The sequence below is a fragment of the Denitrobaculum tricleocarpae genome (assembly GCF_007004665.1).
GTDB classification, from domain to species: domain Bacteria; phylum Pseudomonadota; class Alphaproteobacteria; order Kiloniellales; family Kiloniellaceae; genus Denitrobaculum; species Denitrobaculum tricleocarpae.
On sequence record NZ_ML660052.1, the window covers coordinates 971,774 to 1,059,607 of the forward strand.

The 87,834-nt window shown below is 60.2% G+C and carries 77 protein-coding genes and 1 pseudogene (1 of these 78 running past the window's edge); 33 read left to right on the forward strand and 45 right to left on the reverse strand.

What is annotated here, in order from left to right; all coding sequences use genetic code 11:
* Together FKG95_RS04470 and FKG95_RS04475 are read right to left on the reverse strand one after the other, a co-directional pair.
* Window positions 1-176, reverse strand: the 5' end (the start) of a protein-coding gene (locus FKG95_RS04470; protein ID WP_142895075.1) for a pyridoxamine 5'-phosphate oxidase family protein. The gene continues 436 nt to the left of window position 1, outside the view; the window shows 176 of its 612 coding nt (coding positions 1-176); the start codon lies at window positions 174-176; the stop codon falls past the left edge of the window.
* Window positions 177-272: 96 nt separating this feature from the next.
* The gene (locus tag FKG95_RS04475; protein ID WP_142895076.1) at window positions 273-1,223 is read right to left on the reverse strand and encodes a glycine/sarcosine/betaine reductase selenoprotein B family protein; all 951 of its coding nucleotides are present in this window, start codon (window positions 1,221-1,223) and stop codon (window positions 273-275) included.
* A 234-nt stretch (window positions 1,224-1,457) separates the two neighbouring features.
* Between FKG95_RS04475 and FKG95_RS04480 the strand changes: the two genes are divergently transcribed.
* The gene (locus FKG95_RS04480; RefSeq protein WP_142895077.1) at window positions 1,458-2,009 is read left to right on the forward strand and encodes a DUF3012 domain-containing protein; all 552 of its coding nucleotides are present in this window, start codon (window positions 1,458-1,460) and stop codon (window positions 2,007-2,009) included.
* A gap of 99 nt (window positions 2,010-2,108) precedes the next feature.
* On the opposite strand, the gene FKG95_RS04485 is transcribed toward FKG95_RS04480, so the two are convergent.
* From FKG95_RS04485 to FKG95_RS04495, 3 genes are all read right to left on the reverse strand, one after another.
* Complete coding sequence (locus FKG95_RS04485; RefSeq protein WP_142895078.1) at window positions 2,109-3,365, reverse strand: glycosyltransferase; 1,257 nt, start codon at window positions 3,363-3,365, stop codon at window positions 2,109-2,111.
* 73 nt (window positions 3,366-3,438) lie between these two features.
* Window positions 3,439-4,161, reverse strand: coding sequence for an aspartate/glutamate racemase family protein (locus FKG95_RS04490; RefSeq protein ID WP_142895079.1), 723 nt, complete (start codon window positions 4,159-4,161; stop codon window positions 3,439-3,441).
* Window positions 4,162-4,207: 46 nt separating this feature from the next.
* A complete protein-coding gene (locus FKG95_RS04495) occupies window positions 4,208-4,930 on the reverse strand; it encodes a GntR family transcriptional regulator (RefSeq protein ID WP_142895080.1) in 723 nt (240 codons plus the stop codon).
* Between the two features lie 233 nt (window positions 4,931-5,163).
* Here FKG95_RS04495 and FKG95_RS04500 point away from each other — a divergent pair, with 233 nt between their 5' ends.
* The 6 genes from FKG95_RS04500 to FKG95_RS04525 all read left to right on the forward strand — a co-directional run bounded on the left by FKG95_RS04500 (window position 5,164) and on the right by FKG95_RS04525 (window position 12,394).
* Window positions 5,164-6,861: a thiamine pyrophosphate-binding protein gene (locus tag FKG95_RS04500; protein WP_142895081.1), complete on the forward strand. Its 1,698-nt coding sequence runs from the start codon at window positions 5,164-5,166 to the stop codon at window positions 6,859-6,861.
* Window positions 6,862-6,881: 20 nt separating this feature from the next.
* Entirely contained in the window at window positions 6,882-8,024 is a 1,143-nt protein-coding gene (locus FKG95_RS04505) for an enolase C-terminal domain-like protein (RefSeq protein ID WP_246116675.1), read from the forward strand.
* Between the two features lie 106 nt (window positions 8,025-8,130).
* Complete coding sequence (locus tag FKG95_RS04510) at window positions 8,131-9,402, forward strand: NAD(P)/FAD-dependent oxidoreductase (RefSeq protein WP_142895082.1); 1,272 nt, start codon at window positions 8,131-8,133, stop codon at window positions 9,400-9,402.
* A 43-nt stretch (window positions 9,403-9,445) separates the two neighbouring features.
* Window positions 9,446-10,429: a TRAP transporter substrate-binding protein gene (locus tag FKG95_RS04515; protein ID WP_142895083.1), complete on the forward strand. Its 984-nt coding sequence runs from the start codon at window positions 9,446-9,448 to the stop codon at window positions 10,427-10,429.
* Between the two features lie 111 nt (window positions 10,430-10,540).
* Window positions 10,541-11,068, forward strand: coding sequence for a TRAP transporter small permease (locus tag FKG95_RS04520; protein WP_142895084.1), 528 nt, complete (start codon window positions 10,541-10,543; stop codon window positions 11,066-11,068).
* A 9-nt stretch (window positions 11,069-11,077) separates the two neighbouring features.
* Entirely contained in the window at window positions 11,078-12,394 is a 1,317-nt protein-coding gene (locus tag FKG95_RS04525) for a TRAP transporter large permease (RefSeq protein ID WP_142895085.1), read from the forward strand.
* Window positions 12,395-12,426: 32 nt separating this feature from the next.
* Here FKG95_RS04525 and FKG95_RS04530 read toward each other — a convergent pair whose 3' ends face one another.
* Window positions 12,427-13,035, reverse strand: a complete 609-nt coding sequence (locus FKG95_RS04530; protein WP_179953923.1) for a PAS domain-containing protein — start codon at window positions 13,033-13,035, stop codon at window positions 12,427-12,429.
* Between the two features lie 231 nt (window positions 13,036-13,266).
* Between FKG95_RS04530 and FKG95_RS04535 the strand changes: the two genes are divergently transcribed.
* Window positions 13,267-14,916 carry a GMC family oxidoreductase gene (locus tag FKG95_RS04535; RefSeq protein ID WP_246116676.1) on the forward strand — a complete coding sequence of 550 codons (1,650 nt, stop codon included), beginning with the start codon at window positions 13,267-13,269 and terminating at the stop codon, window positions 14,914-14,916.
* A 64-nt stretch (window positions 14,917-14,980) separates the two neighbouring features.
* Here the strand turns inward: FKG95_RS04535 and gstA are convergent, their stop codons facing one another.
* On the reverse strand, window positions 14,981-15,589 hold the full coding sequence (gene gstA, locus FKG95_RS04540; RefSeq protein ID WP_142895087.1) for a glutathione transferase GstA: 609 nt from the start codon (window positions 15,587-15,589) through the stop codon (window positions 14,981-14,983).
* Window positions 15,590-15,615: 26 nt separating this feature from the next.
* Window positions 15,616-16,677, reverse strand: a complete 1,062-nt coding sequence (locus tag FKG95_RS04545) for an NAD(P)H-dependent flavin oxidoreductase (RefSeq protein ID WP_142895088.1) — start codon at window positions 16,675-16,677, stop codon at window positions 15,616-15,618.
* Between the two features lie 255 nt (window positions 16,678-16,932).
* Between FKG95_RS04545 and FKG95_RS04550 the strand changes: the two genes are divergently transcribed.
* A complete protein-coding gene (locus tag FKG95_RS04550) occupies window positions 16,933-17,286 on the forward strand; it encodes a winged helix-turn-helix transcriptional regulator (protein ID WP_142895089.1) in 354 nt (117 codons plus the stop codon).
* 6 nt (window positions 17,287-17,292) lie between these two features.
* On the opposite strand, the gene FKG95_RS04555 is transcribed toward FKG95_RS04550, so the two are convergent.
* The 7 genes from FKG95_RS04555 to FKG95_RS04585 all read right to left on the reverse strand — a co-directional run bounded on the left by FKG95_RS04555 (window position 17,293) and on the right by FKG95_RS04585 (window position 24,935).
* Entirely contained in the window at window positions 17,293-18,114 is an 822-nt protein-coding gene (locus tag FKG95_RS04555; protein ID WP_142895090.1) for an amidohydrolase family protein, read from the reverse strand.
* 9 nt (window positions 18,115-18,123) lie between these two features.
* Window positions 18,124-19,143 (reverse strand): aldo/keto reductase, encoded by a 1,020-nt coding sequence (locus FKG95_RS04560; protein WP_142895091.1) that lies wholly within the window; start codon window positions 19,141-19,143, stop codon window positions 18,124-18,126.
* Window positions 19,144-19,160: 17 nt separating this feature from the next.
* Complete coding sequence (locus FKG95_RS04565) at window positions 19,161-20,222, reverse strand: ABC transporter ATP-binding protein (protein ID WP_142895092.1); 1,062 nt, start codon at window positions 20,220-20,222, stop codon at window positions 19,161-19,163.
* 6 nt (window positions 20,223-20,228) lie between these two features.
* Complete coding sequence (locus FKG95_RS04570) at window positions 20,229-21,332, reverse strand: carbohydrate ABC transporter permease (RefSeq protein WP_142895093.1); 1,104 nt, start codon at window positions 21,330-21,332, stop codon at window positions 20,229-20,231.
* Window positions 21,329-22,441 carry a carbohydrate ABC transporter permease gene (locus tag FKG95_RS04575; protein WP_142895094.1) on the reverse strand — a complete coding sequence of 371 codons (1,113 nt, stop codon included), beginning with the start codon at window positions 22,439-22,441 and terminating at the stop codon, window positions 21,329-21,331. Before FKG95_RS04575 ends, FKG95_RS04570 begins: the two co-directional genes overlap by 4 nt.
* A gap of 203 nt (window positions 22,442-22,644) precedes the next feature.
* The gene (locus FKG95_RS04580; RefSeq protein WP_142895095.1) at window positions 22,645-24,141 is read right to left on the reverse strand and encodes an ABC transporter substrate-binding protein; all 1,497 of its coding nucleotides are present in this window, start codon (window positions 24,139-24,141) and stop codon (window positions 22,645-22,647) included.
* A gap of 101 nt (window positions 24,142-24,242) precedes the next feature.
* The gene (locus FKG95_RS04585; protein WP_179953924.1) at window positions 24,243-24,935 is read right to left on the reverse strand and encodes a GntR family transcriptional regulator; all 693 of its coding nucleotides are present in this window, start codon (window positions 24,933-24,935) and stop codon (window positions 24,243-24,245) included.
* Window positions 24,936-25,197: 262 nt separating this feature from the next.
* On the opposite strand from FKG95_RS04585, the gene FKG95_RS04590 reads away from it, so the two are divergent.
* The 4 genes from FKG95_RS04590 to FKG95_RS04605 all read left to right on the forward strand — a co-directional run bounded on the left by FKG95_RS04590 (window position 25,198) and on the right by FKG95_RS04605 (window position 29,875).
* The gene (locus FKG95_RS04590) at window positions 25,198-26,733 is read left to right on the forward strand and encodes a UxaA family hydrolase (protein WP_142895097.1); all 1,536 of its coding nucleotides are present in this window, start codon (window positions 25,198-25,200) and stop codon (window positions 26,731-26,733) included.
* A gap of 99 nt (window positions 26,734-26,832) precedes the next feature.
* Window positions 26,833-27,597 carry an SDR family oxidoreductase gene (locus tag FKG95_RS04595; RefSeq protein WP_425456734.1) on the forward strand — a complete coding sequence of 255 codons (765 nt, stop codon included), beginning with the start codon at window positions 26,833-26,835 and terminating at the stop codon, window positions 27,595-27,597.
* Window positions 27,598-27,655: 58 nt separating this feature from the next.
* Window positions 27,656-28,501 carry a fumarylacetoacetate hydrolase family protein gene (locus FKG95_RS04600; RefSeq protein WP_142895098.1) on the forward strand — a complete coding sequence of 282 codons (846 nt, stop codon included), beginning with the start codon at window positions 27,656-27,658 and terminating at the stop codon, window positions 28,499-28,501.
* A gap of 333 nt (window positions 28,502-28,834) precedes the next feature.
* Window positions 28,835-29,875 (forward strand): GNAT family N-acetyltransferase, encoded by a 1,041-nt coding sequence (locus FKG95_RS04605; protein WP_142895099.1) that lies wholly within the window; start codon window positions 28,835-28,837, stop codon window positions 29,873-29,875.
* Between the two features lie 54 nt (window positions 29,876-29,929).
* Here the strand turns inward: FKG95_RS04605 and FKG95_RS04610 are convergent, their stop codons facing one another.
* The 3 genes from FKG95_RS04610 to FKG95_RS04620 all read right to left on the reverse strand — a co-directional run bounded on the left by FKG95_RS04610 (window position 29,930) and on the right by FKG95_RS04620 (window position 31,531).
* A complete protein-coding gene (locus FKG95_RS04610; protein ID WP_142895100.1) occupies window positions 29,930-30,424 on the reverse strand; it encodes a thermonuclease family protein in 495 nt (164 codons plus the stop codon).
* Window positions 30,425-30,462: 38 nt separating this feature from the next.
* Window positions 30,463-30,819 (reverse strand): PilZ domain-containing protein, encoded by a 357-nt coding sequence (locus tag FKG95_RS04615; RefSeq protein ID WP_179953925.1) that lies wholly within the window; start codon window positions 30,817-30,819, stop codon window positions 30,463-30,465.
* Window positions 30,820-31,054: 235 nt separating this feature from the next.
* Window positions 31,055-31,531, reverse strand: coding sequence for an Lrp/AsnC family transcriptional regulator (locus tag FKG95_RS04620; RefSeq protein ID WP_142895102.1), 477 nt, complete (start codon window positions 31,529-31,531; stop codon window positions 31,055-31,057).
* A gap of 111 nt (window positions 31,532-31,642) precedes the next feature.
* Between FKG95_RS04620 and FKG95_RS04625 the strand changes: the two genes are divergently transcribed.
* The gene (locus tag FKG95_RS04625; protein WP_246116677.1) at window positions 31,643-32,242 is read left to right on the forward strand and encodes a LysE family transporter; all 600 of its coding nucleotides are present in this window, start codon (window positions 31,643-31,645) and stop codon (window positions 32,240-32,242) included.
* Window positions 32,243-32,330: 88 nt separating this feature from the next.
* Here the strand turns inward: FKG95_RS04625 and glpK are convergent, their stop codons facing one another.
* Window positions 32,331-33,818, reverse strand: coding sequence for a glycerol kinase GlpK (glpK, locus tag FKG95_RS04630; RefSeq protein ID WP_142895104.1), 1,488 nt, complete (start codon window positions 33,816-33,818; stop codon window positions 32,331-32,333).
* 294 nt (window positions 33,819-34,112) lie between these two features.
* Here glpK and FKG95_RS04635 point away from each other — a divergent pair, with 294 nt between their 5' ends.
* Both FKG95_RS04635 and FKG95_RS04640 read left to right on the forward strand, forming a co-directional pair.
* Window positions 34,113-35,336 (forward strand): hydantoinase/carbamoylase family amidase, encoded by a 1,224-nt coding sequence (locus FKG95_RS04635; RefSeq protein WP_142895105.1) that lies wholly within the window; start codon window positions 34,113-34,115, stop codon window positions 35,334-35,336.
* Window positions 35,337-35,360: 24 nt separating this feature from the next.
* Entirely contained in the window at window positions 35,361-35,807 is a 447-nt protein-coding gene (locus tag FKG95_RS04640) for an NUDIX hydrolase (RefSeq protein ID WP_142895106.1), read from the forward strand.
* Between the two features lie 138 nt (window positions 35,808-35,945).
* On the opposite strand, the gene FKG95_RS04645 is transcribed toward FKG95_RS04640, so the two are convergent.
* Window positions 35,946-37,412, reverse strand: coding sequence for an N-acyl-D-amino-acid deacylase family protein (locus FKG95_RS04645; protein ID WP_246116678.1), 1,467 nt, complete (start codon window positions 37,410-37,412; stop codon window positions 35,946-35,948).
* Between the two features lie 119 nt (window positions 37,413-37,531).
* Between FKG95_RS04645 and FKG95_RS04650 the strand changes: the two genes are divergently transcribed.
* Window positions 37,532-38,632, forward strand: coding sequence for an aminotransferase class V-fold PLP-dependent enzyme (locus FKG95_RS04650; protein ID WP_179953926.1), 1,101 nt, complete (start codon window positions 37,532-37,534; stop codon window positions 38,630-38,632).
* Between the two features lie 36 nt (window positions 38,633-38,668).
* Here FKG95_RS04650 and FKG95_RS04655 read toward each other — a convergent pair whose 3' ends face one another.
* Complete coding sequence (locus FKG95_RS04655; RefSeq protein ID WP_142895108.1) at window positions 38,669-40,456, reverse strand: acyl-CoA dehydrogenase C-terminal domain-containing protein; 1,788 nt, start codon at window positions 40,454-40,456, stop codon at window positions 38,669-38,671.
* 564 nt (window positions 40,457-41,020) lie between these two features.
* Between FKG95_RS04655 and FKG95_RS04660 the strand changes: the two genes are divergently transcribed.
* Window positions 41,021-42,334: a sensor histidine kinase gene (locus tag FKG95_RS04660; RefSeq protein WP_142895109.1), complete on the forward strand. Its 1,314-nt coding sequence runs from the start codon at window positions 41,021-41,023 to the stop codon at window positions 42,332-42,334.
* Window positions 42,335-42,367: 33 nt separating this feature from the next.
* On the opposite strand, the gene FKG95_RS04665 is transcribed toward FKG95_RS04660, so the two are convergent.
* The 8 genes from FKG95_RS04665 to FKG95_RS04700 all read right to left on the reverse strand — a co-directional run bounded on the left by FKG95_RS04665 (window position 42,368) and on the right by FKG95_RS04700 (window position 50,397).
* Window positions 42,368-43,507, reverse strand: coding sequence for a zinc-dependent alcohol dehydrogenase family protein (locus FKG95_RS04665; protein WP_142895110.1), 1,140 nt, complete (start codon window positions 43,505-43,507; stop codon window positions 42,368-42,370).
* A 145-nt stretch (window positions 43,508-43,652) separates the two neighbouring features.
* Window positions 43,653-44,651, reverse strand: a complete 999-nt coding sequence (locus tag FKG95_RS04670; RefSeq protein ID WP_142895111.1) for an alcohol dehydrogenase catalytic domain-containing protein — start codon at window positions 44,649-44,651, stop codon at window positions 43,653-43,655.
* A gap of 25 nt (window positions 44,652-44,676) precedes the next feature.
* Complete coding sequence (locus tag FKG95_RS04675) at window positions 44,677-45,453, reverse strand: SDR family NAD(P)-dependent oxidoreductase (protein ID WP_142895112.1); 777 nt, start codon at window positions 45,451-45,453, stop codon at window positions 44,677-44,679.
* 25 nt (window positions 45,454-45,478) lie between these two features.
* Window positions 45,479-46,810 (reverse strand): histidinol dehydrogenase, encoded by a 1,332-nt coding sequence (gene hisD / locus FKG95_RS04680; RefSeq protein WP_281281418.1) that lies wholly within the window; start codon window positions 46,808-46,810, stop codon window positions 45,479-45,481.
* Between the two features lie 78 nt (window positions 46,811-46,888).
* Entirely contained in the window at window positions 46,889-48,199 is a 1,311-nt protein-coding gene (locus tag FKG95_RS04685; protein ID WP_142895113.1) for a TRAP transporter large permease, read from the reverse strand.
* A gap of 10 nt (window positions 48,200-48,209) precedes the next feature.
* Window positions 48,210-48,725, reverse strand: a complete 516-nt coding sequence (locus tag FKG95_RS04690; RefSeq protein WP_142895114.1) for a TRAP transporter small permease — start codon at window positions 48,723-48,725, stop codon at window positions 48,210-48,212.
* Window positions 48,726-48,851: 126 nt separating this feature from the next.
* Window positions 48,852-50,024 carry a TRAP transporter substrate-binding protein gene (locus FKG95_RS04695; protein ID WP_142895115.1) on the reverse strand — a complete coding sequence of 391 codons (1,173 nt, stop codon included), beginning with the start codon at window positions 50,022-50,024 and terminating at the stop codon, window positions 48,852-48,854.
* 58 nt (window positions 50,025-50,082) lie between these two features.
* The gene (locus FKG95_RS04700) at window positions 50,083-50,397 is read right to left on the reverse strand and encodes a hypothetical protein (protein ID WP_142895116.1); all 315 of its coding nucleotides are present in this window, start codon (window positions 50,395-50,397) and stop codon (window positions 50,083-50,085) included.
* A 254-nt stretch (window positions 50,398-50,651) separates the two neighbouring features.
* Between FKG95_RS04700 and FKG95_RS04705 the strand changes: the two genes are divergently transcribed.
* The 3 genes from FKG95_RS04705 (at window position 50,652) to FKG95_RS04715 (ending at window position 54,138) form a co-directional block, all read left to right on the forward strand.
* Window positions 50,652-51,671: a LacI family DNA-binding transcriptional regulator gene (locus tag FKG95_RS04705; protein WP_142895117.1), complete on the forward strand. Its 1,020-nt coding sequence runs from the start codon at window positions 50,652-50,654 to the stop codon at window positions 51,669-51,671.
* Between the two features lie 228 nt (window positions 51,672-51,899).
* The gene (locus FKG95_RS04710) at window positions 51,900-52,829 is read left to right on the forward strand and encodes an MBL fold metallo-hydrolase (protein ID WP_142895118.1); all 930 of its coding nucleotides are present in this window, start codon (window positions 51,900-51,902) and stop codon (window positions 52,827-52,829) included.
* A gap of 13 nt (window positions 52,830-52,842) precedes the next feature.
* Window positions 52,843-54,138 (forward strand): HupE/UreJ family protein, encoded by a 1,296-nt coding sequence (locus FKG95_RS04715; protein WP_142895119.1) that lies wholly within the window; start codon window positions 52,843-52,845, stop codon window positions 54,136-54,138.
* A 23-nt stretch (window positions 54,139-54,161) separates the two neighbouring features.
* Here FKG95_RS04715 and FKG95_RS04720 read toward each other — a convergent pair whose 3' ends face one another.
* Both FKG95_RS04720 and FKG95_RS04725 read right to left on the reverse strand, forming a co-directional pair.
* Window positions 54,162-55,610: an FAD-binding oxidoreductase gene (locus tag FKG95_RS04720; protein WP_142895120.1), complete on the reverse strand. Its 1,449-nt coding sequence runs from the start codon at window positions 55,608-55,610 to the stop codon at window positions 54,162-54,164.
* Window positions 55,611-55,666: 56 nt separating this feature from the next.
* On the reverse strand, window positions 55,667-56,647 hold the full coding sequence (locus FKG95_RS04725) for an L-threonylcarbamoyladenylate synthase (RefSeq protein WP_142895121.1): 981 nt from the start codon (window positions 56,645-56,647) through the stop codon (window positions 55,667-55,669).
* Window positions 56,648-56,823: 176 nt separating this feature from the next.
* On the opposite strand from FKG95_RS04725, the gene parA reads away from it, so the two are divergent.
* Window positions 56,824-57,462 (forward strand): ParA family partition ATPase, encoded by a 639-nt coding sequence (gene parA, locus FKG95_RS04730; RefSeq protein ID WP_142895122.1) that lies wholly within the window; start codon window positions 56,824-56,826, stop codon window positions 57,460-57,462.
* 15 nt (window positions 57,463-57,477) lie between these two features.
* On the opposite strand, the gene FKG95_RS04735 is transcribed toward parA, so the two are convergent.
* The 4 genes from FKG95_RS04735 to FKG95_RS04750 all read right to left on the reverse strand — a co-directional run bounded on the left by FKG95_RS04735 (window position 57,478) and on the right by FKG95_RS04750 (window position 62,617).
* Window positions 57,478-58,236, reverse strand: coding sequence for an SDR family oxidoreductase (locus FKG95_RS04735; RefSeq protein WP_142895123.1), 759 nt, complete (start codon window positions 58,234-58,236; stop codon window positions 57,478-57,480).
* A gap of 376 nt (window positions 58,237-58,612) precedes the next feature.
* Complete coding sequence (locus FKG95_RS04740; RefSeq protein ID WP_142895124.1) at window positions 58,613-59,005, reverse strand: hypothetical protein; 393 nt, start codon at window positions 59,003-59,005, stop codon at window positions 58,613-58,615.
* Between the two features lie 297 nt (window positions 59,006-59,302).
* Window positions 59,303-60,175, reverse strand: a complete 873-nt coding sequence (gene cysQ, locus FKG95_RS04745; RefSeq protein ID WP_425456735.1) for a 3'(2'),5'-bisphosphate nucleotidase CysQ — start codon at window positions 60,173-60,175, stop codon at window positions 59,303-59,305.
* A gap of 78 nt (window positions 60,176-60,253) precedes the next feature.
* Complete coding sequence (locus FKG95_RS04750; RefSeq protein ID WP_142895125.1) at window positions 60,254-62,617, reverse strand: xanthine dehydrogenase family protein molybdopterin-binding subunit; 2,364 nt, start codon at window positions 62,615-62,617, stop codon at window positions 60,254-60,256.
* A 326-nt stretch (window positions 62,618-62,943) separates the two neighbouring features.
* Here FKG95_RS04750 and FKG95_RS30305 point away from each other — a divergent pair, with 326 nt between their 5' ends.
* Window positions 62,944-63,075 (forward strand): hypothetical protein, encoded by a 132-nt coding sequence (locus tag FKG95_RS30305; protein WP_281281419.1) that lies wholly within the window; start codon window positions 62,944-62,946, stop codon window positions 63,073-63,075.
* A gap of 143 nt (window positions 63,076-63,218) precedes the next feature.
* Window positions 63,219-64,406: a vWA domain-containing protein gene (locus tag FKG95_RS04755; RefSeq protein ID WP_179953927.1), complete on the forward strand. Its 1,188-nt coding sequence runs from the start codon at window positions 63,219-63,221 to the stop codon at window positions 64,404-64,406.
* A 26-nt stretch (window positions 64,407-64,432) separates the two neighbouring features.
* Here the strand turns inward: FKG95_RS04755 and FKG95_RS04760 are convergent, their stop codons facing one another.
* The 4 genes from FKG95_RS04760 to FKG95_RS04775 form a co-directional block, all read right to left on the reverse strand.
* A complete protein-coding gene (locus tag FKG95_RS04760; protein WP_142895127.1) occupies window positions 64,433-65,341 on the reverse strand; it encodes a DMT family transporter in 909 nt (302 codons plus the stop codon).
* Between the two features lie 315 nt (window positions 65,342-65,656).
* Window positions 65,657-67,453, reverse strand: coding sequence for a patatin-like phospholipase domain-containing protein (locus FKG95_RS04765; RefSeq protein WP_179953928.1), 1,797 nt, complete (start codon window positions 67,451-67,453; stop codon window positions 65,657-65,659).
* A 274-nt stretch (window positions 67,454-67,727) separates the two neighbouring features.
* A complete protein-coding gene (locus FKG95_RS04770) occupies window positions 67,728-68,687 on the reverse strand; it encodes a ribonucleotide-diphosphate reductase subunit beta (protein ID WP_142895129.1) in 960 nt (319 codons plus the stop codon).
* 259 nt (window positions 68,688-68,946) lie between these two features.
* A complete protein-coding gene (locus tag FKG95_RS04775) occupies window positions 68,947-70,752 on the reverse strand; it encodes a ribonucleoside-diphosphate reductase subunit alpha (RefSeq protein ID WP_246116689.1) in 1,806 nt (601 codons plus the stop codon).
* A 677-nt stretch (window positions 70,753-71,429) separates the two neighbouring features.
* Between FKG95_RS04775 and FKG95_RS04780 the strand changes: the two genes are divergently transcribed.
* From FKG95_RS04780 to FKG95_RS04795, 4 genes are all read left to right on the forward strand, one after another.
* Window positions 71,430-72,197, forward strand: a complete 768-nt coding sequence (locus FKG95_RS04780) for a hypothetical protein (RefSeq protein ID WP_142895130.1) — start codon at window positions 71,430-71,432, stop codon at window positions 72,195-72,197.
* An 18-nt stretch (window positions 72,198-72,215) separates the two neighbouring features.
* Complete coding sequence (locus tag FKG95_RS04785) at window positions 72,216-72,800, forward strand: FlgO family outer membrane protein (RefSeq protein ID WP_142895131.1); 585 nt, start codon at window positions 72,216-72,218, stop codon at window positions 72,798-72,800.
* Window positions 72,801-72,950: 150 nt separating this feature from the next.
* Window positions 72,951-73,730: a peroxide stress protein YaaA gene (yaaA, locus tag FKG95_RS04790; protein ID WP_142895132.1), complete on the forward strand. Its 780-nt coding sequence runs from the start codon at window positions 72,951-72,953 to the stop codon at window positions 73,728-73,730.
* Between the two features lie 83 nt (window positions 73,731-73,813).
* Complete coding sequence (locus FKG95_RS04795; RefSeq protein ID WP_179953929.1) at window positions 73,814-74,008, forward strand: DUF2842 domain-containing protein; 195 nt, start codon at window positions 73,814-73,816, stop codon at window positions 74,006-74,008.
* A gap of 132 nt (window positions 74,009-74,140) precedes the next feature.
* Here FKG95_RS04795 and FKG95_RS04800 read toward each other — a convergent pair whose 3' ends face one another.
* On the reverse strand, window positions 74,141-74,599 hold the full coding sequence (locus FKG95_RS04800) for a tetratricopeptide repeat protein (protein WP_179953930.1): 459 nt from the start codon (window positions 74,597-74,599) through the stop codon (window positions 74,141-74,143).
* Window positions 74,600-74,853: 254 nt separating this feature from the next.
* On the opposite strand from FKG95_RS04800, the gene FKG95_RS04805 reads away from it, so the two are divergent.
* The 3 genes from FKG95_RS04805 to FKG95_RS04815 all read left to right on the forward strand — a co-directional run bounded on the left by FKG95_RS04805 (window position 74,854) and on the right by FKG95_RS04815 (window position 77,547).
* Window positions 74,854-75,384, forward strand: a complete 531-nt coding sequence (locus FKG95_RS04805; protein WP_142895135.1) for an RNA polymerase sigma factor — start codon at window positions 74,854-74,856, stop codon at window positions 75,382-75,384.
* 4 nt (window positions 75,385-75,388) lie between these two features.
* Window positions 75,389-76,258, forward strand: coding sequence for an anti-sigma factor family protein (locus FKG95_RS04810; RefSeq protein ID WP_142895136.1), 870 nt, complete (start codon window positions 75,389-75,391; stop codon window positions 76,256-76,258).
* Window positions 76,259-77,109: 851 nt separating this feature from the next.
* A complete protein-coding gene (locus FKG95_RS04815) occupies window positions 77,110-77,547 on the forward strand; it encodes a CBS domain-containing protein (RefSeq protein WP_142895137.1) in 438 nt (145 codons plus the stop codon).
* 138 nt (window positions 77,548-77,685) lie between these two features.
* Here the strand turns inward: FKG95_RS04815 and FKG95_RS04820 are convergent, their stop codons facing one another.
* Window positions 77,686-78,870, reverse strand: coding sequence for a catalase family protein (locus FKG95_RS04820; protein WP_142895138.1), 1,185 nt, complete (start codon window positions 78,868-78,870; stop codon window positions 77,686-77,688).
* 244 nt (window positions 78,871-79,114) lie between these two features.
* Window positions 79,115-81,550, reverse strand: coding sequence for a GcvT family protein (locus tag FKG95_RS04825; protein WP_142895139.1), 2,436 nt, complete (start codon window positions 81,548-81,550; stop codon window positions 79,115-79,117).
* Between the two features lie 365 nt (window positions 81,551-81,915).
* Here FKG95_RS04825 and FKG95_RS04830 point away from each other — a divergent pair, with 365 nt between their 5' ends.
* On the forward strand, window positions 81,916-83,487 hold the full coding sequence (locus tag FKG95_RS04830) for a trimethylamine methyltransferase family protein (RefSeq protein WP_142895140.1): 1,572 nt from the start codon (window positions 81,916-81,918) through the stop codon (window positions 83,485-83,487).
* Between the two features lie 12 nt (window positions 83,488-83,499).
* Here FKG95_RS04830 and FKG95_RS29530 read toward each other — a convergent pair whose 3' ends face one another.
* Together FKG95_RS29530 and FKG95_RS04840 are read right to left on the reverse strand one after the other, a co-directional pair.
* Complete coding sequence (locus tag FKG95_RS29530; RefSeq protein ID WP_179953931.1) at window positions 83,500-84,936, reverse strand: adenylate/guanylate cyclase domain-containing protein; 1,437 nt, start codon at window positions 84,934-84,936, stop codon at window positions 83,500-83,502.
* 104 nt (window positions 84,937-85,040) lie between these two features.
* Window positions 85,041-85,808: an enoyl-CoA hydratase gene (locus FKG95_RS04840; protein ID WP_142895141.1), complete on the reverse strand. Its 768-nt coding sequence runs from the start codon at window positions 85,806-85,808 to the stop codon at window positions 85,041-85,043.
* 524 nt (window positions 85,809-86,332) lie between these two features.
* Between FKG95_RS04840 and FKG95_RS30310 the strand changes: the two genes are divergently transcribed.
* On the forward strand, window positions 86,333-87,574 hold the full coding sequence (locus FKG95_RS30310; protein ID WP_281281421.1) for a methyl-accepting chemotaxis protein: 1,242 nt from the start codon (window positions 86,333-86,335) through the stop codon (window positions 87,572-87,574).
* A 147-nt stretch (window positions 87,575-87,721) separates the two neighbouring features.
* Here the strand turns inward: FKG95_RS30310 and FKG95_RS04850 are convergent.
* Window positions 87,722-87,834: pseudogene (locus FKG95_RS04850) on the reverse strand (IS5/IS1182 family transposase); the annotation flags it as partial.

Sequence of the window (87,834 nt, forward strand, 5' to 3'; positions counted from 1 at the left end):
CCGCGTGGCGAGCAGTCCAGCCCCTCGGGGCCGCTGGTGGCGAGCGCCGCAAAGGGCGCGGCCTCGATAAAGCGCCGGTATTCCGGTGTGATCTTCTGTGCAACCTTGACCAGGGAGGCTTCGCCCGGCTGGCCATAGATGGCTTCCAGTTCCTCGACAGATGAGATGATCGACATGCAGGGGCTCTGGTTCGTTGAAAAGATGAGGAACAGTCTGACACAGCCGCAGCGGGCTCACCACTTCCCTTGAAGCAGCACTGCCATGCAGTCCGCTTACGCGCGGCTCTTTTCCCGCTCGCGTTTTGCAATGTCCTTCTGGCGGTCGAAGTCGGCACGCAGGTCGCGGATCTGCTGATCCGAGAGGCGTTCAATGTTGTAAAAGTCCTGCTTCCAGTCTGGATCGTCACTCCACCGGAGGGGCGACTGGACCGTTGTGCGCGGGCCGGGCGCTGCCGCCAGGGTCTGCAGCGCAAGCCCCAGCGTAAAAGCCTGTGAGGCCTCGTCGTTCGGCTTACCTGCGGCGTTACCCAGGGGAAAGTCGCTGAAGAGCAGGCGGGGCACGCCGACATGCTCCACGATGTCTTTGGCGCAGGCCATCACGACGGTTGGAATGCCGTTGGCCTCGAGGTGCCGCGCGGTCAGCGAGACGGTCTGATGGCAGACCGGGCAGTTCGGCACCAGAACGACCGCATCGGCGCCTTCCTCCGTGATCCGCTCCAGAATTTCCGGGGCGTCCTGGGTCAGGGTCGTCTTCTGGCTGCGGTTGGTCGGCACGCCGAGCAGGCTCCGCGTCAGGCCGCTGATTTCACCTTTTGCCGCACATTGCTTCATCTGCGCGAGCGGACACCAGCTTCGCATATCCTCCGCCGTCGTATGCTGCCGGTCATAGCTGATGTGAGAGATCCGCAAGTCGGGTTCGCTGTCGCTTGACAAAGTATATACGCGATGGAATTTGGCCGCGCCGTTGTAAGCTGCGCCCGGGCCCTGATCGCCTTTGTCAGGCTGGTAGGGCGCCGCGGTCGTCACCAGCGCCAGACGGCAGTCCGCGAGGGGTTTCGTCAAAGGTGTAAAGGGCACGCTGCTGTAGTGTGCCCAGACGTAGGGTTTGCCGTAGCCCAGGGCCTGATAATAACTGCGGATGCGCGCGAGGTAGGGGATCGGGATATCCTGCTGCGCGGCGAAGCTCAGGTGCTCGTCAGTGGATGTTTCGGGGCTGTCAGGCATTACAAGATCGGTTCCCGCGGTAATCGTCTGCATAGACAGGAGGAGCACCAACCCTCGACCCGCCAGGCTGTCAGGACAACAAAAATTTCAAGGAAGGTCAAAAAAAGCCCCCCGCGCGGTTTCCCGCGAACGATTACCCGCCGTTGTCGTTTTTTCAACGAATGTCGGTCAGACTCGCAGGGATCGTGTCCTGTTCGACCCCTTAAGATACCTGTCCGGAAAGGGACTGAGAACGTGAGAAGTCTAAAGCTCGTGTTGTTTGCCGCAGCCATGGCCCTGTCACCTGCAGGCACCCAGGCCCTGGAAGCCTCTGCGCATCGGGAGGTAGTTTCCAAGGCCTTCGACAACTTCGAAGCAATTATGTTCGCGCCCTTGAAAGTCGATCAACGCACGCCAGTCGCCGGAGTGAGAGCCATCTGTCAGTCTGTGCAGGAGAGCCTTAACCAGTTGGTCGCCAACGCCGAGAGACGAGAGTCTCTGGAACTGCCCGATACACTTGAGGAGGCGCAGGCGTTGAACAACTTTCTCGCAACCCGCTTTCGGGCCCTGCAAACGCGGATGACGCAGTCGAGCGACCGGATCCAGGCTTCCGGCAAAATCATCGAGACTCACTGTCCTGAACTGAGTGTTCAGCAAAACCTGGCGCAAACCGCCATGCAGATCGCTCTCGCACAGTATACGCCTGAAGGCTGGTGCCGCGCCATGTCGCAGAAGCCTGAAGCAGATTGGAGCGCGCAGGACAACACATACTTCATGAGGTTCTGCAAGACCGGGAATTCGAACTGAGGCTTTGGGGCTATCCATCTCTTCGTCGCGAGAGCCTGGGGACAATCATAGCCCAAGCCGAAGGTCTGAGGTGACCATCAGGCTTTAGAGCCTCGCTGGTCACGCAAGACTCCGCTCTATCACCTCCGCGGCGCCTTTGGCGCCCTGTTCGGCGCGGATTGTCTCGCCCAACGCTTCAGCGCGGTCGATTACCGACGGATTGTGCGCCTCTTCCAGCGCTCTTGCCAGGTTCTCCGCGGTCAGGCGTTTTTGCGGAACGGGGGCCGGGCCTACGCCAAGCACTTGCACACGGTGACCCCAATAAGGCTGATCGACGCCCAGTGGGCAGAGAACGCTGGGACGGCCCCAGCGCAGGCCTTCGTGCGTGGTGCCCGCGCCGCCGTGATGCACCACCGCGGAACAGCGGGGGAAGAGCCAGGAGTGAGGCGCCCGTTCAAGCACGTGGATGTCACGGCTCTCGCCAAGGTCTCCCAGACCGCCCCAACCCGTGGCCAGGATGCCGCGTCGGCCGCAAAGCTCAAGGGCGCCGGTCACCGCCTGAGTGGTGCGTTCGACGTCGCTCGACGGCATGCTGCCGAAGCCGATGTAGACAGGTGGCGGTCCCAAATCCAGAAAGCGCGTAAGATCTTCCGGGGCTGCCCAGTCCTGTTCGGCTGAGCTGAACCAGTAACCGGTGATTTCCTCGCGGGCATCCCAGTCGGCGGGCCTGGGCTGAATGTTGCGGCTGTAGCCGTGCAGGCGCGGCAGTATCCGCCCGGCCGGGTCGTAACCGGCAAAGAAGTCGCGGGGGTAGGGTGTCGAGAGGCCGAGAGTCTGCTCGCGCCAGCGTTTTTGAAAGCCCGCCTGACTCCAATAGGTCAACCAGCCGAAGGCTCTGTGGCTCAGTTGGTTTGCGAAGTCTCCAAGCTTCATGCCCGGTAGGAGAAATTGCGGGAATTCGCGGGTTTCAACGAATCCCGGCTGCAGGGTCGTGGGGATCGCCGGGATCCGCAGGGCTTCGGCGATATGCTGCGCCGCCCCGCTTTTGGGGTGATAGATCAGTAAATCAGGTTTGGCCTCGCGCGCCACTTCCCAGGTCTCGTCGAGCAACCTGCGCATCAGTGGCCTGAATTGGCGCCAGGCACGGATCTTGGCCGTGAAGCCGGCGAGTGCCTCCTGAATTTCCGGCGATTCGAGCAAGGCCCGGATGTCGATCGAGAGCGGCGCGGGCGTGAGCCCGGCCGTTTCGATCATCTCATCGAAATCTCGCGAACAGGAAAGCGTGACCTCGTGTCCGCGGTCCAGGAGCGCCCGACCAAGGGCCAGGTATGGCTGAACGTCGCCGCGCGAGCCCATGGTAAAAATCAAAATCTTCATCCGGCCACTTTAAGTGCCGTCGTGGCGATGGCCAAAGCTAAGATTGTGATCCGTGAACTATCTGGTTTGCGAACTACAGGCCTTGCGGAAAAACGCGTGGCGCCAGGGCGGACTGGAACCAAAGAATGTAGCTGTAGATACTGTAGACCGGCAGACCGGTCGCGGCGCGCACATCCGCGGCGAAGGGCACCATGTTGGTGCATTCCAGAACAATCGCACCTACATCCGGATTCGCTTCCTTGAGGTCACGGGCGGCATCGATCAGATCCAGGCGGCTGGCTTCGATATCCAGTTCCTCCTCGTCATCGAGGATGACCCGGCTGAACTCGCGCAGGCCGTCGGTCCCGCCCACCGGCGTATCGAGCGGTACGCGCGCCGCCTGCAGGTGCTCTTCCGATAGGCTCTTGCGGGAGATGGTCAGAATGCCGCAGCGCTTGCCCGGTGGCAGCAGGCGGTTGACAGCCTCGACCTGCATGAGAGAAGAGGTCGCCACGGGCACACCGCAAGCCTCGGCAAGCTGGTCCTGAAAGAGCGAGAGGAAACCGCAGTTGGTGGTGATGCCGTCGGCCCCCTGCGCGACCAGAGCCTTTGCGTCGGTCAGGAAAGTATCGAGCAAACCTTCCGCCCGGTTCCGTACCACCCGGTCCGGCGAAGCGCCGCTGACCACCTTGTAATGGACTGGGAAGGGCCAGGTCAGGGCGTTACACATATCTCCCTGAATACGGGGAAACCGGGTTTCCAGCATCAGGATTCCCACGCTGGCGCCGTACAGACTTTTTCCGCCTTTGACTTTCATATCCGTCTTACGCTTCTCGCGTCTTTGGGCTTTGCCCTGCTCTGAACTAACCTTCTGTGCCTGCAGCAAGTGGACTTCCTGCCAGTGGACCCTGCACGTCGGGCAGGTAGAGGGCCGAATAGCCCGCGCGGGCATAGGCGATGATCTGGTCCAGGCGTTTTTCGATATGGCCGCGCAGAATGCGGCGGCAGGCCTCGGCATCGCGCGCGGCCAGCCGGGTCAACAGCTGCCGGTGTTCGCCGCGCGTGACCGAGATTCGCTGTTCCATATCGAACCAGCGGACAAAACGGATCCGGGCGTTGATGTTGCGCAAGCGTTTTACCAGCTCGTTGTTGCCTGACAGGCCGACCAGGGTTTCGTGAAAGTGCTCGTCGTAAGCGACCAGTTCCTTTGCGCTTTTGCCTTCATAATTCTGGCCGTTGGTCCTGAGGTCTTCATGCAGGGCTTCGATATCCTCGTCACTGGCACGTTCGCAGGCGAGGGTGATCGCAGCCTCTTCCAGGATCACGCGAAGCTCGTAGAGATTAAAGATCTGCTGCGGATCCAGGGCCCGGCAAAAGAATCCCTTCCCGGGCTGAAAGACCAGAAGCTCCTCAGCCACCAGACGGTTAAGGGCCTCTCGGACCGGTGTGCGGCTGGCACCGAGCGACTTCGCCAGGGTGCCTTCATTGATTCGTTCATCCGGTTTGATAGCGTAGCTCGCGGCCAGTTCCCTGACCGCATCGTAAATACGATCGACGCTTGCCGGGTTCATGGTTTCACCAGGCATTTGTGCTCCTCCCGTCCGCTTCCTCAGCACGGGTTTGCGGGCCTGCAGCTAACGTATTGCCTCAAACCTGAAGCCACTTTCCGACAGCTGCCGGAAAGTTATGGCACCTGCTTGACTCTCGTGCAATGCAAATCATACAGTTCTGTATACAGAAAAATATGCAGGGATGCGCGCAGGCGGAGTCTCTGTGTTCCGAGGACTTAAGGCGTCCTCCAACTCGACGGGTGAATGGAATGACCGCAGGTGGAAATGAGCTGACCGGTGCCGAGGCGATGGTGCGGATGCTGCAGGCTCATGGCGTCAAACACATCTTCGGGCTCTGCGGCGATACGACCCTGCCGCTCTACGACGCGCTCTTCCGTCTCGATCACGGGATTGAGCACATTCTCACGCGTGATGAACGCCATGCTGCTTATATGGCCGACGCCTACGCGCGGGTGTCGGGCAGGGTGGGAGTATGTGAGGGGCCCAGCGGCGGCGGCGCGACCTATATCCTGCCGGGACTGGTTGAGGCCAACGAATCCTCCGTGCCGATCCTGGGGATCACGACCGACGTCTCCGTCTCGGCGCGGGGGCGATACCCTTTGACCGAGTTGGACCAGAACAGCCTCTTTCGTCCACTCACCAAATGGAACACGGTGATCGATCAGGCCGAACGTCTGCCCGCCATGGTGCGGTCCGCCTTTCGGGCCATGACAACGGGCCGGCCGGGTGCTGCACATATCGGGCTGCCGTTCGACGTACAGAAAGCCGCGGTGTCGGAGAGCGAGATCTGGGCACAGCCGGAACTGGGCAGTTATCCGGCCTGGCGGGCCGGTCCTGCGCTTCAGGCTGTCGAGCGGATGGTCGAGGCGCTGCTGTCGGCTAAAAACCCCATGGTCATCTGCGGTGGCGGGATTGTGATCTCCGGGGCGGAGAGCGAACTGCAGAGCTTCGCCGAGGCCCTGAACATGATCGTGGCCACGACCATCAGCGGGCAGGGGAGTTTGGCCGACAGCCATCCGCTCTGCCTCGGTGTTGTGGGCAGCAATGGCGGCGTTCCTGAGACCCGGGAGGTGATAGAGGAAGCCGATCTGGTCCTCTTCATCGGCTGCCGCGCCGGTTCGGTCACCACCGAGCGCTGGCGTTGTCCCAAACCCGGCCAGCGGATTCTGCATATCGATGTCGATCCCATGGTGATTTCGGCCAACTACGAGACCGAGGTCGCCTTGAACGGGGATGCGCAACTTGCCCTCCGCATGGCCAATGAGGTTCTGGCGCAATCGGGCGAAAAGCGTGATTTCGGCGGCACCGCACGGATTGCCAAAGCCAAGAAGATCAAGTTTGCCGACTTCGAAGAACGGGCCGCCAGCAATGATTCGCCGATCCGGCCCGAGCGGGTGGTATCGACACTGGGCCGCTTGCTGGACGACGACGCGATCGTGGTGGCGGATCCCGGGACACCCTGTCCGTTCTTCTCGGCCTTTTACCGGAACGGCAAGGCCGGACGGCAATTCATCACCAACCGCGCCCATGGTGCTTTGGGCTACTCGGCCGCAGCCGTGCTCGGCGCATACTATGGGCGGCCCGGTGCCAAATGCGTCTCGGTGATGGGGGATGGCAGTTTCGGCTTTACGGTCGGCGAGTACGAAACCGTGATGCGCAAGAACCTGCCGGTCACCTATGTGGTCTTCTCCAATTCGGTCTTCGGCTGGATCAAGGCGGGGCAAAAGAGCGGCTTCGGCGAGCGCTATTACTCGGTCGATTTCTCCCGCAGCGATCACGCCGGCATCGCCGCGGCCTATGGATTGAAAACCTGGCGGGTCGAAGACCCCGCGGATCTGGAAGGTGCGATAAAGGCTGCACTTGAGGCGGACGGCCCAACCCTCGTCGACGTGATTGCACAGCCGCTGCAGGACGCGAATGCTCCTGTCAGTGAGTGGGTTGCATGAGCGAAACGGGGGGCAGGAGCATGACGCACCATAGCATGACGCATCAGAAGGACAGCATCGAACGCATGACTGTTTGGCATGCGGCGTTGCCGGTGCGCTCGGCGCGTGATCACGGCAGCGGCCTAGTGGCCGATAAAGTCGATGTCGTGGTGATCCGTCTGGAGACCGCAAGCGGGGTCTTTGGTTTCGGGGAAGCCTCGCCCTGGGCGGTTTTTACCGGCACCGCCGAAGCGACTGCGGCAGCCCTGGACCGCTACATCAGGCCCGTGGTCCTGGGGGCGGATCCGGCGGACATCCCTCTGATCATGGCTGATGCGAACCGGGCGATCGCCGGCCACACGGAAGCCAAGGCGGCTCTGGAAACGGCGCTGCTGGATTGCCGTGGCCGTGCCATGGGCCTGCCGGTTTGGGCGTTGCTCGGCGGCCGGTACCGCAAAGAGATTCCATTGTCGATCTCACTGGCCAACCCGGACTTCGATGCCGACATGGACCTGCTGGACGAAGCCTGGGCAGGAGGCATACGCATGATCAAGCTCAAGACCGGCGTTCAGAGCCATGCTTTCGACATCGAGCGGCTGGAGCGCTTGCGAAAGGCCTATCCCGAACTCAACATCCGGGTCGACTACAATCAGGGCCTGCAGCCCTTCGGCGCGCTGCGCAGGCTCAAGGATGTCGAGCAGTTTAAGGTCACCTTCATCGAGCAACCGGTGCCTGGCTGGAATCATGAGGCCATGGCCAGGTTCACTGCCGCACTGGAGACCCCGATTCTTGCCGACGAAACCGTTTTCTCCCCCGGGGACGCCCATAAAGCGGTGAAAGGACGGCTCTGCGATGCGATCTCGGTGAAGATCATGAAAACCGGCGGCCTGCGCCGGGGGATGGAGGTCGCGGCGATCGCCGAATCCGCCGGCATGCCTGCCTACGGCGGCGATATGTTCGAGAGCGGGCTCGCGCACCTCGCGGGAACCCATATGATTGCCGCCACGCCCAATATTTCGCTCGGCTGCGAGTTTTATCAGGCCCGCTGGTATCTGGAAGAAGACATCCTGCGCGAAGCCTTTCCCTGCGATAACGGCAAGGTTGCAGTCCCGGAGGGACCGGGTCTCGGATTTGATGTGGATCTGGAAAAACTTGCTCACTACGCCGCGGATACAAGACAGTAAGGCTTGCGCTCCACGAGTGCCGCGTTCAAGCTCAATGGTTGGTGCGATCCTACGAGAAAAATTCCGGGTTGGGGGAGATGCAAGACGTGAGGGGACGTGACGCAGGATGAGCGGAGCTTCGACACATAGCGCTGCCGCCGCCAGGAAGGTGGCCGTTATCGGAGCTGGAATCATCGGTGTGTCGACGGCTGTCTGGCTGCAGCGCAGTGGATGCGAGGTCACTCTGATCGACCGGCTTGGCCCGGGCGAAGGCACGTCCTACGGCAACGGGGGAATCCTGGCGTCCTGTTCCGTCGTGCCGGTCACGGTGCCCGGCTTGCTCCGCAAGGTGCCTTCTATGCTGATGGACCCGAACTCGCCGCTGTTTCTGCGCTGGTCTTACCTGCCGAAACTCCTTCCCTTTCTGCGGCACTATCTCTCTCACTGCTCGGCGGAGGAGACCACACGCATCGCATCGGCACTGAGCGCCGTCATCGGCGACAGTCTGGAACAGCATCAGGCTTTGGCGAAGGGAACGGGTGCAGAAAAGTGGCTCGTTCCATCCGACTATCTCTTCCTCTATGACGACCGCAGCAAATTCGAGGCCGATAGCTTCGGCTGGGGACTGCGCAAGGCGAACGGTTTTTCCTGGCAGGAACTGGATGCCGATGCCTTCAAGGCATATGATCCGGTCTTTTCCCAAGATCTGAAATTTGCGGCCTGCCTCTCCGGCCATGGCCGTATCGCCGATCCGGGACGCTATGTTAAAGACCTGGCTGACTGGGTCGTGAAGAATGGCGGCCGCAGCGTCAAGGCGGACGTGACGGACTTTCGGAAAGAAGACGGCGCCGTGAGCGGAGTCGTAACGGATCAGGGTGTGATCGAATGCGATTCAGCCGTGGTCACCGCCGGTGTCTGGTCGGGTCCCCTGACAAAGAAACTCGGAATGAACGTTCCGCTGGAGAGCGAGCGGGGCTATCACGTCGAGCTGATCGAACCCAGTGTCATGCCGCGCTCGCCGGTGATGGTCGCATCGGGAAAATATGTTGTCACGCCCATGGACGGCCGTCTGCGGGTTGCGGGTCTGGTGGAGTTCGGCGGCCTTGATGCGCCGGCCAGCCGCAGACCTATCGAATTGCTGCTTGAGAATATCTCGAAAGCGATACCAAACTTGACCTGGAAGGAAACCCGGGAATGGATGGGCCATCGGCCCGCCGTATCGGATTCCATTCCGGTTATAGGCGAGGCCCCGGGTCTCAAGTCGGTCTTTATGGGATTTGGTCATCACCATATCGGCCTGACCGGGGGGCCGAAAACCGGGCGCGTTCTCGCCGGATTGATTTCCGGCGATCGCCCGAATATTGATCTTTCGGCCTACGCGCCGGCGAGATTTGCGTGATTGCGGCTGACGTGAGAGCCGCCAATAACAGGGAGAAAAGACCATGAAGCTTATGAAATCACTTATGGCGTCGGCGGCGGGAATCGGCCTGGCCGCTTCCGTCACGGCCAATGCCGCTGCCGAGACCTGGGACATGCCGATGGCCTATTCGGCCACCAATTTCCACTCGGTGACCGGTGCGGAATTTGGCAAGTGCGTGACCAAAGGCACCGGTGGCGAGCTGGAAATCGTCACGCACCCTTCGGGCTCGCTGTTCAAGGGGAATGACATCAAGCGTGCGGTTCAGACCGGACAGGCGCCGATCGGCGAACGTATTCTCTCGGCCCACCAGAACGAAAATCCGGTCTTCGGTGTCGATTCGATTCCCTTCCTGGCAACCTCCTTCGAGGCTTCGGAGAAGCTTTGGGAAGCGGCCCGGCCGGAACTCGAGAAAATCCTGGAAGAGCAGAATCTGAAACTCCTTTACGCTGTTCCCTGGCCGCCGCAGGGCCTTTACTTCAAGAAGGAAGTGAATGCCGTTGCGGATATGAAGGGTGTTAAGTTCCGGTCTTACAATACCGCAACCGCGCGTCTGGCCGAACTGGCCGGAATGCTTCCGGTCCAGGTTGAGGCGGCCGAGATTTCACAGGCCTTCGCGACAGGTGTGGCCGAATCCATGATCTCGTCCGGCGCGACCGGCTATGACCGGAAAGTCTGGGAGCATCTGACGCACTTTTACGAGGTCGATGCCTGGCTGCCGCGCAACCACGTCTTCGTCAACAAAGACTCCTGGGATGGTCTGGACGATGCGACCAAGAACGTGATTCTGGCCTGTGCAGATATGGCGGCGTACGCCGGTCTCTGGCGCTCGATCCAGTATACGGATTTCACGTTGAAGGGCTTGCGGGACGGCGGAATGTCCGTGGCACCTGCGGGCGACGGTCTGAAGGGCGAATTGCAGGGCTTCGGTGAGACCATGACCAACGAGTGGCTCGAGAAAGCCGGTGCGCAGGGCAAGGCGATCGTCGACGCTTTCAAAGCCAACTAAACGCTTTGACATGGAGGGGCTTCAACGCCTCTCCATTTCTTAACCTGCGCTGCGCGGGCCGGACATGGACCCGCGCCGCAGGATATTTCCGGAAAAAACAGGGGGAAGTCGATGCAGGCTGCCGGATCGGTCGTCCGCCGAACGCTGGACAGACTCTATTTCGGATCAGGGGTGATTGCCGCCCTGTTCCTGATCGCCATTTTGTCGCTGGTCGTATTGCAGATGCTGGCGCGCTGGACCGGGAATGTTTTCCCCGGAGCTGCGGATTACGCCGGTTACTGTATGGCCGCCGCGTCGTTCTTTGCCTTTGCTCACGCGCTTAATCGCGGCGCACACATCCGGGTCAGTCTCATCCTTCAGTTCGCCGGACGCTATCGGCGCCTGATCGAGATCTGGTGTTTTGCCATCGGCACCGGACTTGGCTGGTACCTGGCCTACTACGCATGGAAAGGCGCCTATTGGTCTTGGAAGCTGCATGACATCAGTCAGGGGCAGGATGCCACGCCGATCTGGATTCCCCAGATCGCCATGGTGGTGGGGGCCATCCTCTTTGCTATCGCGCTGACCGACCACCTCGTCAATCTGATTCTCTTCGGCGAACACCGCATCGATGCGGAAGTCGTTGAAGACCACGAATAGGGGGCGGTCATGGAACAGCTCGAACTGATCGCCATTTTCCTCTTCATTCTCTTCCTGCTGCTGGGCACCGGTGTCTGGGTCGGACTCGCTCTGCTGGGCGTCGCCTTTGTCGGCATGGAGCTCTTCACCTCGCGCCCAGTCGGCGATGCCATGATCACGACCATCTGGTCGGCGTCGTCCTCCTGGACTCTGACGGCGCTGCCGCTCTTCATCTGGATGGGCGAGATCCTCTTCCGAACGCGCCTCTCGCAGGACATGTTCAAGGGATTGACCCCCTGGATGGCGGGTTTGCCCGGTGGTTTGATCCACACCAACATCGTTGGCTGCACAGTCTTCGCGGCGGTGTCCGGTTCCTCCGCGGCGACCCTGACGACGGTCGGCAAGATGTCCATTCCGGAGCTGCGCAAGCGCAATTATCCGGAGCATATGATCATCGGAACCCTGGCCGGGGCGGCGACGCTGGGACTGATGATCCCGCCGTCACTGACCCTGATCGTGTACGGTGTGACCATCAACGAATCGATTTCCAAGCTCTTCATTGCGGGTGTGCTGCCGGGTCTGGTGCTGGCCGGAATGTTCATGACTTATGTGGCGGTCTATTCGAAGGTCTCGTCGAAGTACAATCCGGATCCGGAGCCCAAGACGAACTTTTTCGAAAAGATCGGCAACTCGCGCTTTCTGATCCCCGTGATCTGCCTGATCGCGGTGGTGATCGGCTCCATGTATCTCGGCTTTGCGACCGCGACCGAGGCAGCGGCCTTCGGCGTGATCGGTGCCCTGGTGCTTGCGGCGGGTCAGAAATCTCTGAACTGGTCGACCTTCACGGAAAGCCTGATGGGCGCAACCCGGACATCGGCCATGATTGCGCTGATTCTGGCCGGCGCCGCCTTTCTGTCGCTGGCGATGGGCTTCACCGGTTTGCCGCGTGCCTTGGCAGAGTGGATCGCCGGCATGGAACTCACCCGCTTCGAACTGCTGATGGCGCTCCTGGTATTCTACATCATCCTGGGATGCTTCCTGGACGGAATCTCATCGGTGGTTCTGACCATGGCGGTGGTGGAACCCATGATCCGCCAGGCCGGGATCGATGTGATCTGGTTCGGGATCTTCATCGTTGTCGTCGTGGAAATGGCGCAGATCACACCGCCGATCGGCTTCAATCTTTTTGTGCTGCAGGGCATGACCCGGCATGAGATGAGTTACATCGCGAAAGCCGCAATCCCCATGTTCTTCATCATGGTTGTGATGGTCTTCGTGCTGATCTTCGTGCCCGAGCTGGCGACCTATTTGCCTGAGAACATGAACACGCGTCCGGGCAGCGGTTAGCGCTTGATCCTTCTCAATGCGCAGGTGTCGCTTTACGGTCTGGCCGAGACCATGCTGAGGGCCCTGCAGCTTCTCGGCGTGGTCTCGCGTCGTTGCTGTCCCGGATTGTTCTGGGTTTCATAAATGATCGAGACCAAAAGCATGTCGGGCATATTGCGATCCTGCGCCATGGGCAGGATCAGCCGTGCGAGGCAGTCTTCATCGCCATCTTCGTAGTCGGCGCATTCCCGGATAAAAACCGGTTGGCGAAAGCGGTACGGGAGTTCGTACACGCAGTTCAAATAAGCCGCGATGCCGGGTGTTTTCTGTTCGTCGACCAAGCGCCCTTCCAGGCGCCCGCCGGCGTAGGCCGGGAGTTTCGTTCCGATCAGGCGGTAACGGAACTGCGGTCCAGGCTCGATAATGTCGATCAGCCCGACGTAAGGCAAGGCATGAGGAACCGCCAGCGGATCAAAATCCGACCGTGCGGGCAGATGGCCTTCGCCGCGGATTACATCCCAGTATTCCAGAAGATCACGCTGCACATCAAAGGTCAGTCGTGCGGCCAGTTCGGTGAGAGAGATCTCGCTTCGCAGATCCAGATCATCTGCGGGCTTACGCAACATTGAAGCGGTCTCGGACAACAACCAGTCAATCGCCATGCGTTCCCCTCCCACGAGAGATGAGACGGAAAATACATCCAAAAGTCGCATTTGTAAAGCTGCGTTTCCTCTCGGCGATTTTGAGCCGATCCCTGGACTGTTACGCAGCCTTTGATTTTGCTGGTAGTTTTCTGCCCGGCCAGGGAAAGATACGCTGTCTTGCTAGCGGCTTGAGCGGCTTGGTATCATCGCGGCAACGAGCGAAAACGCGTGGTCTGAGAGGGGGGATTTGTGCAGCAAAAGGCGACAGGACGTGACATCAAGGATATCGGCGAATTCGATTACGTGATTGTCGGTGCAGGCAGCGCCGGCTGCGTGCTTGCCAACCGCCTTTCGGCCGACCCCGACGTCTCCGTGCTCTTGCTCGAAGCAGGCGGCAAGGATGATTATCTCTGGATTCATATCCCGGTCGGCTATCTTTACTGCATGGGCAATCCGCGCACCGACTGGTGTTTTCAGACCGAGGAAGAGCCGGGCCTGAACGGGCGTTCCCTGGCCTATCCGCGCGGTAAGGTGCTGGGTGGCTGCTCCTCAATTAACGGCATGATCTATATGCGCGGCCAGGCGCGAGATTACGACCAGTGGCGTCAGCTTGGCAATGTCGGCTGGAGCTGGGACGATGTTCTGCCGGTCTTCAAGCGCTCGGAAGATCAGGCAGGGGGCGCAGACGACCTGCACGGCAACGGCGGCGAATGGCGGGTCGAGCAGCAGCGTCTGTCCTGGGAGATTCTGGACGCCTTTCAGGAGGCGGCGGCCCAGGCGGGGATTCCCAAGACCGATGACTTCAATCGCGGCAACAACGAGGGTTGCGGTTACTTCCAGGTCAACCAGCGCAAGGGCGTGCGCTGGAATACCGCGAAAGCCTTTTTGCGTCCGGCGATGCAGCGGCCGAACCTCACCGTTCTGACCCACGCCCAGGCCAAGCGCGTGACTCTGACAGGCCGACGCGCGACGGGCGTGGAATTCTGGCACAAGGATGTCCTGAGCAAGGTATCCGCGCGGGGCGAGGTGATCCTGGCCACCGGTGCGGTCGGCTCACCGCAGATCCTGCAGCTTTCCGGCATCGGCCCCGGGGAGGTCCTGCAGAGGTTCGGCATCGAAGCGAAACATGAACTGGCAGGGGTTGGCGAGAACCTGCAGGATCATCTGCAGGTGCGTACGGTCTTCAAGGTCAAGAACGTCAAGACTCTGAACGAGCGGGCCAACTCTCTCGTCGGTAAGGTGGGGATGGGGCTGGAGTATATGCTCTTCAAGACCGGTCCGCTCACCATGGCGCCCAGTCAGCTGGGCGGTTTCGTCAAGTCGGACGACAGCCGCGAGACCCCGAACCTGGAGTACCATGTGCAGCCTTTGAGCCTGGAGAAATTCGGTGAGCCGCTGCATCCCTTTCCGGCCTTCACCGCCAGCGTCTGCAATCTGCGCCCGGAAAGCCGCGGCTCCATCCATATCAAATCACCGGACCCCCGGGTGCAGCCGGCCATTCGCCCGAACTATCTCTCGGCCCCTGCGGACCGGAAGGTCGCAGCCCAGGCGATCCTGTTGACCCGGGAGATTTGCCGGCAGCCTGCGCTCGCGCCTTATGAACCCGAAGAATTCAAACCTGGGCCGCATATTGCCGATGAAGAGGCCTTGGCGATCGCGGCTGGCGATATCGCGACGACCATCTTCCATCCCGTAGGCACCTGCAAGATGGGGCATGATCCCATGGCAGTCGTCGATGACCGGCTCCGGGTGCACGGCATCGAGGGGCTGCGGGTGGTCGATGCCTCGATCATGCCGACCATCACCAGCGGCAACACCAATTCGCCGGTGATTATGATCGCGGAAAAAGCATCGGAGATGATCCGGGAAGACCGGCGCATGGGAGCGGCGGTCGCTTAGCCTCTTTCTGAGGGGAGAACCTCTCTCTCAAGGATGTCCCCGAGAGAGAGGTGCAGAAATCGGCTTAGGCCAAACCTTCGGCTTTCAGGGCTTCCTGAACCTTGGTCCGCCCGGCGACGCGTTCGAAGAACGCGCTGAGCTTTGGATAGTCTGAAAGATCGATGTCCTTATGCTTGGCCCAGGAGGTCACGACGAAAAGATAGACATCGGCAACCGAGAAGCGTTTGCCCAAGAGGTAATCGCGGCCGTCGGCAAAGAGGCTCTCGAGGTACTCCAGCTTTCTGCCGATATTGCTTTTCGCGGCGGTCTGCTCGGCCTCGCTGGACGAGGGTGAGAAGAGCGGCCCGAAGGCTTTGTGGTACTCCGTGGCCACATAGTTCAGGTGTTCCTGCATACGGGCGCGTTCCAGAGTTCCGGCGGACGGTGCGAGTCCGCTCTCAGTCTTCTGGTCGGCGATGTACTGCACGATGGCGGCGCCTTCGGTCAGCACTTCGCCATTGTCCAGGGCCAAAGCGGGCACGTAGCCTTTGGGATTGATCCGGGTGAAGTCCGCGCCGCTCGCGGTTTTCTTCTGCGCCAGGTCGACTGCCTCGATCTCGAAGTCCAGGCCGGCTTCGCGCAGGACGATGTGTGGGGAGAGGGAGCAGGCGCCGCTTGTGTAGTAGAGTTTCATTTCGGGGATCTCCTTATCGTTGGGTTTTAGCTAAGGTCCTGAAGCAGGGCGTCCATCAGGTCCGGGACGTTTCGGTGTTTGAGGTTCGGCGCGATCTGTCCGCTGTAGAGCGTGATGAGGTCGCTGCGATTTGCCGCCACGGCGGCAGCCTTGATCCTGGAGACGAACCAGCCCTGTACCGGGAAAGGCGGAAGCTCTGCCGCGCGCGGAAGCAGCTCGTCGTAGAGGCGGTTGGGGATGACGCGCGCGAGGCGGCCAGTGAAGGAACGTGACAGCGCGGTTTCCAGGATTGCGTCGCCATGCAGCAGAGCCCGGTGCGCATCGGTCGTGCCTGATTCATCGCAAGCCAGAAAAGCCGTGCCGATCTGGGCAGCCTGGGCGCCGAGCGTCAGGGCGGCGTGCACACCGCGGCCGTCGACGATGCCGCCTGCCGCGATCACGGCGACTTTGACCCGGCGCTCGATGATCTGCGTGAGGGCAAGCGTTCCAAAGAGGGACTCTTCCGCCGGCGCCAGAAAGGAGGGGCGGTGCCCGCCGGCCTCGAAGCCGGTCGCGACAATGAGGTCGACACCCGCGGCTTCCAGAGCCTCGGCTTCGGCGATGGTCGTCGCGGCCCCCGCGGTGACGATGCCGCGCTGTTTACACTCTGCCAAGACCTTGGCAGAAGGCACACCGAAGACAAAAGAAAAGACCGGCGGGCGCGCTTCGAGCAGCGCTTCGGCCTGCTCTTCGAAACGGTAGTGGTAGAGTTCGGGGGGCTCGGGCTTCTCCAGCCCCAGCTCTTCGAAGTAGGGTTCGAAAATCGGGAAGTAACGGTCGAATTCTTCCTGGCTGAGATGCAGGCCGCCCGGGTCGTGATCCGAGACCCAGAGGTTCAGGGCGAAGGGCGCGGAGGTGGCCGCGCCGATCTCCTTTCGAAGCACGCCGATCTCTTCCGGCGCAACAATGTGGGCGCCGAAAGAGCCCAGGCCGCCCCGGTTTGACACGGCTGAAACCAGCCCGACGGTCGAGATGCCGCCGCCGAAAGGGCCTTGAATGATGGGATAGTCAATGCCGAGACGGCGCACGGCTTCTGTCTGAGAGGGCATCTTCGCATTCCCTGATTAAACACTGATGCTTATTAGGGAAATTGAGTATCTCTTGTAAACCAGGTAACTTTTGGTTATCTCATTATGTGGTTTCCGATCGGTAACCGGATTGAAGACGCCGGACTGGTGGAGCGCCCCTGATAAGCCGTCGGGGTTGGACGATGACTGCGCGTTTTGACGTCCTGCGGTAGCGGTGTTCGTCAACAGGGCGGGACTTCGGACATGAGACTGCAGCGTTAACTTTGAGGTTGAGAAATGGCTCTGCGTGTCAGAAAGAATAAAGCGCCGCCGGCGCCTGAAGGCTGTCCTCTGACAGAGTGCATGTCGGTGCTCGGCGGTGCCTGGACGCCGAATATCATCTGGAATCTCTGCGGCGGGCCAAGGCGTTTCAGCGAACTCAGGCTCGATATACCCGGCGTTTCGGCCAAGGTGCTGACGGCGCGCCTGCGGGCGCTCGAAGCCAGCGGCGTGATCAGCCGCGAAGTGAAACCGACTTCGCCGCCCTCCGTCGAATACGCCCTGACCGATCTCGGACAAGAACTGGTTCCGGCCATCGATGCCATCGTCCGGGTCGGCCACAAACTCAAGACCAAAGAGCGGGCCGGATAGAAACGATTATAAGCGGTAAAACCGCCGGGCGTTTTCGCCGAAGACCCCGGCACGTTCGCTCTCGCTCAATTCGGCCAGGTAACTCTGCGCCAGGTCGAACCAGCCCCGATAGTCTCCCGCGAGCCGGAGCACCGGCCAGTCACTGCCCCAGACCAGACGTTCCGGTCCGAAGCAAGCCAGAAGGTGCTCGACATAGGGCCGGACGCTGTCCGCGGTCCAGTCAGGGCCGGCCTCCGTGAGTAGGCCGGAGAGCTTGCAGTGGACCGGGCCGCTGTCGGCGATGGCTTTCATGTCTTCTGCCCAGCCGTCAATGACGCCCTGGGCGATCAGAGGCTTGGCCCCGTGATCCACAATCACGCGCAGATCGGGATAGCGCGCAAGCAGTGTTCGGAGTCGCTTAAGGTGTTGCGGCAGCACCAGAGCATCGAAACAGAGGTCCAGTTCGATGACGGCACGGAAAGCCGCATCCAGTTCCGGTTTCAGCATCCAGTCCGGGTCGGAAATGTCCTGGATCATGGGCCTGACCGATTTGAGCCAGGGGGATTTGCCGAGCCCGGCAAGGTCCTTGGCTGCGGTGGGTGATTCGAAGTCTATCCAGCCGACCACGCCAGCGATCTCAGGCGTAGACTCCGCGATCTCCAGAAGGAACCCGGTCTCCGCAATGGTTGGCGCCGCCTGGACCAAAACCGCTTGCTCAACACCTGTGGCCTGCAGACGCTGGCGCAGATCGGCGGCTTCGAAATCCCGGTAAATGACGTCCAGGTCCGATGTCAGCCAGCCGTAATCGCCGCGCGCCAAACGCCAAAGGTGTACATGGGCGTCGATCATGGTCTTTCCTCAAGGCGTTGGGGCACCGGGGTGCAACAGCTGTTCGGATTTGAGGTCGGCCCAGAATGCGCTCTGGATCTTGGCCTCCAGTGTCGCGATGTTGCGTGTGACTTCGTCCGGCGACATGGCGCCGGGGATGACCGAGACGACGGCCGGATGGGCGAGGGGAAACTGCAGGGCGGCACTGGCCATGGAGACGCCATGCGCGTCGCAGACCCGGCCGATCGCTGCGACGCGGGCCATGATGTCGGGTGGCGCGGGATGGTAGTTGTAGATCGCGCCTTCGACGGCGCCGGTCGCCAGGATGCCGCTGTTGTAAGGACCGCCCAAAACGATCCCGATGTTTCGCTTTTCGCAGATCGGCAGGAAGCTGTTCAGGGCCTCCTGTTCCAGCAAGGTGTAACGGCCCGCCAAAAGGAAGCAGTCGAAGTCGCCCAGTTCGGTCAGGCGCTGGCAAACTTCCCACTCGTTCACGCCCGCACCGATGGCGGCAATATCGCCGGAGGCCTTTAGGGCTTCCATCGCCTTATAACCACCCGCCATGACTTCCTCGATCCGCTGGTCCGAGGCTTCCTTGCTGCCATGGGTCCAGATATCGACGTCGTGGATGTAGAGGATATCGACGGAGTCGACTCCCATGCGTTTGAGACTGTCTTCATAAGACCGCATGACGCCGTCATAGGAGTAATCGTAGACCGGCCTGACATGGGGCACGTCAACAAATATGCCGGCGTCCTCTTCGCCCGGTGCGCAGGGTTCCAGGGTGCGGCCGATCTTGGTCGAAAGCTGATAGCTTTCCCGCGGCATTGGCCTGAGTGCCTCGCCGAAACGCGTTTCGCTCAGACCGTGACCGTAGAGCGGCGCGGTGTCGAAGTAGGTCACGCCTGCATCGATGGCCGCGCGCAGAGTGGCTTGAGCTTCCTCCTCGCTGAGCGCCCGGTGCATGTTGCCCAGGGGCGCACCGCCAAACCCCATCTCGGAGAGTTTGAGGGATGTCGTGCTGGAGGTCTTGAGGTCGTGGAACTGCATGACTTGGATCTCCCCACTCAAGTGTTGTTGGGACGAAGCCGGGTGCCGCTCCCGGCGTCGAAAAAGAAGATCTGCTCGTTCGCCAGGGCGATCCCAACCGCCGTGCCGATCTTCTCGTCGTAGTCCTTGTCCATCTTCACGATCACAAGGCTTTCGCCGACCTGACAGGTCACCAGTGTTTCGTTGCCGGTTAATTCGATGGCGTAGGTGGTGCCCTTGAATTCGCCTGCGCCGGCCTCGACGACGCGCAGATCTTCTGCGCGGACACCCGCCACCACCTTGCCGTGATCGCTGAAGCCCGGGCAACTCAATGCGGCGCCCTCCGCGCGAAAGCTTCCACCCGCGATCTTACCCTCGATAAAGTTCATGGGCGGAGAACCGATAAAGCCTGCCACGAAAAGGTTTGCCGGGTCATTATAGATTTCCCGCGGCGGGGCCAGTTGCTGCAGTTCGCCGGCCTTCATGATCGCGACCCGGTGGGCCAGGGTCATGGCTTCGATCTGGTCGTGGGTGACATAGATGGTCGTGACCCCGAGTTCGTTCTGCAGATGTTTAAGCTCCGTGCGCATATGTCCGCGCAGCTTGGCATCCAGGTTCGACAGCGGCTCGTCCATCAGGAAGAGGCTGGGGCGGCGGATCATGGCGCGGGCGAGCGCGACGCGCTGGCGCTGACCGCCGGAGAGCTGCCTCGGGTAGCGGTCGAGATAGTCGAGCAGATCGACCTTGCCCGCCACTTCACGGATGGCCCGGGCGCGTTCCTCCTTGTCGACCTTGCGCAGATAGAGCGGATAGCCGATGTTGTCTTCCACGGTCATGTGCGGATAGAGCGCGTAGCTCTGAAACACCATGGCAATGTCACGGTACTTCGGCAGTACGTCCGTGACGTCCTGATCGCCGAGGTAAATGCGGCCTGCCGAGGCGGTCTCCAGCCCCGCAATCATACGCAGCGCAGTTGTCTTGCCGCAGCCGGACGGGCCCAGCAGGACCAGAAACTCACCGTCGCCCACGTCAAGGTCGAGACCCTTGACCACTTCGATGGCGCCGAAGGATTTACGAATATCTCGAAGGGAAACCTGCATCGAAAACTATCCCTTTACCGCACCGATGAGCAGGCCGCGGGTGATGAAGCGTTGGAGGAGACCGGTCATCGCGATAACCGGCAGAATCATGATCACGATCAGAACCGACATGTACCACCACTGCGGACCGCGCGTGGCGTTCTGGGCCGCGACCAGCAAAGGCATGGTCTGCGCATCGGCAGTCGAGAGGAAGAGGGCGAGCAGATACTCGTTCCAGGAGAGGATCAGCACCAGAAGGAAGGTCGCCGCCAGCCCCGGTTTCGCCAGGGGCATGACGATGGTCAGGAAGATCCGGAAGCGCGAGGCGCCGTCCAGCTCGGCGCTTTCTTCCAGATCGACCGGAATGGTCGCGAAGAAGTCACGCATCAGCCAGACCACGATCGGCAGGTTGACCGCCATGTAGACGATGATCAGGGCAAAGTGGGTGTCGAGCAGACCGACCTGTTGAAACATGACGTAGATCGGCAGCACGGCGACCACCGGCGGCAGGATCCGCTGCGAGATGATCCAGAAGAGAATGTCGTTGTTGCCCAGGGACCGCTTGAAGCGTTTGGCCAGCGTGAGCAGGAACAACACGAAGAGCGCAGCGCCGACCGCCACGCCGATCTGCCAGGGGATGCCGGCTGCAATGGTAGAAATGACCACCGCCGCGAGGATCAGGATGAAGGCGAAGATCGACATGATCTTCGGGCGGTAGGTGATGCGCGTGAGCGCGTAAGCCGCCATGGAACCGAAGAGCACCGCAAGCACCGTGCTGGCGAAGGCGATAATCAGTGAATTCAGGTAAGGCCGGAAGGTGTCGTTGCCCAGATCGAAAAAGATGTAACTCCAGGCATGGCTGGAAGGCTCGAAATCAATGAAGGGCAGATAGACCGGACCGTCCGAAACGTGGATCGGCAGCTTGAAGGAAGTCACCAGCAGCCAGTAGAGCGGGAAAAGCACCACGAAAGACCAGAAGATCAGGATCGTGTAGGTCAGCACCAGCCGAGCCGGTGAAAGCGACTTGATATCCTTGGGTTCGAAAATCCGCTGGAACAGCGTGCGCTGGAGTTTCGAGGGCAGGGCTTTCGAGGGAAGGGCCGGGGAAGATGATGTGGAGTCTGCGGTCATGTGCCGGCCTCCCTGGTTTTCTGGGCGATGAAGTTAAAGAAGGACACGCAGGTCACGACCGTGACGAAGAGCAGCATGTAGCCGACCGCCGAGGAGCCGCCGAGGTCCTGGGTCCGCCAGGCGATGAAGGCATGCAGGGTCATGGATTCCGTTGCGATGCCCGGGCCGCCGTTGGTCAGGATGTTCGGCAGATCAACGATCTTGAAGGCCTCGATCAGGCGGATCAGCACGACCGTCGCCACGACCGGCGCGATGGCCGGCCAGGAAATGTCCCGGAAGATCTGCCAGCCGCCGGCGCCATCCATCTTGGCGGCCTCGACCTGCTCGCCCGGCTGGTTCTCCAGCGCGGCCAACAGCACAATGAACATGAAGGGTATCCACTGCCAGGAGTCCCCGATCAGGACCACCCAGCGCGCGGACCAGGCGTCGGCGGCCCAGGCAAAATCGCCATAACCCAGCCATTGCCAGAGAGGAGCGAAGGGGCCTTTGGAAACATCTGCCAGCATGCGGAAGGCATAGGCGATGCCGACCGGCGTCACCATCAATGGGATGAAAAAGATCAGGCGGAAAAAATTCCGGCCCTGAATGCGCTGCGCACAGAGAAGCGCCAGACCCAGACCAATCGCCAGCTGGATCGAGACGCCGGCGAAAACATAGAACAGCGTGACCACTAGGCTGCCGGGAAAGCCCTTCCCGTTGAGCACGGCCATACAGAGCAGAACCAACCCGGTCAGGACCGTGGCGGTGATTACGCGCCCGATGAAGCCAAAGACTCCCGCTTTCCCGCTGCGCAGGGTGCGCCAGAGCCAGAGGCCGAACCCGGCTACGATCAGCGCAAGGAAACACCATTCGAATAGTGTGATCCGGCCGAAGGTTCCGAGGAAATGATACTGCTGGGATCCGAACAGCAGTTTCTCGAAATTGCGCAGGCCGACGAATTTCAACTCGTAGCCGCCGCGTACCAGCTTGAAGCGGGACAGCGCGAGATAAAGCGACAGCAGCAGCGGATAAATCGAGAGGGCCAGAATAATCAGCACCGTCGGGAGAATCAGCAGCGTCGGCGCTTGCCGGTCGCTCCATTCCGAGACCTTGGCTGGGATGGAAAACATATCTTTCTACCCGCTTGAATCCGATCGCTGTCTGCGTGCAGAAAAAGAATCGCGCAGAGAGCTCTTATTCATTTGGCTGTGGATTGCTGTGCGCCGGTGATTTCGAGAATCAGCACGCCGCAGTTCAGCCCCTACGATTGAGGTAAGATAAAAAAGCACCGGGGAAGGGGATTGCGCCTCTTCCCCGGCAGGGAGAGTAATGGCTACTGGCCGAGCGTTGCCTTGTAGAGCCGAAGCTGCTCATCGGCACCGAGGTCTTCGTTCAACTCGTTCCAGCCCTCCTCGATGGCTTCCATGGTGGCGGCCTTGTCGATTTCACCGGCCAGGAGGCGCGCGATAGCGGTGTCCAGGACAACCTGCTGATAATTCTGGTTCTTGGGAATGCGCAGATCCAGCATCATGTTGGGGCTGTCGAGGCTTGCTCCGATCGCGCCGAGATAGTTCTTGGCCGCTTTCTCGCTCATGCCCGCTTCCACCCAAAGGCTTAGATCGCCGAACTGGGACAGGCGGTAGGGGTTGAACCCGGTCTTGCCGATGGTGACATCGCTGTTCGACTGCGCGGGCTGACTCATATAGGAGAAGAAGTCGTAGGCGGCGTCTTTGACTTTCTGGTCGGCGGAGGCATTGATGCCGCCGGACCATCCGCCGAAGGCGGCGAAGGGTGCCCGGTTGACGCCGTTCACTGCATGCGGGCAGCGATCGGCATCACAGGCGACAAGCTTACCGGTTTCACGGTCAAGCACGTCGCGGGAACCCGGCAGCATAACCGCGCCGACCTTGTCGACGACATTGGAGTTGTCCGGGTCGATCGCCAGGGTACCAATGTCACCCCAGTCGATGGTTAGGGCGCAGCGGCCCGCTGTGAAGAGGCCGCGCGTGTCGCCGACATCCAGGTTGATTTCATCGGGCGGGCCGTAATTCGTGGACTCGGTATAAACGTCAAGCGCAGCACCGAAGGCTTCATTGTTGACCAACGGACTCATGTCCTTGGCATCAAAAAACGCGCCCTGCTTGGTCCCCTGGGTCTGGAGGTAACCGCCGGCGATAGAGAGGATCGTCCAATAGGCCTGTGCGTTGCGTTTTTTAGAAATACAGGACCCGTAGTCGGCTTCGCCATCGCCGTTCATGTCCTTGCCGTGCAGCGTTTTGGCGATCGAGAGATAGTCTCCCCAGGTCTCCGGCGGCGAGAGGCCTTCAGCCTCCAGTATGTCGCTGCGGTAGTAGACCATGTGGAAATCGCCATCCAGCGTCAGAAGATAGGTTCTGCCGTTGTACTGCTGAGAAAACTCGCGGAAGAAACCCGCGATGTCGTCGGTCTTCAGGTCTTTATCCGCCGCAACCTTGTCGGTCAGGTCTTCCAGGTAACCTGGTTCGACATAGTCGACCATCCACTGCGGCGCCAGGACCGCCGCATCGATGGAATTCGTGCCCGTCGCGAAATCGGTCAGGAGCTTTGTGTAGAGATCGGAGAAGGGGACCGTGACGACATTGATCTCCGCCCCGGTCAGCGCCTTGAATTCCGGTGCGCGGCGCTGAAGCGGCTCTGCGATCTGGGGGCCTGTGAAGGTCATGATGTCGACCTTCACGCCATCGTATTTCTTCTCCGCGGAAGCTGCGGAGGCTGCAAGAGCGACCGCGCAAAGGCTGGTCGTGGTAACTGCTGCCAGCCGGCGCAGTGACTTGAATTTCGTTGAATGCATTCTTCCCTCCCGTGATGAACAGTGAAACCTTCTTGGTCTTTTCGTTTTTATCCCCGGTCAAAACTGCCGCGTGGGCAGCGGTGTTCAATTGCCTTTCCTTCTTATTCGAATAGTTCCGGCCGCTCCTTCATTCGTTTTTGCAGCGGCGCAATACCTGCGGCCAGATGGCGGGTCATGGCCTCGCCGGCGGCATCGGGCGAACCCTTGCGCAGGGCGTCAACGATGGCCAGGTGCTCGTGGTAAGTCTCTATCGGCCGATCGACCACCGTCAGCATCATCTTTCGCACCCGGTCAAGCTGCGCACGGGAGCTGTCGATGGCCCGGCGCACCTTGGTGAAACCCAGGAAATCGCAAATCATTTGATGAAACTCGATATCCAGCCGATGAAAGGCGTCAAGATCATCGGCCTCCAGGTTGGCTTTCTGATAGCGAACGTTCCGGTCCAGGTCGTTGAGAACCTCGCGGGTGATCCGAAGCGCCACCTCCCGCACGGTTTCAACCTCAAGCGCGCGGCGCAGGAATGCGCCCTCGAGCACGTCACCCGTCCGGATCTTGGAGACATAGGTTCCGTGCTGGGGGAAGATCTCGACCAGGCCTTCTTCTGCGAGCCGGTTGATCGCTTCACTTATAGGCGTGCGCGAGATCCCGAGCTGCGCTGCGATCTCTTCTTTCTTGATCACCATGGTCGGCGGAAGGGTAAGGTCAATGATGGCGCTGCGGAGGATCGCGTAGACCTGTGAAGACCGCGATTGCCTTGGGTCGATGACCGCATTCTCCGGAAGCGGATGTTGCATCCCAATGCCCTGCATGCTAATTGTGCTAACATGCTAGCTGGGGTCAGAAGTAAGTCAAGATGAAATCCGGTTTGCCCTCATCAAGCAGCATCGGCCCGGGCGTCTGACGATTCGATCCCGGGCTTTAGGCAGTTCGGTATTTAAGTGGCGATCGAATTCAAGGGACATGAATTTGAACAGCCTACGGCCCGGATAGATTGGGTTGTCGGCGCGCAGGCTGCGTCTGCCGACCGGCCAGAGGGTCCAGCGTGGAAGGAACAAGGTGCTCGAAGACTCTGAAACCCTGACGATACGGCTGTCGGCGGACGACAATGTTGTTGTCGCGCGGCGGAATATCGCTGGAGATACGCGGGTGGTCTCCGAGGGCGTGACGGCGGTGGATGGCGTGCCTCAGGGTCATAAGCTGGCGACCAAGGCGATCGCCGCAAATGAGCCTGTCCGCAAATACAATCAGATCATCGGTTTCGCGACACGTCCGATCGCAGCCGGTGAGCATGTGCACGAGCATAACTGTGCGGTCCAGGAATTTGCCCGCGACTATGACTTCTGCGCCGATGTCAGGCCGGTGCCCTTCGTGGGTGATGGCGCGCAACGCAATTTCGCAGGATACCGGCGCGCCAATGGACGGGTCGGGACACGGAACTATATCGGCGTTCTGACCTCTGTGAATTGCTCTGCGACAGTGGCGCGTTTCATTGCCGACGCCTTTAACCGCAGTGGCATGCTCGACGACTATCCGAATATCGACGGCGTGGTGTCGTTCGTTCACGGCACGGGTTGCGGCATGGCCAGCTCGGGCGAGGGGTTCGAGAACTTTCAAAGGACACTCTGGGGATACGCGTCCCACCCGAATTTTGCCGGCATCCTGATGATCGGGCTGGGCTGCGAAGTCTTTCAGATTCCCCGCCTGATGGAGACCTATGGCCTGAGCGATACCGATAGCTTCCAGACCATGACCATTCAGGCGAGTGGCGGCACCCGCAAGTCCATCGAGGCCGGTGTCGAGCGGATCAAGGCGATGCTTCCTGCGGCCAATGCCTGCAAGCGCGAAGACGCGCCGGCAAGCGAACTGACCCTGGCCCTGCAGTGCGGCGGATCCGACGGTTATTCCGGCATTACCGCGAACCCGGCGCTGGGAGCAGCGGCGGACCTCCTGGTCCGCAACGGCGGCACCGCAATTCTCTCGGAAACGCCTGAGATCTACGGCGCTGAGCACTTACTGACCCGGCGGGCTGTCAATCGGCAGGTTGGGGAGAAACTGATCGAGCGGATCCATTGGTGGGAAGACTACACCCGGCGCAACGGCGGCGAGATGAACAACAATCCTTCGCCGGGCAATAAGTTGGGCGGCCTGACTACGATCCTGGAAAAATCTCTCGGGGCGGCGGCGAAGGGCGGAACCATGCCGCTGAGCGGGGTCTATCTCTACGGCGAGCCCATTGATACTAAGGGCTTCGTCTTCATGGACAGCCCCGGCTACGATCCCTGTTCGATCACGGGGCAGGTCGCGTCAGGCGCCAATGTCGTCTGCTTTACCACCGGACGCGGCTCGGTATTCGGCTACAAGCCGTCTCCTTCGATCAAGCTGGCAACCAACTCACTGATGTATGAGAATATGTCCGAGGACATGGACATAAATTGCGGTCCGATCGCGGAAGGTGCCGTCTCGGTCGAAGAGAAGGGCGCGGAGATATTCGAAAAGATTCTCGCCGTGGCTTCGGGCACGCCCTCCAAGAGTGAGGAACTGGGCTTCGGCGATAATGAGTTCGTGCCCTGGCAGATCGGCGCGGTGATGTAAGTGGGCCGCTGCGGGTCGGAAATGAGTGACATTTAACGCTGTATGACAGCGCTTCCCGGTCGAGCGCGGCTTGCCGGTTGAGCCTGAAACGAGACAGCGGTGAAGAGAAGACGTCTGGAGGGACTGAGTTTTATGGGCGACAGACTGCGCGGCAAGACGGCGCTGGTGACGGCGGCTGCACAGGGAATTGGCCGGGCGACCGCCGAGCTGTTCGAGGCCGAAGGGGCGCGCGTTTGGGCGACCGATATCAATGAGGACGCCCTGGCCGACGTGAAGGTCAGCAACCGGCGCCGGCTGGATGTCACCGACGATACCATGATCGCCGAACTCGCGGCTGAAGTCGGGACTTTGGACGTGCTCTTCAACTGCGCCGGTTTTGTGCACGCGGGGTCAATCCTGGAGTGCAGTGAGGCGGACTGGGACTTCGCCATCAATCTCAACGTCAAATCCATGTACCGGACCATCCGTGCTTTTCTGCCGAAAATGCTCGAAGCCGGCAGTGGCTCGATCGTCAACATGGCTTCGGTCGCCGGCAGCGTCAAAGGGGTGCCGAACCGCTTCGCCTACGGCATGACAAAAGCGGCGGTGGTGGGGCTGACCAAGTCGGTCGCGGCGGATTTCGTACAAAAGGGCATCCGCTGCAATGCCATCTGCCCGGGAACAGTTCAGTCGCCGTCGCTTGAGCAGCGGCTTGCCGAGCAGGGCGATTACGATGCCGCGCGCGCCGCCTTTATCGCGCGCCAGCCGATCGGACGGCTGGGCGAGCCCGCGGAAATTGCCGAGCTGGCGCTCTATCTCGCGAGCGATGCGGCAGGCTATACGACCGGTCAGATCCATATTATCGACGGTGGCTGGTCGAACTGATATCCAAGACTCCTGATTTTAAAACAGACTTCGAAAATTCCTGTAAGAGGACAACGCCATGAAACTGCTTCGCTATGGCCCGCAAGGCGCCGAAAAGCCTGGAATGCTGGACTCCACCGGCACAATTCGCGACCTTTCCGCTGTCGTGGAGGATGTGAATGGCGCCTCTTTGTCGCCGGATGCGCTGGCAAAGCTCGCCGCCGTCGATCCGGCGTCTCTTCCTGCCGTTGACGGCGCGACACGCCTCGGCCCCTGCGTGGCCGATGCCGGTAAGTTCGTTGCTATTGGTTTGAACTACTCCGACCATGCGGCCGAATCCGGGTTGGAGGTGCCGCCGGAGCCGGTTGTCTTCATGAAAGCGACCTCCTCGATCTGCGGTCCGAACGACAACGTCGAGATCCCGCGCGGCTCGGAAAAGACCGACTGGGAAGTCGAGCTCGGTGTGGTCATCGGCAGCACGGCCAAGTACATCAGTGAAGCGGATGCGCTGAAGCATGTTGCGGGATACTGCGTGATCAACGATGTTTCCGAACGCGGTTTCCAGATCGAACGCAGCGGTCAATGGGTGAAAGGCAAGTCAGCCGATACCTTCGGACCGCTCGGTCCCTGGCTTGTCACCAAGGATGAGGTCGCTGACCCGCAGGCGCTTTCCATGTGGCTCGATGTGAACGGCGAGCGCCAGCAGACCGGCAACACCAACACCATGGTCTACGGCGTTGCCTTTATCGTGTCTTATCTTAGCCAGTTCATGACCCTGCATCCGGGGGACATCATCACCACAGGGACGCCGCCGGGCGTCGGTATGGGGCAGAAACCGCCCCGCTATCTGAAACCCGGCGACGTCGTGTCGCTTGGGATCGAGGGCCTTGGTGATCAGCGGCAGGACGTAGTCGCCGCAAAGTGAGTTATGGATTGCGGTGCTCCGGTGTTGCCTGAGCGGCCGTGTCATGATCTGGCGGTCTGAAGTTTAGACCAAATAAAACAAGTCTTCATTCTATGGTTGAAAAAGAGCGGTCTTCTGACCGCTCTTTTTTTATGTCTAGGAACCACAAATGTAAGGGTTCCCGCGTAAGGGGAATTACCAATACTTATTTCCCGCGTAATGATTATTATTGTTCGTACGGGTTCTATTTAAATCATCTGTAAACGAATATTAAATACAATTTAAATTTGTCATAAATTCTGTATATACTTTTATTGCCTAAAGTAAAACTGGGGATTTTACGGGGGATATGGCATGACGGCGTCCTTGTCACCGCGCAAGCAGGGTTTGTACATTATCGCCGGTTTTCGGGAGTCCGATGCCGGCGCGATTGTTCAGCTTTTCAGAGAAGCCTACGGCGACAACTACCTTAAAGCTTCGATCTACGATCCGGAGACCTTCATTGCCGGAAACCGAAGCCAGCAATTGATCTCTGTCGTTGCCCGAACCGCGAGCGGTGAGGTCGTCGGGCACGTCGGGTTGTCCCGCTGTGCGCCTTCACCGAAGGTTCTTGAAATCGGTCAGGCCGTGGTCGGCGGCAATCACCGCTCCGGCGGTCTGCTGGCTGCCATGATGTCCATTGCCATCGAGCACGCCCGTGGCGCGCTGGAATGCGAGCTGCTGTTCGGGGCGGCGGTTTGTAACCATGCCTATTCGCAAAAGGCCTGCCTCTCCTTGGGTCTGACGGAGATTGGCTATGAAATGGATTATCTGCCCGAGCGCATGTTTGTTGCGGCCCATGGTCCGATCGGCCGTGTGGCTACGCTGAATTATGCCCGAAGCTTTGCGCCGGACAACGATACCGACGTCTATCTGCCGCCGTGTTATGCCGGAAACGTGCGTGACGTCGTCGAGCATCTGGGGGACCGTCGCCGCTTTCATGAGGCGGATGCAAGTGCCCAGCCGGGCGGGGAGAGCGAACTGACGGTTGGCGATATGCCGGATTGCGACGTTGTCGCGATCAACCTTACGCATGCAGGAGCGGACTTCGAAACCCGATTGCTGTCGCTTGAGCAAGAGGCACGTTCGAACGGCCGCGCAATGATCAAGGTTGCGGTCAATCTCGGCCAACCGGAAGTGGCGCAGGTGGTCGAGGTGCTTCGGTCGCGGGAATACTTCTGCGGTTGCGTTCTGCCCCGCTGGTTCGGAAGCGATGCCTTGCTGATGATCAAGACGTTCGGCGCTCCCAACTTTGCTGGACTTAAGATCAAGTCCGAACGCTCGCATGACCTGCGCGACCGGGTGGAACAGGATTATCTTTCAGTCGTTGCAGCCCGAAAGGCTGTCGCGGCGTGACGAAGATTCCCCGGCACACGCCGGGGCGTGCAAGACCGGGCAGCGCAAGCAGCCTTACTCCCAGACCGGCTCGATGTCATTCCGCCAAAGGCCGCGCCGTTCGGCACGGGCTTTTGTCTCTTCTTCGAGATAGCGTTCCGCACCTGCCGCATTTGTGAGGGCCCAGCCCTGCTCGACCAGCCAGGCGTTGAGTTCCGGACCACCGACACCGCCCAGGTAGCAAAGCCCCAGAAAGGTTCCGCTTGCGGTCCGGCCCCGGTCAAGACAGGTGATCCAGTGATTGCCCACCCGGTTCAGGGTGGCCCAGCGCGCGTCGCGGCCACAGCTCCAGGCTGTTTGGCTCTCTGTGCAGCTTTGGTCGTTGCCCGGGGCCCGAAGCCCTTCCAGCTGAACAAGCGTGCCGCCGATTTCAATAATGGCCGGACTGAAAACCTGAGACTGCTTACCCTCGACTTTGGCATTGGCGTCGGCCGTGCCCAAAAGCGCAAAGAGCCCGGCGAGACAGGCAAGAGGAAAGAGAAGGAGCGGGAATCGTACTTTGTTTTTCATGAGTGCAAGTGTTGCACGAGTCCCGGTCTGAGATACAGCTAGACTTCTTTGAGGTTGCGAACGACGCTTGTCGCGTCCAGACACTCCTCGGGCAGCAGGCCGTCGAGGACGTTGGCGACGTCTCTGGGATCGTCGGTAAACCTCAAGCCCCAGACGCCATCTTCCTGCCACACGACTTCGACATCAAGGTCGGTCGAACGTGCGAGGCGCAACTTGACGACTTCCTTGCCCTCAGGTGCGCCGTCGAGGCAGACGCGTGCGCCCGTGATGGAGAGGTCGATGACGGCGCAATCGAGTGTCTCGATTTCATTGATGAGGCAGCCGGACAGAACGACCTGGGCCCGTTTGTACTGGCGCTGCTCAGCCACGTCTTGGGAATGAACTGTGGTTTTCATGACGTTCATCACTTCTTCGCCGTAGAAACTCATTGCGGCGCGCAAGGCTCAGACCTCAAACCTCAAACCCTTGCCACTCGGAGACCGCCCGCCATAGCCCCGCGGGCCTGGGATGTCTTTAGAGTTGCCGATAACCCGAAGTCTGCCGCAGCTTGATTAAGAAAGGATCAAAAAATCAACCAGATCGCTAAATTTCCTCAAAGTGAACGCCCGCCTCGATCTATGCACGCACAGGTTACGATTGATCTTGGGATGTCCGGCCACAGTCAACTGCGGGCGTGTCTTTTGCCGAGGAGAGGGCAATTGCAGTATGGCTCCGGATCACCCCTTCAATTGTCTTGATTTTATCAGTAATTGTGCGTTCCAGAGCCAAGGCATTACTTGCACGAATTTTTAGCAGATAGTCGAAGTCGCCGGTCACATGGTGGCATTCCTGAACTTCGGGAAGTTTGACGACCTTGTCGAGGAAGCCTGCGACTGTTTTCGGATGACTTAAAGTGATCTGGACGAAGGCGCAAATGTCGAGGCCGAGGGCAATGGGATCCAGGATGGCAACCTGGGCTTTGATAATGCCGCGTGCCTGCAGCCTTTTCAGGCGATCATGAACTGTTGACGGGGAGAGACCGCATTGCTTCGCCAGTTCAGCGTAGGACTGCCTGCAATCATCCTGGATCAGGGCCAGAAGCCTGCGGTCAGATTGATCAACTTCCATGAAGATAATAATCCGTGATTTATCCGAATAAAGGTGATAATTTCCGGAAAATATACGGAAATATGGCTAATTTCAATGATTATGTTGTTTTTTCAAGGCTTATTGTTAGGCTTGTCGGTTGCCGCTCCCGTCGGCCCGATCGGCGTGCTTTGCATCCGGCGCAGCCTGAGCCAGGGGATGGGGGTGGGGTTTGCGTCCGGTCTCGGGGCCGCCGTTGCCGATGCTTTTTACGGGGCCGTTGCCGCCTTTGGCCTTACGGCGATATCGAGCTTTCTGATCGAGATAGAGGGTGCGCTGCTTCTGGGGGGCGGACTGTTTCTTCTGTGGCTCGGTGTGAAGACTTTTCGAGCGGTTCCGGCCCCGCTGGGTTCGGGCGGGCAAAATGGCGGCGCTGCCAGTGCCTTCCTCTCCTGTGTCGTTTTAACGCTTGCCAACCCCGCGACGATCTTTTCCTTCGTGGCTCTTTTTTCGGGACTTGGCTTTGCCGGTTCAAGTACAGCACAGGCCCATGGCTACGGCGGGGCTGTCATTCTGGTGGCGGGTGTTTTTTTGGGTTCGGCACTCTGGTGGCTGGGCCTGAGCGGCAGTGTCGGTTTGTTCCGGAACCGGATGACGTCACACGCGCTGAAGCGGATTAATCAGCTGTCGGGCAGCATTCTGACAGTCTTTGGCCTTGCCGCCCTGATGCGGTTCGTCTGGCCCGACATCTGATCCTATCCGCTAGTGTGATGTTTCTGAAGTTCGCCGCGTAGCATGCGGCGAATTTTAGAGACTGAATCACACTAGATTCAACGGGACACTATGAGCGGACCCGACGGACGGCATCCAGCCAGCCGGCGTAGCGGCTCTCGCGCTCGTCGCCGGACATGCGGGGTTCGAAACGGCCGGTGCTTTGCCATGTTTCGGCGATGCCCTCCGGACCTTTGAAAACACCGCTCTTGAGGCCGGCCAGGCTCGCGGCGCCCAACGCGGTGGTCTCGGCCACCACGGGACGCTCGACGGCGACGCCCAGGATGTCGGCCAGCATCTGCAGCATCCAGTTGTTGGCGACCATGCCGCCGTCAACCCGCAGAGTTTCCAGTCCGCTGGCACCGTCCGCTTCCATGGCTTTCAGCAGATCGCGGGTCTGATAGCAGACGGCCTCGAGGGTGGCGCGGGCAATCTCCGCCGGCCCCGTGGCGCGGGTCAGGCCGAAGACGGCGCCGCGCGCGTCGGCGTCCCAATAGGGCGCGCCCAAACCAGTGAAGGCCGGAACCACGTATATCGCCTGCGTGGCATCCGCGGACTTCGCCAGTCCTTCGGTCTCGGCGGCTGAGGAGATGATCTTCAGCCCGTCGCGCAGCCACTGCACCGCGGCGCCCGCCACGAAGATACTGCCTTCCAGGGCGTAGGTGGTTTTACCGTCGATCCGATAGGCAACGGTGGTCAGCAGCCGATTGGCCGACGTCAGGGCATTTTCGCCCGTGTTCATGAGGGCGAAGCAGCCGGTGCCATAGGTCGACTTCATCATACCGGCGTCGAAGCAGGCCTGACCGACCGTGGCGGCCTGCTGGTCTCCTGCGATACCCAGGATCGGGATCGGCGCGCCAAAGAGATTTGCGTCCGTCGCGCCAAATTCGGCATTGCTGTCGTAGACCTCGGGAAGCAGGGAAGCCGGTACTCCGAAGAGCTCAAGCAGATCCTCGTCCCAGGCCTGCCGGTGGATGTCGAACAGCATGGTCCGGGCGGCGTTTGTGGCGTCGGTCGCATGAACCTTGCCGCCGGTCAGACGCCACAGCAGGAAACAATCGATGGTCCCGAAGGCGAGCTCGCCACGCTCGGCCCGGGCGCGCAGCCCTTCCACGTTCTCGAGCAACCAGGCGATCTTCGTGGCCGAGAAGTAAGAGTCGATCAGTAGGCCGGTGCGCGCCTGGACCATCGGTTCATGGCCATCCTTCTTGAGGCGGTCGCAGAGTGGGGCGGAGCGCCGGTCCTGCCAGACGATCGCCTTGTGCACCGCTTCTCCGGTCTTACGGTCCCAGATCACCGTTGTCTCGCGCTGGTTGGTAATGCCCAGGGCCGCGATATCGGTGGCGGCCACTCTGGCATTGGAGAGGGCGCCTTTGACCACGCCGACGGTGTCGCGCCAGATATCCTCGACATCGTGCTCAACCCACCCGGACTGGGGGAAATGTTGCGGCAGTTCCTGCTGGGCCTGCCCCATCGGCCGACCGGCATCATCGAATATCAATGCCCGGCTGCTGGTCGTGCCCTGATCGATGGCAAGCAGTGATCGCGCTGAAGACATGGCGTCTTTCTCCCTGGTCTGCCGCCGCCGGAAATTAGCTCTAACCGGTCTTTGCGGCCTTAATCTCGAAACGAGTCCGGAATATAGAGCAGGAACCTTCTCGACGGAAAGAGCCAAGAAAAGACCCTGTACAAGACCTGCCGCAGCGGCAAATGCGCCGCGCATCTGAGCCATTCCACATGGCGGAAAGCCTTCTGCTTGTGAATCCACGGCGCTTGGCAATAATTGCGCCGTAATCCCTCACGTTCCAGCCAACGGAAACGAGGGACCTCTGTCCAGCAAGGAGAAAACTCAGTGCCTCAAATCAATGCCGATCGCCTGCTTGCCGACCTGCGGCATCTTCGTTCCATCGGTGCGGTCGATAACGGGGTGGTTCGGCCCGCGCTCTCCGAGAAAGACATGGAAGCACGGCATTGGCTCAAAGCGCAGTATGAGGCGGCTGGCCTGGACGCTACGATTGATGGCGTCGGCAATGTCCTGGGCCGCTCCCCCAACGCCGGCAAGGCGCTTTTGATCGGGTCGCATTCCGATACTCAACCAACGGGTGGTTGGCTGGATGGGGCCATGGGGGTGATCTATGGTCTCGAAGTCGCTCGTGCGCTGCGCGAAGATCCCGATACCGCGCATCTGGCGGTCGATGCCGTCTCTCTTCAAGACGAGGAGTCGCGGTTTTTCGGCTGCATGGGCAGCCGCTCGCTCTGTGGTTTCTTCACGCCCGAGATGGAGGCCGGTGCGCGGGACAAGGACGGTGTTCTGCTTGCCGACGCGCTTAAGGACGCCGGATTAAAGGATGCGCCGCGCATCAGGTTGGATCGTGAGCGTTATCTGGGTTTCCTTGAAGCGCATATCGAGCAGGGACCGCATCTGGAAGAAGACGGCAACGCTATTGGCGTTGTGACCTCGATCGTCGGCCTGGGCGGCTTGCAGATCAAGTTCGAGGGCCAGCAAAATCACGCCGGCACCACCATGATGTCGATCCGCAAGGATGCCTCGGCGGCACTATATGCGCTGGCCAACGCGATCAACGAGGAGTTTCCGAAGGTCGCGGGTCCGCGCTCGGTCTGGACCATGGGCCGCGCTGTGATCAAGCCGGGCGCGGCTTCGATCGTGCCGGGTTACGCGGAGCTGGATTTGCAATACCGGGATGCCTCGACGACGGTGCTGGATGCTTTCGAAGCAACGGTGGCGCGGTTGATTGGCGAGATCAATGCACGCGGTGGCGCTAGAGTCTCGGCGGAGCCGGCCCGGGTCCGGGTCGCGCCCGCACATATGGATGAGGGCTTTCGAAAACACATTGCCGCCGCGGCGGGAAAACATGCACCCGGGAAGTGGACGGAAATGCCCAGCGGGGCTTTCCACGACGCGGGTGTGATCGCCGACTTCATGCCCTGTGCTATGCTCTTCATTCCCTCCATTGGGGGAATCAGCCACGACTTCGCGGAGGACAGTCACGACCAGGACATCGCGCGCGGCTGTCAGGTCCTCGCCGACGCCGCGGCTTCGATCCTATCTGCGTAACTCTTGAACAAGCAGTCCGGGAGCATGCGAAAACGCCCTTCAGCGCGGCTCTTGGTTTTAGATCCTCAGAACCGGATTCTGCTGTTCCACTTCCGGTTCGATGAGGGTCCATTGGCCGGGAAGCAGTATTGGGCGACACCCGGCGGCGCGCTTGAACCAGGCGAGAACTATCAGGAAGCCGCATGGCGCGAACTCTATGAAGAGACTGGTATCTCAGGCGATGTCGGTGAGGAAGTTGCTCAAAGAGATGTAATTTTCGAAACACCGTCAGGTGACAGTGTGATGGCCGATGAGCGTTATTTCCTGGTGCGCGTCTCCGACAACCGTATCGATAAGAGCGGCCAAGGCGCCGCAGAGTCGCAGTACATGCGGGCTCACAAATGGTGGTCCCCGGAAGACATCAGGGAAACCTCCGAAGTCGTGTTCCCGGAAGAGCTTGAGGCTCTTCTGATGCAGTTGAGCGTCAAATGACGGCAGGCTCTAGTATCCCGAATCTGAAATTCACTTCATTGAATTTCAGATTCAACGGGACACTAACTCATTGAATCTAGTGTGATTCAGTTTCTAAAATTCGCCGCACATTATGCGGTGAACTTCAGAAACATCACACTAGTGCCGGTGTCTGAGGGCGCGGCCTGGCCTGGCACCGGTGAAGGCGCCGTCGCTCCAGACCTTGCGGCCGTTGACGAAGACGCTGTCGATGCCCTTGGCCGGTGTCGTCGGGTGCTCGAAACTGGCCGAATCTTCGATTTCCTCCGCGTCGAAGATCACGAGGTCAGCAAAAGCACCCGGCCGAATCACGCCGCGATCCTTGAGCTTGAATTGTTCGGCGGTCATGGACGTCATTTTGCGGACGGCGGTTTCCAGGGTGAAGAGGCCTTCATCTCTGGCGTAGTGGCCTAACACGCGGGGGAAGGTGCCCCAGAGGCGCGGATGCGGATGCTCGTCGCCGGGTATGCCGTCCGATCCGATCAGGGTGTGCGGGTAGGCGAGGATGCGCCGGACGTCGTCTTCATCCATGGAAAAGAAGATTCCGCCGGCGGGCAGGAGCGACTCGATCGTCTCGTCGACTGAGAGCGCCATATCCTTAGCGACATCTTCCAGATCCCAGCCCGAGTACTTGGGATGAGGCACGGACCAGGTGACGAGAACCTTTGACGCCGTCATCAGGCGTCCGGCATCCAGCATGGTTGAGCCCGCGATGTAGGGGTAGGCGTCCAGCGCTATCGCTTGAGTCTTGCGAGCCTGATCGATGGCGGCGAGGGTCTCCGCCGAGCGGCCATGGTTGTTGCGGCCGACGCATTTGTGATGAGAGATCAGGACGGGAATGGCGGCGTCCCGCCCGATCCTCGCGGTCTCGGCGATGGAGTCCGCGATGTGATCGGCTTCGTCACGCATATGGGTGGTATGGATGGCGTCGAATTCGCTGAAGCCTTCCAAGATCTCGATCACCTCTTCGGTGGTGGCTTCACGGGCCGGAGGATAGAAAAGCCCGGTGGAGAAGCCGGCGGCGCCCGCTTCCATGCATTCGCCTAGGCTTTTGCGCATCGCCGCGACTTCGTCCTGTGTGGCCGTCCGGTCCAGGCGTTCCATGGCCGACAGCCTTAGCGTCGAATGGCCGACCTGACAAACGGCATTAACGGCGGCCGGGTCTTTGTCCAAAGCATCCAGATAAGCGCCAAAGCTGGGATGAAAGTCCTTTGGGTTGCCGGAGAGGAGATCGATCGGCGAGGGCGGCCTGCGATCGATGGTGAGCGGTGCGATACTGACCCCACAGTTTCCGGTCACGACTGTCGTGACGCCCTGACTGATCTTGCAGGACATGTCGGGTGTGGCCAGAAGCGCGTGGTCATCGTGGGTGTGAGAGTCGATAAAACCCGGCGCGAGCACCTTGCCACTTGCGTCGATCTCGCTTGCGCCCTTGGCCTGGGAGAGGTCGCCGACTGCGGTGATACGATCCCCGTCGACGGCGAGGTCGCCGCTTACCGACGCGGTGCCGCTGCCGTCGATGATGCGCGCGTTTCTGATGATGAGATCGTGGTGCGCGCTCTGCGCGATGTTCGTATTTTCTGTCACGGGACTGTCCGTTTTTATGGAAGTGTCTTCTTAGATAGCAGAATATCGCGCTATGGGTTAGAGGGGTCGGCGCGATAAGGGGCTCCTAGGCTGTTGAAGGCGCGTTGATGGAGATGCAGATGCTGGCGGATAAAAGCGATTTCATCGGATTGGAGGGCGTGACCCATTTGGCGACCGGTGGTGAACCGCCGCTGCTAAAAACACACAGGGATGCTTTCGAAGACTTTGCCCGTGACAAGGCAGATGGTCAGAACGGTTACCGCCGTCACTGGCAGGTTGCGGAAGAGGTGCGGGCGCAACTGGGTCAGCTTGTCGGTATGACACCGGAAGACATCGCCTTGACCGGGAGTGCGTCCGAGGGAATTTCCCGGGTCATTTCCTCGATCGACTGGCGGGCCGGTGACTCGGTGGTCACGCCGGCAGCAGAATTTGCCTCTGGGCGCTATGGATTGGCGCGCCTCGAAAAACTCGGAGTGCAGGTTAGAATGGTGCCTTCCAAAAACGGTCTCATTGAGATCGATGACCTGGTCGACGTCTGCGATTCAAGTACGCGTTTGCTGCTGGTCAGCCAGGTCAGCTATCTGACCGGACAGCAGATCGATGTTGCGCGGCTTTCGAAGGCAATGAGCGACCGGCAGACCGCACTCATGATCGATGCCAGTCACGCGCTCGGTGTTGTGCCGGTCGATGCCCGGCACAGCGATTTTGTCGTGAGTTGTGGTTACAAGTGGCTGCTCTCGACTCACACAGGCATCTTGATCTGGAACCGCGCACGTCGACCTGGTTTCGAGCCCTTGGGTGTTGGCTGGAATTCGGCGACAGAGGGCGAACTGCCGGGGAGTTACCATCTTCTCGAGACTGCGGAACGTGCGGAAGTCGGCAATCCGAACCATCTTGACGTCTATCTCATGCGCAGGTCCTTAGACTATCTATCGGGGATCGGCATCGACAGGATCGCTGCCAATGCCCGGGCACTGGGCGGCGATCTGCGTCGGGAGCTTGTTGCGCTGGGCACAGAGGTTCTTACACCGGAATCCGAGGCGGCGCGGGCCGGCAGCATCGCCTTTGCGCATGCCGATTGCGAGAGGATTATGCAGACTCTGGCCAGCGAGAAAATCCTTGTCTGGGGTGACGACGGCCGCATCCGGCTCTCGGTTCATGCCTTTGTCGACCAAAACGACATCGCGCGGTTTTTAGAGCGGGTGCGACCCATTCTGTAAAACCGGTAGTCGGCTCCCGCCGCGCCGCGCGAGGGCTTAAAACTGTGCCTCGTCCATTGCCATCACGCTTTCGGCGCCCTCGATCGCCGCCGCATAACCACTGGCCTGGGGCAGGATGTTGTCGAGATAAAAGCGGGCAGTCTTGATTTTGGCATCATAGAACAGGCTATTGCCCTCGCCGCTGGCGAGTTTCGCGCTGGCTGTCAGTGCAGACTTGCAGAGCAGCCAACCGCCAACAACGGTTCCGAAGAGATTGAGATAGGGCGTGGCGGCCGCGGCTGCGGTCACCATATCTTCAGCCCCTGTTTTCAGCAGAGATTCGGTCGATTTCGCTAACGAACGGATCTGTTCGATTGTCGGCGCCGCGAGGGTGGAGACGCGCGTATCCTCGCTTGCCGATACCTGCGCCAGTGTCTCCAGCATTTCCTCGATCAGGCCGCGGGCCGTTTCGCCGCCGTCACGCAACAGCTTGCGCGTGAGCAGGTCGAGCGCCTGAATGCCCGTGGTGCCCTCGTAGATCGGCAAAATCCGAGCATCCCGGTAGTGCTGCGCCGCGCCGGTTTCCTCAATGAAGCCCATGCCGCCGTGAATTTGCACGCCGAGCGAAGTGAGGTTGCAGCCCAGCTCCGTCGCCCAACCTTTGGTGATTGGGGTCAAGAGGTTGGCCCGGGCGTCGCTCTTTGCGCGGACGGTCGCGTCGGGGTGTCGATGGGCACGGTCAATTTCGGCGGCGTTGAGATAGGCGATACAACGCATGGCCTCGGTGCCGGCGCGCATGGTCATGAGCATGCGCCGGACGTCCGGATGCTGAATGATCGCGGTCGCTTTTGGGTCGCTGCTGCCGATGGCGCGGCTTTGCACACGGTCCCGCGCAAAGGCGGTTGCCTGCTGATAGGCGCGGTCCGCTATGGCGACCCCCTGCATGCCGACCGCGAGCCGTGCGTTGTTCATCATGGTGAACATGCAGGCCATGCCGTTGTTCTCTTCTCCCACCAGATATCCGACGGCGCCGCCATTGTCGCCGTAGGCCATGACGCAGGTCGGCGACGCATGAACACCAAGCTTGTGCTCAAGCGAGACGCAGCGCAGATCGTTTCGTGGTCCGGCCGTGCCGTCGGCATTGACCAGAAATTTGGGAACGATGAAAAGGCTGATGCCTTTGGTTCCGGCAGGCGCATCCGGCAAGCGGGCCAGAACAAGATGGACGATGTTGTCCGTATAGTCGTGTTCGCCCCAGGTGATATAGATTTTCTGGCCGGTGATCAGGTAGTGGTCACCGTTCCGCTCGGCCTTGGTCTTCAAAGCCCCGACGTCTGATCCGGCCTGCGGCTCGGTCAGGTTCATGGTGCCGGTCCACTCACCGGAAATCAGCTTTGTGAGATAGGTTTGCTTCTGTTCTTCCGTCGCATGGGTCTCGAGCAGATCGACGGCACCCTGATTGAGGAGCGGGCAGAGCGCAAAGCTCATATTGGCCGCGTTCCACATTTCTGTTACTGCGGTCGAGAGCGCCCAGGGCAATCCCTGTCCGCCATAATCCGGGTCAAAGGGCAGGGAGTTCCAGCCGCTCTCCACATATTGCTGATAAGCCTCGCGGAATCCCTTTGGAGTCCGGACCACCCCGTTTTCGAAGCCCAATCCTTCCCGGTCCCCGCTGTGGTTCAGGGGCGCGAGCACCTCGTTGGCCAACCGGCCCGCTTCGCCCAGCACGGCGTCAACGAGATCCGGTGTTGCATCTTCATACCCCGGCATTCCGGCGATCTCAGACAAACCGGCGATTTCGTCGAGTACGAATCGCATGTCATCGAGTGGGGCGGTATAGGTCATGTTCTCTCCCTAGGAACTTTGCTCTGAATTCGGTTGCACATTCAGAGGAAGGCGTCCGTTCTTATTCATTTTGGCCGGGCAATCCTGCGCGCAAGGCAGGCTGTTTTTTGCTCCCCGAGCCTATTGATTTAGCAACTCTCGGCGTGAAGTTCCACTGTCAGCAGGCTGGAAAGAGAGTGAGACGGTTTTGAGCGGTCAATTATTAACAACAGCACAGGGTTTAAACGTTATCCGGATCTGAATTTTGTCTAATAATGCTAGAGAATTTTTGATTTTTTATCAATTATGGGTGTGCTAATTCGAGCGGCGCATTAACGCTTCCTTTACGATTTGTTAATACAATCATTTGTGTGAAAACTAACACCGTTGTGTCTGTTTGACGCCGGGTCGAAATTTCGGCCCTGCCGGGCGAATTGAACCGTAGATGCAGGTGTAAGGTGCGGTTTGGTCGGCTTGCGCTGAAGCCAGAGTATGATCCTTCCGGGGTGAAAAAAGAACGAAGGGTCATCCTCCGGTTTTTGGGGAGGGAGCCTGATGTAGTACTTGAGTTTGAGGTCGAGGAAGATGGCGGACGCCCTGAATCAGACGGGGGCCAATAAGGCGACGGCGGAGCGTGCGTCCGGCGAGGAGACTGCGAGTCGCCAGGACTGGAACACCGTCCTCGAACTGCTGGCCACCGGCGCGCCGCTGCAGCTCTCCTTGGAAGCCATCATAGGCAAGGTCGAAGGGCTCTATGCGGGTATGCGATGTGCAATCATGGCGCTCGACTCCGAAGAACTGACACTGCGTCATCTGGCCGCGCCGAGCGTCGCGGACTGGTACGTCTCCGCCATTAACGGACTCAAGGTTGGACCGAGCGGACACTGCTGTGCGGTGTCCGCCTATACGAGACGGCGTGTCGTGATCGAAGACATCGCGGCTGATGCCCAATGGGCTGCCGCTGATTCTAAGGCTGTAGAGGCAGAACTGCGGGCCTGTTGGTGTCAGCCCATCTTTGCAATGACAGGTGATTTGCTCGGCACCTTTGCGGTTTATCATGAAGAGAAGCACGTCCCCTCTACATCTGAGCTGGAGGAGGTGATGACGGCGGCGCGCCTGACCGGTATTGCCATGGAGCGCACGCGCAACGAGTTCGAACTTCGTCTTGCCAAGGAAACCGCAGAGCGCGCGAGCCGCTCGAAGTCCGAGTTTCTGGCCAGCGTGAGCCACGAGTTGCGTACGCCCCTCAATGCCATCCTGGGTTTTTCGGAGATCATGAAAGACGGGTTGCTGGGGCCAAAGGGCGTGGAGAAATTTCCGGCCTATGCCAGCGACATACACAGCTCCGCGCGCCATCTGCTCGATCTGATCAACGACGTTCTCGATCTTTCGCGTTTTGAATCAGGCCACGGCGAACTGCATCCTGAAGCGGTCGAGGTCAGCGCACTGGTAGAGGCCTCCATCAGTCTTGTCAGAGAGCAGGCGACGCGGAGCGACGTGCGTTTGCGGGCTTCGCTCGATGAGGGCCTGCCCATACTCTACGCCGATCCTCTGAAAATGAAGCAGGTCATTGTCAATCTGATGACGAACGCAATCAAGTTTTCACCCTCGGGCGCGTCCGTCATCATTCGTGCGCATCTTCTCGAAAACGACGATCTCGAGATCTCGGTGACGGACAGCGGTGTCGGAATGAGTCAATCCGATATCAAGGTCGCTCTTGAGCCTTTCCGGCAGGTCGAGAGTGTCGCGACGCGGAGCCGTCAGGGTGTCGGCCTGGGTTTGCCCTTGAGTAAAACCCTCGTCGAGCTGCACAAGGGAACCTTGGAGATTGAGAGCCAATCGGGGCAGGGAACGACCGTGAGAGTGCGTCTTCCAGCCGACCGGATGACGGTTCTTTAAGCTCTTCGTGCCAGGCTGTCTTCGCTTGCCGGATCAAAACCTGATGACCTGCCGCACCGTCTTTCCCGCCGCAAGCCGGTCGAAGCCGCTGTTGATTTCCTCAAGCGCGATGACATCGCTCATCAAACGGTCGACGGGTAGCTGACCGCGGCGATAGAGCTCGATGTAACGCGGTATGTCGCGCATCGGCACGCAGGAACCTATATAGCTGCCTTTGATCGTGCGTTCTTCAGCGACCATGTTCACATGCTGCAGCTCCCAGCGATGGTCCGGGTGCGGCAGGCCGGCGCTGACCGTGGTGCCGCCGCGCCTGGTTATCCGGTAGGCCTGTTCCATGGCCTTGACCGAACCGGCCAGTTCAAATGCGAAGTCGACACCCCCGCCGGTCATATCCTTGACGGCCTCGATGGCGTTGGGATCTGCGGCGTTGACCGTACCTGTCGCCCCCAGTTCGCTGGCCAGGGCGAGTTTACTCTCCTGCAGATCCAGGGCGACGATGTGACGGGCGCCGGAGAGTCTGGCACCGAGGAGGGCGTTGAGACCGACGCCGCCAAGCCCGAGCACCGCGACGCTGCTGCCTGGCGGCACCTGCGCCGTGTTGACGACCGCGCCCACACCTGTCAGGACCGCGCAGCCGAAGAGCGCGGCTTCTTCATGACTGAGTTCCTCGTCATCGACCTTGATCAGTGAGCGGCGTGAAACCACCGCATACTCGGCAAAGGCGGAAACACCCATGTGGTGGTGCAAAAGCGGGTCTGCAGGAGCGCTTGTCCGTTCCAGGCGCCGCGCGCCCGAGAGCAGAGTCCCAGCCGTGTTGGTTTCTGCGCCGGGCTCGCAAAGCGCAGGCCGGCCTTCCGCGCAGGGCAGACAGCTCCCGCAGCTCGGCACGAAGACCATGACCACCTTGTCGCCCGCTTTCAGGTCGTCGACACCCGGACCGCATTCCGCCACCACGCCTGCGGCCTCATGGCCGATGACCATGGGCATTGGACGGGGACGGCTGCCGTTGATAACCGAGAGGTCGGAATGGCAAAGACCGGCCGCCTTGACCTCAATCAGAACTTCGCCGGGCCCGGGCGGCGCGAGTTCAACCTCTTCGATGGTCAGGGGCTTGGTCTCGGCATAGGGTTGGGCCGTGCCCAGGGCATGCAAAACCGCGGCTTTGATTTTCATTGTGTCTCCCTCGCAGGCAGCGCGGTGCGCAACCTTCTCTCTTATTTTTGTGCGCTCGTCTCAGTCGGTACGGAGTCGAGTGCGGGCAGTTTAATCACATGCAGGCGAGGGAGATAGCCTGTTGTGACGCACAGATATCAGCGCTTCACGAGGGGCGAAGAACGATCTTGGCGGCAGCTGTCGCACCCTTGCTGAGATCCTCGAAGGCCATGGCGCCTTCCGACAACGGGCGCTGTTCGATCCAGTCGAGTTTGCCCAGGGCGCCGCTCTGCATGGCTGCCACCGTCGCCCGGAAATCGACCATGCTATAGGTATAGCTGCCGATAAACGCGATTTCCTGCAGGGTGATTTTCCGGATGTCGATCCCCTCCTTGCTGTCTTGCAGGCCGATATGCACGACGGTTCCGCCGGGCCGCACGGCGGCGAGAGCTGCGGCGCGGGTTGCGCCGCTGCCCACGGCGTCGATCACCACATCGATGGAGTTTTCGTCCGGGAACGGGCCGGAAATCGGATCATAGACCTCGCCGATATCCTGTGCTTCGGCGGTTTGCCGGCGCAGCGGATTGGTGTCGCCAAGCTGAATTTGCCGGCAGCCATGACTGCAGAGGACCAGGGCCGCCGAGAGGCCGACGGCGCCGCCGCCCAGAACCAGCGCTTTGACCTCGCACAGTGGCCGGTCGCTTGCCTTGGCGGCCAGGAGCACGCCATGCAGGGCGGTCGCGATCGGTTCCGCCAGGGCGGCCTTCGCACTGTCCATGCCTTCCGGAATATCGATCAGGTTGCGTTCCGGGATAGTGATCATCTCGGCAAAGGCGCCCTGCCGCGGCTGCATGGAGATGATCTGGCGGTTGGGACAAAGATTGATGCGTCCGGAGAGGCAGAGCGAACACTGGCCGCAGCTGACCAGGGGGTTGATGACGACGCGCCGCCCTTTTGTGCCACCCTCGATCACCACGCCGCTGGCTTCGTGGCCCAGGATCAAAGGCGCCGGTCTGCGCTGGTCGTGGCCCTTGAAGGCGTGCATGTCGGAGCCGCAGATCCCGACGGCATCGATCTTGACCAGGCACTCGCCATCACCCGCCAGTGGATCTGTTTCGTCCCGGTAAATCAGGGTTTCGGGAGCCGTGTAGACCAATGCTTTCATCTTCTTGTCCTATTGGGGTCTTTTCCTACTTGGCCGTAAAGCCGCCGTCCACGTTGATGACCTGTCCGGTGATATAGCGGGCGGCTTGTGAGGCCAGAAAAACCGTGATGCCGTCCAGATCCTCGAGCTTTCCGTTCCGGCCCATCGCCGTCTGCCCGGCATTGTGCGCGGCCCGTTCCGGGTCGGCAAAGACGGCTTCGGTGAGTTCGGTCGGAAAAAATCCGGGGGCGATGGCATTGGCGGTGATCCCGTCGGCGGACCAGGCTTCCGCCATGGCCCGGGTCAGCTGTGCGATGCCGCCCTTCGAGGCGCCATAGGCGCTGCAGTTCGGAAACGCACGGAAAGACTGAAGCGAGGCGATGTTGATGATGCTGCCATGCTGTGCCGCGCGCATGGCCGGAACACAGGCGCGGGCGAGAAAGAAGGGCACCGTGAGGTTGAGCTTCAGGGTCAGGTCCCAGCTTTCCGGTGTGATGTCGTCCGGGGCTTCGCGCAGATTGATCCCTGCCGCATTTACCAGAGCGGTGGGCGCTCCAAAGGCCGCACCAGCTTCTTTCACCAGATCAGTGAAGTCCGCGTGTTGTGCAAGGTCGGCGGCCAGAATAACCGCTCGGCCTGCATTCGCGGCTTCGATTTCGGCTTTGGCGGACTCCAGCTGTTCCTGGCGGCGGCCCAGCAGGATGACGTCGGCGCCGGCCTGGGCCAGGGCCCATGCCATGCGCCGTCCGATCCCCGAGGTCGCACCCGTACAGAGTGCGACCTCTCCGGTCAGATCGAAGGCGGAGAGATTCGCCGCCGTCATACTGCGCTTCCCATCATCGACGTCTTCACGCACTCAGCTCGAAGTCTTCATCCGGGAAGTACTTGGCCAGACGGACGTCGCCGCTGCGGGCATGACCTTCCATGCCTTCCAGACGCGAAATCCGTGCCGTCACGGCGGCCACATCCCGGTTGGCGTCACGGGTCGAGCGCTGATATGTGACCGTCTTGATGAACTTGCTGACCGAGAGGCCGCCGGTGTAACGGGCCGCGCCCTTGGTGGGCAGGATGTGATTGGTGCCGGACGTCTTGTCGCCGAAGGAAACCGTGGTCTCTTCGCCCAGGAACAACGAGCCGTAGTTGCGCAGGTTATCCAGCCACCACTGCGGATCATCGGCCTGAACCTGCAGATGTTCGGCGGCGTAGTCGTCGCTGATCTTGACCGCTTCCTCGCGGCTCGGGGTCACGATGACTTCGCCGTAGTCGCGCCAGGCATTCCGTGCCGAGGTCCGGTTGGGTTCGGGCAGTGACTCAATGGCGTCGGGCATCAGGCGCATGACTTCCTCGGCGTGCTCGCGGGAAGTGGAAATCAGCCAGGCCGGGCTGTTGGGGCCGTGCTCGGCCTGTCCGGCCAGATCGGTCGCGACGATCCAGGGATCGGCATTCTCGTCCGAAATCACCAGGATCTCCGTGGGGCCGGCGAACATGTCGATACCGACGCGCCCGAACAGCAGGCGCTTGGCTTCCGCGACATACTGATTGCCCGGCCCGGCAAGAATGTCGGCCTTGTGGCCGGTGAAGAGGCCGAAGGCCATGGCCGCGATGCCCTGCACGCCGCCCAGGGCCAGAACCTGGTCCACGCCGGCGAGCTTTAAGGTATAGAGGATCGCCGGATGCACGCCGCCGTCCCGGTTGGGGGGCGAGCAGGCGATGACGTTGTCGACGCCCGCGACCTTCGCGGTGGTCACGCTCATAATGGCCGAGGCGACGTGGGAATAGCGGCCGCCCGGGATATAGCAGCCCGCGGTCTGAACCGGGATCAGTTTCTGACCCGCGAAAAGGCCGGGGGACAGCTCTGTCTCGAACTCGCTCATGCTGGCGAGCTGTGCCTGGGCAAAGCCCTGAACCCGGTCGTGGGCGAACTGCAGATCGTCCTTGAGGCGCTGCGGGACCTTTTCCGCGGCGGCATCGATCACGTCCTGGGGAACCAGGATATCGCCTTCCCACTTGTCGAACTTGCGGGTGTACTCGATGGCCTTGGCTTCGCCGCCTTCCTCGATCTCACGCAACATGCCCGCAACCAGATCGCGCACATCCGCCTCACCTGTCGCGGAGGTCATTTCAGCCTTTTTGAGGTATTCGGCTTGGGGGTAATTGGCCAAAGGATCTTTAGCGGACACGGTTTGGTTCTCCTATATCTTCAAGATGTACAAGGTCTGGAACAACTCGCTGGTCGTCGGGCTGGATTTCGTTTTGCTCTAATCCAGGGCCCAGAGCGAGAGTTCCGGTATAAACGCGAGCATCAGCACGACACTCAGCATTGCGATAACGTAGGGTCCCGCGCGCGCCGCGATACTCAGGACCGAAGTACCGGTCAGCCCAGACACCACAAAGAGATTTAGTCCGAGTGGCGGCGTGATAAAGCCGACGCCCAGGGCCGTGACCATCATGATACAGAAGTGAATATCGTCCATCCCGATCTCCCGCGCCAGAGGCAAAAGGATCGGCGAGAGAATGACGATGTTCGGTGTGGTCTCCATGACGCAGCCCGCCAGGATCAGAATTCCGATCATGATCAGGGTCAGCAGCACGGTGCTGTCGGTCAGGGAGGTCATGCCCTGCACGAAGCCCTGCGGGACCTGAAGCGCGGCGAGGGTCTGGGCGAGAGGCAGGGACAGCGCGATGATCGGCAGGATCACGCCGTTTACCTTGGCGGAACTCTCCAGCATCTTGGGAAAGTCCGAGAGGCTGATGGTGCCCTGAAAAAGGCCGATGATGATGGTGGTGACGACGGCCACGGCTGCGGCCTCCGTGGGCGTGAAGATGCCCGAATAGATCCCGCCCAGGATCACGATGGGAACGAGCAGAGCGAAACGCCCTTCGTAGATCGACTTCAGCCAGCGCTGCAGGGAAAAGCCCATTTCGGCATTTTCGAAGCGGTGAATGCGGTTCATCACGATGTTGGTCAGCATGATGGAGAGCATGACCATGACGCCGGGGACCGCTGCCGCCAGAAACAAGGTCGAGGCCGATACGCCCAGCACCAGACCGATGATGATGTAGGCGATGGACGGCGGAATCAGAATGCCGGTGCAGGCACCGGAGGCCACCAGCGCGCAGGCGTAGGGCTTTGGGTAGCCCTGTTCCGTGAGGCGGTCGATGGTCATGCGCCCGACGGCGGCGGCACCGGCTGCGTCAGAGCCGGAGATGCAGGCAAAGAAGCCGCAACCCAAGACGGTTGCAGTGCCGAAGCCGGTCTTGAAACCACCCGCCGTGGCCTCGGCAATATCCAGGAGTTTGTTTGAGAGCCCGGTGCGCACCAGAACGTCACCGGTCAGAATGAAGAGCGGCACGGCGATCAGGGCGAAGGCGTCAATTCCGTCGAAAAGTGATTCACCCAGTAGAGAGAGGGGCAGGGTTTCGGTCAGGACCAGCATCGCCACCGCGCCGAGCCCCAACGCCACCCAGACCGGCACGGCGAGGGCGATCAAAAGGATCATACCCAGGAGGGGGACGTAGAACTCCCACCCAAGATCCAGAGCCACCTGCTGTTGATAGAGCTGATACATAAATCTGACCTCAATCAAACAGACGGTTGCCGTCGAACACCGCGCGTCCCTGGCGCAGATCGATGAGATCACGCCGGATGGACTGCAGGAGACGGAACAGCATCATGGAAAAGCCCAGAGGAACAGCGGCCAGGAACCAGGCCTGGCTGATCCGCAAGCCGTGGGTGACTGAGCCGAACTTCAATGAGACCTGAAGGGTTTCCAGCGACCAGTAAATGGCAAGCACCGCGAGGATCAGGGTTGCGAAGTCGCCAAAGAGATAGACGGCGGCTTTCCCGCGCGGCGGCAGGTAATGCAGCAAGACATCGATCCGGATATGGGCGCGCTCCCGAACGGCAGCCGAGGCACCGATCCATGCCAGATAGATAAAGGCATAGCGGGCGATCTCTTCTCCCCAGATGGAGGAGTAGCTGAGCGTGAAACGGCGGATGACCTCCATCGCGATCGTGACAACGATCGTCGAGTAGAAGATCAGCAAAAGCCAGCGTTCGCCGTTGCGATCCAGTTTTTTCAAGAAGCCGTTCATAGCTGTTTCTTTTCGCAAAGAAGGCGGGTCTCAAAGAAGGCCGGCCGGTGGCTCACCTCTGCGCAGGAGGACCCGCGAGAGGACCCACGGGAGGCAAAGTCACCGGCCGCGCGTGCAAAGACCGCGCTAGACGTCGTGGACGTAGAGACGGCCTGGTGTGTTGGCGGCCTCCAGCAACTTGTCGAAGGTTGCTATGGATCCGGCCAGTTCCGTCTTGGTCGCGTCCCAGTCCGAAAGCTGGTGGCCTGCTTTCGCCACCCACTGCTCCATCTCGGTTTCGTTCGGCGCGTAGAACTGCACGCCTGCCTTGGAGAGCTCTGACATGGCATAGGCACGTGCGCCGGGGACTTTGGCCAGGTTCTGCTGCGAAGTGATGTCGCTGGCGAACTCAACCTTTTCCTGAAGGTCGCCGGGCAGTGCGTTGAACCATTCCAGATTACAGGAGTAGACCTGTGCATCGGGGACCGAACGGTTGAAGGTCACCCAGGAGAGCACGTCCTTGAAGCCGAAGACGTGAAGGGCTTCCACCGAGGGATCCAGGGCATCGGCGACACCCTGCTTGATGGCGGAAGGCGTTTCGCCCCAGGCCACCGGTGTCGGGTTGGCACCGAGCAGGCGATAGAATTGCTGCAGGATCTTCGAGCCGGGCACGCGGAACTTGATGCCCGTCATCTGTTCCGGTGTCTTGATCGGGCCTTCGATGCCCTGACGCAGGGCCACGACACGGGGATCGATGCAAACGTACCAGAGTGGCTTGAAGCCTTTGGCTTCGACCTTGGGATTGATCTCGTTCTTCCAGGTGTCAGAGGTCACCAGGTTGATGAACTTCTGGTTCTCGCCGCACCAGTAGGGAACGTTGATCAGATCGACCGCGGGGGCGAAGGGCGCGAAGTTGGAGAGGGAGTGTTGTGCGGCCTGGATGGTACCGGCCTGAACCTTTTGCGCCAGCGCACCACCGGCACCGAGCTGACCGCCGGGTGCGAGCTTCACGTAGATCTCGCCGTTCGTTGTGTTCTGGATGTTCTCTTTGAAGTCCAGCTGCATGATCGGATAGCTGCGCGAGGCGCCCAGAATGTAGGCCGTCGCAATGGTCATGGTATGCTTGGCGGCTTTCTTGCGTTCGGCTTCTTCCTTGGCGGTCTGTGCCAGGGCGTCCGAGGACATCAGCGTCCCGGCGGCGCCGGCGACCAGAGCGGTGGTGAAACCGAACTTGCCGGCGGTTTCCAGGAACCGCCGCCGCTCGACAGAGCGCGGTGTTTCCTGTTTTTGTCCTGATTGAGGTGATTTTTCGTTGGACATGAGTTTGCTCCCTGAGAGTTATTTTTGGACCCGTCGCCTGTTCGAGGAGGTCTTCGGGTCAGTTGGCCGCTTCACGCCGCAAGGTCGCGACGACAAAGCAGATAGCGGCGGCGAAGAGGGTGACGAATTCCCCCACATCGCCGAGATTGATAAGACTTTGCATGTCGGTGACGCTGGCGATCTTTCCGCTCAGCACATTCAGGGCGTAGAGGCCAAAAAAGCCCGCTGACCCCAAAAGCGCCCAACGCCCTGCTTTTTGTCCGGGTGCTTTGTTTTTTGAGGGGCCTGCGCCAGAACCAAGGCCCGGCCCAGATTCTTGCCCGGCATCTGGCCTGCTGTCTTGTGTGCTGCCTGTGATGTCCTGACTCGACATTGAAATCCCTCCAAGGCTGATCCGGTTCGCAAAAGAAAGCGTCCGATTCTGTGTTTTATAATGTAAGCGCTTACATTTTTTTAAACTAGAGCACCGTTGTTATTTCAGAGTCAAGCCCATAGAATCGGCGTTTATCACGAATCCTCGCTGAAAAATCGCTTAAACTTAGAAAAATACAGGTGTATTTGAAAAATTCATCTCGAACAGAAAAATGCAACAATCGAGAAAAAGAAAGAAAGCGCTTACGAAGACCGATGAAAAAAGCTCCGACTCTCGAAGATGTTGCCCGTGAGGCGGGGGTCTCCACGGCCAGCGTGTCACGCTATCTCAACATGCCGGATCTCGTCCGGCCGCTGCGCAAGGAAAAGATCGAGGCCGCGATTGCCGCGCTGGGGTATGTGCCGCATGGCGCGGCGCGGGCTCTGGCGTCGCAGCGCACCCATACGATCGGGGCGGTCATTCCAACGTTCGACAACGCGATCTTCGCCCGCGGGGTTCAGTCTTTTCAGCGGCGTCTGCACGCTGATAGCTTCACGCTCCTGCTTGCCAGCTTCGATTACGATCTGGAAGACGAGGTCCGTCAGGTCGATGCGCTTCTGACACGCGGCGTCGATGCGCTGTTGCTGGTCGGCTGCATGCATTCGCCAAAAATCTATGAGCGCCTTGATAAAAAGGGACTGCCCTACGTTCACACCTGGGCGTTCGACCGCTCGGGCGCCAAGCCCTGCGTCGGCTTCGACAACCGTCTGGCCGCCAGACGTGCCGCCAGCTATCTGATCGACATCGGACACAGCGCGGTTGCAATGATCGCCGGGATCACCGGCGGCAATGACCGCGCCAGCGAACGTGCTGCCGGTGTGCGAGAAGCCTTGGAGGAACGAGGCCTCGCGTTACTGCCGGAGTATTACATTGAAAAGCCTTACGACGTCTCAGAAGGCCGCAGTGCCATGCGTCAACTTCTGGCCCAGGATGTCCCGCCGACCGCGGTGATCTGCGGCAACGATGTACTGGCCCTGGGGGCATTACTGGAGTGCCAGGCGCGCGGTGTCTCAGTACCCCGGGACATATCGATCACCGGCTTTGATGATCTGCCGCTGACATCCCACCTTCAACCTTCTCTGACGACTCTGCATGTTCCTGCCGGCGAGATGGGCCGCCGGGCAGCCGAGTATCTCCTTGCGCGGCTGGGCGACGTCCCCATGCCGGATTCAACCGAGCTGGAGGTCGGGCTGATCGTGCGTGGAACCACGGCGCCGCCAGGCCGGCAAAAGTAACGTGAAGTTGATAAGCCTCGCCTCGGTATTGGGAGTGAACGCTTGAAAAAAAATCACACTCTGCGAGGCTGGGTCTGTTCAGCCGTGGACGGTTGAATGGCGAACTGCGAAGTCCGAGGACAAACTGCCAATCCCCGGGGGGCGTTACCAAGCGGCCGCGACTCGCCGCGAACGGCAGACCAGGGTTGCGTCGTCTAATAAAGACGCGGAGCAAGGGAGTGGGGGACTATGAGAGATAAACTGAAACTTGGTGCCATCGGCGCCATCGTCGTGACCGGGGTTTCCGTCGGCGCCCTCTCGGCCTTGGGCACCGGCCTGGAGACCTGGAAATCGGGCAAGAACCATAACCGGATCATCCAGGTTCAGAACGAGGGCGGCGTTCAGGCCGACAGCGGCAAGGTCGGCGTGGCTTTCTACAGCAACTCGGCCTTTCAGATCACTTCACCGCGCGGCATCACGGTGATGGTCGATCCCTGGCGCAACGACCCCTCCGGGGCCTGGGGCCTCTGGTACCGCATGGATTTCCCGAAGGTCGAGGTCGACATAGGGATGTCGACCCATGCGCACTTCGATCATGATGCCATCGACAAGCTGGACGCGAATATGCTGCTCGACCGCATGGCGGGCAGTTTCGAACTGGGTGATGTCAAGATCACCGGGATTGCCGACAAGCATCAATGCGTCGCGCCGGGCACCGTCGCCTGGACGGAAGCGGTCAAACAGTTTGAAGGCCGGGACGATGTCTGCCCGCCGACGAATGCGCGTCACTTCGACAACACCCTGTTCGTGATCGAGACCGGCGGTATGAAGTTCCTGATGTGGGGCGACAACCGTCCGAACCCGCCGCAGAAGGTCTGGGACCAGATCGGGCAGGTGGATGTCGTCTTCGTTCCCGTCGACGGGTCCAAGCACATTCTCGATTATGAGCAGGCGGACTCTGTCGTAGCCAAGGTGGGTGCCAAGATCGCTATTCCGCATCACTATCTCGTGCCGGAGACGACTTTCTTCACCTCGACGCTGCAACCGGCGACCGAGTGGGTGGAAACCCACGAGAACACCATGTTGGACAAGCCGTCGATCGAGATCGCGGCGGCGGACCTTGAAGGCAAGTCGGGTCACGTGTACTACTTCGGTTCGAACAACATGGTCAAAAACTGATCCGGGAACCGCAGTGGCTTTTGCCTTGGTCGGCTTTGTAAAAAGCGGGGGATTCGGTTGGCGCGTTGCCCGCTTCGTTACGTTGTTTTCGGTCCTCATAGGATTGGCGGGCACCGCAGCCGCCCACTTCAACCTCAACGTCAATATCCGCATCATTCATGTCGAAGAACGCGCGGAAGACCTGCGGGTTCTGATCCGTCTGCCCATGGCTTATCTGGTCGCTGACAAACTGGGGCCGGAGCAGGCGGATGGTTCGCGCACGCCGGCGCCTTACACGACCAACGTTACCGAGGACGGGATGCTGGTCCACTATCTGGACGCGGACGCATTGCGGCGAGATCCGGACGGTCTGGCCACGCTGATCGGCGAGGGTCATGTTATCCGGAGCGGGGGCAAGACGCTTGTCCCGGAACTGGGGCGGCTGCGCGCTTATCCTGCCCTCAAGCAGGTGCCCTTTGCCACCTTGGATGAAGCCGACAGTGCATTGGATGGAGAGATCTATCCGGCTGATTTTGAAGTCGCCTATGTCGGCGACACCGTTATCGATGCCGAGATTATCTATCGGACGCCAGCCGGTCTGGGTGATTACACGATCGGGAGTTCACTGAACCCGGGACTTTCGGGGCAGGAGGATACCGCCAATCTGCTCCTGGTTCATGGAACGGGAGATCCTTTAATTTTCCGGGTTCGCGGCCTGTTGTCGGAACCGATCGAAGTTTCCCATTCGCTCTTCGATGCAGTGCTCACATTTGTCTATGAAGGGGTGCGGCATATTCTGGAGGGGGCGGACCACGTTCTCTTCGTCATTTGCCTGGTCTTGGGCGCACGCCTGATCAAGGATTTGCTGTGGCGGATCACCGGTTTCACCCTGGGACACAGTGTGACACTGGCTCTTGGATTTTTCGGCTTCGTGCCGCAGGCCGCCTGGTTCGTACCGCTGGTGGAGATCGGCATTGCGCTCTCGATCGTCTATGCCGCCATTATCGCCATCGGCGAGAAGCAATTCAAAAGCACGATCCTTGTCACAACCCTGATCGGGTTGCTGCACGGTCTGGGTTTTTCCTTCGTGCTGCGCGAGATCCTGAAGCTGGACGCGCCCAATATCTGGCAGAGCCTGCTGGCCTTTAACCTGGGGGTCGAGATCGGTCAGGTCGCAATTGCGCTGGTCATCTGGCCGAGCCTCTGGGCGCTGGCCAGGTACCTGCCCGCGAAAGTCCATATGGTCCGCTTTGGCCTGGCGTTGCCCTGCATCGGTTTTGCCGCGATTTGGATCGGGGAGCGTACTGTCCTCTTCTTCGGCGCTCTTTAAAATGTCATGCCTCAGGTAGATTTTCAGTCCACGACCTTGTGCGGGTTCATGATGCCCGCGGGATCCAGCGCGGCTTTGATCTTTTTCATCATCTCTATTTCCACCGTGGACTTGTAGTGCGCGTTGGATTGAACCTTAAGGCGGCCGATGCCGTGCTCGGCGCTGATCGAGCCGCCCAGTTCGACGACGATGTCATGAACGATTTCGTTCATCTCGTCCCAGCGCGCGAGGTAGGCCGCCTTGTCAGCCCCCACCGGCTGGCTGAGATTGAAGTGAATGTTGCCGTCGCCGATATGGCCGAAAGGCACGGGCCGGATGCCGGGAATGCGTTCGCTGACCGCGGCCATTGCGCGCTCCAGGAACTCGGGCACCCGTGAGATCGGCACCGAAACATCATGCTTGATCGAGCCGCCTTCGTGTTTCTGCGCCTCGACCATGGCCTCGCGGATCCGCCACAGGGCCGCCGCCTGGGCTTCACTGGCGGCAACGGTCGCATCCAGCACCAGCTCTTCCTCGAAGGCTTCCGAGAGGATGGTCATCATGGTCTCTGACAGGCTGCCGTCTTCGATACCGGCCACCAGGTCGACCAGGACGTACCAGTCGTGGGGTTGCTCCAGAGGATCGGTGACGCCCGCGATGTGTTTGACCGAGCTGTCGATGCTGATCCGGGGGATGATCTCGAAGCTGCTGACGGCTTCACCGGAAAGGGTCCGGCAGCGTCCCAGCAGCTCGACAGCGGCAGCGGGATTGGGCACGGCTGCAAAGGCCGTGACCTTGTCCCGCGGTTTGGCGAAAAGCTTCAGGACAGCGGCTGTAATGATCCCCAGTGTGCCTTCGCCGCCGACGAAAAGGTGCTTCATATCGTAGCCGGTGTTGTCCTTGCGCAGGCCGCGCAGTCCATGCCAGATCTGTCCGTCGGGCAGGACAACCTCCAGCCCTAAGACAAGATCCCGGGCGTTGCCGTAGCGCAGCACATTGATGCCACCCGCATTGGTGCTCAGGTTCCCGCCGATCTGACAGGTGCCTTCCGCGCCCAGGCTGAGCGGGAAGAGCCGGTCGGCGTTATCTGCCGCCGCCTGGATGTTTTGCAGGATACAGCCCGCTTCCACGGTCATGGTGTAATTGGTGGCGTCGATTTCCCGGATCGCATTCATCCGCGAGAGGCTCAGGACAATCGCTTTGTCCGAGGTGATGGGAATCCCGCCGCCGACCAGGCCTGTGTTCCCGCCCTGCGGAACCACAGCCATTTCATATTTGGCGCAAATCTCCACAACGGCCGCGACCTCTTCAGTCGAGGCCGGTTTGATCACGCAGGGCGCATCGCCCAGATAGAGGCCACGCATTTCCTGCAGATGCGGCGCGAGATCCTCGGCGGCCGTCAGAATGGCTTTGGCGCCGACGACGGCTTCGATTTCCGCCAGGAAGTCGCCAAGACGACCATCGGATGTCTGTTTTGGAGCTTCTGTGTTCATGGCTTGGAATTTAGTGCCTTCAGGCACGCGGGGCCAGTCCTGATGCGCACCAGGTTCTAGTGACGAGGTGCCGCGGCTCGGGCCAAACGGTCGTTGATGGCGATTCCCAGGCCCTGTTCCGGCACCGGCATGACGGCGATTCCCGCCAGTTTTTCGCGGTCCAGGCGATGCAGGTGGTTAAAAAGACTTGCCGCCGCTTCTGTAAGGTCCCCACTTGCGCTGAGGTTCACGGTGACGGCGGCCCCTTCGAGCGGCTTTGGGCCGAAGGCCAACAGTGCTTCGTTCGCGTTGACGGAGGTCGCGCCGAGCCGGATCGGCAGGGAAGGGGCGTAGTGGCTGGTCATCATGCCCGGCGATTTGATGTCGCTGTCGGCTGTGGCTTCGTCCACTGTTCCGAGCACCGCCTCCAGCTGCGCCCGGGTAATGCCGCCGGGCCGCAGGATAACCGGCCGCGGGCCGGAGAGATCGATCACGGTGGATTCCAGCCCCACCTCGCAGGCGCCACCGTCGAGGATCAAGGGAACCCGCTCGCCGAGCGATGCCGCCACGTGGATGGCGGAGGTCGGGCTGATCCTGCCCGAGGCGTTTGCGCTGGGGGCCGCAAGAGGCCGCTGCACCGCATGCAACAGATTTTGCCCGATTTCGTGCCGGGGCACCCTGACGGCGAGGCTGGGCAGACCGGCGCTGCAGAGGAGAGAAATCCGCGAGTCCGCTTTTCGCGGAAGCACCAGAGTCAGCGGGCCGGGCCAGAAGGCCTCCGCGAGCGCTTCGGCCCAGGGGTTGATCTCCACCTCACGGGCGGCGGCTTCCAGGGTCTCGAAATGTACGATCAGCGGATTGAAACTTGGCCGTCCCTTGGTCTCGAAAATGCGCGCCACGGCCCGGTCGTTGGTGGCATCCGCCCCCAGCCCGTAAACGGTCTCGGTCGGAAAGGCGACGACCTCACCGGCCTGCAGCAGGTCTGCGGCAGCTCGGTAGGCTTCGGCATCGGGCGTCAGGATACGGCCTGCAAGGCGGTGTGTGGGCTCCTGGGACATGGCGGCGCAGTCTAGTCAAAAGCTTTGGCAGGTCAAAAGGTATGCCGTCCTTTCCGGTGTGATTCCCCTAAAAGTGGCGGCGGGAGCGGGATTTATTCTCAAACCTTGCTCTGCCGCCTTGACGACACATTTCGCACCTGCAAAATGTTAACCGTCTGCAAACGGGAGAACTCAGCATGGCCGGGAAAATTTTGACTGTTGCACAGCAAAAAGGCGGTGCCGGAAAAACGACCGTCACGGCCCATCTCGCGGTTGCTTTCACCGCCGCGAAGAAGTCTGTCGCCGTGGTCGATATCGACCCGCAGCAATCCCTGACCATGTGGTACCGCCTGCGCGAGGAGCATCTGGGCGATGCCGGCGCCGGACTGCTGGTGTCTGCGGTCAAGGGCTGGCGGTCACGGGCCGAGATCGACAAGCTGGCCCGGGATCATGACATCGTCCTGGTCGACAGCCCGCCCCATGCCGAGACGGAAGCTAAGATCGCAGTCCGCTCGGCGAGCCTGGTGATTATACCGGTGCAGCCCTCGCCGATGGATGTCTGGGCGACCAAACCCACTCTGGAACTGGCGCAGCAGGAGCGTGTGCCGTCCCTGCTCGTGCTCAACCGTGTGCCGCCACGGGCCAATCTGACCGAGGAAATGCTCGCCGAAATCAAGGGCTACGGTGCCAAGATCGCCAAGGCGCGCCTGGGCAACCGCGTGGCCTTCGCCGCGGCCCTGGCCGAAGGACGGGCCGTTGGCGAGGTTCAGCCGCGCGGGCTGGCCGCCAGCGAAATCCGTGCCCTGTCCAAGGAAATCCTGCGCGCAGCGGGATAGCAGTATCAGGTTGTTTTAGCCGCGTCCCACCAAGGGCATCTTGGTCGCCATCACGGTGATGAACTGAATGTTCACGTCCAGCGGCAGGCCCGCCATATGCACCACCGCATCCGCCACATGCTTGACGTCCATGGTCGGTTCGACCGCCATGGTGCCGTTGGCCTGCGGCACGCCGACGGCCATGGCCGTGGTCATGTCGGTGGCTGCGTTGCCGATATCGATCTGTCCGCAGGCAATGTCGAAGGGCCGCCCGTCCAGTGACGTGGACTTGGTCAACCCGGTGATCGCGTGTTTACTTGCGGTGTAAGGCGCTGAGCCGGGACGCGGAGACTGGGCGGAAATCGAACCGTTGTTGATGATCCGTCCCCCCATCGGTTTCTGGCGCTTCATCATCTTGAAGGCCTCGCGGGTACAGTGAAACGCACCCGTCAGGTTAACGCTGATCACGGTGGCCCACTGTTCGGGGGTGATCTCGTCAGGTGTCAGGGGCGGCACATTGGTGCCCGCGTTGTTGAAAAGAACGTCCAGGCGTCCGAATTTTTGCTCGATCTTGGAAAAGAGGCTGGCAACATCGTTGGCATTACCGACATCGCAGGTCACGGCGAGCGCCGGTGTTTCGGTGGCGCCCGCTTCCTTGATGCTTTCCTCCAGGGGGCGGAGCCGGCGGCCCGTCAGGACTGTTGCATAACCGGCCTTCAGCAGCGCCATGGCGGCGTGTTTGCCGATTCCGCTTCCTGCACCGGTCACCAGTGCGACTTTATGATCCGCCGTCATTTATCTACCCAATTTTCCGAAGTGTTTTGAAACGATGGGCCTGTGCCCGGTTCACTCTTGCGAGACAGAATAGCACTTTAACTTCTTGTGACTCCAGACTTCGGTGGCGTCAATTGGACATAAAGGACAGGGGACATGGTACCCGTGGTACCGGGCCGATCAGATCGGAAATGAGAAAAAGAAACGGCGGCAGCCCCTGTTTCGGTGTCACAGAGTCTGCCGCCGTTTATGGCTGCTGCGTATGAATACCGGTCCGGACCGATTTGTGCGCGTTGGGTTCAACCGCTTTCTCTGACCCATTCGAACGCGCTGTGCCTTGCAAGCGCTGATTCAGATGGGGCTTCGAATAAATACCTTCGTTTGAACGTGAAGCGCGCTAGCTCGCTGCGCAGGGGTTCTTCTTGGCTGCGCAGGGATTGCAAGGGTTGCAGGGGTTCTTTGCCGCACAGGGGTTTTTCGCAGCGCAGGGATTGCAGGGGTTCTTGGCAGCGCAGGGGTTACAGGGGTTTTTCGCTGCACAAGGATTGCACGGGTTCTTGGCGGCGCAGGGGTTGCAGGGATTGCAGGGGTTCTTGGCGGCGCAGGGATTACAGGGATTACAGGGATTACACGGGTTCTTCGCCGCACAGGGGTTGCAAGGGTTGTAGCCTTTGTCCTTGCCCTTGCTGGCGCAAGCGCTCAGCAGGGTTGCGCTGGCCAGTGCCACGCCGCCCATGATGACGTTCCGGCGGCTGGTGGACGCAAGCATTTTCGTTTTCTGTGTTGTCATGGATAGAAGCTCCTGAATTTCATTGGCCCGCCTTCAAAAAACAGAAACAGCCTCAGAATCTGTCGTCCGGTCGGGCATTCGCCACATAAACAAATGAGAACAGCTCTCGGGTATGCGCCGCAGAGCGCGACGACCCGGGCAGTCTCCAAGTTCAGGTGAATGCGAGCAAATCAGGTCTCAACACAAAAGCGTGACATTAAGTGAGCCGTTCCCGATTCCTCGCGCAAATACGGACCACTTGGCTGGAGAGCAAGCTGATCGGTAACTTGACGAAAAAATCGAGAAGGATCCGGACGATCAGCCCTCAGTTTCAGCGCTTTCGAAACCTGCATCCAGATGAACCCCCTCGGCGATGAAGTCGGGGTTTTCGAATCCGGCCTTGCCGTAGTCCAAAGGCTCGTTCTCCAGGGTCCAGACGTCACCGCCGGCGGCCAGCAATACCGCGTGCCCGGCAGCGGTGTCCCATTCCATGGTACGCCCGAAGCGCGGATAAAGGTCCGCTTGACCACTCGCCACCAGACAGAATTTGAGTGAGCTGCCTGCGGTTACCCGATCGTTGATCTTGCGGCTGGCCAGGAATTGCTCGAGTTTTTCGCCGGTGCCATGGCGGCGGCTCGCGACGACGGTCGCACCCTCGTCCGGGATTTCCCGAACCGAGATCTTCATGGGCGGGTTGTCGGTTTCCGAGAAGTTGGCCGTGCCTTCTCCTGCGCCGGTCCAGGTCATGGCCAGCGCCGGCGCATGAACGACGCCTGCGACCGGCACACCGTGCTCAATCAGCGCGATGTTGACGGTGAATTCGCCGTTGCGCGAAATAAACTCCTTGGTGCCGTCGAGGGGATCGACCAACCAGAAGAAATCCCCGTCGATTTCCGGGATCTCACCGGCAGACGCGGCTTCTTCCGATACCACCGGAATGTGCGGCGTCAGTGTGTTGAGGGCGCCCAGGATGAAGGTCTCGGCGGCTTCGTCTGCATCGGTCACCGGGGAGGCATCGTCTTTCTGGCGCACCGTAATCTCTTCGGCGTCGACGTAATACTGCAGGATGACCTTGCCCGCCCGCTCGGCGATTAGCCGCAGTGCGGCCATCAGATCATCGCTTTCTGATTCTTCGGAAGATGCCGGGCGCACCGCGGCTGCCGATATCGCCTCGTCGGTCTTGTCGCTCATCGCTGTCACTTTGCGTCTGCGGGCTCAGCTGCAATAAAACCGGGCCTGGTGATCCATGGCCCGTTTCTAACGGCTTCTTTATTCAGCCGCCACCCGATTCGCGTCGGCGGATTGAATCAGCCGCCAGATTTTCTCCGGGGTGGCCGGCATATCGACATGCCGGACCCCCAGGGGCGCGAGTGCGTCGACAATTGCATTGATCACGGCCGGCGGCGCACCGATGCATCCGGCCTCGCCCGCGCCTTTCATGCCCATGTCGTTGGTGGCGCAGGGCATGTCCTCGACCATGGTCAGTTCGATGTCCGGAATATCGTCGGCGCGCGGCATACAGTAGTCCAGGTAGGAACCGGTGAGCAGTTGCCCCGTCTCCGGGTCGTAAACCGTCTGTTCCAGGAGCGCCTGACCGATGCCCTGCACAGTGCCGCCATGGACCTGGCCCGCTGCCATCAGGGGATTTATGACCGTGCCGAAATCGTCATAGATGACATAGCGCACCACTTTGGCGACACCGGTCTCCGCGTCGATTTCCACTTCGCAGATGTGGCTGCCATTGGGATAGGTCTTGGGAGGCGTGTCCGTGAATTTGGCGGTCTCGTCGATCCCTTCTTTCAAGGCTTCGGCCGCCTCCGGAGGCAGGCCGGTCCCCGTTTGGGCGGCTTGCGCAACGTCCGCCAGAGAGACCCGGCGATCGGTGCCCGCGATGGAGAGGATGCCCGCGTTGTACTCGATGTCGTCCGTTGCCGCTTCCAGCAAGTGCCCGGCGATTTCCCGGGCGCGGGCGATCACTTTCTCGGAAGCGCCGGTGATTGCCATGCCGCCCATCAGAACGGAGCGGGAGCCGCCGGTGCCGCCGCCGGAGGCGAGTTCATTGGTATCGCCCTGGCGCAGCTCGATCTGCTCCGGTTCCAGACCGAGCCGGTCGCCGATGATCTGAGCGTAAGCAGTGGCGTGACCCTGTCCGTTGTTCTGGGTGCCGATGAAAAGCGTGATCCCGCCGTCAGCGTTCACTTTGATACGCGCTTCTTCCTCGCCAATGCCGCCGCAGGCTTCGATGTAGGACGCCATGCCCTGTCCGCGCAGTTTGCCGCGCGTCTTGGCCTCTGCACGGCGTGCTTCGAAGTCGCCCCAGCCGGCGGCCTCCTGGGCCCGGCGCATGATTTGGGCAAAGTCGCCCGTGTCGTATGTGATGCCTGTGCAGGTCTTAAAGGGCATGGCATCCGGCGGTATAAAGTTCCGGCGGCGCATCTCGTCGGGGGCAATAGCAATCTCGCGAGCGGCGTAGTCGATCAGGCGCTCGATCGCGTAGGCGGCTTCCGGCCGGCCGGCACCGCGATAGGCATCGACCGGGACAGTGTTGGTAAAGACGCACTTCACCTCGACGTAAAGCGTCGGGATCGTATAGACGCCACAGAGCAGGTAAGATCCGCAGAGCGTGGGGATGTACGGCCCGAAGTTCGAGAGATAGGCACCCAGATCAGCGATGGTCAAAACCTTCAGAGCGATGATCTTGCCGTTTTCGTCCAGGCCGGCTTCCAGGCTCGTCACATGGTCGCGGCCCTGGCTGTCGCTCATAAAGCTCTCGCTGCGGTCACCGGTCCAACGGACAGGCCGCTTCAGCCGCCGCGCCGCAAACATCACCAGAACCTGCTCCGGATAAACAAAGATCTTCATGCCGAAGCCGCCGCCCACATCCTGGGTCCGGACCCGGATCTTTTCCGGCGGGACCTGGAAGATACGCTCGGCCAGCTGATTGCGCAGCGAGAAGACGCCCTGACTGCCGCTGACCAGGGTCATCTGATCGCTCTCGGGATCGTAGCTGGCCAAAGCGCCTCTGGGTTCCATCGCATTGACCACGACCCGGTTATTGATCAGCTCCAGCCTGACGACCTTGTGGGCCTTCCCGATTACGGCCTCGGTGGCCGCCCGGTCGCCCTCTTCCCAGTCCAGGCAGAGGTTTCCGGGGGCCTCGTCCCAGACTTGCGGCGTGCTGGCTTCCAGGGCCTTGTCGGAGCGCACGTTGGCGGGCAGATCCGCGTAGTCGACAAAAATCAGTTCGGCGGCGTCTCTGGCTTGCTCGAGCGTTTCCGCGACCACAAAGGCGACGGGATCGCCGATGTGCCGGACTCGGCCGTTGGCCAACGCGGGACGGGGCGGCATGATGGGTGTCGTGCCGTTTTTGCCGGGGATGGGCGTCATGCATGGAATATTCTGGACACCGTCAGCTGTCAGGTCTTCATGGCTGTACACCCCCAAAACACCCGGCGCGGCCTTGGCATCTTCCAGGTCCATGGAACGGATGTCGGCATGGGCATAGGGACTGCGCAGAACATAGCCGAAGACCTCGCCGTCTTCTTTGATGTCGTCCGTATAGCGGCCATAGCCGGTCAAAAGACGCTCATCCTCGACGCGCCGCAATCCTTGGCCGACCCCGAATTTCACCATGCCTAAACCCCGTATCGCTGTGGAAGTACCTGTCGCCGCAGGATCATAGGTAAGTGATGTAGGGCGACCAACCGCAATTTCTCGGCCTGTCCGGCCTGAGTTACCTTCGTCACAGCATCGATTTGGGGCCGGGCATTACGCTTCGCTTGGGCTTCTTACTACCGCGCTACGCTGCCATGCGTTTTCCGCATGGCAGATCTGTTGTTTGCGCCCGGCAAAACCGACAGTTGTCACGCGAATCTAACGGGCCGTTAATCTATCTACGGCATAAGCGGAAGAGACTAACTCCGCGGGTGCAATCCGGTGATGCTGGGAGATCGGAAAACATGGAATTGATCTACGCTGGCGTCCTTTGGGGTGCGATCGGATTGGGTTTAGCTTGTATCCTGCTGTGCGCGCGGGGCGAAAAGACACCGCCTGTGTCCGAGCAGCCCTCGCCGGAGCTGTCCGACCTCTAAAGCCTTTGCGTTGGCCTGTATCCGGTGCTTCTGCAGCGGACGGACACAACTTTGCCTAAAACTCGCCTTTTCTCAGCCCTGTGCCGGTCGTGATGTCCTGGCCTCTTCTTATCTGTTCATATTTCAGACAAGAGGGTGTTGCCATGGGACGACTGACGGCTGCCGCGATGGCGGCGACCTGCATAATTTTGGCCGGGCTGCCGTTGGCAGCTCAGCAGCCTTCCAGCGATGCGCATTTCAAGCGCGATCATCAGGGCCAGGGCGAATCCCCAACCGAAAATGGACAACAGCAGATCAAGCCAAAGATCGATGTGGTCTTTCTGCTGGATACGACCGGATCCATGGCCAATCTGATCCAGGGCGCCAAGGTCAAAATCTGGTCGATCGCGAAGGAGATGCTGGACGCCGAGGTGGCGCCGGATCTGCGGATGGGACTGATCGGGTACCGGGACCGGGGTGACGCCTATGTCACGCGCAGCTTCGACCTGACCGATGATATCGACCGGATTTACGCGGAGCTGCTGAAGTTCGAAGCCGATGGCGGCGGCGACACCCCGGAGTCGGTCAATCAGGCCCTTGACGACGCGATCAACGGCTTGAGCTGGGACCGGGGGCGCTCGGTTTACCGTGTGGCCTTTCTGGTCGGCGATGCGCCGCCAAAAATGAATTACACCGACGACGTTAAATACCACGTCACCGCGCGGCGTGCGGCGAAGCGCGATATCGTGATCAACACGGTTTTGGCCGGCAGCGCCCGGGACACGGCTGAGGTCTGGCGTGAAATCGCCCGGCTGGCCCAGGGGCGCTTCGCTGCCATTCCGCAAAGCGGCAATATGCAGGTTATCGAGACTCCCTACGATCAGGATATTCAGTCGCTCAATCAGCGCCTGAACCGCACGGCGCTGCCTTACGGCGGACGCGCTCAGCAGGACGAGGTGCTGGGAAAAATTGAACGGTCTGCGGCTGCGCCCAGCTCGGTCATCGCCGATAAATCCGCTTATCAGAAATCAAAGGGCGCAGAAGAAGAAATCGTCACTGGCCGCGGTGAGTTGATCAACGATCTGGCCTCCGGCCGCGTGACACTCGATGCGGTCAAGCCCGAGGATCTCCCTGCCGAACTTCAGGGCTTGAGCCGCGAAGAGCAGGAAGCCGCGATCGCGGCACGGGCCGCGGAGCGAGAGTCGCTCCGACGGAAGATCAATGATCTGGTGACCCTGCGCGATGGCTACATCAAGAAAGAACTGGCCAGGCAGGGTGACACCGACTCCTTCGACGGCGAGGTCGGTGCGATCATCCGTGAACAGGGGGCGGCAAAAGGCATCGCTTATTGATCGCGCAGGCGATTGGCTGATCCCTGCTACGCGGTCGAGGGGGGCTTGAAAAAATCCCGAGCCGCGTGGCCGAGGACGGCGAAAATCACGATGGCCCCGCCGATGAAGCTGGCGCCGGGCGGCAGTTCTGACAGGATCAGCCAGGCAAACAGGACGGCAAAGGGGGTTTCGGCGGATCCCAGCAGGCCGGATTCGGCGGCCGGGATCAGACGCGTGCCTTCGGTCAGAAGGATGGCGGCGGCCGCAAAGACCACGCCGAAGAGGACCAGCAGAACTGCGTCGCTTTGCGAAACGGCCAGGGGGTCGGTGACGAACCAGCCCAGAACGAAGAGCTGAAGCGCCGATGCGGCGGCGGCCAGGACGACCGGCGTCTCCGTAAAGACCCGGATCAGAACCATATAAAGCGCCATGCCCAGGGTCATGCCGAGCGCCAGGACATCACCCGCCAGGGCCCCGCTTGCGGCGCTGGCGCCGACCATGACCGCCACCCCCAGCAGGGACGTGGTTGCGGCAAGCATGGTCGACGGCCGAACGCCTACGCCGCGGATCATCCATTCCAGGGCCGCCGCGATGAAGGGCGCGGTGGCGTAGATGATCGCGACGTTTGCGACGTAGGTCAGTTTGAAGGCGTTGATGAAGGCGAGAGTCGAGAGACTGCCGATGCTGGCGAGCAGCCAGCCGCGCCAGCCGAGCGAGAAAGTCACGGCTATCCCGGCGCCGCGCTTGCGTTCCCGCCAGAGAACATAGAGTGTGATGAAGACCGCGCCAAAGAGGCCCCGCCAGCAGGCGATGGTCCAGGCATTGCTCTCGATCATCTTGGTCAGAACGCCGGCCAGACTGAAAACGACCGCCGAGGCCAGCACGAGCAGCACCCCGATCAGGTGGCCCCTGGCATTGCCTGCCGTGCTGCTGTCAGCCGCGGGAAGTGTGGTCATTTCTGTTCAGGGCCCCGATCTTGAGAGAATAACCGATACTACCGAGGCACTCCTGACAAGGTTCTGTCAGGAGTGATCGCGCCTCAGATAAAAAGATTCGAAATGAGGATCTGAGGCGATGGCGCCACTGTTAAAGATCTATCTCTTGAGCGGTGTGCGCATGCAGTGCAATTCAGCTTATCACCATGTAGATGTGGGACCGCATCGTATTTCGGGTCCTACCGAGTTTGAAAGCTCAAGCACCTACCGCAGTAACACCTTGGATCGTCAAAGCCGGGTGGGTTCTGACTGTTCTTTAAGGCGCCGTTTCACTGCCTACTCTTTATCGCCACCGTCGCTGGGAGTAATGGCTTGGGCATGTTCAGGAATTCGGTCGGCGCTGGCAACTAATCGCAGTCGTGCATCGAAGCTTGGCAAACTGCCTTTTCGGACGCTCTTATTGCCAGGTTTAGCGTGATCGTTCTTTGCTTTGGTGCCGATATCGGCCAGCGCTTTTGCAAGCCCACCCAAGACATCGCAACGCCAGGTTTCGGTGTTGCGGTAGGCCTCAGGCTGATAGTCACAGAAGATCTGTTTATAGGTCTTATAGGTCGGTTCTGTTGCCTCGGCACCATCTGGGGCCGCGTCGTAGGAATTCGCGAATTTTTCTAAGTCGCCTTCGGTCGTTTTGAGAAGTGAGATCGCGCGAAGATAGCGATGTTCGTTCATTTTGAAATTACCGAGCAACAGCTGTCCGGCCTGACGACCATATTTGCTAAGGCAGCAGATGGTCTCTGGTGACATGTCCAGGTTCATGCCGCCCTCCGCGGAATCGTCAAGCCGAATCTCAACGATACGCTCGGCGTATCCTGGCATGAGCGATTGCAACGAGTCTTGCCAGTCTTTTGCTGTATTCACGATTGAGCCCAGAAAACCCAAGATACCTGTAATCGGCTGGATCGGAAGGTTTGTGCTCTGCTGGACTCCGGAGGGCAAGTGCACGCGCTCACAATTGTGGCGCGCTTTATCGAAGCTTGTCAGCGAGATGCCGAAGGTCGGCCGCCGCGGCAAGAGAGCGTCAAAGAAATGGATCGGAAAGTTTGATGAGATCCCGCCATCTGAGAAAAGACAACGTCGAATCTTCTTCGCATTGTCACCGTCGACTTTTAACTGATCGTCAAACCGATAGAGTGGAACGGCCCGTATAAGGCCCGGGAAGCTCAGACTCATTCGTGCCACCAACACGACCGGGAAATCGCGACCGATCGGCAAGTGATAGAGATCGTCCGGAATTGCCGGATTTTTGTGTTCCAGACGCTCTCCCATCTTCACCAGATGATCGACGACACGCTCGGGCAACACCTGCATCATTTCGCGCACTGAAAACAAGTGATGCCGGCTTTTAAGCGGCAATTGATAGGGGCGACGGGACGAGAGGTCTGTCGTCATTGTTGCTACGTTGATGTCCCGGTCATTCAACTGACCCACTGTGAGCGGTGTTTCCGGCTTTCCCGCTGCGTTGAGATTGTTTGCAATGGAGTCGATTTTATCGGCTATCCAGTCCGTCAGGCCTGGTTTCAGGTTGCCGGAGGTTCGCAGACCCGGGCAGAGACCGAAATCATGGTCTGGCAGATCCCCGAAGATTGCAGTCTTCAGCGCCAAAACCACGAGAACCACGCCCGCTGCAATACCCAGAAATACGCCCAGGACTGCCAGCCAGAGTTCGCCGCGCATAATGCCTGCCGCAACAACGGCAGCTCCAAGGCCAACGCCAATCGCGACCCGGTTTTTGTAAGCTCTCAGCACCGCGGGCAGTAAGGCTGCGATCGTACTCTTACTTTTGGGTTTCTCGACAACCGACATTAAAATGTCGAACAGAGGTTGGAGTTGCGGAGATGCTTGGAACAAAGAGCGCATGTCCTGCCCAAGTTCTCTCGATAGCTCGCGAATCTCGTCGAACCCGGCCTTAGTGCCGAGATTATCTGGATCCTGCCGGCGATATTCGGCTGCTGATGCCATGACAGCGCCAATAGCACCAGCGGATGTGCCGCCCAGATTGTGTAACCGGTATTCCTCAGCGATTTCAGCGATGGCGTGAGGATAGACGACCCCCGACGTGATTCCACCCTTCATGATCAAGTCGCATCCTAGCATGACCTCCCCCCTCACTTTTTGTGGACGGCAACTAATAAGCGCTATTTACCATGATCACGTACAATCATGAGGGGATCAATTCATTTATTTTTCTCTTTAAAGGTGGGGCTTTACGATACGTTGGCCCTCGCTGCCCCGCCGGCCTTGGCAGGGAGGCGCGCAAAAGACCATTCCGAAGCGTTATCGAAATTGAAGTTGTTGATGCGCAACGGCTGCCACTTGCCGAAGGGGGATATTCCGAGAGAGAGCCCCCTCAGGCGAAGGCTTCTTCCCAACTGCCCTGGGTGGCCGCCTTGGTGTACTCGGTCGCGCGGTTCTCGAAGAAGTTGACGTGTTCGACACCGTTGAGCATTGCGTCGAGCCAGGGCAGGGGGTTCTTCTCAGTGCGGTAAAGCGGCTGGAGACCGAGCTGGTTGAGACGGCGGTCGGCGATATAGCGGATATAGGCTTTTACCTCTTCGGCGGTCAAACCCTCGATGCCGTCCATTTCGAAGGCCAGGTCGATGAAGGCGTCCTCATGGGTGACGATGGTCTCGCAGGCTTTGTAAAGCTCGCGTTCGAAATCGTCGGTCCAGACCTCCGGGTTTTCACCGATAAAGGTCTTGAAGAGGCGGATCGCCGACTGGGTGTGCAGGGTTTCGTCGCGAACCGACCAGGAGACGATCTGGCCCATGCCCTTCATTTTATTGAAGCGCGGGAAGTTGAGCAGGATCGCGAAGCTGGCGAAAAGCTGCAGGCCTTCGGTAAAGGCTCCGAAGACCGCGAGGGTCAGCGCGATGTCCTCCTTCGTCTCGACACCGAATTCCTGCATGTAATCGTACTTGTCCTTCATCTCCTTGTAGTGAAGGAAGGCGGAGTACTCGGATTCTGGCATGCCGATGGTGTCGAGCAGGTGCGAATAGGCCGCGATATGCACCGTCTCCATGTTGGAGAAAGCGGAGAGCATCATCTGCACTTCGGTCGGCTGAAAGACCTGGCTGTAATGCTTCATGTAGCAGTTGTTCACTTCCACGTCCGACTGCGTGAAGAAACGGAAGATCTGCGACAGCAGGTTCTTTTCAGCATCGCTCAGCTTCTGTTGCCAATCCTTGACGTCGTCGGCGAGCGGCACTTCCTCCGGGAGCCAGTGGATCCGCTGTTGCATCAACCAGGCGTCATAGGCCCAGGGGTAGCGGAAGGGCTTGTAAACCGGGCTTGCATCCAACAGGGACATGGGGTGTTCTCCTCTGCGGCAGGGCGAACCGAGATCCGCGGCCTTGCCGGATAATTCATTTCGCTTCGCAGAAACGTTCGCAGAAACGAAGGCCTCTCACGCCCTACTTGAACTGGTGAGAGGCTCTTAAAAAGTAAACTGCGTTCCGGTTCCTGAAACGCTGAAAATCGGTCTAGGCGGTCAAATGACCAGGATCTTGTTTGCCTGAAGCCATCAGGCTTATCATCGCATTACCGGAGGACGTTTTACCGAAGGACGTCTACTGGCAGGCGAGACACTCTTCGTAGTCCGTGCTGGATGGTGCCGCTGCTCTGTCCTGGCCCTTACTGTCGATCTTGCCCAAATGGGGAACAGATGCGACGGGCTCGTTGAGATTTGCGGATTCAGCCCGCTGCATCGACTTCGAGCGGCAGTAGTAAAGGGATTTCACACCCTTTTTCCAGGCCTGGAAGTGGATCTGATGCAGGTCGCGCTTGTGCACGTCGGCCGGCACGAAGACGTTCAGAGACTGGGCCTGGCAGATGAATGGCGTGCGGTCGGCCGCATGCTCGATCAGCCAGCGCTGATCCAACTCGAACGCGGTCTTGAACACGTCTTTCTCGTCGTCGGACAGGAAATCCAGGTGCTGGACCGAACCCTCGTTCAGGGTAATCGAAGTCCAGGTGTCCTCGTCGTTGTGGCCTTTTTCTTCCAGCAGTGCTTCGAGGTACTTGTTCCTGACGTTGAACGAGCCTGAGAGGGTCTTGTGGGTGTAGCTATTGGCCGCGACGGGTTCGATGCCCGGCGATGATCCGCCGCAAATGATCGAAATGGACGCGGTGGGCGCGATCGCGATCTTGTTGGAAAACCGCTCCTTGATGTTGAACTCTTCAGCATCGAGGCAGGCGCCGCGCTCCTCAGCAAGCAGCTTCGAAGCGGCATCGGCCTGATCGCGAATCTGCTTAAAGATCTTTTTATTCCAGACCTTTGCCATCACCCCTTCCATGGGGATGCCGTTCTTCTGCAGGAAGGAGTGGAAGCCCATCACGCCCAGACCGACCGACCGCTCGCGCTCGGCGGAATAGCGCGCCCGCGTCATGGAATCCGGGGCTTTGGCAATGAAGTCGCTGAGCACATTGTCGAGGAAGCGCATAATATCCTCGACCAGTCCTTCGTTATCCTGCCACTCGCTGTACTTATCCAGGTTCAGGGAGGACAGGCAGCAGACCGCCGTGCGGTCGACACCATGATGATCGATCCCGGTCGGCAGCGTGATTTCGCTGCAGAGATTGGACATCTTGACGTTCAGCCCGGCCAGCTTGTGATGCTCGGGGATCGCACGATTGATGTGATCGCCGTAAATAATGTAGGGCTCGCCGGTCTCGATCCGGGCGGTCAGGATGCGGATCCAGAGTTCGCGTGCTTTGACCTTGCGGATCACCGCATTGTCTTTCGGGCTGGTGAGCGCCCATTCGTCGTCGTTTTCAACGGCGCGCATAAAGGCATCGGTCAGCAGAACGCCGTGATGCAGGTTTAGCGCCTTACGGTTCGGATCCCCGCCGGTCGGACGGCGCAGCTCGATGAATTCCTCGATTTCAGGGTGGGTCACCGGCATGTAACAGGCTGCCGATCCCCGGCGCAGAGAGCCCTGGCTGATGGCCAGAGTCAGCGAATCCATAACCCGGATGAAAGGAATCACGCCACTGGTCTTACCATTGTGGCCGACCCTCTCGCCGATGGAGCGCAGATTGCCCCAGTAGCTGCCGATGCCGCCGCCGCGGGCGGCGAGCCAGACGTTTTCATTCCAGAGATCGACAATGCCGTCGAGCGAATCACCGGCTTCGTTCAAAAAGCAGGAAATCGGCAGGCCACGGGTGGTGCCGCCGTTGGACAGGACCGGCGTCGAGGGCATGAACCAGAGACGCGAAATCGCGTCGTAAAGCCGCTGTGCATGGGCGGTGTCGTCGGCAAAATGCGCCGCAACCCTGGCAAAGAGATCCTGAAAACTCTCGCCGTCCATCAGGTAACGGTCGGTCAGGGTCGCTTTACCGAATTCGGTCAGCAGGTCATCGCGTGTGCGGTTCATGACAACGCGGATGCCGCGTTCATTCTGGAAAATATCGCGGATCTCGCCATCGCCGAGCAGCGCATCATCCAGTTCGTCATGCTCTTCCGGCGCCATCTCGAGTTCGGCGAACATCTCGGCCTGAAGCGGCGGAGTTTCGGCCTGAAATGCCTCGAGTGACAACTTATCCACAGACTCTTCCGAAATTGTCATGACACCTTCACGCAATAATACCCCCGAACCGTCCATTCTAGCACTCCCTCGTTATCCACAGCCGTGGACAGTTTAACTGTGGAACAAACACAACATGTTGCGTGACAACTTTGTGAAGATACCATAGTTGGTAGAGTTGAAAACCAGAACAAATCATGAACTTTCGACTTTATACAGTCTGTGTCCGGCCCGCAACAACGGGGGGCTGAAAAACCCTGGTATCCTGTGCTTTTCCGGCTGTTTTGATGCTTATTTGGAGAACTTGCCAAGGTTGAATCTGATTTCGCGCCGCTGGCCTAAGGTTCAGAAATAATTGCAAGAATAGATAAAATTTGAGCGAAAAATTGCCCCTTCCTTCTTAACCGGAATGAAGGATTTTCCTGTCAGCCTTTTTCTGACGTTGCCGAGTTTCAGCTCCGCGCCGGGGTTTTTCGACCCCGGGCAGGGCAGGGGATGAGGCGGTTCACACTGTTCGGAGACTTTTTATGATGCGACGCGGGATTATCGCCATCTTTGCTTTGGCGTTTCTGGCCGGATGCGCGCAGCCAACCGTGAAACACTTTCCGGAAGGAAAGCAGCTTTCACAGTTTAAAGTTATGACTTGGCAGCATTGGGACCAGCTCGGCGATCGGGTGGTAACGGATATGATTGCGTCCCTGCAGTCTGTTCCGGAACTGGATGCCGCGAGCGGCGCGATCGAAGATGAACTCTATCAGCGCAGTCTGCTTGGCGGCCGGCCTTTCTATGTGCAGGGCCTGGCAGCCGACATGCCGTTCAGCACGGCATTCAAGGGCATTCTGCAGCAGAACCTCTTGAACAAGAACATGGCCGTGTCCTCCTCTTCGGAGCAGGCGATCGTGGTCAACTACCGGGTTCAGCCTTTCTTCTACGATGAGCGGAGCAATAAGTTCCCCGCGACCTCGACCATCCTGTGGTCGGTTGCGTCCGGACTGGGCCTTGCCGCGTTTGACGCCGTGCCGACCGAAGCCGCGGTTGCGGGCGGTATTGTTGGCGGTCAGATCATTACGGCCTTGATGGATTATGGTGCCGTGACCGATGCGGAAGTCGTCGTGACGACAAGCATCCTCTATGGCGACGCCATCCTCTATCAGAACACCGAGGCGCTTTACATCAAGCCTGAAGATCTCACGCTCTACATGACCCGCAACCCGGGCGTTGTTGCGCCGCGGCCGACCGAACCCCGCATTACCGAACGTATGCAGGTTCAGCGCGTGCCGGTGGTCAGCGAATAGTTACGAGGAATGATGACGATGCACCGCAAGACCAAAATTTTCTCGGCCCTATCGCTGGCGACTCTCCTGCTTTCGGGCTGCGTTCTCGATGGAAACCGACCCATCAAAAACCCCGAGCCTGTTGATGCCCACATCGGCACGCAGACTTACTTTGCGACCGACACCCTGGTTGACACCACGCTTCAGCCGCTTGACCGCGGCGAGCCGGTTCTGGTTGCCAGCCTGGTCGATATCGACGATCTGCGCCGCTCCTCGACACTGGGCCGTATGGTTGCCGAACAGGTCTCGGGTCGCCTAGCCCAGCTCGGCTATCACGTGACCGAGATGAAGCTGCGCGGATCCGTTGCCATCAAGCAGCAGGCAGGCGAGCTGGTTCTCTCACGTCAGCTCCAGCATCTGGGGCAGGAGCACGAAGCTCAGGCCGTGGTTGCCGGTACCTATGCCGTCGGCTCCAATCAGGTTCACATCAACCTGCGCCTGTTGCGCTCGACCGATGGCCGCGTGCTCTCCGCCGTGGATTACACGCTGCCGCTGGGACAGGACACCCGTGCTCTGGTTCCTGCAAAACATGAGAACGGCTGGCTGGTCCTTCCGGAAGGATAAGCCGGAACCCCTTCTGGGCAGGCGATCATCTCAGGATGACCCTGTCCGACGTAACGATCTCTTGAGACACGCCCGCCAGGCACTTGGCGGGCGTGTCTTGTTTGAGCTACAAGACATGCCTTCCTGATTCTTTGCTCGAGGCCCCTGTCTATGCTCGCCGTGATCTCTCCCGCCAAAAAACTCGACTTTTCGGAGGATTGGCAGCAGCCCTTCGCCAAGGCCTACTCTTCGCCGGCGTTTCAGGAAGATACCGAGATCCTGATCGATACGGCACGGACACTCGGCCGCAACGACATCTCGAGGCTCATGAGTCTGAGCGAGAATCTGGCCTCTTTGAATTACGACCGCTATCAGGCCTTCTCAAAGACCAGTGGTCCGGAAAACGCCAAACCTGCCGTCCTGGCGTTTCGCGGCGATACCTACGTCGGGCTGGACGCAGACAGTTTGGCCGATCAGGACTTCGCCTACGCCCAGGAGCACCTTCGGATTCTCTCGGGGCTCTATGGTTTGCTGCGGCCCCTGGATCTGATCCAGCCCTACCGTCTGGAAATGGGGACTCGTCTGAAAAACCCGCGCGGAACCAATCTCTACAGCTTTTGGGGCGACCGACTGACCGAAGCGTTGAATTCTGCTGGCCGGGACAGCCGTTCCGGGATCCTGGTGAACTTGGCGTCGAGCGAGTACTTTAAGGCGGTGCGGCCCAAGAAGCTGGAAGGCCGCCTGATCACACCGGTTTTTAAAGAAGAAAAAGACGGTGTGGCCAAGGTCATCGGTTTTTCGGCGAAACGCGCCCGGGGCATGATGGCGCGTTTCATCGTCAAGAACCGTCTGACCCGGGCAGTGGATCTTTTGGAATTCGACGATGGCGGATACCGCTTTGAACGTGAGATTTCAAATGACGATGCGCCGGTATTCGTCCGGCGTCACTGAACCGGGTTGCCCACGCCCATTTGACGGACCGCGGATTCGAATTAGATGAACTCGCGCTATTCGTGATGAGGAAAGAGAAGACCGTGAAGCGTGTCGCCGTTTATATGCTGATCGCCCTGGCGCTGGCGATCTACATCATGATCGTTATCTCCGTCGGCACGGCAATCCTGCCGGACCACTGGGCTGCGCAACTGGTGTTTTATGGTGTGACAGGCATCATCTGGATCTTCCCGCTGATGCGCATCATCGAATTTTTCTACAAGCGGCGCGAATCCTGAGGCGGATTCACAGGCTTGGAGCAGGTCCACCCATTGGAGCAGGTCCACCCAAAGGCAGCACCTGCTCCAAAAAACGGATCGTTTTTCCTTACGAACGGGAAGTGATGTGGCGCAAAGCCTGCGCGGGCAACTTCACCCGCCGGCGGATTTGTACTCTGCGATCTTGCCCTTGAGCTCCCGGTATTCATCGCAACCGAAGAAGCAGAGGCCGTCCAGGATTTCCAGTTGTTTCTCGGCCTTTTCCAGCTGCGACGTCTGCAGATAGAGCTCACCCAGATATTCGTTTGCGCCCAGGTGATCGGGTTCGATGCTCAAGGCTTTCTGATAATACTCCAGGGCTTCGTCGAACCGGCCCAGTTTGCGGTGCGAATAGCCCAGGTAGTTGTAGGCATCGGCGTTCTTGGGCTCGGCCTTGGTCACTTTCTTCAGGGAGATGATCGCTGCCGGGTAGTCACCTGCCTTGATTTTCGCCTCGGCAGCTGTGAAATCCGCATTCCGGCTGCTCGAGGAGTCGTCCCAGCCGCCGGCGGCAAAGGCGCTTCCGTTGATCAGAAGCAAGGTAAGGGCAAAAGCAGATAAGAACTTGTTCATTGGTATGCGCCTCATTATGTTCGGCTTAACAACCTGTTGGGGTGCTGTCGGCATATATTTGGTTTCGGATCATGCCGGCAAAAGCCATACTTGGTGATGATGCCACGACAACACCGCTCAACGATGTTTTATTCCTTCGGCACAAAGATTTTTTCATTACACAATTTTTTCGGTCTTTATGTGGAATAAATTCGAACCCCCAAGCGTTGTCACTGCAGAAGGACGCATGTGCTCGTGATGCGCAGGTGCAATTGATGTCGGAACGGACCGACGGCTTTGAGCAGGCGCTGATCGACCTTCTGCCACGTTTGAGGAGGTTCGGTTGCAGTCTGACCGGCTCCCTGGACACGGCGGATGATCTGGTTCAGGCGTCCTGTGAACGTGCGCTGACCCGAGTGCATCAGTGGATGCCGGGGACGCGCCTGGACTCATGGGTGTTTTCGATTATGCAATCGATTTGGCATAACGAGTTGAGATCCCGCAAGGTGCGGCGGGGGACCGGTTTGGCGGATACCGAGCATCTGGTCGACGTCTCGGCTGAGAGCGAGGTTGAGGCCGGTTTGCTGCTCGGCGATCTGGAAAAGGTCTTCGCACGCTTTCCGGAGCAGCAGCGGACGTTACTCATGTTGGTCAGTGTTGAAGGTTACAGTTACAAAGAGGCTTCCGAGATTCTGGACATTCCGATCGGCACGGTCATGAGCCGGCTCTCCAGGGCCCGCCTGACACTGGCCGAGCATATGTCCGATTTTCTGCCCGAAGCGGCCTCCGGCGAAGGACTTACGTAGGATCATGTCTGTAGAGAACATCACTCCGGGCAACTTAAACGACTTTCTCGTCGCCTATGTGGACGGCGAACTTTCGGCCGCCGAAATGGGCCGGGTCGAGACGTTGTTGGCCGATGATCCGAAAGCCCGGAAGCTGAGAGATATCCTGCGGGCTCAGAGTGAATCACTCAAAGGCCTGCATCGTGGAATCGTCGAGCAGCCCGTACCTGCGAATCTGATCTCGGCAATTCGGAGCGGCGCAGGCACGAGCGGTGGCGCGGATCTGCAGGCCGCCAACCATTCTTCTTCTGAAGTCAGGCATCCTGCAGCCGTGGTTTCGTCGTCCGATGCAAGAGCGGGCGGCAGCCGGACGCGGCTGTGGTTGGTCGCGGCTTCCGTGGCATTTCTTTGTGTCGGCGCTGCGGGCGGTTTTGTCGCCGGTGAGCGCTATGGCATTGTGCCGGCCGCGCAAAACGATTGGCTCACGCAGGTCGCCGATTATCACGGCATCTACGCAAAAGAGAAACGGCATCTCGTCGAAGTCTCCGCCGATGAAACACCGCACATCGAGAGCTGGCTCGGCAATCGTTTGGGCCGGACGCTCACAGTTCCGGATCTCTCCGCGAGCGGCGCCGAGTTCAAAGGGGCGCGTCTGCTGGGTATTAACGGTAAACCGGTTGCGCAGTTGATCTACCAGATACCGGGCGGAGACCCCTTTGCGCTTTGCGTGATGCCGAGCGCTGCGGGCGACATGACACCGGTTGCGGCGCAAAGAGCGGATCTCAACATGGTTGAGTGGCGTCAGGACGGCTACGCTTATGTGGTCGTGGGCTGGGAGGATGAGTCCGCGTTACGGGCGCTGGCGGAACCGGCAAGAGAGACGCTCGATCTCTAAATCCGATGGTTGGATCAGTTCCACCACACTAACTTGCCGCTGAATGCCTGTTTGCCAGCTGCAGGGATATCTCTTTCAGAACGCCCCGGAGCTCCTTGCCCTGCGCGAGGCCTTCGCCGCGCGCATCGAAAACTGCAAACCCCTTCTCGCTGACTTCGAGAACAAAATCGCTCGACGGGATCTGCTTTTCGGTCGAATTTCTGAGACTGATATTAAACGCCAGACTTGACGCGTTGTCTTGCTGTGTAAGCGAAAATCCGTTCGAGCGGCACCATTTCAGCAGAGCGTCCTGATCCGATATACGAAGTCTTTTCCGTCCTTGATACTGCGTCATCATGATAGATTTGCTCTTGCTGTGCGTTGGTTTTCCGCCGTTTCGCCCCGGTTATAGCCGACAGCAACAGGGGCATAAAAGGAATTCCTGGTTTAGAGTCAGGTCCTTTGACACCGGCGTGCCCGGCTTGGGAGAAACCAATTTTAAATCATATGGTTAGCGCAGAGTTTTTACTCGCAATCCCGGCCTTTGGCAAGAAACGGACGTCTGACAGGTGGCACCTTTCAATCAAAGAGCGTAAAATTCGAGGCGTACGGAGCCAGGACAGGGCCGCTCCCTCTTGACGAAAAGACTTTGAGACGGGAACGTGAATGACCATCTACCTGTTTAGGTAAGACGGCGGCGGCACGGAGGTGAAGAACGGAAGAGAGTGCATTGACGCTGCTTCGGCCAAACTGTCGTTGGCAGGAAACCAGGTGAGGCGGATGCCGTCTCGGCGCGTGGTTCTGTCCGCACCGTGTCCGCGTGAAGAGCGTCTTTCAGAGTCCGAATGACTGAGGGAGGATAAGCAAGACCTATGACGGTTAAAGCATTGCTCAAAGGCAAGGGCGGCAGCGGAGAAGTCTCGACGATCCGGTCCGATATCACCATTGACGCGGCTGTCCGCGTTCTGAAAGAGAAGAGGATCGGCGCACTTGTAGTCTGCGATGACGGTAAAACGATCGCAGGAATACTTTCCGAACGTGACGTTGTTCGAGGTCTGGCGGACCATGGTGCTGTGCTCATGCAGATGCCGGTCGCCTCCCTGATGACCAGTACCGTCAAGACAACGCATCCCCGCGAGAAGGTCGATGACGTCATGTCGGAGATGACGCAAAGCCGGATCCGTCATCTGCCGGTGGTCCAGGACGGTGCGATTTGCGGCTTGGTGTCTATCGGCGATGTCGTGAAGTATCGGATGAAAGAGCTTGAGTCCGAAACAAGTGTTCTCCGGGACTTCATTGTAGGGCGTTAGGGCAGGTCTGAAGCAGGCGGATCCGAAGACTTTTTGATCTTTCCCGCCGGCAGAGCTATCTTCGGCTGGTTAAACAACGGCCGCAAGGTGACAGGCCTGGCGGATCGCTCATTGTCTGCCGCGTCTGCCGCGCATTTCTCAGGTTGGTCTCCGGGCTCTTTTGAGACGAACGGGTTTGCGGATCGTCTTTTTGATCGCAGCTTTATCTTTGGCCTTCTTTTTGCCGCGGCGCATATCGCTCGACGCTTCATAGACCGGTTTTCTCAGCCTGTTGATGCTGCCCAGCGGCTGATGTTCCGCGAGGCAATGCCAGGGTGTAAACGACATCTTCTCGCACTGCGCCTCACGCCGTGCCGACGCTTTCCCCTGATCGGAACCCGGACGGTCTTGCGGCGCAGGTATGATCAGTCTCGCGACCGAGACGAATGGAGTCTTTGCTTCGTCCCATATGGCCGTGGCGTCTTCGATCTGAAGATTCTTTTCAGCCTTACCCCGGACCTGCAGCCTGAAATCGAAACAGATGTCTTCACGTTGCCGCACGCGCTGTCTTACCGCGCGGCGAAGATAGTTAGGGCCGGCCTGTGGCGGCACGGCTTGAGGTGCTTCGCCGCCCCAGGGAACGGCGGCAAATCGCATGATCCGATCCGGACCGAAAAGAAAAGGCGCTGCCCCGAAGTAGGCGACCTCCATTGGGTTCTCTACCGGCTTTGCCTGGATCATCTGGATGACGCCGGCGGTTTTCGCCGCGCGCTGTTTTTCTGCGGCCGAGGCACCGGAGTTAGGATCCAGGATGGGCTGCAACAAAGCGCCCACCGCAGCCGTTTCATTGTCGCCGGTTTGCTCAAGGACTTTGTTGAGCAAGAGATACTGCTTGCTGTCCACGAAGGCGAAAGCCGGCGTGTTGATCATCAGGAAATCCTGGTTCTTGGCCCCGTCATCCGCGAGCAGAACCCGCCCGCCCACATCCAGCACCTTGATGGCCAGGCCCCGGCTGCCATTCTGCTGCGCCTGCGGATCTGACGTGCCCAGATCATGGGCGACTTTGATGGCTGCGTTCGAAAAGCGCACCCATGCGCGATAGCGCTTTCCGGGCGTCGCAAAAAGACCAGCCCGTAACGCCTCGGGGATATCCTGGCGAATTTCGAAGACGGCGCGCAGGCAGCCATGGGATTTCGGGTGGACACCACGCAGGACCTTCTTGTTTTTCTGCCTGTAGCGCTTGTCCAGAAGCTTTGACGTGAGCTTTGTCAGTTCCCGGATTTCACGGGCTTCGCCGGTCGGGTCTGCAATCTTCTCGAACGGATTGTTCGGCGCCTTGGCCATCGGTATCCCCCCTACAACGATGATCGTTATCTCGGTGTGATTGGGTCGAACGCAGTTTCATTATTGCACGTATACAAATGAATGGCAATTTGGGGGATTTCAGATTTCTGAGACAGCTCTTCCGCATCCATTTGAAGGGCTGACATCAGTCGGCAAAAAAACAGGCAGCCGAAGCTGCCTGTTTTCGAAAAAGCTCATGCTGTCGCTCAAAGGCTGCGCTGTTACTGGAAGCCTTAGGTCCTTGTTACGCGCGCAATGCCGCGTTCTCGGGATCGTACGGCGACTCTTCGATCACCCGGGCCGGAAAAAGTTCACCAAGGATATCGACCTTCAGCTCGGTCCCAGGCTCCGCCACTTCCGGCTTCACGTAGGCGAGGGCGAGGCTCTTGCCCACGCTGTGCCCGAAAGCGCCGGCCGTCACGCGGCCGATCATTGCATCGCCCTGGTAAAGCGGTTCATTGCCCAGGCAGTCGGCATCCTTGACGTCGACCTCCAGCGTGATGAAGCGCTGCGGCACACCGGCTTCCTGCTGCCGCACCAGGGCTTCCCGTCCGACGAACTCACCCTTGTTGAGGCGCACGAAGCGGTTCAGGCCGGCCTCCAGAATGGAGTACTCGGTGGTCAGGTCGCTGCCCCACATGCGGTAGGACTTTTCGATCCGCATGGAATCCATGGCCCGCATGCCGACCAGTCCGATTCCGAATTCCTCGCCCGCCTTCATCAGCGTATCGAAGATGTGGTTCTGGAATTCGATCGGGTGATGCAATTCCCAACCGAGACCGCCGACAAAGTTGACGCGCAGGGCCCGGACGTCCGATGCCATGCCGACCGAGATCGTCTGTGACGACAGCCAGGGGAAGGCTTCGTTAGAGAGGTCGGTGTCCGTCACCTTGGCCAGCACATCACGGGCATGCGGTCCGGCCAGAACGAAAACACCCCGGCTGGTGGTGATGTTGTTCAGGGTAACACTGCCGTCATCGGGCAGCTCCTTGAGCAGCAGATCGGAATCGTAGCGTTCGGCGGCGCCGGAGGAGATCAGGTAGAAACTCTCCGGTCCCATGCGGGTGATGGTGAATTCGCTGCGCACGCCACCTGAGGGAGTCAGATTGTGGGTCAGGGCGATCCGCCCGACCTTCTTGGGCAGCGCATTGGCGACCAGGCGGTCGAGAAAAGCTTCCGCACCGGGGCCGGAGACATCGAACTTGGAGAAGCTGGTCAGATCGATCAGGCCGACCTTTTCGCGCATCAGCTTGCACTCATTGGCGACGTGCTCGAAGTAGTTGGTGCGGCGGAAGCTCCAGTCGTCCTTGCGTTCGACACCTTCCGGCGCGAACCAGTTCGGGCGCTCCCAACCGTAGCGCTGCCCCCAGACCGCGCCCGCGGCGTCCAGTTTGTCGTGGCAGGGGCTGGTCTTGCAGGGCCGAGCCGCGGGGCGTTCTTCATCCGGATAATGGATGGTGAAGACGTTGGCGTAGGCTTCCTCGTTCTTCGCAACCGTATAGGCTTTGTTGGCGTAGGCTCCGAAACGACGCGGGTCCACGTCCAGCATATCGAGGCTGGACTCGCCCTGGCAGATCCATTCGGCCAGATATCTGCCCGCGCCGCCGGCGGCGGTAACGCCAAAGCTGAAGCCCTCGGCCAGCCAGTAGTTGCGCAGTCCGAAAGCCGGACCGATCATGGGGTTACCATCGGGCGTGTAGGAAATCGGGCCATTGACCACGTCCTTGATGCCCACTTCGCCGAAGATCGGCACGCGGTTGATGGCCGCTTCGATGTGCGGTTCCAGACGCTCCAGATCGCCGGGGAAAAGATCCTGGCCAAAGGAATCGGGAACGCCGTCGACGAAACAGGCAGGCGCGCCTTTCTCGTATGGACCGAGGATCAGGCCCTGCCGCTCTTCGCGCATGTAGTAGGAGGCATCGGATTCCCGCAGGACCGCCATTTCGGGCAGACCGGCTTTCTTGCGCTCTTCCAGCAGAGGGTGGGCGTCTGTCACGATGTACTGGTGCTCGACCGGAATGACGGGGATGTCCAAACCGACCATGGCCGCGGTCTGGCGGGCGTAGTTGCCGGTCGCGGTGATCACGTGCTCGCAGGTGATCTCGCCTTTGTTGGTCGTGATTTTCCACTCGCCGCCGGGCAGTTGCGCGATCGCGGTGACTTCCGTCTGGCGATAGATCTCGGCGCCGCCGTTGCGCGCACCGATGGCCAGGGCGTTGGTCAGATCGACCGGCGCGATGTGTCCGTCGTCGGGATGATAAAGTGCGCCGACCAGGCCTTCGGTGTCGCATAGCGGCCAGAGTTCCTTGACCTGGGCGGGCGTGATCATCTCGTAGGGGACGCCGATGGTGTTCGCGGTCCCGCAATAGTGATGGTACTCGTCCATGCGTTCTTTGGTCGTCGCGAGGCGCAGGTTGCCGGTGACGTGGAAACTCACGTCCTGGCCGGTTTCTTCCTCCAGCGTTTTATAGAGATCGACCGAATACTTGTGAATCTGGCCGACGCTATAGCTCATGTTGAACAGCGGCAGCAGACCTGCAGCATGCCAGGTCGAGCCTGCGGTCAGTTCCGTCCGCTCCAGCAGGACCACATCCGACCAGCCCTGCTTGGTCAGGTGATAGAGAATGCTGGCGCCGACAACGCCACCGCCAACGACCACGGCCCGTGCATGTGATTTCATTCTTCTTCTCCCAAAACGCCGCTGAAGCTCCGTCATGCCGGATTAAGCGCCCGGCCGGATCTTCTGCCCGGCAGAGCTTCTTCAGTCGCCCTTGTCTGCAGCCAGTATCGAGCCGCTATTTTAATGACAGCCGCAAGATGGCCGATAGGCTTTTTATGGTCCGAACCGTTTGCGACACCGCGACGCCAGATTCCGACATGCGGGCTCCGTCGGGCGGCCTCGAGCGCCCGAACAGTGCTCTTCAGCTACCTCTTGCACCGTTTCGGCCGCGGGGCGCGTTTCCGAGGTTCGTGGTCGCGAATTCGACAGAGCCCACGCGGAAGGCGCGGGGATAATCGGGCTCAAGTTTTTTGGAGGATCGAGTTATGACCGATACGGGGGCTGGCGCCGCTGGTGGGCGCCGCGGCCGTAGCGCGCGTGGCGGTGCGGGCGGCGCGGAAGCACGCCGGGCGGCGCGGCAAAGTGGCAAAGTCGAACAGCTGCGCTACATCACGCGGAAAATTCCGGTTTTTGAGACCCTGAGCACCGAAGCGCTCGAGATGATCGAGTATAATGCCGACACCATTCTGGAAGAAGTCGGTATCGATTTCCGGGATGATCCGGAGGCGCTTGCGATCTGGAAAGAGGCGGGTGCGGATGTCCAGGGGGAGCGGGTCCGCTGTCCCCGCGGCATGTGTCGCAAACTGGCGCAAACAGCGCCCTCCGAATTTACGCAGCATGCCCGCAACCGGGAGCGCTCGGTTCAAATCGGCGGTAACAACACGGTCTTTGCCCCGGTCTATGGTCCGCCGTTCGTGCGCGACCTGGATGGCGGCCGCCGCTACGCGACGATCGAGGACTTCCGCAATTTTGTGAAGCTGGCCTATTCCATGCCGTCGGTCCACCATTCCGGCGGGACGGTCTGTGAGCCGGTGGACATTCCGGTGAATAAGCGCCACCTGGACATGCTCTACAGCCATATGCGCCTGTCGGACAAACCCTACATGGGTTCGGTCACCGCGCCGGAGCGGGCGGAGGACTCCATCGCCATGTCGAAGATCCTCTTTGGCGATGACTTCGTGGACAACAACACGGTGATGATCAGCCTGATCAACGCCAATTCGCCCATGACTTTCGACGACACTATGCTGGGCGCGCTGAAGGTTTACGCGCGCGCCAATCAGGCCTGCATCGTCACGCCCTTTATCCTCTCCGGTGCGATGGCGCCGGTGACGCCCGCCGGTGTGCTGGCCCAGACCCTGGCCGAGGCTCTGGCCGGGATCGCCTTCAGCCAGCTGGTCAATCCCGGCGCGCCGGTGGTCTTCGGCAGCTTCGCGAGTTCGATCTCCATGCAGTCCGGTGCGCCCACCTTCGGCACGCCGGAACCGGCGCTTGTGCTCTACGGCGCGGCGGCGCTGGCACGGCGTCTCGGGGTGCCTTTCCGCTCCGGCGGTTCGCTCTGCGGCTCCAAGGTGCCCGACGCCCAGGCGGCCTATGAATCGGCGCAAACCCTGATGCCCACGGCCATGGCGGGCGTGAACTTCGTGCTGCACGGCGCGGGCTGGCTGGAAGGCGGACTGATCTCCTCCTATGAAAAATTCATCATGGACGCGGACCAGCTCGGGATGATGCAGACCATGCTGCAGGGCTATGATCTGACCGAAAACGGCCAGGCCATGGATGCGATCCGCGAGGTCGGGCCGGGCAGTCATTTCCTCGGCTGCGCCCATACCCAGGCCAATTTCCAGACCGCCTTCTACCGCTCGAACATCGCGGATAACAACAGCTTCGAGCAGTGGGAGGCCGAGGGCGCGCTGGACGCCAGCCAGCGGGCCAACAAGATTTACAAGCGGGTGCTGGCGGACTACGTGATGCCCGAAATGGATCCGGCCACGGACGAGGCCCTGCTGGCCTTCATCGCCCGGAAAAAGGAGTCCATGCCCGACGCCTTCAGCTGATCTTTCAGGCGGTTAGAGCGCGTTCTTCAGAGCATAGACCGGCTGCGGCTCCGGGATGCCCTTCATTTCGAAATGTCCTACAAATGTCACAGCCTGCGCGACGTTCTGCGCAAAGCTGTCGGACATGAGGACCGGCTGCCCCGTGGCCTTGGTCAGGGACTCGAGCCGGGCGGTCCGGTTCACGGTCGGGCCGATGACCGTAAAGGCCAGACGGTCCGGCGCGCCGACGTTGCCGTAGATGACCTTGCCCAGGTCGAGGCCGAGCCCGAAGCGGATCTCGGGCTGGCCGTTCCGGCGCCGGGAGAAGTTCACGGTCGCCAGACTGTCGAAAGCATCGATCGCGGAGTCCAGCGCCGCCTGGCAGGCTTCCTGCGCGCCGGGATGCCCGCCCGAGACTCCAGCCGTGATCCCGCCCGTCACTCCAGCGGCGGTTGTCTCGCTTCTCCCGTTCCCAATCCCGCTGGCATCTGCGCCTGAATCCGTCCCTGAATCTGCGCCTGAGTTTGCCTCCGCATTCTCGCCGGCAGAGCCGACAGGACCTTCGGCCCTGTGACCGCCCGCATCTGTTTGGACATTCCCCGTGACATTCCCTGGGGCGGCGTCCGCGCAGGGAAACATGACCAGCATGGCGTCGCCGATGAAGCTCAGGACCTCGCCGCCGCGCGCGGTCACGGCGGAGGAGAGAAACTCGAAGTAGGCATTGAGCAGGTCGAAGAGTTCCTCCGGGGGCAGGGCGTCGGTCAGGGCGGTGAAGTTGCGCAGGTCGCTGTACCAGAGCGCCGCGTCGATGGCCTCGCCGTCGCCCCTTTGGATCAGACCCTCCAGAACCTTCTGCCCGGTCCGGTGGCCCAGGTAGGTGTCCATGAGGGTTTCGGAGAGATGGCGCCGGGAGATGATCTCGAAGTTCGGGGCCAGGGCTTCGGCCAGCAGGCCAAACTTGGCGATGTCGAGGTCGCTGAAGCCCTCCGCCCGGTCGGTCGCGACGGCCAGGAAGTGCCGGCCGCCGTCGCTGAAGGCCATGGGCTGGATCACATAGTCCGTCGCCCCCTGATCCGCCAGCTCGAAGAGCACCAGGTGATCGCGCGCTTTATCAAGCCGGTCGAGCCGGTAGCGAACGGTCTTCAGGCTCTCGTTGAAGGCCTGGATCGGGCTGCCGATGTAGGCGTCGGATTGAAACACGCCATGGCGGGTCCGCAACACCTCGGCAGGACCGCGGCCGCGCTGCCAGATCACGGAGATCCCGAACATCTGCGGATGGATCAGGCGCAGGCCGCTGCGCAGCCGCCAGACCGGAGCCCCGACCTGCTCCAGCTGTTCGGCCAGCGCCGTGAGCAGGGGACCGGGCTTGGGAATCTGCCGGCCTTCGGTCAGCAGCCAGATCAGGACCGGCGCGAGGGGCCAGCCCTCCAGCCGTCCGGTCAGTGCGTCGTCGAGGCTTACGGTTGTCACGGCGTGTCGGGGCCTGTTCCGGTTTCAGAAGAGCCTGGTTGCAAGATAACCTCGTTTCAGGAGGTTTGCGTTTCAAGAGAGTTTCGTCTCAGGAACATCCGGCTTCAGGAAAATTTCGAGAAGTCGGGCAGGCGCTTTTCCATGAAGGCCTGCATGGCTTCGTGGGCCTCGGTCGATTCCAGGCGGTGGGCGAAGTGGCCGAGCTCCTTGTTGATCCGCTCCGTGACGCCGCCGGAGGTGTCTTTCATCAGGGCCTTGGTCAGGCGCAGGGCCTCGGGCGGTTTCGCCGCGAGACGCCGCGCGGTCTCCAGGGCGGTCTGCTCCAGGTCCGCGTCGGCGCAGACGCTGTTGATCAGGCCGACTTCGCGCGCGGTCTCGGGATCGAACATCTCCCCCAGCATCAGCAGTTCCGACGCCTTGCGGTGGCCGGCCAGCTGCGGCATCAGCAGGCTCGAGCCCGCCTCCGGGACCAGCGCCAGGTTCACGAAGGGCAGCTGGAATTTGGCCGAGGCCGCGGCGTAAGCGAAGTCGCAGTGCAGCAGCAGCGTCGTGCCGATCCCGATGGCCAAGCCGTTGACCGCCGCGATCAGCGGCTTCTCGGCCTGTGCGATGCAGTGCAGGAAGCTGGCGGCAGGGCTGTCGCCCGGGGTTGGGGGGTGGGCCAGGAAGTCGGCCAGATCGTTGCCGCTGGAAAAGGAATCGCCGCTGCCGGTGATCATCACCACGCGGACCTCCGGGTCGTCTTGCGCCGCCGCGACCAGGGCGGTCATGCGCTCGTACATGGCCAGGGTCAGCGCGTTCTTCTTTTCGGGCCGGTTGAGGGTGATCTTCAGAACCCGGTCTTCGGTCTGGGAGAGGATTGTGTCAGTCATGAGAAGATGGCCCTGCTTGAGGAGAGGAGGAATAGGGAGCGTCTGAGATTGCGGCCCCCTTCGAGATTGTAGCGTCCCGGCGCTTTGACAACCTTGCCGTTTCCGGACCGCAGATAGAGTCCATAAATCCGGCATCAGTGTGACGTCATGACGCCGCCGCGCCAAGCAAAACCCGCGCGCCGCCATGCCCTTGATAAGCGGGGCAAATCCGGCGCCCAACCGCGCGCAAAGCAGGCGTTTCCGCCGCTATCGGGGCCCGGTGATCCGCCAAATCCGGCCCCTCGCGCCAGTTCAATTAACTCAAATTTTACAGCAATTTATATAAAATTCTTGAGACTATACAAAAAGTATTGATGCCTTCCGCGTCGATACGCCCAGGGGTAGTTTCGAGAGTGGTTTCAGGTCTGGTTTTGGGGGGTGATTTCAGGGAACGGCTCTTGCCGTTGAAGCGTCCCAAACCGGAACCCAAAACAGGTCCCGAATTAGGCCCCGAACCAGGCCCCGAAACAGGAGAGGATTTTTCCATGTCCAGTGAGCAGGCACACGGCGTTCAGTCATCCGGGGAAGCGGCGGACGCGCCGAAAAGCAGGTCCAGCCGCGGATGGCTCGTGGCCGCGGGTGTGGTCTTCGGCGCGGTCATGGCCGTCGCCGCCGTCCACGCGATCCTGGCGTTGACGGGGCTCGCCGAGGGAGGTCCGGACTGGGGCAGGGATCTGCTCACGGGTTTGCTGGCCGCTGTGACGGCGGCCCTTGTGCTGCGTGTCCAGGCCGGGCGGGACGCTGCCGCGACACAGAACGCGGCGGGCGGCGAAACCGCCGCCGGGGAAGAGGCCCATCAAGACAGCCATAACAACACCGGCCAAGAGGTGTCTGCCCAAGAGATACCTACCGAAGAACCTCAGATGCTGATGACCGGCGGGGACGAGGACGGGCGGCGCCAGCACCTGGAGCAGATCGCATCGCGCCTGGAGAGCGACGGCCAGGCCATGGTCGAGCAGGTCATGGTCAACGCCGAGCTGCTGCATTCCGCCCTGCACCTCATGTCGTCCGGCGGTGGGGGCAACGCCGGCGAAGCCCTGACGGCGGCCCAGGAGGCCTCCACCTCCGCCGACACCATCGCCGCCTCCATGGAGGAACTGAGCATGGCGATCCGCGAGATTTCCAGCCAGGTGGCCACCTCCGCCGGGGTCGCGGTCGAGGCGGTGAACCGTTCCGAAGAGGCGGGCGAACTGGTCCAGACCCTGGACAGCGGCGCTCAGGCCATCGGCGAGATCGTCTCCCTGATCAAGGGCATCGCCGAACAGACCAACCTGCTGGCCCTGAACGCCACCATCGAGGCCGCGCGCGCCGGCGAGGCGGGCAAGGGCTTCGCCGTGGTGGCCAACGAGGTCAAGAACCTGGCGACCCAGACCGCCAAGGCGACCGAAGACATCTCCAACCAGGTCGGCGAAATCCAGACCGTCACCTCCCAGACCGTCGAGAGCATCGGCACGATCCGCTCGGTGATCGACCGCATGAACGAATCCAGCTCCGCCATCTCCGCCGCCATCGAGGAACAGAACGCCACCACGGAGCAGGTCGCGGGAACGGTAGGCCTGGTGGCGCAGGGGACGCGGCGGGTGACGGAGAGCTTGGAATCCGGCGCCCCGGCAGGCGGCGGCGGTTCCGGCGAGGAGAGCATGGCGCAGGTTGCTGAGGTCGCGCGGGTGATGGATCAGCTTGCGGCGACCTTGAGGGAGTCTGTTTCGGAGATTAGGGCGGCTTAGGGGAGGGCATCAAGTCGGCCGAATGTCAGAGCCGGTTCGAGTCCAGTTGGAAGTAGCTAGTGCAATCCGTCAGATGACATAAACGAACGAAAAACGGTGATTTGCGCAATTGGTAACCAACTTTGCGATACGAACTAGGGTCGGGACTCAATTGATCCACCAAGTGATGGAAGCGGCGAGGCATATGGCCGCGAGGAAGGTGTCGGCACGCTTGTCGTAGCGGGTCGCTATCCTCCTGAAATCCTTGAGCCTGCAGAACA

What these genes read in the sequence shown, in the direction of transcription:
- FKG95_RS04490 (WP_142895079.1), bottom strand. Translation starts at nt 4,161, where the DNA reads ATGAAAGTCAAAGGCGGAAAAAGTCTGTACGGCGCCAGCGTGGGAATC.
- FKG95_RS04690 (WP_142895114.1), bottom strand. Translation starts at nt 48,725, where the DNA reads ATGAACGGCTTCTTGAAAAAACTGGATCGCAACGGCGAACGCTGGCTT.
- FKG95_RS30305 (WP_281281419.1), top strand. Translation starts at nt 62,944, where the DNA reads ATGGAATTGATCTACGCTGGCGTCCTTTGGGGTGCGATCGGATTGGGT.
- FKG95_RS04500 (WP_142895081.1), top strand. Translation starts at nt 5,164, where the DNA reads ATGACCGCAGGTGGAAATGAGCTGACCGGTGCCGAGGCGATGGTGCGG.
- FKG95_RS04815 (WP_142895137.1), top strand. Translation starts at nt 77,110, where the DNA reads ATGACGGTTAAAGCATTGCTCAAAGGCAAGGGCGGCAGCGGAGAAGTC.
- FKG95_RS04570 (WP_142895093.1), bottom strand. Translation starts at nt 21,332, where the DNA reads ATGACCGCAGACTCCACATCATCTTCCCCGGCCCTTCCCTCGAAAGCC.
- yaaA (WP_142895132.1), top strand. Translation starts at nt 72,951, where the DNA reads ATGCTCGCCGTGATCTCTCCCGCCAAAAAACTCGACTTTTCGGAGGAT.
- FKG95_RS04780 (WP_142895130.1), top strand. Translation starts at nt 71,430, where the DNA reads ATGATGCGACGCGGGATTATCGCCATCTTTGCTTTGGCGTTTCTGGCC.
- FKG95_RS04515 (WP_142895083.1), top strand. Translation starts at nt 9,446, where the DNA reads ATGAAGCTTATGAAATCACTTATGGCGTCGGCGGCGGGAATCGGCCTG.
- FKG95_RS04805 (WP_142895135.1), top strand. Translation starts at nt 74,854, where the DNA reads ATGTCGGAACGGACCGACGGCTTTGAGCAGGCGCTGATCGACCTTCTG.
- FKG95_RS04580 (WP_142895095.1), bottom strand. Translation starts at nt 24,141, where the DNA reads ATGCATTCAACGAAATTCAAGTCACTGCGCCGGCTGGCAGCAGTTACC.
- cysQ (WP_425456735.1), bottom strand. Translation starts at nt 60,175, where the DNA reads ATGAGCGACAAGACCGACGAGGCGATATCGGCAGCCGCGGTGCGCCCG.
- FKG95_RS04585 (WP_179953924.1), bottom strand. Translation starts at nt 24,935, where the DNA reads ATGCAACATCCGCTTCCGGAGAATGCGGTCATCGACCCAAGGCAATCG.
- FKG95_RS04640 (WP_142895106.1), top strand. Translation starts at nt 35,361, where the DNA reads ATGCGAAAACGCCCTTCAGCGCGGCTCTTGGTTTTAGATCCTCAGAAC.
- FKG95_RS04550 (WP_142895089.1), top strand. Translation starts at nt 16,933, where the DNA reads ATGGCTCTGCGTGTCAGAAAGAATAAAGCGCCGCCGGCGCCTGAAGGC.
- FKG95_RS04650 (WP_179953926.1), top strand. Translation starts at nt 37,532, where the DNA reads ATGCTGGCGGATAAAAGCGATTTCATCGGATTGGAGGGCGTGACCCAT.
- FKG95_RS04720 (WP_142895120.1), bottom strand. Translation starts at nt 55,610, where the DNA reads ATGAACACAGAAGCTCCAAAACAGACATCCGATGGTCGTCTTGGCGAC.
- FKG95_RS04660 (WP_142895109.1), top strand. Translation starts at nt 41,021, where the DNA reads ATGGCGGACGCCCTGAATCAGACGGGGGCCAATAAGGCGACGGCGGAG.
- FKG95_RS04520 (WP_142895084.1), top strand. Translation starts at nt 10,541, where the DNA reads ATGCAGGCTGCCGGATCGGTCGTCCGCCGAACGCTGGACAGACTCTAT.
- FKG95_RS04545 (WP_142895088.1), bottom strand. Translation starts at nt 16,677, where the DNA reads ATGCCCTCTCAGACAGAAGCCGTGCGCCGTCTCGGCATTGACTATCCC.
- FKG95_RS04770 (WP_142895129.1), bottom strand. Translation starts at nt 68,687, where the DNA reads ATGTCCCTGTTGGATGCAAGCCCGGTTTACAAGCCCTTCCGCTACCCC.
- FKG95_RS04665 (WP_142895110.1), bottom strand. Translation starts at nt 43,507, where the DNA reads ATGAAAATCAAAGCCGCGGTTTTGCATGCCCTGGGCACGGCCCAACCC.
- FKG95_RS04675 (WP_142895112.1), bottom strand. Translation starts at nt 45,453, where the DNA reads ATGACGGCGGCGAATCTCTCCGCCTTCGATCTGACCGGAGAGGTCGCA.
- FKG95_RS04775 (WP_246116689.1), bottom strand. Translation starts at nt 70,752, where the DNA reads ATGAACCGCACACGCGATGACCTGCTGACCGAATTCGGTAAAGCGACC.
- FKG95_RS04820 (WP_142895138.1), bottom strand. Translation starts at nt 78,870, where the DNA reads ATGGCCAAGGCGCCGAACAATCCGTTCGAGAAGATTGCAGACCCGACC.
- glpK (WP_142895104.1), bottom strand. Translation starts at nt 33,818, where the DNA reads ATGTCTTCAGCGCGATCACTGCTTGCCATCGATCAGGGCACGACCAGC.
- FKG95_RS04765 (WP_179953928.1), bottom strand. Translation starts at nt 67,453, where the DNA reads ATGAAGGGTGGAATCACGTCGGGGGTCGTCTATCCTCACGCCATCGCT.
- FKG95_RS04685 (WP_142895113.1), bottom strand. Translation starts at nt 48,199, where the DNA reads ATGTATCAGCTCTATCAACAGCAGGTGGCTCTGGATCTTGGGTGGGAG.
- FKG95_RS04670 (WP_142895111.1), bottom strand. Translation starts at nt 44,651, where the DNA reads ATGAAAGCATTGGTCTACACGGCTCCCGAAACCCTGATTTACCGGGAC.
- FKG95_RS04700 (WP_142895116.1), bottom strand. Translation starts at nt 50,397, where the DNA reads ATGTCGAGTCAGGACATCACAGGCAGCACACAAGACAGCAGGCCAGAT.
- FKG95_RS04725 (WP_142895121.1), bottom strand. Translation starts at nt 56,647, where the DNA reads ATGTCCCAGGAGCCCACACACCGCCTTGCAGGCCGTATCCTGACGCCC.
- FKG95_RS04495 (WP_142895080.1), bottom strand. Translation starts at nt 4,930, where the DNA reads ATGCCTGGTGAAACCATGAACCCGGCAAGCGTCGATCGTATTTACGAT.
- FKG95_RS04785 (WP_142895131.1), top strand. Translation starts at nt 72,216, where the DNA reads ATGCACCGCAAGACCAAAATTTTCTCGGCCCTATCGCTGGCGACTCTC.
- FKG95_RS04825 (WP_142895139.1), bottom strand. Translation starts at nt 81,550, where the DNA reads ATGAAATCACATGCACGGGCCGTGGTCGTTGGCGGTGGCGTTGTCGGC.
- FKG95_RS04830 (WP_142895140.1), top strand. Translation starts at nt 81,916, where the DNA reads ATGACCGATACGGGGGCTGGCGCCGCTGGTGGGCGCCGCGGCCGTAGC.
- FKG95_RS04755 (WP_179953927.1), top strand. Translation starts at nt 63,219, where the DNA reads ATGGGACGACTGACGGCTGCCGCGATGGCGGCGACCTGCATAATTTTG.
- FKG95_RS04620 (WP_142895102.1), bottom strand. Translation starts at nt 31,531, where the DNA reads ATGGAAGTTGATCAATCTGACCGCAGGCTTCTGGCCCTGATCCAGGAT.
- FKG95_RS04615 (WP_179953925.1), bottom strand. Translation starts at nt 30,819, where the DNA reads ATGAAAACCACAGTTCATTCCCAAGACGTGGCTGAGCAGCGCCAGTAC.
- FKG95_RS04735 (WP_142895123.1), bottom strand. Translation starts at nt 58,236, where the DNA reads ATGACGGCGGATCATAAAGTCGCACTGGTGACCGGTGCAGGAAGCGGA.
- FKG95_RS04610 (WP_142895100.1), bottom strand. Translation starts at nt 30,424, where the DNA reads ATGAAAAACAAAGTACGATTCCCGCTCCTTCTCTTTCCTCTTGCCTGT.
- FKG95_RS04810 (WP_142895136.1), top strand. Translation starts at nt 75,389, where the DNA reads ATGTCTGTAGAGAACATCACTCCGGGCAACTTAAACGACTTTCTCGTC.
- FKG95_RS04800 (WP_179953930.1), bottom strand. Translation starts at nt 74,599, where the DNA reads ATGAACAAGTTCTTATCTGCTTTTGCCCTTACCTTGCTTCTGATCAAC.
- FKG95_RS04600 (WP_142895098.1), top strand. Translation starts at nt 27,656, where the DNA reads ATGAAACTGCTTCGCTATGGCCCGCAAGGCGCCGAAAAGCCTGGAATG.
- FKG95_RS04705 (WP_142895117.1), top strand. Translation starts at nt 50,652, where the DNA reads ATGAAAAAAGCTCCGACTCTCGAAGATGTTGCCCGTGAGGCGGGGGTC.
- FKG95_RS04510 (WP_142895082.1), top strand. Translation starts at nt 8,131, where the DNA reads ATGAGCGGAGCTTCGACACATAGCGCTGCCGCCGCCAGGAAGGTGGCC.
- FKG95_RS04555 (WP_142895090.1), bottom strand. Translation starts at nt 18,114, where the DNA reads ATGATCGACGCCCATGTACACCTTTGGCGTTTGGCGCGCGGCGATTAC.
- gstA (WP_142895087.1), bottom strand. Translation starts at nt 15,589, where the DNA reads ATGAAACTCTACTACACAAGCGGCGCCTGCTCCCTCTCCCCACACATC.
- FKG95_RS04485 (WP_142895078.1), bottom strand. Translation starts at nt 3,365, where the DNA reads ATGAAGATTTTGATTTTTACCATGGGCTCGCGCGGCGACGTTCAGCCA.
- parA (WP_142895122.1), top strand. Translation starts at nt 56,824, where the DNA reads ATGGCCGGGAAAATTTTGACTGTTGCACAGCAAAAAGGCGGTGCCGGA.
- FKG95_RS04565 (WP_142895092.1), bottom strand. Translation starts at nt 20,222, where the DNA reads ATGCAGGTTTCCCTTCGAGATATTCGTAAATCCTTCGGCGCCATCGAA.
- FKG95_RS04525 (WP_142895085.1), top strand. Translation starts at nt 11,078, where the DNA reads ATGGAACAGCTCGAACTGATCGCCATTTTCCTCTTCATTCTCTTCCTG.
- FKG95_RS04505 (WP_246116675.1), top strand. Translation starts at nt 6,882, where the DNA reads ATGACGCACCATAGCATGACGCATCAGAAGGACAGCATCGAACGCATG.
- FKG95_RS04695 (WP_142895115.1), bottom strand. Translation starts at nt 50,024, where the DNA reads ATGTCCAACGAAAAATCACCTCAATCAGGACAAAAACAGGAAACACCG.
- FKG95_RS30310 (WP_281281421.1), top strand. Translation starts at nt 86,333, where the DNA reads ATGTCCAGTGAGCAGGCACACGGCGTTCAGTCATCCGGGGAAGCGGCG.
- FKG95_RS04740 (WP_142895124.1), bottom strand. Translation starts at nt 59,005, where the DNA reads ATGACAACACAGAAAACGAAAATGCTTGCGTCCACCAGCCGCCGGAAC.
- FKG95_RS04560 (WP_142895091.1), bottom strand. Translation starts at nt 19,143, where the DNA reads ATGCAGTTCCACGACCTCAAGACCTCCAGCACGACATCCCTCAAACTC.
- FKG95_RS04760 (WP_142895127.1), bottom strand. Translation starts at nt 65,341, where the DNA reads ATGACCACACTTCCCGCGGCTGACAGCAGCACGGCAGGCAATGCCAGG.
- FKG95_RS04605 (WP_142895099.1), top strand. Translation starts at nt 28,835, where the DNA reads ATGACGGCGTCCTTGTCACCGCGCAAGCAGGGTTTGTACATTATCGCC.
- FKG95_RS04710 (WP_142895118.1), top strand. Translation starts at nt 51,900, where the DNA reads ATGAGAGATAAACTGAAACTTGGTGCCATCGGCGCCATCGTCGTGACC.
- FKG95_RS04530 (WP_179953923.1), bottom strand. Translation starts at nt 13,035, where the DNA reads ATGGCGATTGACTGGTTGTTGTCCGAGACCGCTTCAATGTTGCGTAAG.
- FKG95_RS04840 (WP_142895141.1), bottom strand. Translation starts at nt 85,808, where the DNA reads ATGACTGACACAATCCTCTCCCAGACCGAAGACCGGGTTCTGAAGATC.
- FKG95_RS04475 (WP_142895076.1), bottom strand. Translation starts at nt 1,223, where the DNA reads ATGCCTGACAGCCCCGAAACATCCACTGACGAGCACCTGAGCTTCGCC.
- FKG95_RS04655 (WP_142895108.1), bottom strand. Translation starts at nt 40,456, where the DNA reads ATGACCTATACCGCCCCACTCGATGACATGCGATTCGTACTCGACGAA.
- FKG95_RS04575 (WP_142895094.1), bottom strand. Translation starts at nt 22,441, where the DNA reads ATGTTTTCCATCCCAGCCAAGGTCTCGGAATGGAGCGACCGGCAAGCG.
- FKG95_RS04750 (WP_142895125.1), bottom strand. Translation starts at nt 62,617, where the DNA reads ATGGTGAAATTCGGGGTCGGCCAAGGATTGCGGCGCGTCGAGGATGAG.